General features: G+C 74.2%; 108 protein-coding genes, 3 tRNA genes and 2 pseudogenes (2 of these 113 running past the window's edge). 81 read left to right on the top strand and 32 right to left on the bottom strand.

What is annotated here, in order from left to right:
* Nucleotides 1–826: the 3' portion of a citramalate synthase gene (gene cimA / locus ACZ6O5_RS08185; protein WP_465975366.1), read on the top strand. It extends 767 nt beyond the left edge of the window; 826 of the gene's 1,593 nt are visible here — the last part of the coding sequence; its start codon lies off the left edge, out of view; the stop codon is at nt 824–826.
* A 20-nt stretch (nt 827–846) separates the two neighbouring features.
* On the opposite strand, the gene ACZ6O5_RS08180 is transcribed toward cimA, so the two are convergent.
* Nucleotides 847–1,830, bottom strand: coding sequence for an endonuclease/exonuclease/phosphatase family protein (locus ACZ6O5_RS08180; RefSeq protein WP_465975905.1), 984 nt, complete (start codon nt 1,828–1,830; stop codon nt 847–849).
* A 296-nt stretch (nt 1,831–2,126) separates the two neighbouring features.
* On the opposite strand from ACZ6O5_RS08180, the gene ACZ6O5_RS08175 reads away from it, so the two are divergent.
* The 8 genes from ACZ6O5_RS08175 (at nt 2,127) to ACZ6O5_RS08140 (ending at nt 8,851) form a co-directional block, all read left to right on the top strand.
* Nucleotides 2,127–2,648, top strand: coding sequence for a hypothetical protein (locus tag ACZ6O5_RS08175; protein WP_465975364.1), 522 nt, complete (start codon nt 2,127–2,129; stop codon nt 2,646–2,648).
* 192 nt (nt 2,649–2,840) lie between these two features.
* Entirely contained in the window at nt 2,841–3,890 is a 1,050-nt protein-coding gene (locus ACZ6O5_RS08170) for an AAA family ATPase (protein ID WP_465975362.1), read from the top strand.
* Nucleotides 3,887–4,915 carry a DUF58 domain-containing protein gene (locus ACZ6O5_RS08165; RefSeq protein WP_465975360.1) on the top strand — a complete coding sequence of 343 codons (1,029 nt, stop codon included), beginning with the start codon at nt 3,887–3,889 and terminating at the stop codon, nt 4,913–4,915. Before ACZ6O5_RS08170 ends, ACZ6O5_RS08165 begins: the two co-directional genes overlap by 4 nt.
* The gene (locus ACZ6O5_RS08160) at nt 4,912–5,871 is read left to right on the top strand and encodes a VWA domain-containing protein (RefSeq protein WP_465975358.1); all 960 of its coding nucleotides are present in this window, start codon (nt 4,912–4,914) and stop codon (nt 5,869–5,871) included. The genes ACZ6O5_RS08165 and ACZ6O5_RS08160 overlap by 4 nt, the downstream gene beginning before the upstream one ends.
* 46 nt (nt 5,872–5,917) lie before the next feature.
* A complete protein-coding gene (locus tag ACZ6O5_RS08155) occupies nt 5,918–6,778 on the top strand; it encodes a S1C family serine protease (protein ID WP_465975356.1) in 861 nt (286 codons plus the stop codon).
* Nucleotides 6,779–6,866: 88 nt separating this feature from the next.
* Nucleotides 6,867–7,163 carry a hypothetical protein gene (locus tag ACZ6O5_RS08150; protein ID WP_465975354.1) on the top strand — a complete coding sequence of 99 codons (297 nt, stop codon included), beginning with the start codon at nt 6,867–6,869 and terminating at the stop codon, nt 7,161–7,163.
* Nucleotides 7,164–7,172: 9 nt separating this feature from the next.
* Nucleotides 7,173–7,598, top strand: a complete 426-nt coding sequence (gene arfB, locus ACZ6O5_RS08145; protein ID WP_465975352.1) for an alternative ribosome rescue aminoacyl-tRNA hydrolase ArfB — start codon at nt 7,173–7,175, stop codon at nt 7,596–7,598.
* Between the two features lie 95 nt (nt 7,599–7,693).
* Nucleotides 7,694–8,851, top strand: a complete 1,158-nt coding sequence (locus ACZ6O5_RS08140; RefSeq protein WP_465975350.1) for a cellulose binding domain-containing protein — start codon at nt 7,694–7,696, stop codon at nt 8,849–8,851.
* 203 nt (nt 8,852–9,054) lie between these two features.
* On the opposite strand, the gene ACZ6O5_RS08135 is transcribed toward ACZ6O5_RS08140, so the two are convergent.
* Nucleotides 9,055–9,936: a 3-methyladenine DNA glycosylase gene (locus ACZ6O5_RS08135; protein WP_465975348.1), complete on the bottom strand. Its 882-nt coding sequence runs from the start codon at nt 9,934–9,936 to the stop codon at nt 9,055–9,057.
* A gap of 33 nt (nt 9,937–9,969) precedes the next feature.
* Nucleotides 9,970–11,400, bottom strand: coding sequence for a hypothetical protein (locus ACZ6O5_RS08130; protein ID WP_465975346.1), 1,431 nt, complete (start codon nt 11,398–11,400; stop codon nt 9,970–9,972).
* Nucleotides 11,401–11,571: 171 nt separating this feature from the next.
* Between ACZ6O5_RS08130 and ACZ6O5_RS08125 the strand changes: the two genes are divergently transcribed.
* The 4 genes from ACZ6O5_RS08125 (at nt 11,572) to ACZ6O5_RS08110 (ending at nt 12,936) form a co-directional block, all read left to right on the top strand.
* The gene (locus tag ACZ6O5_RS08125; protein ID WP_107156144.1) at nt 11,572–12,375 is read left to right on the top strand and encodes a fumarylacetoacetate hydrolase family protein; all 804 of its coding nucleotides are present in this window, start codon (nt 11,572–11,574) and stop codon (nt 12,373–12,375) included.
* A 106-nt stretch (nt 12,376–12,481) separates the two neighbouring features.
* Nucleotides 12,482–12,553 (top strand) — tRNA-Gln (locus ACZ6O5_RS08120).
* Between the two features lie 75 nt (nt 12,554–12,628).
* Nucleotides 12,629–12,701: transfer RNA gene (locus ACZ6O5_RS08115), tRNA-Glu, on the top strand.
* A gap of 162 nt (nt 12,702–12,863) precedes the next feature.
* A tRNA-Glu gene (locus ACZ6O5_RS08110) sits at nt 12,864–12,936 on the top strand.
* 79 nt (nt 12,937–13,015) lie between these two features.
* Here ACZ6O5_RS08110 and ACZ6O5_RS08105 read toward each other — a convergent pair.
* Nucleotides 13,016–13,702 (bottom strand): IclR family transcriptional regulator, encoded by a 687-nt coding sequence (locus ACZ6O5_RS08105; protein ID WP_091084913.1) that lies wholly within the window; start codon nt 13,700–13,702, stop codon nt 13,016–13,018.
* Between the two features lie 49 nt (nt 13,703–13,751).
* Between ACZ6O5_RS08105 and leuC the strand changes: the two genes are divergently transcribed.
* The 4 genes from leuC (at nt 13,752) to ACZ6O5_RS08085 (ending at nt 18,616) form a co-directional block, all read left to right on the top strand.
* Complete coding sequence (gene leuC, locus ACZ6O5_RS08100) at nt 13,752–15,194, top strand: 3-isopropylmalate dehydratase large subunit (protein ID WP_107156143.1); 1,443 nt, start codon at nt 13,752–13,754, stop codon at nt 15,192–15,194.
* 15 nt (nt 15,195–15,209) lie between these two features.
* Nucleotides 15,210–15,797: a 3-isopropylmalate dehydratase small subunit gene (gene leuD / locus ACZ6O5_RS08095; protein WP_465975344.1), complete on the top strand. Its 588-nt coding sequence runs from the start codon at nt 15,210–15,212 to the stop codon at nt 15,795–15,797.
* Between the two features lie 160 nt (nt 15,798–15,957).
* Complete coding sequence (locus ACZ6O5_RS08090; RefSeq protein ID WP_465975342.1) at nt 15,958–16,593, top strand: HU family DNA-binding protein; 636 nt, start codon at nt 15,958–15,960, stop codon at nt 16,591–16,593.
* A 133-nt stretch (nt 16,594–16,726) separates the two neighbouring features.
* The gene (locus tag ACZ6O5_RS08085) at nt 16,727–18,616 is read left to right on the top strand and encodes an endonuclease/exonuclease/phosphatase family protein (RefSeq protein WP_465975341.1); all 1,890 of its coding nucleotides are present in this window, start codon (nt 16,727–16,729) and stop codon (nt 18,614–18,616) included.
* 88 nt (nt 18,617–18,704) lie between these two features.
* Here the strand turns inward: ACZ6O5_RS08085 and ACZ6O5_RS08080 are convergent, their stop codons facing one another.
* The 3 genes and pseudogenes from ACZ6O5_RS08080 to cofC form a co-directional block, all read right to left on the bottom strand.
* Nucleotides 18,705–19,586, bottom strand: a complete 882-nt coding sequence (locus ACZ6O5_RS08080) for an NUDIX hydrolase (RefSeq protein ID WP_465975339.1) — start codon at nt 19,584–19,586, stop codon at nt 18,705–18,707.
* A 40-nt stretch (nt 19,587–19,626) separates the two neighbouring features.
* Nucleotides 19,627–21,939, bottom strand: a complete 2,313-nt coding sequence (locus tag ACZ6O5_RS08075; protein WP_465975337.1) for an RNA degradosome polyphosphate kinase — start codon at nt 21,937–21,939, stop codon at nt 19,627–19,629.
* 278 nt (nt 21,940–22,217) lie between these two features.
* Nucleotides 22,218–22,838, bottom strand: a pseudogene (gene cofC, locus ACZ6O5_RS08070) (2-phospho-L-lactate guanylyltransferase); the annotation flags it as partial.
* Between the two features lie 96 nt (nt 22,839–22,934).
* On the opposite strand from cofC, the gene ACZ6O5_RS08065 reads away from it, so the two are divergent.
* From ACZ6O5_RS08065 to ACZ6O5_RS08045, 5 genes are all read left to right on the top strand, one after another.
* A complete protein-coding gene (locus ACZ6O5_RS08065; protein WP_465975335.1) occupies nt 22,935–23,660 on the top strand; it encodes a lysophospholipid acyltransferase family protein in 726 nt (241 codons plus the stop codon).
* A complete protein-coding gene (locus ACZ6O5_RS08060; RefSeq protein WP_465975333.1) occupies nt 23,657–24,664 on the top strand; it encodes an NAD(P)H-dependent glycerol-3-phosphate dehydrogenase in 1,008 nt (335 codons plus the stop codon). The genes ACZ6O5_RS08065 and ACZ6O5_RS08060 overlap by 4 nt, the downstream gene beginning before the upstream one ends.
* Nucleotides 24,661–25,779, top strand: coding sequence for a cystathionine gamma-lyase (locus ACZ6O5_RS08055; RefSeq protein WP_465975331.1), 1,119 nt, complete (start codon nt 24,661–24,663; stop codon nt 25,777–25,779). The genes ACZ6O5_RS08060 and ACZ6O5_RS08055 overlap by 4 nt, the downstream gene beginning before the upstream one ends.
* A gap of 185 nt (nt 25,780–25,964) precedes the next feature.
* Nucleotides 25,965–26,756: a putative protein N(5)-glutamine methyltransferase gene (locus ACZ6O5_RS08050; protein ID WP_465975329.1), complete on the top strand. Its 792-nt coding sequence runs from the start codon at nt 25,965–25,967 to the stop codon at nt 26,754–26,756.
* Nucleotides 26,757–26,838: 82 nt separating this feature from the next.
* Nucleotides 26,839–27,858, top strand: coding sequence for an ROK family protein (locus ACZ6O5_RS08045; RefSeq protein ID WP_465975904.1), 1,020 nt, complete (start codon nt 26,839–26,841; stop codon nt 27,856–27,858).
* Between the two features lie 56 nt (nt 27,859–27,914).
* Here ACZ6O5_RS08045 and ACZ6O5_RS08040 read toward each other — a convergent pair whose 3' ends face one another.
* Entirely contained in the window at nt 27,915–28,112 is a 198-nt protein-coding gene (locus tag ACZ6O5_RS08040) for a DUF397 domain-containing protein (RefSeq protein WP_107156132.1), read from the bottom strand.
* Nucleotides 28,113–28,116: 4 nt separating this feature from the next.
* Complete coding sequence (locus ACZ6O5_RS08035; RefSeq protein WP_281935775.1) at nt 28,117–28,962, bottom strand: helix-turn-helix domain-containing protein; 846 nt, start codon at nt 28,960–28,962, stop codon at nt 28,117–28,119.
* A 275-nt stretch (nt 28,963–29,237) separates the two neighbouring features.
* Here ACZ6O5_RS08035 and ACZ6O5_RS08030 point away from each other — a divergent pair, with 275 nt between their 5' ends.
* Both ACZ6O5_RS08030 and ACZ6O5_RS08025 read left to right on the top strand, forming a co-directional pair.
* Complete coding sequence (locus ACZ6O5_RS08030) at nt 29,238–29,462, top strand: hypothetical protein (RefSeq protein ID WP_465975326.1); 225 nt, start codon at nt 29,238–29,240, stop codon at nt 29,460–29,462.
* Nucleotides 29,463–29,703: 241 nt separating this feature from the next.
* Nucleotides 29,704–30,807 (top strand): D-alanine--D-alanine ligase family protein, encoded by a 1,104-nt coding sequence (locus ACZ6O5_RS08025; RefSeq protein WP_405092820.1) that lies wholly within the window; start codon nt 29,704–29,706, stop codon nt 30,805–30,807.
* A 16-nt stretch (nt 30,808–30,823) separates the two neighbouring features.
* Here ACZ6O5_RS08025 and ACZ6O5_RS08020 read toward each other — a convergent pair whose 3' ends face one another.
* Complete coding sequence (locus ACZ6O5_RS08020) at nt 30,824–31,459, bottom strand: DUF3515 family protein (protein WP_465975324.1); 636 nt, start codon at nt 31,457–31,459, stop codon at nt 30,824–30,826.
* Nucleotides 31,460–31,693, bottom strand: coding sequence for an Lrp/AsnC ligand binding domain-containing protein (locus ACZ6O5_RS08015; RefSeq protein WP_013284547.1), 234 nt, complete (start codon nt 31,691–31,693; stop codon nt 31,460–31,462).
* A 157-nt stretch (nt 31,694–31,850) separates the two neighbouring features.
* Here ACZ6O5_RS08015 and ACZ6O5_RS08010 point away from each other — a divergent pair, with 157 nt between their 5' ends.
* Nucleotides 31,851–32,798, top strand: coding sequence for a thiamine-phosphate kinase (locus tag ACZ6O5_RS08010; protein WP_465975322.1), 948 nt, complete (start codon nt 31,851–31,853; stop codon nt 32,796–32,798).
* A gap of 186 nt (nt 32,799–32,984) precedes the next feature.
* On the top strand, nt 32,985–33,452 hold the full coding sequence (locus ACZ6O5_RS08005) for a GNAT family N-acetyltransferase (protein WP_405092823.1): 468 nt from the start codon (nt 32,985–32,987) through the stop codon (nt 33,450–33,452).
* A gap of 9 nt (nt 33,453–33,461) precedes the next feature.
* Here ACZ6O5_RS08005 and ACZ6O5_RS08000 read toward each other — a convergent pair whose 3' ends face one another.
* On the bottom strand, nt 33,462–34,715 hold the full coding sequence (locus ACZ6O5_RS08000) for an ATP-grasp domain-containing protein (protein ID WP_465975320.1): 1,254 nt from the start codon (nt 34,713–34,715) through the stop codon (nt 33,462–33,464).
* 182 nt (nt 34,716–34,897) lie between these two features.
* Nucleotides 34,898–35,089, bottom strand: a complete 192-nt coding sequence (gene rpmB, locus ACZ6O5_RS07995) for a 50S ribosomal protein L28 (protein ID WP_013284551.1) — start codon at nt 35,087–35,089, stop codon at nt 34,898–34,900.
* Between the two features lie 241 nt (nt 35,090–35,330).
* Between rpmB and ACZ6O5_RS07990 the strand changes: the two genes are divergently transcribed.
* The 3 genes from ACZ6O5_RS07990 to ACZ6O5_RS07980 are packed head-to-tail and all read left to right on the top strand — an operon-like array spanning nt 35,331 to nt 40,118.
* On the top strand, nt 35,331–36,944 hold the full coding sequence (locus ACZ6O5_RS07990) for a DAK2 domain-containing protein (RefSeq protein ID WP_465975318.1): 1,614 nt from the start codon (nt 35,331–35,333) through the stop codon (nt 36,942–36,944).
* The gene (gene recG, locus ACZ6O5_RS07985) at nt 36,941–39,142 is read left to right on the top strand and encodes an ATP-dependent DNA helicase RecG (protein WP_465975316.1); all 2,202 of its coding nucleotides are present in this window, start codon (nt 36,941–36,943) and stop codon (nt 39,140–39,142) included. The genes ACZ6O5_RS07990 and recG overlap by 4 nt, the downstream gene beginning before the upstream one ends.
* Before the next feature lie 37 nt (nt 39,143–39,179).
* Entirely contained in the window at nt 39,180–40,118 is a 939-nt protein-coding gene (locus tag ACZ6O5_RS07980) for a serine hydrolase domain-containing protein (protein ID WP_465975314.1), read from the top strand.
* A 131-nt stretch (nt 40,119–40,249) separates the two neighbouring features.
* Here ACZ6O5_RS07980 and ACZ6O5_RS07975 read toward each other — a convergent pair whose 3' ends face one another.
* Nucleotides 40,250–41,203 carry a cell wall anchor protein gene (locus ACZ6O5_RS07975; RefSeq protein ID WP_465975312.1) on the bottom strand — a complete coding sequence of 318 codons (954 nt, stop codon included), beginning with the start codon at nt 41,201–41,203 and terminating at the stop codon, nt 40,250–40,252.
* A gap of 249 nt (nt 41,204–41,452) precedes the next feature.
* Between ACZ6O5_RS07975 and rsmD the strand changes: the two genes are divergently transcribed.
* From rsmD to ACZ6O5_RS07925, 10 genes are all read left to right on the top strand, one after another.
* Nucleotides 41,453–42,016 (top strand): 16S rRNA (guanine(966)-N(2))-methyltransferase RsmD, encoded by a 564-nt coding sequence (rsmD, locus tag ACZ6O5_RS07970; RefSeq protein ID WP_465975310.1) that lies wholly within the window; start codon nt 41,453–41,455, stop codon nt 42,014–42,016.
* Nucleotides 42,013–42,489: a pantetheine-phosphate adenylyltransferase gene (coaD, locus tag ACZ6O5_RS07965; protein ID WP_107156120.1), complete on the top strand. Its 477-nt coding sequence runs from the start codon at nt 42,013–42,015 to the stop codon at nt 42,487–42,489. Before rsmD ends, coaD begins: the two co-directional genes overlap by 4 nt.
* A gap of 241 nt (nt 42,490–42,730) precedes the next feature.
* On the top strand, nt 42,731–43,228 hold the full coding sequence (locus tag ACZ6O5_RS07960) for an SPFH domain-containing protein (protein WP_107156119.1): 498 nt from the start codon (nt 42,731–42,733) through the stop codon (nt 43,226–43,228).
* A gap of 127 nt (nt 43,229–43,355) precedes the next feature.
* A complete protein-coding gene (locus ACZ6O5_RS07955; RefSeq protein WP_431935081.1) occupies nt 43,356–43,919 on the top strand; it encodes a YceD family protein in 564 nt (187 codons plus the stop codon).
* A gap of 5 nt (nt 43,920–43,924) precedes the next feature.
* Nucleotides 43,925–44,098, top strand: coding sequence for a 50S ribosomal protein L32 (gene rpmF / locus ACZ6O5_RS07950; protein WP_107156117.1), 174 nt, complete (start codon nt 43,925–43,927; stop codon nt 44,096–44,098).
* 132 nt (nt 44,099–44,230) lie between these two features.
* Nucleotides 44,231–45,190: a phosphate acyltransferase PlsX gene (locus ACZ6O5_RS07945; RefSeq protein WP_465975902.1), complete on the top strand. Its 960-nt coding sequence runs from the start codon at nt 44,231–44,233 to the stop codon at nt 45,188–45,190.
* Nucleotides 45,187–46,014, top strand: coding sequence for a ribonuclease III (gene rnc / locus ACZ6O5_RS07940; RefSeq protein ID WP_465975307.1), 828 nt, complete (start codon nt 45,187–45,189; stop codon nt 46,012–46,014). The genes ACZ6O5_RS07945 and rnc overlap by 4 nt, the downstream gene beginning before the upstream one ends.
* Nucleotides 46,007–46,864 (top strand): bifunctional DNA-formamidopyrimidine glycosylase/DNA-(apurinic or apyrimidinic site) lyase, encoded by an 858-nt coding sequence (gene mutM, locus ACZ6O5_RS07935; RefSeq protein WP_465975305.1) that lies wholly within the window; start codon nt 46,007–46,009, stop codon nt 46,862–46,864. Before rnc ends, mutM begins: the two co-directional genes overlap by 8 nt.
* Nucleotides 46,865–47,098: 234 nt before the next feature.
* Complete coding sequence (locus ACZ6O5_RS07930) at nt 47,099–49,306, top strand: MMPL family transporter (RefSeq protein ID WP_465975303.1); 2,208 nt, start codon at nt 47,099–47,101, stop codon at nt 49,304–49,306.
* A 207-nt stretch (nt 49,307–49,513) separates the two neighbouring features.
* A complete protein-coding gene (locus tag ACZ6O5_RS07925) occupies nt 49,514–51,019 on the top strand; it encodes an MFS transporter (RefSeq protein WP_465975301.1) in 1,506 nt (501 codons plus the stop codon).
* 52 nt (nt 51,020–51,071) lie between these two features.
* On the opposite strand, the gene ACZ6O5_RS07920 is transcribed toward ACZ6O5_RS07925, so the two are convergent.
* Together ACZ6O5_RS07920 and ACZ6O5_RS07915 are read right to left on the bottom strand one after the other, a co-directional pair.
* Nucleotides 51,072–51,944, bottom strand: a complete 873-nt coding sequence (locus ACZ6O5_RS07920; protein ID WP_465975299.1) for an endo alpha-1,4 polygalactosaminidase — start codon at nt 51,942–51,944, stop codon at nt 51,072–51,074.
* Nucleotides 51,945–52,022: 78 nt separating this feature from the next.
* Nucleotides 52,023–53,378 carry a CAP domain-containing protein gene (locus ACZ6O5_RS07915; RefSeq protein WP_465975297.1) on the bottom strand — a complete coding sequence of 452 codons (1,356 nt, stop codon included), beginning with the start codon at nt 53,376–53,378 and terminating at the stop codon, nt 52,023–52,025.
* A gap of 378 nt (nt 53,379–53,756) precedes the next feature.
* On the opposite strand from ACZ6O5_RS07915, the gene ACZ6O5_RS07910 reads away from it, so the two are divergent.
* The 3 genes from ACZ6O5_RS07910 (at nt 53,757) to ACZ6O5_RS07900 (ending at nt 58,413) form a co-directional block, all read left to right on the top strand.
* Nucleotides 53,757–53,951, top strand: a complete 195-nt coding sequence (locus ACZ6O5_RS07910) for a hypothetical protein (protein WP_107156252.1) — start codon at nt 53,757–53,759, stop codon at nt 53,949–53,951.
* A gap of 245 nt (nt 53,952–54,196) precedes the next feature.
* A complete protein-coding gene (gene smc, locus ACZ6O5_RS07905) occupies nt 54,197–57,796 on the top strand; it encodes a chromosome segregation protein SMC (protein ID WP_465975296.1) in 3,600 nt (1,199 codons plus the stop codon).
* Entirely contained in the window at nt 57,793–58,413 is a 621-nt protein-coding gene (locus ACZ6O5_RS07900) for an HAD-IA family hydrolase (protein ID WP_281935730.1), read from the top strand. Before smc ends, ACZ6O5_RS07900 begins: the two co-directional genes overlap by 4 nt.
* Nucleotides 58,414–58,426: 13 nt before the next feature.
* Here the strand turns inward: ACZ6O5_RS07900 and ACZ6O5_RS07895 are convergent, their stop codons facing one another.
* The 5 genes from ACZ6O5_RS07895 to ACZ6O5_RS07875 form a co-directional block, all read right to left on the bottom strand.
* A complete protein-coding gene (locus ACZ6O5_RS07895; protein WP_465975294.1) occupies nt 58,427–58,963 on the bottom strand; it encodes a DinB family protein in 537 nt (178 codons plus the stop codon).
* 66 nt (nt 58,964–59,029) lie between these two features.
* Nucleotides 59,030–59,518 (bottom strand): universal stress protein, encoded by a 489-nt coding sequence (locus ACZ6O5_RS07890; RefSeq protein ID WP_465975292.1) that lies wholly within the window; start codon nt 59,516–59,518, stop codon nt 59,030–59,032.
* A complete protein-coding gene (locus ACZ6O5_RS07885) occupies nt 59,515–61,110 on the bottom strand; it encodes an MDR family MFS transporter (protein WP_465975290.1) in 1,596 nt (531 codons plus the stop codon). The genes ACZ6O5_RS07890 and ACZ6O5_RS07885 overlap by 4 nt, the downstream gene beginning before the upstream one ends.
* 111 nt (nt 61,111–61,221) lie before the next feature.
* Nucleotides 61,222–61,647: a MarR family winged helix-turn-helix transcriptional regulator gene (locus tag ACZ6O5_RS07880; RefSeq protein ID WP_107156104.1), complete on the bottom strand. Its 426-nt coding sequence runs from the start codon at nt 61,645–61,647 to the stop codon at nt 61,222–61,224.
* Nucleotides 61,648–61,660: 13 nt separating this feature from the next.
* Nucleotides 61,661–63,373, bottom strand: a complete 1,713-nt coding sequence (locus ACZ6O5_RS07875) for an alkaline phosphatase D family protein (protein WP_465975288.1) — start codon at nt 63,371–63,373, stop codon at nt 61,661–61,663.
* 146 nt (nt 63,374–63,519) lie between these two features.
* On the opposite strand from ACZ6O5_RS07875, the gene ftsY reads away from it, so the two are divergent.
* From ftsY to ACZ6O5_RS07815, 12 genes are all read left to right on the top strand, one after another.
* Nucleotides 63,520–64,701, top strand: a complete 1,182-nt coding sequence (gene ftsY, locus ACZ6O5_RS07870) for a signal recognition particle-docking protein FtsY (protein WP_281935719.1) — start codon at nt 63,520–63,522, stop codon at nt 64,699–64,701.
* 8 nt (nt 64,702–64,709) lie between these two features.
* Nucleotides 64,710–65,573, top strand: coding sequence for an aminoglycoside phosphotransferase family protein (locus ACZ6O5_RS07865; RefSeq protein WP_199199603.1), 864 nt, complete (start codon nt 64,710–64,712; stop codon nt 65,571–65,573).
* 164 nt (nt 65,574–65,737) lie between these two features.
* Nucleotides 65,738–67,147 (top strand): ammonium transporter, encoded by a 1,410-nt coding sequence (locus tag ACZ6O5_RS07860; RefSeq protein WP_465975286.1) that lies wholly within the window; start codon nt 65,738–65,740, stop codon nt 67,145–67,147.
* 25 nt (nt 67,148–67,172) lie between these two features.
* The gene (locus ACZ6O5_RS07855) at nt 67,173–67,511 is read left to right on the top strand and encodes a P-II family nitrogen regulator (RefSeq protein ID WP_013284578.1); all 339 of its coding nucleotides are present in this window, start codon (nt 67,173–67,175) and stop codon (nt 67,509–67,511) included.
* Nucleotides 67,512–67,528: 17 nt separating this feature from the next.
* Nucleotides 67,529–69,793: a [protein-PII] uridylyltransferase gene (locus ACZ6O5_RS07850; RefSeq protein WP_465975284.1), complete on the top strand. Its 2,265-nt coding sequence runs from the start codon at nt 67,529–67,531 to the stop codon at nt 69,791–69,793.
* Between the two features lie 134 nt (nt 69,794–69,927).
* Nucleotides 69,928–70,830: an ABC transporter ATP-binding protein gene (locus tag ACZ6O5_RS07845; protein WP_465975282.1), complete on the top strand. Its 903-nt coding sequence runs from the start codon at nt 69,928–69,930 to the stop codon at nt 70,828–70,830.
* A complete protein-coding gene (locus ACZ6O5_RS07840; RefSeq protein ID WP_465975280.1) occupies nt 70,820–71,641 on the top strand; it encodes an ABC transporter permease in 822 nt (273 codons plus the stop codon). The genes ACZ6O5_RS07845 and ACZ6O5_RS07840 overlap by 11 nt, the downstream gene beginning before the upstream one ends.
* A gap of 20 nt (nt 71,642–71,661) precedes the next feature.
* Complete coding sequence (locus ACZ6O5_RS07835) at nt 71,662–72,789, top strand: sensor histidine kinase (RefSeq protein WP_465975278.1); 1,128 nt, start codon at nt 71,662–71,664, stop codon at nt 72,787–72,789.
* Nucleotides 72,786–73,442 carry a response regulator transcription factor gene (locus ACZ6O5_RS07830; protein WP_107156095.1) on the top strand — a complete coding sequence of 219 codons (657 nt, stop codon included), beginning with the start codon at nt 72,786–72,788 and terminating at the stop codon, nt 73,440–73,442. Before ACZ6O5_RS07835 ends, ACZ6O5_RS07830 begins: the two co-directional genes overlap by 4 nt.
* A 203-nt stretch (nt 73,443–73,645) precedes the next feature.
* A complete protein-coding gene (ffh, locus tag ACZ6O5_RS07825; protein ID WP_465975276.1) occupies nt 73,646–75,202 on the top strand; it encodes a signal recognition particle protein in 1,557 nt (518 codons plus the stop codon).
* A gap of 42 nt (nt 75,203–75,244) precedes the next feature.
* Nucleotides 75,245–75,430 (top strand): hypothetical protein, encoded by a 186-nt coding sequence (locus tag ACZ6O5_RS07820; RefSeq protein ID WP_465975274.1) that lies wholly within the window; start codon nt 75,245–75,247, stop codon nt 75,428–75,430.
* Between the two features lie 20 nt (nt 75,431–75,450).
* The gene (locus ACZ6O5_RS07815; RefSeq protein ID WP_465975272.1) at nt 75,451–76,530 is read left to right on the top strand and encodes an amidohydrolase family protein; all 1,080 of its coding nucleotides are present in this window, start codon (nt 75,451–75,453) and stop codon (nt 76,528–76,530) included.
* Between the two features lie 204 nt (nt 76,531–76,734).
* Here the strand turns inward: ACZ6O5_RS07815 and ACZ6O5_RS07810 are convergent, their stop codons facing one another.
* Nucleotides 76,735–77,310 (bottom strand): TetR/AcrR family transcriptional regulator, encoded by a 576-nt coding sequence (locus tag ACZ6O5_RS07810; RefSeq protein WP_465975270.1) that lies wholly within the window; start codon nt 77,308–77,310, stop codon nt 76,735–76,737.
* A 92-nt stretch (nt 77,311–77,402) separates the two neighbouring features.
* Here ACZ6O5_RS07810 and proS point away from each other — a divergent pair, with 92 nt between their 5' ends.
* The 12 genes from proS to ACZ6O5_RS07750 all read left to right on the top strand — a co-directional run bounded on the left by proS (nt 77,403) and on the right by ACZ6O5_RS07750 (nt 85,688).
* A complete protein-coding gene (gene proS, locus ACZ6O5_RS07805; protein ID WP_465975268.1) occupies nt 77,403–78,809 on the top strand; it encodes a proline--tRNA ligase in 1,407 nt (468 codons plus the stop codon).
* A 77-nt stretch (nt 78,810–78,886) separates the two neighbouring features.
* Complete coding sequence (locus ACZ6O5_RS07800) at nt 78,887–79,534, top strand: ribonuclease FAU-1 family protein (RefSeq protein ID WP_465975266.1); 648 nt, start codon at nt 78,887–78,889, stop codon at nt 79,532–79,534.
* A 240-nt stretch (nt 79,535–79,774) separates the two neighbouring features.
* Entirely contained in the window at nt 79,775–80,251 is a 477-nt protein-coding gene (rpsP, locus tag ACZ6O5_RS07795) for a 30S ribosomal protein S16 (RefSeq protein ID WP_465975264.1), read from the top strand.
* A 1-nt stretch (nt 80,252) separates the two neighbouring features.
* A complete protein-coding gene (locus ACZ6O5_RS07790; RefSeq protein WP_013732101.1) occupies nt 80,253–80,486 on the top strand; it encodes an RNA-binding protein in 234 nt (77 codons plus the stop codon).
* Nucleotides 80,486–81,025: a ribosome maturation factor RimM gene (gene rimM, locus ACZ6O5_RS07785; protein ID WP_465975262.1), complete on the top strand. Its 540-nt coding sequence runs from the start codon at nt 80,486–80,488 to the stop codon at nt 81,023–81,025. The genes ACZ6O5_RS07790 and rimM overlap by 1 nt, the downstream gene beginning before the upstream one ends.
* 13 nt (nt 81,026–81,038) lie before the next feature.
* A complete protein-coding gene (gene trmD, locus ACZ6O5_RS07780; protein WP_465975260.1) occupies nt 81,039–81,827 on the top strand; it encodes a tRNA (guanosine(37)-N1)-methyltransferase TrmD in 789 nt (262 codons plus the stop codon).
* Nucleotides 81,828–81,970: 143 nt separating this feature from the next.
* Entirely contained in the window at nt 81,971–82,330 is a 360-nt protein-coding gene (rplS, locus tag ACZ6O5_RS07775) for a 50S ribosomal protein L19 (protein WP_091064199.1), read from the top strand.
* Between the two features lie 171 nt (nt 82,331–82,501).
* A complete protein-coding gene (gene lepB, locus ACZ6O5_RS07770) occupies nt 82,502–83,383 on the top strand; it encodes a signal peptidase I (protein WP_465975257.1) in 882 nt (293 codons plus the stop codon).
* Entirely contained in the window at nt 83,380–84,012 is a 633-nt protein-coding gene (lepB, locus tag ACZ6O5_RS07765) for a signal peptidase I (protein WP_343442967.1), read from the top strand. The genes lepB (ACZ6O5_RS07770) and lepB (ACZ6O5_RS07765) overlap by 4 nt, the downstream gene beginning before the upstream one ends.
* A gap of 46 nt (nt 84,013–84,058) precedes the next feature.
* Nucleotides 84,059–84,526, top strand: a complete 468-nt coding sequence (locus ACZ6O5_RS07760) for an NUDIX hydrolase (protein ID WP_465975255.1) — start codon at nt 84,059–84,061, stop codon at nt 84,524–84,526.
* The gene (locus ACZ6O5_RS07755; protein WP_396775192.1) at nt 84,520–85,368 is read left to right on the top strand and encodes a ribonuclease HII; all 849 of its coding nucleotides are present in this window, start codon (nt 84,520–84,522) and stop codon (nt 85,366–85,368) included. Before ACZ6O5_RS07760 ends, ACZ6O5_RS07755 begins: the two co-directional genes overlap by 7 nt.
* Nucleotides 85,365–85,688 (top strand): DUF2469 domain-containing protein, encoded by a 324-nt coding sequence (locus tag ACZ6O5_RS07750; RefSeq protein WP_007075222.1) that lies wholly within the window; start codon nt 85,365–85,367, stop codon nt 85,686–85,688. Before ACZ6O5_RS07755 ends, ACZ6O5_RS07750 begins: the two co-directional genes overlap by 4 nt.
* Nucleotides 85,689–85,724: 36 nt before the next feature.
* Here ACZ6O5_RS07750 and ACZ6O5_RS07745 read toward each other — a convergent pair whose 3' ends face one another.
* Nucleotides 85,725–86,831, bottom strand: a complete 1,107-nt coding sequence (locus tag ACZ6O5_RS07745; protein WP_465975253.1) for a sulfite oxidase — start codon at nt 86,829–86,831, stop codon at nt 85,725–85,727.
* Nucleotides 86,828–87,478 carry an SAM-dependent methyltransferase gene (locus ACZ6O5_RS07740; protein WP_465975251.1) on the bottom strand — a complete coding sequence of 217 codons (651 nt, stop codon included), beginning with the start codon at nt 87,476–87,478 and terminating at the stop codon, nt 86,828–86,830. Before ACZ6O5_RS07740 ends, ACZ6O5_RS07745 begins: the two co-directional genes overlap by 4 nt.
* 131 nt (nt 87,479–87,609) lie before the next feature.
* Here ACZ6O5_RS07740 and ACZ6O5_RS07735 point away from each other — a divergent pair.
* Nucleotides 87,610–88,179 (top strand): annotated as a pseudogene (locus tag ACZ6O5_RS07735) (murein hydrolase activator EnvC family protein); the annotation flags it as partial.
* A 33-nt stretch (nt 88,180–88,212) separates the two neighbouring features.
* Here the strand turns inward: ACZ6O5_RS07735 and ACZ6O5_RS07730 are convergent.
* The 5 genes from ACZ6O5_RS07730 to ACZ6O5_RS07710 form a co-directional block, all read right to left on the bottom strand.
* Complete coding sequence (locus ACZ6O5_RS07730; RefSeq protein WP_465975249.1) at nt 88,213–89,394, bottom strand: aminotransferase class V-fold PLP-dependent enzyme; 1,182 nt, start codon at nt 89,392–89,394, stop codon at nt 88,213–88,215.
* 43 nt (nt 89,395–89,437) lie between these two features.
* Nucleotides 89,438–90,469: a tyrosine recombinase XerC gene (locus ACZ6O5_RS07725; protein WP_465975247.1), complete on the bottom strand. Its 1,032-nt coding sequence runs from the start codon at nt 90,467–90,469 to the stop codon at nt 89,438–89,440.
* A gap of 199 nt (nt 90,470–90,668) precedes the next feature.
* Entirely contained in the window at nt 90,669–91,877 is a 1,209-nt protein-coding gene (locus ACZ6O5_RS07720; RefSeq protein WP_465975245.1) for a DNA-processing protein DprA, read from the bottom strand.
* The gene (locus tag ACZ6O5_RS07715; RefSeq protein ID WP_465975243.1) at nt 91,874–93,394 is read right to left on the bottom strand and encodes a YifB family Mg chelatase-like AAA ATPase; all 1,521 of its coding nucleotides are present in this window, start codon (nt 93,392–93,394) and stop codon (nt 91,874–91,876) included. The genes ACZ6O5_RS07720 and ACZ6O5_RS07715 overlap by 4 nt, the downstream gene beginning before the upstream one ends.
* Nucleotide 93,395: 1 nt before the next feature.
* A complete protein-coding gene (locus ACZ6O5_RS07710) occupies nt 93,396–93,755 on the bottom strand; it encodes a YraN family protein (protein WP_281935668.1) in 360 nt (119 codons plus the stop codon).
* Between the two features lie 224 nt (nt 93,756–93,979).
* On the opposite strand from ACZ6O5_RS07710, the gene ACZ6O5_RS07705 reads away from it, so the two are divergent.
* The 8 genes from ACZ6O5_RS07705 (at nt 93,980) to ACZ6O5_RS07670 (ending at nt 102,802) form a co-directional block, all read left to right on the top strand.
* On the top strand, nt 93,980–95,077 hold the full coding sequence (locus tag ACZ6O5_RS07705) for a hypothetical protein (protein ID WP_465975241.1): 1,098 nt from the start codon (nt 93,980–93,982) through the stop codon (nt 95,075–95,077).
* Nucleotides 95,078–95,334: 257 nt separating this feature from the next.
* Nucleotides 95,335–96,261: a 30S ribosomal protein S2 gene (rpsB, locus tag ACZ6O5_RS07700; RefSeq protein ID WP_465975239.1), complete on the top strand. Its 927-nt coding sequence runs from the start codon at nt 95,335–95,337 to the stop codon at nt 96,259–96,261.
* A gap of 141 nt (nt 96,262–96,402) precedes the next feature.
* The gene (tsf, locus tag ACZ6O5_RS07695) at nt 96,403–97,230 is read left to right on the top strand and encodes a translation elongation factor Ts (protein WP_465975237.1); all 828 of its coding nucleotides are present in this window, start codon (nt 96,403–96,405) and stop codon (nt 97,228–97,230) included.
* A gap of 153 nt (nt 97,231–97,383) precedes the next feature.
* On the top strand, nt 97,384–98,151 hold the full coding sequence (gene pyrH, locus ACZ6O5_RS07690; protein WP_036345766.1) for a UMP kinase: 768 nt from the start codon (nt 97,384–97,386) through the stop codon (nt 98,149–98,151).
* An 89-nt stretch (nt 98,152–98,240) separates the two neighbouring features.
* The gene (gene frr / locus ACZ6O5_RS07685; RefSeq protein WP_107155971.1) at nt 98,241–98,798 is read left to right on the top strand and encodes a ribosome recycling factor; all 558 of its coding nucleotides are present in this window, start codon (nt 98,241–98,243) and stop codon (nt 98,796–98,798) included.
* A 260-nt stretch (nt 98,799–99,058) separates the two neighbouring features.
* Nucleotides 99,059–100,336, top strand: coding sequence for a phosphatidate cytidylyltransferase (locus ACZ6O5_RS07680; RefSeq protein ID WP_465975235.1), 1,278 nt, complete (start codon nt 99,059–99,061; stop codon nt 100,334–100,336).
* 104 nt (nt 100,337–100,440) lie between these two features.
* Nucleotides 100,441–101,586, top strand: coding sequence for a dual-specificity RNA methyltransferase RlmN (gene rlmN / locus ACZ6O5_RS07675; protein ID WP_281935651.1), 1,146 nt, complete (start codon nt 100,441–100,443; stop codon nt 101,584–101,586).
* 22 nt (nt 101,587–101,608) lie between these two features.
* Nucleotides 101,609–102,802, top strand: a complete 1,194-nt coding sequence (locus tag ACZ6O5_RS07670) for a DivIVA domain-containing protein (protein ID WP_465975233.1) — start codon at nt 101,609–101,611, stop codon at nt 102,800–102,802.
* A 91-nt stretch (nt 102,803–102,893) separates the two neighbouring features.
* Here the strand turns inward: ACZ6O5_RS07670 and ACZ6O5_RS07665 are convergent, their stop codons facing one another.
* Nucleotides 102,894–103,118 carry a DUF2631 domain-containing protein gene (locus tag ACZ6O5_RS07665; RefSeq protein ID WP_107155975.1) on the bottom strand — a complete coding sequence of 75 codons (225 nt, stop codon included), beginning with the start codon at nt 103,116–103,118 and terminating at the stop codon, nt 102,894–102,896.
* 257 nt (nt 103,119–103,375) lie between these two features.
* On the opposite strand from ACZ6O5_RS07665, the gene ACZ6O5_RS07660 reads away from it, so the two are divergent.
* Nucleotides 103,376–104,956: a Rieske 2Fe-2S domain-containing protein gene (locus tag ACZ6O5_RS07660; RefSeq protein WP_465975231.1), complete on the top strand. Its 1,581-nt coding sequence runs from the start codon at nt 103,376–103,378 to the stop codon at nt 104,954–104,956.
* Nucleotides 104,957–105,065: 109 nt separating this feature from the next.
* Nucleotides 105,066–105,701, top strand: a complete 636-nt coding sequence (locus tag ACZ6O5_RS07655; protein ID WP_465975900.1) for a TMEM175 family protein — start codon at nt 105,066–105,068, stop codon at nt 105,699–105,701.
* A gap of 53 nt (nt 105,702–105,754) precedes the next feature.
* Here ACZ6O5_RS07655 and ACZ6O5_RS07650 read toward each other — a convergent pair whose 3' ends face one another.
* Nucleotides 105,755–107,353: a phytoene desaturase family protein gene (locus tag ACZ6O5_RS07650; RefSeq protein ID WP_465975229.1), complete on the bottom strand. Its 1,599-nt coding sequence runs from the start codon at nt 107,351–107,353 to the stop codon at nt 105,755–105,757.
* Between the two features lie 68 nt (nt 107,354–107,421).
* Between ACZ6O5_RS07650 and ACZ6O5_RS07645 the strand changes: the two genes are divergently transcribed.
* Together ACZ6O5_RS07645 and ACZ6O5_RS07640 are read left to right on the top strand one after the other, a co-directional pair.
* Entirely contained in the window at nt 107,422–107,847 is a 426-nt protein-coding gene (locus tag ACZ6O5_RS07645; protein WP_465975227.1) for a 50S ribosomal protein L7/L12, read from the top strand.
* Nucleotides 107,848–107,938: 91 nt separating this feature from the next.
* Complete coding sequence (locus ACZ6O5_RS07640) at nt 107,939–109,105, top strand: alkaline phosphatase PhoX (protein WP_465975225.1); 1,167 nt, start codon at nt 107,939–107,941, stop codon at nt 109,103–109,105.
* Nucleotides 109,106–109,110: 5 nt separating this feature from the next.
* On the opposite strand, the gene ACZ6O5_RS07635 is transcribed toward ACZ6O5_RS07640, so the two are convergent.
* Nucleotides 109,111–109,953 carry a YhjD/YihY/BrkB family envelope integrity protein gene (locus tag ACZ6O5_RS07635; protein WP_107155980.1) on the bottom strand — a complete coding sequence of 281 codons (843 nt, stop codon included), beginning with the start codon at nt 109,951–109,953 and terminating at the stop codon, nt 109,111–109,113.
* A 51-nt stretch (nt 109,954–110,004) separates the two neighbouring features.
* Here ACZ6O5_RS07635 and ACZ6O5_RS07630 point away from each other — a divergent pair, with 51 nt between their 5' ends.
* Together ACZ6O5_RS07630 and ACZ6O5_RS07625 are read left to right on the top strand one after the other, a co-directional pair.
* Nucleotides 110,005–110,550 (top strand): GNAT family N-acetyltransferase, encoded by a 546-nt coding sequence (locus tag ACZ6O5_RS07630; RefSeq protein ID WP_465975223.1) that lies wholly within the window; start codon nt 110,005–110,007, stop codon nt 110,548–110,550.
* An 85-nt stretch (nt 110,551–110,635) separates the two neighbouring features.
* On the top strand, nt 110,636–111,663 hold the 5' portion of the coding sequence (locus tag ACZ6O5_RS07625; protein ID WP_465975221.1) for a PP2C family protein-serine/threonine phosphatase. 196 nt of this gene lie beyond the right edge of the window; 1,028 of the gene's 1,224 nt are visible here — the first part of the coding sequence; it begins with the start codon at nt 110,636–110,638; its stop codon lies beyond the right edge, outside the window.

Genomic DNA, 111,663 nt, shown 5'->3' with positions numbered 1-111,663 from the left:
CAAGCTCGGCATGCCCGTCCTACCGGAGGGCTGCCTGGAACAGATGGTGCGGGTCTCGCACGCCATCGCCGAGATCGCCAACATCGCCCCCGACACCCACCAGGCCTACGTCGGGGCCGCCGCCTTCGCCCACAAGGCCGGGCTGCACGCGAGCGCGATCAAGGTCGACCCGTTGCTCTACAACCACGTGGACCCCGCCGTGGTGGGCAACGACATGCGGATCCTGGTGACCGAGATGGCCGGCCGGGCCAGCATCGAGCTCAAGAGCCGCGAGCTGGGTCTGGACCTGGCCGGCCATCCGGAGGCGCTCTCCCGGGTCACCGGCCGGGTCAAGGAGCTGGAGGCCGGCGGCTGGTCGTTCGAGGCCGCCGACGCGTCGTTCGAGCTGCTGGTCCGCTCCGAGCTGCCGGACGCCGCGCCGGCCCGGCCGTTCGCGCTGGAGTCGTACCGGGTGCTTGTCGAGCACCGCGAGGACGGCGCGGTGGTCTCCGAGGCGACCGTCAAGATCCGGGTACGCGGCGAGCGGGTGATCGCCACCGCCGAGGGCAACGGCCCGGTCAACGCGCTCGACGAGGCGCTGCGGTCCGGGCTGGCCCGGCACTACCCGGAGCTGCGCGAGTTCGAGCTGGCCGACTACAAGGTGCGCATCCTGGAGGGCAGCCACGGCACCGGGGCGGTGACCCGGGTGCTGGTGGAGACCGCCGGCGCGGGCCGGGACTGGACCACGGTCGGCGTGCACCCCAACGTGGTGGAGGCGAGCTGGCACGCGCTCGTCGACGCGCTCACCTACGGCCTGGACAAGGCGGGGGCCCGGCTGAACGCCTGAGGCGGGGGGCCGCGCCCCGCTCACGCCGCCGGCAGGCGCAGCTCGGCCAGCACCGCCCGGTGGTCGCTGCCCGGCACCGGCCAGACGTCGACGGCGCGGACCGCGATGCGCCTGTCGACAAGCACGTGGTCGATGGTGACCGGCGGGATCGGGTCGCCGTCGTACGGGCCCCAGGTGCCGGCGAGCCCGGCCCCGACCGCGTCGGCGGCGTCGGTGTAGCCGGTCGCGATCAGGCGGCGCACGGTGGCGTGGTCGAGCGTGGCGTTGAAGTCGCCGGCCAGCACGCTGAGCCCGGCGTTCGGGGTGGCCGGCGGCTGGGCGCGCTGGTCGGTCCACCACTGCGGCACCGCGTCGAGAATGTACGGCGCCCCCGGGTGCGCCGACTCCACCCGCAGCGGCGGCGCGCCCGGCACCGTCAGCGTGGCGTACGCCTGGGTGAGGAAATATCGCCGATGGCGTCGGTAGCCGGGGTCGTGCAGCGGATGGCGGGCGTACAGCCCGGAGCCGGTGGAGCCCACCTCCGGGCTCAACGACCGGTACGGCAGCAGCGTGGCCAGGCCGAGCCGGTCCAGGTCGGCGGCGAGCTGCGGGCTGAGTTCCTGCACGGTGAGCACGTCCACCCGGTGCGCGCGTACCAGGGCCACCAGCCGGGCCGGGTCGGCCGAGCCCAGGCGCAGGTTGGCGGTGAGCAGCCGCAGCGTCGGTCCGTCGGCGGGCGGCTGGTCGTCGGCGACCGCACGCGGCGCCACGGCGCCGACCAGCGCCAGCGTGGCGAGCGCCGCGACCACCGCGGGCGCGCGGCGCCGCAGCGCGAGCGCCAGCCCCGCGACCACCGGCGCCACCGCGGCGACGTACGGCGTGAAGGCGGTCGTCAGCACCAGCGGGCCGCGTTCCAGCCCGGCCAGCCGCAGCACCGCCCAGGCGGCCACCGGCGCGACCGCCAGCCAGCACGCCGCCGTCGTCCACCGGCTGCGTCGGGTGCCGCCGCGCGGGGGAGCGTCCATGGTGATCATGGCGGTGAGCGTACCGGCGGACGGGTCGGTCCGGTGTCCCGCGAAGCAATTTCGTGAATGGTCGAGCGTTGCCTTCTCACAATTTCCGGAAGGCTTTCGAGGCGCGTCGGACACGCGATTAACGCTATTGACCGCCCCATTTTCCGGTGTTAGGTTCCACCTGGTTGAGACATCCCAATGCTCCGTAGTTAGGCCAGCTCAGCGGCCGTGCTCTCCACTGCGGGAACCCGATGTCCCGCAATTGCTCGCGCCGTTTAATCACCACGGTCAAAAGAGGGAGATCAGTCATGGCTACATTCTTCAAGCGGAAGGCGACGGTGGTGGCGCTCGCCGCGCTCGCCCTCACCGTGGCCGGTGGCGGGATCGCGGTCGCCGCCCAGCCCGAGTCGAAGGCCGGCCAGCCCGCCCGGTCCGCCGGGCAGCAGCCGGAGGTCAGCCCCGCCGAGCGGCAGGCCGCCCGGTCCGCCATGCGGGCCACGCTGGCCCCGCCGGCCCCCGGGCAGGTCGCCTGGGCGGTGGTGTCGTCCACCGGCGTGCTGCTCCAGCACTCCGGCAACGTGGTCTCCGCGTTCCGGTTCCCGCCCGGGCCGGGCGTGTCGCCGGGGCAGTTCCAGGTGCTGCTCGACTACGACGTGAGCCAGAAGGCGTACGTGGCGACCGTCGGCACCAACGACTCGGCGAACGTCCCGCCGGCCGGCGAGATCTCCGTCGCCCCGCGGCTGCTGACGCCGAACGGGGTCTTCGTGCAGACCCGCAACTCCGTCGGCATCTTCTCGCCGCGCCCGTTCCACCTCGTGGTCACCAACTGACCCGCCCCGCCGGGCACCGGCCCCCGCCTCGGCGGGGGCCGGTGTCGTGTTCCGTCCCGGTCCGGGGCTCCGGCCGCCGCTTCGTGCCCTTGCCGCCCGATCGGGGAGGTGCTCCCCGTCCGGCCCGACCCGGGCCCGCCCGGGCCGGATAATCCGACGTTTGTCGCCCGCCCGGCCCGGGAAGCAAGCACCGTGACGGACATCTCGGACACCCTGGCCAGCGTGCCCAGCCCGGTCGATGCGGACGCGAGCCGCGTCGAGTTGGACCAGACCCTCTTCGAGGTCAAACGCGTGATCGTCGGGCAGGATCGGCTCGTCGACCGCCTGCTCACCGCGCTCATCGCCGACGGTCACTGCCTGCTGGAGGGCGTGCCGGGAGTGGCCAAGACGCTGGCCGCGCAGACACTCGCCACAGTGGTCGGCGGCACGTTCTCCCGGATCCAGTTCACGCCCGACCTGGTCCCGTCGGACATCGTCGGCACCCGGATCTACCGGGCCTCCACCGAGGCTTTCGACGTGGAACTGGGGCCCATCATGGCGAACCTGGTGCTCGCCGACGAGATCAACCGCGCCCCGGCCAAGGTGCAGTCCGCGTTGCTGGAGGCGATGGCCGAGCGGCAGGTCTCCATCGCCGGGCGGAGCTGGCCGGTGCCCGACCCGTTCCTGGTGCTGGCCACGCAGAACCCGATCGAGTCGGAGGGCGTCTACCAACTGCCCGAGGCGCAACGTGACCGGTTCCTCATGAAGGTCGTGGTCGACTACCCGAGCGACGCCGACGAGCTGGCCATCCTCTACCGGATGAGCACCGATCGACCCACCGCGCGCCCGGTGCTGGACCCGGTCCGGCTGCGCGAGCTGCAACGCCGCGCCGCCGACGTCTTCGTCCACCACGCGCTCGCCGAGTACGTGGTCCGGCTCATCCTCGCCACCCGGGACCCGGGCCGCTTCGGCCTGCCCGACGTCGCGCCGCTGCTGGCGTACGGGGCCAGCCCTCGGGCCACGCTCGGCCTGGTCGCCGCCGCCCGCGCGCACGCGCTGATCCACGGCCGGGACTACGTGCTCCCCGAGGACATCCGGGACCTGGCGGTGGACGTGCTGGCGCACCGGCTGGTGCTCTCCTTCGACGCGGTGGCCGACGGCGTCACCGGCGAGGAGTTGGTGCGCCGGCTGGTCGAGGCGGTGCCTCCGCCCCGGCTGGTGACCGGTCCCGCGCCGGCAGCGGCGGACCTGGCGGCGGCGTGACCCGCCGCACCGCTCCCGCGCCGGCCGGTCCCGGCCTCGCCGACCTCGCCCCCGACCAGCGGCTGCGCCGGTTGGAGCTGACCGTGACCCGGCGGCTCGACGGCCTGCTGCACGGCCGGTACCGGGGCCTGCTGCCCGGCCCCGGCAGCGAGGCGGCGGGCAGTCGCGAGTACCGCCCCGGCGAGGACGAGGTACGCCGGATGGACTGGGCGGTCACCGCCCGCACCACCGTCCCGCACGTGCGGGAGGTCGACGCCGACCGGGAGTTGACCACCTGGCTGCTCGTCGACGCCAGCCCCAGCATGGAGTACGGCACCGCCACACTGGACAAACGCGAACTGGCGGTGGCGGCGGTGGCCTGCGTCGGCTTCCTCACCGCCGGCGTGGGCAACCGGCTCGGCGCCCAGGTGCTCGGCCCGGACGGGCTGCGCCGGTTCCCGGCCCGCAGCGGTCGGACCCATCTGCTCGGGCTGCTCCGCGCGTTGCTCGGCGCCCCGCGTACCGGTGAGCGGCCGGACGCGCGCGCGGCCGGACGGGCCGACGGCGGCCCCGACGCCCCGGCGCCGGGCCTGGCCGACGGTCTGGCCGGGGTGCAGCGCGTCGCCACCTCGCGCGGGTTGGTGGTGGTGGTCTCCGACTTCCTCGACGACCTGCCGGACGACCCGGACGTGCCTCCGCCGTGGGCGACCGCGCTGCGCCGTCTGGCGGTCCGGCACCAGGTGCTCGCCGTGGAGGTGACCGACCCGCGCGAGCTGGAGCTGCCCGACGTCGGGCTGATCACCCTGGTCGACCCGGAGAGCGGGCGGCACCGCGAGGTGTGGACCGGCGACCCGGGGCTGCGCGAGCGGTACGCGCACGCCGCCGCCGCCCAACGCGACCAGGTGCGTCGGGCCCTGCGCCGGGCCGGTGCCACCCACCTGACGCTACGCACCGACCGGGACTGGTGCGCGGACGTGGTCCGGCACGTGCACGAGCAACGTCGGCTGGCCACCGCGCCGGCCGCCGCCCGGGGCGGTGCGGCATGAGCTGGCAGTCACCCGCCCGACTCTGGCTGCTGCTCGTGGTCGCCGCGCTGGTCGCCGGCTACCTGGTGCGCCAGGGCCGGCAGAGCCGGTACGCGGTCCGCTTCACCAACCTGCGCCTGCTGGACCGGGTCGCGCCGCGCCGGCCGGCCTGGCGGCGGCACGTGCCGGCGGGACTCTTCCTCGCCATGCTGGCGTTGCTGGTGGTCGGATTCGCCCGGCCCGAGGCGGAGGTGCGGGTGCCCCGGGAACGGGCCACCGTGATGGTCGCGGTGGACGTCTCCACCTCGATGCTCGCCGGTGACGTGGACCCGGACCGGCTGACCGCGGCCAAGGAAGCCGGCCGGAAGTTCGTCGACGGGCTGCCGGACGAGTTCAACGTCGGCCTGGTCGCGTTCGCCGGCAGCGCGGCGGTGCTGGTGCCGCCGAGCACCGACCGGGAGGCGCTGCACGAGGGGATCCAGCGGCTCGCCGAGGGGATCACCGGCGTGCAGGGCACCGCCATCGGCGAGGCGATCAGCACCTCGCTCGGCGCGGTGAAGAGCCTGGACGCCAGCGCCGCCAAGAACCCGCCGCCGGCCCGGATCATCATCCTCTCCGACGGTGCGAACACCTCCGGGATGGACCCGATGGAGGCCGCGGACCAGGCGGTGGCCGCCAAGGTGCCGGTGCACACCATCTCGTTCGGCACGCCCGGCGGGTCGGTGGACCGGGGTGGCCGGGCGATCCAGGTGCCGGTGGACGGGCAGACGCTCAGGGCGGTCGCCGAGGCGACCGGCGGCGGCTTCCACGAGGCGTCGACCAGCCGCGAGCTGAAGGACGTCTACGAGGACATCGGCACCTCGGTCGGCTACCGCACGGAACGGCAGGACATCTCGGCCCGCTTCATCGGGTTCGGGCTGGTCCTGGCCATGGGCGCCGCCGCCGGCTCGCTGCGGTGGTTCTCCCGGCTGCCCTGACCCGCACATCCGGACCGGACGACGCACGACACGTGAGGAGCCAGGCATGGCAGTGCAGACCGGACTCGGCGAGCCGCGCGGCCCGTGGTTCGTCTCCCCGGAGCTGGACCCGGACGGACGCGGTCCCGACGGCGTACCCGGCTCCGCCCGGCCGGCGGGGCGACAGGGCTGGTCGGGCCGGCTGCTGAGCGCGGCGGCGGTGGTGGCGCTCTCCACCGTCTCCGGCGCGGCGGCCGGCACCTGGGCGGCCGACCGGGGCGCACCCGGCCCGTCCGCGGCCTCCGCCGCGCCGGTGCCGGCCGAGCTGGTCACCGCCGCCGGCAAGACGGTGCCCGGGGTGGTGTCGGTGATGGTCGGCGGGAGGTCCGGCTCGGGAGCGTCCGGCTCCGGCTTCGCCATCGACAACGAGCAGCACATCGTCACCAACGACCACATCCTGGCCCGGGGCGGCGCCGGCCCGGTGACGGTGGAGACCTCGGACGGGCGCCGGATCGCCGCCGAGGTGGTGGGCCGGGCGCCGGACAGCGACCTGGCCGTGCTCAAGGTGCCCGCGTCGGCCGGGTTGCCGCCGCTGCCGCTGGCGAAACCGAACGGGACCCGGGTGGGCGAGCCGGTGCTCGCGGTCGGTTCGCCGCTCGGGCTCGCCGGCACGGTCACCGCCGGTATCGTCAGCGCGCTCAACCGCCAGGTCCGGATCGGCAACGGCCGGCACACCGCGGTGCAGACGGATGCCTCCATCAACCCGGGCAACTCCGGCGGGCCGCTGGTGAACGCGCGCGGGGAGGTGGTCGGCGTGAACACCGCCATCGCCACCATCGACGGGAACGGCTCGATCGGCATCGGCTTCGCCATCCCGATCGACCAGGTGCAGCAGACCGCCGACACCATCATCGGCCGAGGCGGCTGAGCTGCGCGGACAAGCCGGAACTGTCGGATATCCGGCCTGGGACCATCGGGCCATGGAAATATTACGCTGAGTATGGATACTGGCGGAGGTGGAGCAAGCTGTCATCGCGGCCCTCCTCCTGGTGGGCCTGGTCATCGGCGCCGGAGTCGGCGCGTCGTACGCCCGTGCCAAGCGCGGCTGGAAGGACTACCAGGCGGTCCGCACCAGCGTGCCGGGCGCCCGGCGCACCGCCTGGGGCGCGATCCGCGGCGTGGCCGTCAAGCTGGCCGTGATCGCCCTGTTGCTGGTCGGCGCCGCCGCGTACGCGGCCTCCGGCGGCGGCCAGGAGCGGGCCGGTCCGGCCCCGACCGGCACCCCGACCCCGAGCCACCGTCCGGGGCGCTAGCCTCGGGGCGTGGACGACGGACTCCGGGTGACCGACCGGCTCGTGGTGCCCGCCGCCGAGCTGCGCGAGCGGTTCTCCCGGTCGTCCGGGCCGGGCGGGCAGGGCGTCAACACCACCGACTCCCGGGTGGAGCTGAGCTTCGACCTGGCCGGCTCGCCCAGCGTGCCGCCCGCGCTGCGGGACCGGGCCGTGGGCCGGCTCGCCGGGCGACTGGTCGACGGTGTGCTGACGGTCACCGCCAGCGAGCACCGCGCCCAGTTGGCCAACCGGGAGGCGGCCCGGGAGCGGATGACCGCGTTGCTGCGCGAGGCGGTCGCCCCGCCGCCCAAGCCGCGCCGGCCGACCCGCCCGTCCCGGGGCGCGAAGGAACGCCGGCTGGCCGAGAAGAAGCGGCAGTCCCAGCGCAAGCGCGACCGCCGGGTGGACGGCGACTGACCGGGGTTGAAACGCGGGCGTCGAAGCGCTTCAATGCGTACGGGAGCGTCAGGGCCGTCACCCGACCATCGTCACGTGACAGGAGTCCCGTACGCATGCCCCGAATCCGCCTGCGCGCCGCGTTGACCGCGGTCGCCGCGCTGCTGCCCGCCCTCGCCCTCGGTCTCACCCTCGTCTCCGTCACCCCACCGGCCGCCGCCGCGGCCGCCGCCCCGGTCCGGGTCATGCCGCTCGGCGACTCCATCACCGGATCGCCCGGCTGCTGGCGGGCCGTGCTCTGGAACCGCCTCCAGTCCACCGGCTACTCCGACGTCGACTTCGTCGGCACGCTCGGCCCCCAGGGCTGCGGCGTGCCCTACGACGGCGACAACGAGGGGCACGGTGGCTACCTGGCGACCAACATCGCCAACCAGAACCTGCTGCCGGGCTGGCTCGCCGCCACCCACCCCGACGTGGTGCTCATGCACCTCGGCACCAACGACGTGTGGAGCAACATCGCGCCGAGCACCATCCTGGCCGCGTACTCGAAGCTGGTGGACCAGATGCGCGCCGCCAACCCGGCCACCACGGTGCTGGTCGCGAAGATCATCCCGATGAACCCGGCGAGCTGCCCGGAGTGCGGGCAGCGGACCGTGGCGCTCAATGCCGCCATCGACGGCTGGGCGGCGGGGAAGACCACCGCCGCCTCGCCGATCGTGGTGGTCGACCAGTGGACCGGCTTCAACACCGCCACCGACACGTACGACGGGGTGCACCCCAACGCCGCCGGTGACCAGAAGATGTCCGACCGGTGGTACCCGGCGCTGACCGCCGCGTTGCGCGGGACCACCCCGACCACCCCACCGAGCCCGACCACCTCGCCGTCGCCGACCCCGACGTCGCCGACGCCGAGCCCGACGCCGACCGGTCCGACGCACCCGACCGACAGCCCGTCGCCGACGCCCACGGTCGGCGGCTGCACGGCCACCTGGCGCATCGCCGGTCAGTGGCCGGGCGGCTTCCAGGCCGAGGTGACGGTCCGCAACACCGGCGCCGTGTCGATCCCCTCCTGGGTGGTCCGCTTCGCGCTCACCGGCGGCCAGCAGATCACCCAGGCGTGGAGCGCCCAGGTGGCGCAGGGTGGGACCGCGGTGACCGCCCGGAGCGCTTCCTGGAACGGCGCGCTCGCCCCGGGCGCCGAGGCCACGTTCGGCCTGCTGGCCAACGGCGCCGTCCCGAACCCGCCGCCGCTGCCGGCCTGCACGCTGGGCTGACGGTCGTGGTTCGCCTCGCCGATCACCCGGCGTGACGGGGAGGAGAAGCACTTCGCGTGGCGGCCGTATACCTCCTGGTCATATTTATGACCAGGAGGTATACGGCTCGCGGCGGAGTTGTCCCCGGCGCGCGACACGCCCGGCGCGCGTCGGCGTCGGTCCGGCGCGGGAGCGCGCCGCCGCAGCCGTGGGACGAGCGGGTCTCAGGCCGGGACGACGTGGTCCAGCGCGGCCAGCAGCCGGGCCCGCAGGCCGGCGGCCCGCTCGGCGAACCCGCGCTGGGCGGCGGCGTACTCGGCCCGGCCCTCCGGCGTCTCCACCCGCACCGGCGGTTGGCCCAGGTCGGCCAGGTCGTACGGGCTGGCCCGCATGTCCAGCGTCCGGATCTCCCGCGCCAGCGCGAAGCAGTCGGCCACGAGTTCCGAGGCCACCAGCGGGGAGAGTTTGTACGCCCACTTGTAGAGATCCATGTTGGCGTGCAGACAGCCCGGCTGTTCCAGCGCGTGCTGGCGTTCCCGGGTCGGCTGGAGCACGTTCAGCGGCCGGGCCGGCGCGGTGAAGAAGCGGAACGCGTCGAAGTGGCTGCACCGCACGCCCCGCTCCTCGACCACCGCCGCGGTCGCCGCCGGGCTCAGCCGCAGCGGCCAGGCGTTGTGCCGCACCTGCTCCTGGGTCTGCCGGTAGACCATCGCCCACTCGTGCATGCCGAAGCAGCCGAGGTGCGCCGGACGGGAGGCGGTCGCCGCCAGCAGTGTCCGGATCCAGGCGATGGACTCGGCGCGGCGGGTGCGTACCCGGTCGGTGTCGAGCGTGAGCCCGGCGGCGTCGGCGGTGTAGTCCGGGCCGAACCCGGCCGGGTCGGCGTCGCGCAGCACCACGCCCGCGCCGGGGTGCCAGCGGCGTAGCTGGGCCGGCCGGTGCGAGTAGTAGGTGAAGAGGAAGTCCTCCACCGGGTGCTTCACGCCGGTGCGGCGGCGGGCCAGGTGCGGCGTCAGCCAGGCGTCGACCCGTTCCTCGTGGTCGCGCCGGCGGGCCCGCCAGTCGGCCGCGTCGAGCACGGCGGCGGGGGCGAGGGCGGCGGTCACGCCCCCAGGGTACGACCGCCGCCCGGCCCCCGGTCAGTCCACGTCCACCCGCACGCCGGCGGAGAACACGCCGCTGCGCAGCTCCAACTGCTTCGGCGGCTCGGCCCCGCGCATGGTGAACACCAGCGGCAGCAGCACCCGCCGGCCGGCGGCCACCGGTTGGGCGAACACGTCCCGGCCCAGGTTCGCCACCCGGGTGGCGTCCTCGTCCGCGGCCACCCAGTTGCCGCTCGGCAGGTACGCGCGCTGCAACTGCCCGTGCCAGGTCTGCTGCTCCGACGTGAGGTTGCGCACGCCGACCGTGGCCAGGCAGGGCCGCCCACCGGCCGGCGCCGCCGGCACCACGCCCGCGCCGCAGCTCACCCGGTAGACGGTGAACTCGAACGCGGTCTCGCGCAGCGGCACGCCGAGCGCTCCGGTCACGCTGCTGCCCACCCAGGCGCCGCTGGTCGGCTGCTTGGTGGTGTCCATCGCGGCGACCCGCTGGGTGGCGGTCCAGGCCGCCGCGCCGACCACGCCGGCCAGTACCGCCGCCGCCACGCCGACCGTCAACCAGACCGGCGGCCGGCGACGCCGGACGGTGGGCGTCGGCAGCGCCGGGCGCGGGTAGACCGTGCCCCGGTCCGTCGGGCCGCCCGTCCCGGGGCCGACCGGCGGGTCGGGCGGGACGGCACCGGGTCCGGCGGCGCCCACCGGGCCGGTCGGGCCCGTGGCGGCGCTCACCGCCGGGGCAGCCCGCCGCCGGCGCCCCGCCGTCCACCACAGCGCCCCGCCGACGAGCACCAGGAGCGCGGTCGCCACGGCCAGCAGCACCGGCGGCCGGCGCCAGGCCGGGGCGGCCGTCGCCGTCGGGGTCGGGGCGGTGGCCGCGCCCACCCAGGTCGCCGTGGCGCAGTCGTACGGGCGGGTGCCGTCGGTGCCGTAGACGCAGGCGGGAGCCGTCACCGAACGGTCCTGGCCGGTGACCGCGAGCGCGGTGTGCAGCGTGGTGGTGCTCCGCGCCGGCAGCCGCAGCCGCCAGGTCACCTCGCCGGTGGTCGCCCCGACCGGGCCGGTGCGTTGCCCGCCGCCGGTGACCGTGGTGGCCCGGGACCCGGTCGGCAGCTCCTGCCGGACCATCGTCTCGACCGGCGCCGGGCCGGCGTTGCGGACCTCGATCCGGTACCCCGGTGCCGGGGTGCCGGCGGCGCCGACGGCCACGCTCACCGGTGGCATCGACGGCTGCACCGGCGCCGGGCCGGTGGTCGGCACCGCGGGGGGCACCGCCGGCACGCCGGTCGGGATCGGGGTGGCCGCCGCCACCGGGCGGACCGGCGCGGCGGCCAGCGCCGGTGGCGGGGCCGACCGGGCGGGCGCGGCGACCGCCCGGGGCGCCGCCGGGGGCAGCGCCGGCACGGCGGCGAGCACGCCGAGGCAGTTCACCAGCACGGCCAGGGTCCTGTGGTGTCGTCTCGATGCAGGCATACCAACGAACCTCCGGACCCGAAGCTATGGGCCGGGGCCCGCCGGGCGGGTACGAAGCCGGCATTTTCCTCCCGGTCGGCGGGACCCGGCGTATCCTGGCGCACCGGTGGAGGCCGGGATCACCTGCCGGTCTCCGGCGGCCGGCCGGCCGGTGCGGGATAGATTGGCCCGGTGCGTATCGCTCGTTTCGCTCATGCCAAGGGAATGTCGTTCGGGGTCGTCGAGGGCGAGCCGGAGGCCGGGCCGCAGGGCCTGACCATCGCCGAGATCGAGGGCCATCCGTTCGGACAGATCCAGTTCTCCGGCGCCCGCTGGGCGCTCTCCGACGTCCGACTGCTGTCGCCGATCCTGCCGAGCAAGGTGGTCTGCGTCGGTCGCAACTACGCCGAGCACGCCGCCGAGCACGGCAGCGAGGTGCCGAAGGAGCCGCTGCTCTTCCTCAAGCCGTCCACCTCGGTGATCGGCCCCCGGGACGCGATCCGGTTGCCGATCTTCTCCAAGCAGGTGGAGCACGAGGCGGAACTCGCCGTGGTGATCGGCGCCCCCGGCGCGCGGCGGGCCGACCGGGCCGCCGCCGAGCGGGCCATCTTCGGCTACACCTGCGCCAACGACGTCACCGCTCGGGACCTCCAGCGGTCCGACGGGCAGTGGACCCGGGCCAAGGGCTTCGACTCGTTCTGCCCGATCGGGCCGTGGATCACCACCGGGCTGGACGTCCGCGACCTGGAGGTGCGCTGCGAGGTGGGACGCGATCCGGAGGAGATGGAGGTGCGCCAGCTCGGCCGGACCAAGGACATGGTGTTCGACGTGCCGGGTCTGGTGTCGTACATCTCGCACGTGATGACGCTGCTGCCCGGCGACGTGGTGCTCACCGGCACTCCGGCGGGGGTTAGCCCGCTCACCGAGGGGGATACGGTCACCGTGCGGATCGAGGGGATCGGGGAACTCAGCAACCCGGTCGTTCCGGTCGCCTGATCCGTCCGATGCCTTGTTTCCGCAGCTCAGGTGCGTTTCGGGGGGTTGGATTTGGCCTGCTGGCGGCGGGAGGGTAAAGTTCACTCCCGGCGCCGCAAGGGGCCAATGGGGTATGGGGTAATTGGCAGCCCGACTGATTCTGGTTCAGTTAGTCTAGGTTCGAGTCCTGGTACCCCAGCGCAACCGCGGGTTCGTGAGAATCCCGGTCGCTGGATTCCGGCAGTTGCCACTGCCGGAGTGCACGAAAAGTTCTGGCCCCGTCGTCTAGTGGCCCAGGACGCCGCCCTCTCAAGGCGGTAGCGCCGGTTCGAATCCGGTCGGGGCTACAGCACCGTCAGCCCGTCCCGTTCTCGGGGCGGGCTGTTCTGCTGTTCGGCCCCCGGTGTTCGGCCGGCTCGCGGGGGCGACCCCCCGCAGCGGCGCCGGAAGCGGTGCCGCTAGACTACTCCCGCACCGCCCGCGAGGGTGGTGAAGCAGGAAAAGTGCCTGGCCCCGTCGTCTAGTGGCCCAGGACGCCGCCCTCTCAAGGCGGTAGCGCCGGTTCGAATCCGGTCGGGGCTACAGCTCACCGAACGGCCCGTCTCGCTCTCGCGAGGCGGGCCGTTCGCCGTTTCGCCGGGATCCTCGCGCCCGGCGGGGGTCAGAGGCCGGAGAGGCGTTGGCCGGCCCGGACGACGGCCATGGCGTGGCGTTCGCCGGGGCGGCGGCCGAGGCGCTCGATCGGGCCGGAGATGCTGATCGCGGCGATCACCCGGCCGGTGCGGTCGCGGATCGGGGCCGAGACGCTCGCCACGCCCGCCTCCCGCTCGGCGACGCTCTGCGCCCAGCCGCGCCGGCGCACCTCGGCCAGCGTGCGGCCGGTGAACTTGGAGCGGGGCAGCAGCGGCATGACCGCCTCCGGTGGCTCCCAGGCGAGCAGGATCTGCGCCGCCGAGCCGGCGACCATCGGCAGCACCGAACCGACCGGGACGGTGTCCCGCAGGCCGCTGGCGCGTTCGGCGGCGGCCACGCAGATCCGCTCGTCGGCGCGGCGCAGGTAGAGCTGGGCGCTCTCACCGGTGGCGTCGCGCAGCGCGGCGAGCAGTGGCTCGGCGGCGGTGAGCAGCACGTCCGGCGCCGCATTCGCCAGCTCGCCCAGGCGTGGCCCGGGACGCCATCGCCCCTGGGTGTCCCGGACCAGCATCCGGTGGATCTCCAGCGCCTGCGCCAGCCGGTGCGCGGTGGCCCGGGGCAGCTTGGTGCGTTCAACGAGTTCGGCCAGGCTGGCGCCGTCGACACAGGCGGCCAGGATGACCACCGCCTTGTCGAGAACGCCGACACCGCTCATACTGTGTCCCACAAGCCGAAATTTACCTCCCAGAATTTAGGATGTCCAGATGGTGGGAGTCACTCAACCGAGGACCCTGGCCGAGAAGGTCTGGGACGCGCACGTGGTCCGCTCCGCCGCCGGCGAGCCGGACCTGCTCTTCATCGACCTGCACCTGCTGCACGAGGTGACCAGCCCGCAGGCGTTCGACGGCCTGCGCCTGGCCGGTCGCGGCGTCCGCCGGACCGATCTGACCATCGCGACCGAGGACCACAACACCCCTACCGGGTACGACGACCCGGCGTTCCGCTCCCGGCGCGGCGACCTGCTCACGATCGCGGATCCCACCTCCCGCACCCAGATCGAGACGCTGCGCCGCAACTGCGCCGAGTTCGGTGTGCGGCTGCACCCGCTCGGCGACGAGAACCAGGGCATCGTGCACGTCATCGGCCCGCAACTCGGCCTCACCCAGCCGGGCATGACGATCGTCTGCGGCGACTCGCACACCGCCACCCACGGCGCGTTCGGCGCGCTCGCGTTCGGCATCGGCACCAGCGAGGTGGAGCACGTGCTGGCCACCCAGACGCTGCCCCAGGCCCGGCCGAGGACGATGGCCGTGAACGTCGTCGGCGAACTGGCCCCCGGCGTCACCGCGAAGGACCTGGTGCTCGCGCTGATCGCGCAGGTGGGCACCGGCGGCGGGCGCGGCCACATCGTCGAGTACCGGGGCGAGGCGATCCGGGACCTCTCCATGGAGGGACGGATGACGATCGCGAACATGTCCATCGAGTGGGGCGCCAAGGCGGGCATGATCGCGCCGGACGAGACCACGTTCGCGTACCTGAAGGGGCGGCCCCACGCGCCCCAGGGGGCCGACTGGGACGCGGCGCTGGAGTTCTGGCGGACGCTGCCCACCGACGACGGCGCGACGTTCGACACCGAGGTGACGCTGGACGCCGGCCGGATCACCCCGTTCGTCACCTGGGGCACCAACCCGGGTCAGGGCGTGCCGCTGGGCGCGGCCGTGCCGGACCCGGAGGAGTTCGTCACCGAGCCGGAGCGGGTGGCCGCCCGCCGGGCGTTGGAGTACATGGACCTCACCCCCGGCACGCCGCTGCGCGACCTCGCGGTGGACGTGGTCTTCGTCGGCTCCTGCACCAACGGCCGGCTGGAGGACCTGCGGGCCGCCGCCGAGGTGCTGCGCGGGCGCCGGGTCGCCGACGGCGTCCGCATGCTCGTGGTCCCCGGCTCCGCCGCGGTCCGGGAGGCGGCCGAGATCGAGGGGCTGCACCAGGTCTTCACCGACGCCGGCGCCGAGTGGCGATTCGCCGGCTGCTCCATGTGTCTCGGCATGAACCCCGACACGCTGAAGCCGGGGGAGCGCTCCGCCTCGACCTCCAACCGCAACTTCGAGGGCCGCCAGGGCCGGGGCGGACGTACCCATCTGGTGTCCCCGCCGGTCGCCGCCGCCACCGCCGTGGTCGGCCGGCTGGCCGCCCCCGCCGACCTGTAGAAGGGCAGCCGAGAGATGGACAAGTTCACCGCACACACCGGCACCGCCGTGCCGCTGCGTCGCTCCAACGTGGACACCGACCAGATCATCCCCGCCGTGTACCTCAAGCGGGTGACCCGGACGGGCTTCGCCGACGGCCTCTTCAACGCGTGGCGGGAGGACCCGTCGTTCGTGCTCAACAACCCCGCCTACGCGGGAGCGTCGATTCTCGTCGCCGGCCCCGAGTTCGGCACCGGCTCGTCCCGCGAGCACGCCGTCTGGGCGCTGCGGGACTGGGGCTTCCGGGCGGTGATCTCGCCCCGCTTCGGTGACATCTTCCGGGGCAACGCCCTCAAGGAGGGTCTCCTTCCGGTGGAGTTGGAATTGAAGGCCGTCGAGGAACTGTGGGATCTGGTGGAGTCCGAGCCCACCACCGCGGTCACCGTCGACCTCACCGCCCGCCAGGTCCACGCCGGGCAGGCCAGCTGGGCCTTCCCGCTGGACGACCACAGCCGGTGGCGGCTGATGGAGGGCTTGGACGACATTGGACTCACCCTCCGCCACGAGGCCGAGATCGGCGCGTACGAGGCCGCCCGGCCGGCGTTCCTGCCCTCGATCGCCTGACTCCCGAACCCCTTTCGCCCCCACCGGCCCGGCCGGTGGGGGCGAATCCGTTGCGACACAAGGGCTTTTTTCCACCGAATGTTTGTGTCCAGGCAGCACAGGGCATACGGTGCGCGCAGAATGGCTCGCGTCGAGTCAGTTGCACAATCGGGAGGAAGTCGTGAACAAGGCCGAGCTCATCGAGGCGCTCGCCGTTCGCCTGGGGGACCGGAAGACGGCGACGGCTGCGCTCGACGCGGTTCTCGCTGAGGTCCAGGCGGCGGTCACCAAGGGCGAGAAAGTGGCGATCACCGGTTTCGGAGCGTTCGAGAAGCGCGTCCGTGGGGCCCGAACAGCGCGCAACCCGCGGACCGGCGAGGCGGTGAAGGTCAAGAAGACCTCCGTCCCGACCTTCCGGGCGGGTGCGGGCTTCAAGGAGATGGTCGCCAGCGGCAAGGTTCCGAAGGACACCACCGCCGCGAAGAAGACCACCGCCGCCACCAAGACCACGGCGGCGGCGAAGAAGACCACGGCGGCGAAGACCACCGGGGCCGCCAAGAAGACCACGGCGGCGAAGGCCACCAAGGCCACCACCACCGCCGCGACCAAGAAGGCCGCGCCGGCGAAGAAGGCCACCGCGACCAAGACGGCCACGGCGGCGAAGAAGACGACCGCGGCGAAGTCCGCCACGGCGAAGAAGGCGCCCGCCGCCAAGAAGACGACCGCGGCGAAGTCCGCCACGGCCAAGAAGACCACGGCGGCGAAGAAGGCACCCGCGAAGAAGGCACCGGCCAAGAAGGCCGCCAGTCGGCGCTGACCGGACGGCCCGATCGAGGGCGCCCACCGTTCGCGGTGGGCGCCCTCGTTTCGTCGGTACGCGTTGACCGCCCGCCGTACCGGCCCGCAGAATCGCCGTGCCGAAACCCCCTCGGTCACGAGAAGAGGCGCCCGTGCGGCACCGTCACCTCTCCACCGTCGCGCTCGCCCTGGGCGTCGCGGTCTTCCTGGACGTCCTGCGGGTCTGGCTGCCGTCGGTCATCACGCTCTTCGGCCGCGCCGCCGAGACACCCGCCGAACTGCTCGGCGCGTTCGCGCTCGGCTGGTTCCTGCTCGCGCTGGCCGCGCCCACCGTGGTCCGTCGGCTCGGCACCCGCCCGGTCGGCCTCGCCGCGGCCGGCGTGCTCGCCGCCGCCCGGCTGGCGCTCACCGCCGCGCCCGGTGGCGGCGTCCAGCTCTGGCTCGCGTGCGCCGGCCTGCTCGCCGGACTGACCTGGCTCGCCGCCACCGCCGCCCGCGTCGACCGGCCGGTGCCCGGGCTGGCGCTCGGCCTGGCCGGCGCCGCCGCCGGGCACGCGTTGCTCGGCACCGAGGATCTGGTCTGGCGCGGCGGCGCGCTCGGCTGGACGCTGAGCGTGGCGCTGGTGGCGGCGTTCCTGGCCGCGACCGTGCCCGCGCCACCGCCCGGCGCGGCGCCGGGGGAGCCGTCGGCGGCCGGCCGCCGGGCGTGGCTGCTCTGCGGCCCGGCACTGTTGCTGGCCAACCAGATCGCGCTCGCCCCGGCGGTGTGGGCGGCAGCCTCGGGTGTCGGCCCGGCCGGCTTCCCCGGTCTGTCCCGCGCCCCGGTCGGCGTCGTGCCGTGGGGCGCGTCGGCGGTCGCGCTGTTCCTGGTGACCGCGCTGTACCGGCCCCCGGCCCGGTTGGCCCGGCCGGCCCGGGTGCTCTGGCCGGTCGCGCTGTTCGCCGGGGCGGTGCTGTTCGCCGCCGGGCGGCTCGGGCCGGCGTACCTGCTCACCGCCGCCGGCCTCGGCGGCTGCCTGGCCGCCACCGACACGGCCGCGCCCGGCGGCGACGTCCCGCCCGAACGGGCCGCGACGCGGCGCGGTCGGGCTGCGGTCGGCGGGATGGTGGTCTTCGCGGCGGCCACGGTCGCCTACTACGCCGCCTACGACCTGGGGTACCCCAACGGGTGGGTGCCGGTCGCCACGGCGCTCCTGGTCGGCCTGGTGGCCGTTGCCGGGCCGTCCTGGTCACCGACGGAGCTGTCCGGGCGGGCCCGGCGGTGGAGTGTGGCCGCGCTGGTGCTGGCGACCGGGCTCGTGCCCGTGTTCCACCACACGCCGCTGTCCGCCCCGCGGCCCGGCGTCGCGCCGGCCACGGTCCGGGTGGCCGCGTACAACATCCGGATGGGGTTCGGCCTGGACGGCCGGCTGGACCTCGACGCGGTGGCCCGGGCGTTGCGCGGGGCGGACGTGGTGCTGCTCAGCGAGGTGGACCGCGGGTGGTGGCTCAACGGCGGCCACGACACGGTGGCGTTGCTGGCGGCGCGGCTGCGGATGCCGTACGTCTTCGCGCCCGCCGCGGACCCGGTCTGGGGCGACGCGGTGCTCAGCCGGTTTCCGGCGCGCTCCGGTCGGACCCGGCCGCTGCCCGCGCACGGCGCGCCGACCGGCGCGCAGGTCCTCGGCGTCACGCTCGACCTCGGCGGGCGGGAGCTGGCCGTGGTCGCCACCCACCTGCAACCGCCGCCCGGCCGGGACCCGGTGGAGCAGGCCCGCGAGGCGGCCAGGTTCGCCCGCGGGTACGCGGCCGGCCGGCCGCTGGTGCTCGGCGGTGATCTGAACACCGAGCCGGCCGACCCGGCGTTCGCCGAGTTCACCGGCGTCGGTCTGGTGGACGCGCTGGCCGTGGCCCGACCGCTGCGGACCAGCCCGGCCGACGACCCGCGGACCCAGATCGACCACGTCTTCGTCTCGCCGGGCGTGACCGCCGTCGAGGCGCGCGCCCCGCGCACCGAGGCCAGCGACCACCTCCCGGTGCGCGTCACCCTCGCGCTGCCCTAAGCCGCCGCCGCCCGCCGCCCGCCGTTTGCCGCCCGCTTGGTGAGAAGGGGCCCCTTCTATACCGGAGGCGTTAACAGGGGGCCCGGCCTTACAAGCGGTCGGGGAGGAGGAGACGGTCGCCGGCGAAGGGGAGCAGCCAGCCGCCGCCCTTGGCGGTGGCGAAGTCGTCGGCGCGGCCGGTGAGCCGTTCCAGCGCGCCCGGGATCACCTTGCCCTGGCTGCACACCGCGACCGGCTCCCCGGCGGCGGCCAGCGCGGCCAACCGCGCGGCGGCGGCCAACGCGCACTCCTCGGGCTGCTGGCCCGGCCCCGGCTCGTCCAGGTCGCCGCAGACCTCGATCGGCAGGTCCAGCCGGGCCGCCGCCGGGTCCAGCGTCTGCACGCACCGGCGGGCCGAGGCGGAGAGCAGGCGGGCCGGGCGGACCAGGGCCACCAGCGGCACCAGCGCCCGCGCCTGGGCCCGCCCCTCGGCGTCCAGCGGCCGGGAGGTGTCCGGACCGGACCAGGTGCCCCGCTTGCCGGCGTGCGCGTGCCGGACCAGCAGCACGGTCGCGGTGACCGGCGGCAGCGCCGCGAACGCGGCGATCACCTCCGCGTCGTGCGGGTAGCTGACCCGGCGGGCCGCCGCGTCGACCGGGAACCAGGCCACGTCGTCCACCTCGGTGCCGGGCTGGAAACCGCCGCTGCCGACCGCCCGCATCGACCACCAGTCGACCGCCTTGGCGCGACCCTCGCTGCGGTAGCGGACCGTGGGCAGGCGCACCTGCGGCACCGCCCGCACGTCGGTCTCCTCGGCCACCTCCCGGACGGCGGCCGCCAGCGGGTGCTCGCCGGCGTCCAGCTTGCCCTTCGGCAGCGACCAGTCGCCGTAGCGGGGGCGGTGCACCAGGCAGATCTCGACACCGCCGGGGCCGGGGCGCCAGACGACCCCGCCCGCCGCCCGGATCCGCACCGGCTCGTCGTCGCTCATCCGATCACCGTATGCCCGCCCGCCGCGTGTCGCGCGCCGCTCAGTCCGCCCGGCCGCCGACCCGACGCAGCAACAGGTCCTGGAGATGGGTCGACGGGGTGTCGCCGTCGCCGTCGCCGGTACGCCGGTGCCAGGTGCCGTCCGCGGCCAGCTCGAACGCGTCCACCTCGGGATCGAACGCGGCGGCCAGCACGTGGTCCAGCTCGGCGCGGGCCACCGGGTCGCTCACCTGCACCAGCGCCTCGACCCGGCGGTCCAGGTTGCGGTGCATCAGGTCGGCCGAGCCCATCCAGAACTCGGCGTCGCCGTTGTTGCCGAACCGGAAGATGCGGGAGTGCTCCAGGAACCGGCCGAGGATCGACCGGACCCGGATGTTCTCCGACAGCCCCGGCACGCCCGGCCGCAGCGTGCACATGCCCCGGATCAGCAGGTCCACGTGCACGCCGGCCCGGGACGCCCGGTAGAGCGCGTCGGTGATCTCCTCGTCGACGAGCGCGTTCACCTTGAACTGCACCAGGCCCGGCATGCCCAGCCGGACGTGCTCGATCTCCCGCTCGATCCGTTCGATCAGGCCGCTGCGGATGCCCTGCGGCGCGACCAGCAACCGCCGGAAGGCCGTCTGCCGGCTGTAGCCGGTGAGCACGTTGAACAGGTCGGTCAGGTCGGCGCCGATCTCCGGGTCGGCGGTGAGCATGCCGAAGTCCTCGTAGAGCCGGGCGGTCTTCGGGTGGTAGTTGCCGGTGCCGATGTGGCAGTAGCGCCGGATCTGGTTGCCCTCCTGCCGCACCACCAGGGCGGTCTTGCAGTGCGTCTTCAGGCCCACCAGGCCGTAGACCACGTGGCAGCCGGCCCGCTCCAGCGTGCGCGCCCAGCCGATGTTGGCCACCTCGTCGAAGCGCGCCTTCACCTCGACCAGCACCACCACCTGCTTGCCGGCGGCGGCGGCGTCGACGAGCGCGTCGACGATCGGGGAGTCGCCGCTGGTGCGGTACAGCGTCTGCTTGATGGCGAGCACGTTCGGGTCGGCCGCGGCCTGCTCGACGAAGCGCTGCACGCTTGTCGCGAACGAGTGGTACGGGTGGTGCACCAGCACGTCCCCGTCGCGCAGGGTGGCGAAGACGCTGCGCGGCACCTCGCCCTCGGTCAGCCGGGGATGGGTGGCCGGCACGAACGGCCGGTCCTTGAGGTCGGGGCGGTCGGCCTCGCCGTACACCTGCCAGAGCGCGGAGAGGTCGACCAGGCCGCGGACCCGCAGCACGTCGTGGTCGTCCATGTCCAGCTCGCGGACGAGCAGCTCCAGCATGTGGTCGGAGATGGAGGCGGCCACCTCCAGCCGCACCGGCGGGCCGAACCGGCGCCGGGCCAGTTCCCGTTCGAGCGCCTGGAGCAGGTCCTCGTCGCGGTCCTCGTCGACCTCCACCTCGGCGTTGCGGGTGACCCGGAACAGGTGGCACTCGACCACCTGCATGCCGGAGAAGAGCTGGCCCAGGTGGACCGCGATGAGGTCCTCCACCGGCAGGAAGCGGACGCCGGGCCGGTCCCGGGCGACCCGGACGAACCGGGGCACGTTGTTCGGCACCTTGACCCGGGCGAACAGCTCGGAGCCGCCGTCCGGGTCGCGCACCGAGACGGCCAGGTTCAGCGACCGGCCGGAGATGTAGGGGAACGGGTGCGCCGGGTCGACCGCCAGCGGGGTGAGCACCGGGAAGATGTGCTCCCGGAACCAGGTGCGCAGCCGCTCCCGCTCGGCGTCGTCCAGCTCGCTCCAGCGCAGGATGCGGACGTCCTCCTCGGCGAGCCGGGGGAGCACGTCGTCGACGAAGCAGGCGGCGTGCCGGGCGACCAGGTCGGCGGCCTTCTCGGTGATCAGGTCGAGCTGGGTGCGCAGCGGCAGCCGGTCGCCGCCGCGGACCGGCAGGCCGGCGGAGAGCCGGCGCTTCAACCCGGCCACCCGCACCATGTAGAACTCGTCCAGGTTCCCGGCGAAGATGGCCAGGAACTTCGCCCGCTCCAGCAGCGGCGTCCGGGGGTCCTCGGCGAGCGCGAGCACCCGGGTGTTGAAGTCGAGCCAGGACAGCTCCCGGTTGAGGAAGCGGTCCTCCGGCAGCGGCTCCGCGGCCGGCGGCTCGTCCCGCGCGCCGGTCCCGGCGATCGGTCCGGGCCCCTCGACCGGGTCGAGCGGCTCGTCCAGCCCGGTGGCGCCGGCCGCGTCCGGGTCGGCCCCGAGGCGCTCCTCGGGCGGCCGGGACGGCCGGAACCGCCCGTCCGCCCCGCGCGTCGGGCGGCCGTTGCGGGGCGTGCCGGGGTCGAGGATGGGCGGCGGACCGTCGGAGTGCTCGCGAGGGGTGCTCACCACCCCATGATTCCCTGACGAGGGTGAACGGAAAATGAACTCGACCAGGTTGTTCAGGCCATCGTCGGCAATGTCACCCGGGTGACCTCGCCGGTCGCGTCCCGTTCCACGCGCACCCGCTGCCCGAGCCGCAGCAGCCGCAGCCCGGAGGCGTCGAAGGCGCGGGCCGGGAACGCCAGCTCGGTGCCGTCGTCGAGCAGCAGCACGCCGCTGCGCGTCGACGCGTCGTAGGTGGCCACCGTGCCCTGCATGCCAGCACCGTACCGGACCGGGTCGCCGGCGCGGTCCAGCAGCGCGCCGGTGCGCGGCCCCAGGCCCAGCCCGGCGGCGGTGGCCAGGTCGGCGGCGGTGTCCACGTCCCGCCGCAGGCTGGGCCAGTCGCCGGCCAGCGGCAGCGCGCCGCCGGCCGCGTGCGCACCGGCCGAGCCGGGCCCGAACGCCGGCGCCAGCGGCACCCCGGGCGGTGTGGCCAGCAGCACCGTGCCGCTGCCCGGGGCGTCGGCGACGAATCCGCGTACTCCCTCGGCCGCGCGCAGCGCCGCGGCCAGCTCGGCCGGGCGCAGCGCCGGCAGGTCCGCGGTGAGGGCGGCCACCGGGACGCGCGGCCCGGCCACCGCGGCGCCGTGCCGGAAGGCGGCGTTGAGCCCGCCGGCGGGATCGCCCGCGACCCGGGCGCCCGCCGCGGTCACGGTGGCGGTCACCCGCGGGTCGTCGGTGACCACCAGCACCAGCCCGACCGCCGGGCAGGCCAGCGCCGCGCGCACCGTGTCGGCCGCCAGGGCCAGCGCCAGCTCCTCATGGGGTACGCCGGGCAGCGCGCCGCGCAGGCGGCTCTTCGCCACCCCGAGGTGCTTCACCGGCGTGACCACGGTCCAGCTGGGCTCAGGCACACCGACCATCCTGCCAGCGCGGCCGGCGGTACCCTCACTGGCCGGACCGGTGGCGAGCAGGCATGATTCTTCCCCGGGGCGCGTGGGGCGGAACGAGGAGGCACTGTGGCACCGCGGAGGCTGGGATTCTGGCAACGGTTCGCCGTGGTGCTGGTGAAGCCGGTGTTGACCGTCTGGACCCGGCGCACCTGGCGGGGCATGGAGCACCTGGGGGGCGACGGCGGCATCATCATCGTGCCCAACCACATCTCGCACGCCGACCCGCTGGTCTCCGCGCACTTCATCTACGACGCCGGGCGCTGGCCGCAGTTCCTCGGCAAGGCGAGCGTGTTCCGGGTGCCGGTGATCGGCTGGATCCTGCACCGGTGCAAGCAGATCCCGGTCGAGCGGGGCAGCGTCGAGGCGGTCAAGTCGCTGGACAAGCTGATCGCCGCGCTGGACGACGGAGGCGCCGTGGTGATCTACCCGGAGGGCACCACCACCCGGGAGCCGGAGCTGTGGCCGATGAGGGGCAAGACCGGCGCGGCCCGGCTGGCGCTGGCCACCGGCGCCCCGGTGATCCCGGTGGCCATGATCGGCCCGGAACGGATGTTCGACCCGCGCACGGCCCGGTTCGGGCTGCGTCCGCGTACGCCGGTGACGGTGGTCGCCGGGCCGCCGGTCGACCTGGGCCGGTGGGCGGGCGCCACGCCGACCCGGCCGATCCTGGAGGAGATGACGGACACCATCATGCTGCGGATCCGGGACCTGGTCGCCGAGATCCGGGGCGGCACACCGCCGCCGCTGTGGCAGCGCCCGGCCCGCACCGGCACCCCGGAGGTCTCCGAATGAGCGGGCACGTCGCGGTGCTGGGCGCCGGTTCCTGGGGGACCGCGTTCGCCAAGATCCTCGCCGACGCCGGGCGGGACGTGACGGTGCTGGCCCGCCGCGCCGCGGTGGCCGAGGCGATCCGTGACGGGCGGCGTAACCCGGAGTACCTGCCGGACGTGCGCCTGCCCGAGCGGGTCACCGCCACCGGCGACGCCGCCGAGGCGATCCAGGGGGCCGAGGTGGTGGTGCTCTCGGTGCCCTCGCAGACGCTGCGCGGCAACCTCGCCGAGTGGACGCCGTACCTGGCCCCCGACGCCACGCTGGTGTCCCTGATGAAGGGCATCGAGCTGGGCACCACCAAGCGGATGAGCCAGGTGATCATGGAGACGGCCGGGGTGCCGGCGGACCGGGTGGTCGTGGTCTCCGGGCCCAACCTGGCCCCGGAGATCGCCGCCGAGCAGCCCGCCGCCACCGTGGTCGCCGGCACCGACAGCCGGCGTACCGCGCTGGTGCAGGCGTCGATCCGGACGCCCTACTTCCGCCCCTACACCAACGACGACGTGATCGGCTGCGAGCTGGGCGGCGCGGTGAAGAACGTGATCGCGCTCTCCTACGGCATCGCCACCGCGATGGGCTTCGGCGACAACACCCGCGCCATGCTGATGACCCGTGGCCTGGCCGAGACCGCCCGGCTGGGCGTGGCGCTCGGCGCCGACCCGATCACCTTCGCCGGGCTGGCCGGCATGGGCGACCTGGTCGCCTCCTGCTCGTCGCCGCTGGCCCGCAACCGCACGTTCGGCGAACACCTGGGCCGGGGCGAGACGCTGGAACAGGCCCAGGCGGCCACCCGGCAGACCGCCGAGGGCGTGAAGAGCTGCCTGGCCATCCGGGACCTGGCCCGGGCGCACGGGGTGGAGATGCCGATCACCGAGCAGATCGAGCGGATCTGCCACGAGGGGATGGACCCCCGCCTGGCCGTGGACGCGCTGATGAGCCGCACCGCCAAGCCGGAGTCGTACGAGTGAGCGCGGGCTGGGGGGACGGCACCCGCAGCGTCCACGCCGGCCTGCCGGAGGCGGTGCCGGGCCAGCCGTTCCTGCCCGGCCCGGTGTTCGCCGCGCCGTACCACCTCGACCCGTGGCGCGGGCCGGCGGCGGCGCCCGACGGGTACGGGCGGCCGGACAATCCCACCCGCCGGCTGCTGGAGTCGGCGATCGGCGAGCTGGAGGGCGGGGAGTGCCGGGCCTTCGCCAGCGGCCAGGCGGCCATCACCGGGCTGCTGCTGGCCGTGCTGCGTCCCGGTGACACGGTGCTGCTCCCCGCCGACGGCTACTTCCCGGTGCGCGCGTTCGCCACCGACACGCTGGAGCGGATCGGGGTGCACGTCGTCCTCGTGCCGACCGCCGGGCCGTACCCGTCGTTCGACGACGTCCGGCTGGTGCTGCTGGAGACGCCGGCGAATCCCGGCCTCGACGTGGCCGACGTGCCGGCGCTGGCCGGGGCGGCGCACGCCGCGGGCGCGCTGCTGGCGGTGGACAACACCACCGCGACGCCGCTCGGGCAGCGCCCGCTGGACCTCGGCGCGGACGTGGTGGTGGCCTCCGGCACCAAGGCGCTCACCGGCCACTCCGACCTGCTGCTCGGCTACGTGGCGACGCGCGACGCCGCGCTGCGCGACGCGGTGACCGGGTGGCGGACCACCACCGGCGGGGTGCCCGGCGCGTTCGACTGCTGGCTGGCCCACCGCTCGCTGGCCACCGTCGACCTGCGGCTGGCGAGGCAGACCGCCAACGCCGGGGCGCTTGCCGACCTGCTCGCCGGCCGGCCGGACGTGACCGGCCTGCGCTGGCCGGGGCGGCCGGCGGACCCGGCGTACCGGGTGGCGTCGACGCAGATGCGGCGCGTCCCCGGCGTGCTCTCGTTCGACCTGGGCGACGCCGACCGGGTGGCCCGGTTCCTCGACGCGTCCCGCCTGGTGGCGGCCGCCACCTCGTTCGGTGGGCTGCACACCACCGCCGACCGGCGGGCCCAGTGGGGCGACGACACCGCGCCCGGCTTCGTCCGGCTCTCCTGCGGCATCGAGGACGCCGCCGACCTGGTCGCCGACGTGGCCGCGGCGTTGGACGCCGCCGCGCGCTGACGTGCCGGGCTGACGGCGGGCCGACCGCTGGGCTATCGTGACGGGCAGCCACGGCCCGTGCGGCCCCGACGCGAGGAGGTGAGTCCGATCCACCAGCAGAGGACCGGCGCTCCCTCCGAGTCCGTGTCGCCCCGGGTCTGAGGCGGCGCCGGGGGCGCCGACGAGCGTTCCCCGAGAGGCTTGCCATGGCATCCACCGTGTTCACTCCCGACCGTCCCGCCCTCGTCCGCCGGCTGCGTGCCGCCGGTTGTGTCTTCGCCGAGGACGAGGCGGATCTCCTGATCGCCGCCGCCGACTCGGCCGACACGCTGACCCGCCTGGTCGACCGTCGCGTCGCCGGCCTGCCGCTGGAGCACCTGCTCGGCTGGGCCGAGTTCTGCGGGCGGCGGATCGTCGTCCAGCCCGGCGTGTTCGTGCCCCGGGGGCGTACCGCGCTGCTCGTCGACGCCGCCGTGGCGGTGACCGGGCCGGCACCGGCGGTGCTGGACCTGTGCTGCGGCTCCGGTGCCGCCGCCGTGGTGCTGCACGACCGGCTGGCCCCACGCTGGTTGGGCGCCGCCGACGTCGACCCGGTGGCGGTGGCCTGCGCCCGGCGCAACCTCGACCCGCTGGGCGTGCCGGTCTACCAGGGTGACCTGTTCGCGCCGGTGCCGGCGCGCTGGCGCGGCCGGCTGGACCTGGTGGTGGCGAACGCCCCGTACGTGCCGAGCGACGCGGTGGCGATGATGCCGGCCGAGGCGCGGCTGCACGAGGCGCCGGTGGCGCTGGACGGGGGCGCGGACGGGCTGGCGGTGCTGCGCCGGGTGGCCGCCGGCGCGGCCGAGTGGCTGGCCCCGGGCGGGCACCTCGCGGTCGAGGTGAGCGAGGAGCAGGCACCCGCGCTCTGCGCCGTGTTCACCGCCGCCGGGCTGGACCCGACGGTGGTGCGCGACGAGGAGTGGGAGGCCACCGCCGTGACCGCCCGCCGCCCCGGCTGACGTCGCCGTGGCGGGTGGGCCGGTCGGGAACTAACCTCGGCTCAGACTCGACGGCGAGGCGGTGGCGGTGGGCGGCACAGGAATGCCGGTGGTGGTGGGGCTGGACAACGGCGGCACGAGCAACAACGCCACCGTGCTGACCGTCGACGGCCGGTTCCTGGTGGACGGGCTGCGCGAGATCCCGAGTGAGGTGGGCGACGGCCCGGAGGCGGCGGTCGAGGCGCTCGCGCGGGCGTTCGACGGGGTGCTCGCGGACACCGGGGTGCCCCGCGAGCTGGTCCGCGCGGTCGGGCTGGACACGCCCGGCCCGGCCAGCGCCACCGGGGTGATCTCCTCGCGCGGGTCGACCAACTTCGCGCAGCCCGCCTGGCGCGGCTACGACGTGCGCAGCGCGCTGGAGCGGCGGCTCGGCCTGCCGGTGGTGTACGCCAACGACGGCAACGCCGCCGCGCTCTACGCCCACCACGTGCACTTCGGCGCGGACGCGGCGGCCCGCTCGTCGGTGTCCGCCATCGTCGGCACCGGCCTCGGCGGGGGTGTGGTCGAGGCCGGCCGGGTGGTCGGCGGCGCGGCCGGCATGGCGGGCGAGTTCGGGCACGTGCACATCCCGCTGGACGGGCTGCTCGAACCGGGCCAGCCGGTGCCGGTCTGTGCCTGCGGCTTCGCCGGGGACGCGGAGAGCGTCGCCTCGCTCACCGCCATCCGGCGCAACCTGCTGCCGTACTGGCTGGCCCGGCAGCCGGAGCATCCGCTGGCGGCGGAGGAGCCCGGCCGGGCGGCGAAGCTGCTCCGCGACCTCGGCGAGCGGGGCGACCCGTTGGCCCGTCAGGTGTTCGGCCAGCAGGCCCGGGCGCTGGGGCGGTTGTTCACCATCGCGGCGAACTTCACCGACCCGCACGCGTACTTCGTCGGTGGCGGCGTGGTGGAGGCCGCGCCGGAGTTCCGGGACTGGTTCCTCGCCACCGTCGCGGAGCACACGGTGCTCCGCGAGGAGCAACGCGCGGTGGCGACGTTCGCGCTGGTGCCCGACCGTGACATGGCCGGCGCGCGGGGCGTCGCGATCGCCGCCCTCGATCGGGTGAAAGGCGGGGCCCCCGCTTAACGTCTTCGGTAGAGGCGGGGGCCCCGCTTAACAGCGCCCGGCGCGGCGCGGTGTCGTCAGGCGCGGGGCGGCGCGGCGGTGAAGGCGGCCCAGGCGGCGGGCGGGAACACGAGCACCGGGCCGGTCGGGTCCTTGGAGTCGCGGACCGCGACGGTCTCCGGCAGCGGCGCCATCTCCACGCAGGCGCCCTCGTCGCCGCTGTGGCTGCTCTTGCGCCACCGCGGCGTCGGGTGGCTGGGGGTCGTGCCGTTCATTCGGTCACCTCTCGTTGAGCAGACGGAGGAGCTGGTCCCGACTGGCCGCCGGGCTCAGCGCCACGGTCCGCAGGTGCTCCATGATCTTTGTACAGGTACGCAGGTCGCCCGGCCGGTCCAGGACCATCTGCCCGGCGACGGTCTCCACCGACGCGATGATCGGGTCCTCCGGGTCGGCGAACTCCAGGATGTGCAGGGAACCCCGGGTGCCCCGGTGGTAGCCGGCGGAGAGCGGGATCACCTGCACCGTGATGTTCGGCAGCTCGGTCATCTTGAGCAGGTGCTGGAGCTGGCTGGCCATCACCGCCCGGCCGCCGACCGGGCGCAGCAGCGCGCCCTCGTCGATGATGGCGTCGAGGATCGGCGGCTCCGCCGCGGTGATCCGCTGCTGGCGGTCCAACCGCAGGTGCACGCGCTGTTCCACCTGCTCGTCGCTGAGCGTGTGCGGGCCGCCGCGCATCACCGCCCGGATGTAGTCGGCGGTCTGTAGCAGGCCCGGCACCACCGACGGTTCGAAGTTCGCGATGCCGGTGGCCTCGGCCTCCAGCGCGATGAAGTCGATGGTGCGGCGGTCCAGCAAGTACGAGTAGGACACCCACCAGCCGGGCTTGCGGGCGTCCTTGGCCAGTTGGACCGCCGCGGCGATCTCGTCGGGTCCCACGCCGTAGCTGGTGAGCAGCGCGCGCACGGTGGCCGGGCTGATCAGCGTCTGGGCGTTCTCGTAGCGGGACAGCGTGCTGCGGGTGCTGTTGATCTCGTCGGCCGCGGTCTCCAGCGTGAGGCCGGCGGCCTCCCGGTGGGTTCGCAGGGCGATGCCGAGCCGTCGGGCTCGGGCGGTCTTCGGCGCCATGTATCGATGGTCTCATATCCGGTGGGAAAATGGGCATGAGAGAAAGCCGATGAGAGTTGCATTCACGCCCGTCCACCTGTCAATCTGTGATGGCGTCCTCACCACCGGTTGTCGTGGCGACGGTGGTGGTGAGCGACCGGAGGGGATGGGGTGCGCGGCGGTCGGGTTTACTCCCCCACGACCCGATCGCCGCGTGCCCCTACCCGGTCCGCCAGACGGGGAGGAATCGCGATGACGGTGACGGCCTGCCGCCCCGGGGGCGGGGGTGGCCCGGAATGACCCGGTTCCTCGTGGTCCTCACCGACGTACGCCCCACCAACGGCCCCGGACGCGACGAACGGACCAGCCCGGAACGACGTCGGCAGGTGGTCGGCGCGAGCAGCCGGGAGGCGGCCGACCGGATCGCCGGCGCGTTCATGGCGCTGGGCATGGTGCGGGCCGGCCGGCAACGGGTCAAGGTCATCGCGGTCGGTCGCCGGCTCCGGCAGCCGGCCACCTGAACCACACCGGGCCCGACCCCGTGGAGGCGGCAACGGGGGTCGGGGAGCCGGGCGGCCGACGGCAGGTCCCGCCGTCGGCCGCCCGCGCCGTTACTCCCCGTATATGTCACCTTGACCGTTTGCCACGCGGTTGCGCTCTGCCCGGGTATCGGCCACCGCTTCCGACGACGCACAGTAAGGTCAACCGGGTGAGCGCCACCGGCGAGCACGGCCAGCCGCAGCCGCGAACGATGAGGTGACCATGACCACCCCAGGCAAGACCCGTGTGGCGATCGTCTTCGGCGGCCGGAGCCCCGAACACGGCATCTCCTGCGTCAGCGCCGGCAGCGTGCTGGCCGCCCTGGACCCGGACGAGTTCGAGGTCGTCCCGGTCGGCATCACGCGGCGGGGCCAGTGGGTGCTCGCCAGCGGCGACCCGGCCGGGCTCGCCATCGCCGACCGCAAGCTGCCCGAGATCACCGCCGGCTCCGGCGCCGAACTGCTGCTGCGCGCCGACCCGGCCGCCGGCGGCCTGATGGTGCTCGACCCGGCCCAGGGTCCGGTGGCGCTGGCCGACGTGGACGTGGTCTTCCCGGTGCTGCACGGCGCGTACGGCGAGGACGGCACGATCCAGGGCATGTTGGAGATGGCCGACCTCCCCTACGTCGGGGCGAACGTGTTCGCGTCCGCCGCCGCCATGGACAAGGAGTTCACCAAGAAACTCTGCGTGGCCGAGGGCATCCCGGTCGGCCCGTACGCGGTGCTGCGCGCCGGGATGTCGTTGAGCGAGGAGGACAAGGAGCGCCTCGGCCTGCCGGTCTTCGTCAAGCCGTCCCGCGCCGGTTCCTCGTTCGGCATCACCAAGGTCGACGACTGGGCGCGGTTGGACGCCGCGCTCGCCACCGCCCGCGAGATCGACAGCAAGGTGCTGGTGGAGGCCGCCGTGGTGGGCCGCGAGATCGAGTGCGGCGTGCTGGAGGGCGAGGCCGGCGGCGCGCCCGAGGCGTCGGTGCTCGCCGAGGTGCGGATGATCGGCGACCGCGACTGGTACGACTTCGAGGCCAAGTACATCTTCGCCGACGAGGTGACCGAGTACGACGTCCCCGCGGAGCTGCCCGAGGCGGTGACCCGGCAGGTGCGCGACTACGCCACCCGGGCGTTCACCGCGCTGGACTGCTCCGGCCTGGCCCGGGTCGACTTCTTCGTCACCCCGGCGCAGGAGGTCTTCCTCAACGAGATCAACACGATGCCGGGCTTCACGCCGACCTCGATGTTCCCGCGCATGTGGGCGGCCAGCGGGCTGGAGTACCCGAAGCTGGTCAACCGCCTGATCCGCACCGCCCTGCACCGCCGCGCCGGCCGCTGACGGGCCGGCCCGGGCGTCACCCGGCGCAGCCCGAGGGGGCCTGCTTCGCCGAGGGGACCGCGCTGACGATCGCGTCGGAGATCTGCACCACCCACTGCAACGCGGGCTGGTACGTCTCCGGCGCCCGGACCTGGACGGGCACCTCCCGGTCGACGGTGGTCAGCACCGTGGCGCCGGCCCCGGTCACCGGGTGCCAGCAGACGCCGTTGACCCGGAACACCTCGTCGGTGTCCGGGAAACAACCGGCGGGCAGCGTGGCGCCGCCGGTGGGCGACGGGCAGGGCCGCACCGGCGGCGTCGCGCCGCAGGCCACGGTGAGCGCCGGGTCGCCGTACGCCGCGTTCTGCTCCGGACCCGCGGTGACCGGGCGCTGCCGCAGGTCACGCACGCTGTCGGGAAGCTGCGAGACCAGGGCGCGGCAGACGACCCCGGGGCGCTGGGCGAGCGCCGGCGCGGGCAGCTCGACCGGCGCGGTGGACTGCGCCCGGGGGCTCGCCGACGCGCTCGGCGCGGCGTCCGGGGACTCCGGGGCGAGCTTGGCGAACGTGAAGCCGGCCACCGCCAGGGTCACCGGCACCGCGATCACCGTGGCCCAGAGCGCGGCCCGTCGGGTACCCGGGTCCCGGCGCTTGGTGGGTTCCGTCTCGTCCACTTACAGCCGCACCACCGAACACGTGAGCGTGCGGGTGATGCCGGGCACCATCTGCACCTTGCTGACGATGAGTTTGCCCAGCTCGTCGACCGTGTTCGCCTCGGTGAGCACGACCACGTCGTAGGGCCCGGTGACGGCGTCGACCCGTACCACGCCGGCAAGGTCCGCGATCAGACCGGCCACGTCACGCGCCCGGCCCACCTCGGTCTGGATGAGGATGTACGCCTGTACCACGACTCGACCTCCGTCCGTCGCCGCCTGGGGCGGCCCGAAGGGTGAAACTACCGTACCGACCGGGCGTGATCCCTATCGGTCGCCGGTGGGTGGGCAGGCCGGGGGCGGGGGACGGGTGCGGAACGTGCGGAACGACGGAGCGGAACGAGGGGACGGCATGACGGTCGAGGGTGTCGGGGAGTTCGGACTGATCGACCGGGTGACCGCCCGGCTGTCGTACGGGGAGAGCTGCCTGCTCGGCCCCGGCGACGACGCGGCGCTGGTGGCGGCGCCGGACCGGCGGGTGGTCGCCTCCACCGACGTGCTCGTCGAGGGGCGGCACTTCCGGCGGGACTGGTCCTCGGCGCGGGACGTCGGGCACCGGGCCGCCGCGGCCAACCTGGCCGACGTCGCCGCCATGGGCGCGACGCCGACCGCGCTGCTGGTCGCGCTCTGCATGCCGGCCGACCTGGACCCGGCCTGGGCCGAGGAACTGGCGGACGGGCTGGGCGCGGAGGCGGCCGGCGTGGGCGCGAGCGTGGTCGGCGGGGACATGTCCGCCAGCCCGACGCTGACCGTCGCGGTCACCGCGCTCGGGGACCTGGCCGGCCGCGCGCCGGTGGTCCGCTCCGGGGCACGACCGGACGACGTGGTGGCGCTCGCCGGGCGTACCGGCTGGGCGGCGGCCGGCTTCACCGTGCTGTCCCGCGGCTTCCGTACGCCCCGGCTGCTGGTCGAGGCGTTCCGCCGCCCCGAGGTGCCGTACGCCGCCGGGCCGGCCGCCGCCGCGGCCGGCGCCACCGCCATGATCGACGTCTCGGACGGGCTGCTCGCCGACCTGGGACACGTGGCCACGGCCAGCGGGGTGGCGGTCGACCTGAGCCGGGACGCGTTCGAGGTGCCCCGGCAGATGCGCGACGCGGCGCAGGCGCTCGGCGTCGACCCGTACTCCTGGATCCTGGCCGGCGGCGACGACCACGCCCTGGCGGCCACGTTCCCCGCCGACGCGGCGCTGCCGGACGGCTGGCGTCCGGTCGGCCGGGTCACCGAGGGCGCCGGGGTCACCGTCGACGGCGGTGACTACGACGGCCCGCGTGGCTGGGACCACTTCCGCAGAGCGGACTAGCCGACCCGTCGCAGGGCGGACCAGCCGACCGGCCGCAGGGCGGACCAGCGGACCCGTCGCAGGGCGGACCAGCGGACCCGTCGCAGGGCGGGCCAGCAGGCTCTTCCGCCGGGGCCCGCAGTGATCTGCGTCCGAGCGTGGCGACCGGCGGCGGCCGGGTGCCGGGGGCGGTCGTAGCCTGGCACGGTGAGCGAGATCGAGATCCTCCCGCGGCGCTTCGACGCGCCCGAGTCGCAGGAGCTGATCCGGGCGGCGCTGGCCGACCTGGGCCGGCGGTACGGCGGCAACGGCGACGAGACGCCCGTCGACGCCGCCGAGTTCGTCCCGCCGGCCGGCGCGTTCCTGGTCGCGTACCTGGACGGCCTGCCGGTGGGCTGCGGCGGCTGGCGCAGCCACGGCGCGGACGGCGAGGAGGCCGAGTTGAAGCGGATGTACACCGCGCCGGCCGCCCGGGGCCGGGGCGTGGCCCGTGCCGTGCTCGCCGCGATCGAGCGGTCCGCCCGCGACGCCGGCCGGAAGCGGATCGTGCTGGAGTGCGGCGACAAGCAGCCCGAGGCGCTCGCCATGTACGCCTCGGCCGGCTACGAGCGGATCCCGAACTTCGGCTACTACCGGGACGCGCCGGGCTGCCTGTCGTTCGGCCGGACGCTCTGACCGCCGCCCTCAGCCGACCGTGATCCGGATCTCCGCGGCGGCCCGACGGGCGGCGACCGCCGCCTCGTCCGGCGTCGCGCCCCAGGTCATCAGGTGCCCGCTGCGGTGCGCCGAGGAGAGCAGCTCGGGCACGGTCTGCCCGACCCTCGTCTCGACCTGGACGTCGAGCACGCCGGGCACGCGCAGCGCCGCCCGCCGGCCGTCCACCGCGGTGACCCGGCCGGGCGGGGCGGTCAGGAACTCGATCGCCGCCGCGCCGGTCGGCCGCTGCGGCAGCGCCGGCCGTTCGCCGGACAGCACCCGCAGGTACGCCTCGATGACGTCCCGCTCGTAGGCGATCGAGATGAGCGCCGTGATCATGTCGCCGGGCATCCGGGCGGCGCACTCCACGAGCGTCGGCACGCCGTCGGCCAGGATCCACTCGCTGTGCAGCATGCCGCTGCCGAAGCCGGCCGCCGCGGCGAGGCGGGTCGCCGCCGACCGCATCGCGTCGTGCTCGGCCGGTGGCAGCGCGGACGGCACGGTGTGCCCGGTCTCCACCGGGTGCCGGCCACCGGCGACCCGCTTGTCGGTGACGTTGGCGAAGATCACCTCGCCGTCGGCGACCAGTAGCTCCACGCTGTGCTCGGAGCCGACCAGCAGCTCCTCGACCAGCACGCCGGTGGGCAGGCCCGCGGTGGCCTCGGCCGGCTCCGGCGGGGTGGCGCTGGCCGCCCAGCGGGCCGGCACCTCGGCCGGGTCGGTGATGAGCTGCACGCCGAGGCTGCCGGAGCGGCGGGTGGGCTTGAGCACGCACCGGCCACCGTGCGCGCGGGCGAACTCCGCCGCCCGGCCCGCGTCGTCAACCAGCTCGTAGGCCGGGTTGGCCAGGCCGATCTCGTCGGCGAGCAGCCGCATCCGGTGCTTGTCGGAGAAGATGTCCGCGGCGACCGCCCCGGCGCCGGGCAGGCTGAGCCGGTCGGCCAGCCGGGCGGTGGCGGCGACCGCGTACTCCAGGCCGGGCAGCACCAGGCGCGCGTCGGCCAGGCCGGGCTCGCGACCGAGCAGGGCGTCGGCGTCCAGGCCGGTCTGGTACTCCGCGGCCACCAGGCGGCCGATCAGCGGCAGCTCCTCGGCGAACCGGACCAGGTCGCGGCGGCGGATCACGTCCGGCTCCTCGACCAGCACCACACTGCCGGCCGGCAGCTCCTGGTCGAACCAGCGCAACGAGCCGAACGACCCGCCCACCACCACCAGTTGCTCGCGGCCCAGATCGAGGTCCACCGGTCGTCCTCCCCACGGTCCGCGCCGGAGCCGGACGGCCGGCGCAGCAGCACCCTAACCGGCGGGGACCAGCCGGTCGCCGTACGGTCGGTCAGCGGTCGCCGCGAACCGGCGGACACGACAGAAGCCGGCGGACCCGAGGGGTCCGCCGGCGACCGACGATGTTCCGGTGGTGCTCCGCGTCAGGCGCGGGTGACCTTGCCGGCCTTGATGCACGAGGTGCAGACCTGCAACTTCTTGGTGGTGCCGCCACCGGCCGGGGTACGCACCGACTGGATGTTCGGGTTCCAGCGGCGGTTGGTCCGCCGGTGCGAGTGGGACACGTTGTGGCCGAAGCCCGGTCCCTTGCCACAGACGTCGCACACGCTAGCCACGGGATACTCCTGGGATTGAAACGTTCATGAGGTCGCCGCCAGGCGCAGCCCGGGCAACCTGGCCAGGTTACCCGATGCCGGTCGGTACGCCCAATCGGCCCTTCGCCGAGCCCATCCAGCGTACCGGCCGGCCGGGGCGGCGCGTGGCCGGCCCGGGACCGGGGCCGACCGGGCCGACCGGCCGGGCGGACACGCCGGACGACCCCGGCGCGTGTCGGTGCGCGCCAGTAGGCTTCCCGACGTGCTGGACACCCTCGACGCCGCCGCGGTGCGCCGCTGGTGCACGAGCGGGCTGGCCGCCCTCCAGCGGCACCAGGGCGAGATCGACGGCCTCAACGTCTACCCGGTGCCGGACGGCGACACCGGCACCAACCTGGTGCTCACGCTCACCTCGGCCCAGCAGGCCCTGGCCATGGATCTCGGCACCCTCCCCGACGACGGGCACACCCCGCACGGGCACGCGCTGCGGCTGATGGCCCGCGGCGCGTTGCTCGGCGCGCGGGGCAACTCCGGGGTGATCCTCTCGCAGATCCTGCGCGGCCTCGCGGACGCGCTCGCCGCCGCGCCGGCGGTCCGGGGCCGGCAGCTCGCCGGTGCGCTCGCCGACGCCGCCACCGCCGCGTACGCCGCGGTCGCCCGGCCGGTCGAGGGCACGCTGCTGAGCGTGGTCGCCGCGGCGGCCCGCGCGGCCCAGCGGGCGGACAGCGACGACCTGCGCACGGTGGCCGGGGCCGCCGCCGAGGCGGCCACGCACGCGCTGGCCCGCACCCCGGAGCAACTGCCCGAGCTGGCCCGCGCCGGCGTGGTCGACGCCGGCGGGCGCGGGCTGTGCCTGCTGCTCGACGCGCTGGTCGAGGTGATCACGGGGGAGAGCCCCGGCCGGCCGGCCCCCGCGCCGGCCGCGCCGCACCGGCCGGGGGCCGCCGTCCGGGAGACCGGCTCCGACGCGTACGCCTACGAGGTGCAGTACCTCCTCGACGCCACCGAGGAGGCGGTCGGGCGGCTGCGCGGCGAGCTGGCCGGGCTCGGCGACTCCCTGGCCGTGGTCGGGGACGGCGACGGCACCTGGAACGTGCACGTGCACGTCAACGACGTCGGGGCCGCCGTGGAGGCGGGTGTGGTCGCCGGCCGGCCGCACCGGATCACGGTGACCCGCTTCGCCGACCACCCCGTTCCGGCGCCCGGCCCGCCGCCGGCGCCGTCCGGTGGCCGGGCCGCCGTGGTGGTCGCCACCGGCGCCGGCATCGCCGAGCTGTTCGCCGCCGAGGGCGCGGTGGTGGTGCCGGCCAACCCGTCCACCGGTGAGCTGCTCGACGCGGTCCGGGCCACCGACGCGGCCCGGGTGGTGGTGCTGCCGAACGACCCGAACACGCAGTCGGTGGCGAGCGCGGCGGCCAGGGAGGCGCACCGCCTCGGCATCAAGGTCAGCGTGGTGCCCACCCGCTCCCCGGTGCAGGCGCTCGCCGCGCTCGCCGTCCGCGACCCGAAGCGCCGCTTCGAGGACGACGTGATCGCGATGGCCGAGGCCGCCGGCGCCTGCCGCTACGCCGAGGTCTGCCACGCCGGCCGGGAGGCGCTCACCGTCGCCGGCCCGTGCCGGCCGGGTGACGTGCTGGCCCTGGTGGAGGGCGAGGTGCACCTGATCGGGCAGGATCTGACCGACACCTGCACCGCCGTGGTCGACCGGATGCTCGGCGGCGGCGGCGAGCTGGTCACGCTGCTCTGCGGGGCGGACGCCCCGGCCGGGCTGGCCGACCGCGTCCGCGCGCACGTCGAGCGCGCCTGGCCGTTCGTCGAGGTGCAGGCGTACGAGGGCGGCCAGCCGCACTACCCGCTCCTGCTGGGGGTCGAATGACGAGCGAACCGTCGACGGTGGACACCCCGCTCAAGAAGCTGGTCGGGGAGAAGACCGCGAAGGCGCTTGCCGGCCACCTCGACCTGCACACCGCCGGTGACCTGGTCTACCACTTCCCGCGCCGGTACGACGAGCGCGGCGAGCACACCGACATCCGCTCGCTCGACGTGGGGGAGCAGGTCACCGTGCTGGCCCAGGTGCAGCGCACCGCGGTCCGCCCGATGCGCCAGCGGCGCGGCAACCTGCTGGAGGTGACCGTCGGCGACGGTTCCGGCGGCGTGCTGACCTGCACCTTCTTCGGCAACCAGGCGTGGCGGGAGCGGGAGCTGCGACCGGGCCGCTGGGGGCTGTTCGCCGGCAAGGTGACCGAGTTCCGGGGCAAGCGGCAGCTCAACGGCCCGGAGTACGTCCTGCTCGGCGAGGGCGGTGACGGCGAGGCGGCGGCCAACGAGGAGGTCGAGGAGTTCGCCGGCGCGCTGATCCCGGTCTACCCGGCCGCGGCGGCGGTGCCGACCTGGGTGATCGCCCGCTGCGTCCGGGTGGTGCTGGACACGTTCACCCCGCCGGACGACCCGCTGCCGGCCACCCTGCGGGCCACCCGCAACCTGGTCGGCATCGGCGCCGCCCTGCGGGAGATCCACCGGCCGTCCAGCAAGGAGGCGCTCTACCGGGCCCGCCGCCGGCTCAAGTGGGACGAGGCGTTCGCGGTGCAGCTCACCCTGGCGCAGCGCAAGCACCGGGCGGCGGCCTGGCCGGCGCGGGCCCGACCGGCCCGGGCGGGTGGCCTGCTGGACGCGTTCGACGCCCGGCTGCCGTACGAGCTGACCCCCGGCCAGCAGGTGGTCGGGCGGGAGATCGCCGCCGACCTGGCCACCGCGCACCCGATGCACCGGCTGCTCCAGGGCGAGGTGGGCTCCGGCAAGACGGTGGTGGCGCTGCGCGCCATGCTCCAGGTGGTCGACGCCGGCGGTCAGGCCGCGCTGCTCGCCCCGACCGAGGTGCTCGCCGCCCAGCACCACCGCGGCATCCGGGAGCTGCTCGGCCCGCTCGGCACCGCGGGTGAGCTGGGCGCCGCCGACGACGCCACCCGGGTGGAGCTGGTCACCGGCTCGCTGGGCGCGGCGGCCCGACGCCGTGCCCTGGCCGAGGTGGCCGAGGGCCGGGCCGGCATCGTGCTTGGCACGCACGCGCTGCTCTACGAGGGTGTCGACTTCGCCGACCTGGGCCTGGTGGTGGTGGACGAGCAGCACCGCTTCGGCGTGGAGCAGCGGGACGCGCTGCGCGCCAAGGCCGAGCAGCCGCCGCACGTGCTGGTGATGACCGCCACCCCGATCCCGCGCACGGTCGCCATGACCGTCTACGGCGACCTGGAGACCTCGACGCTGTCCCAGTTGCCGCAGGGCCGCTCGCCGATCGCCTCGCACGTGGTGCCGGCCGCCGAGAAACCGGCCTTCCTGGACCGGGCCTGGCGTCGGCTGCGCGAGGAGGTCGGCAAGGGCCACCAGGCGTACGTGGTCTGCCCCCGGATCGGGGACGGCCCGGTCTCCGACGAGGAGGCGCCGCGGGAGGACGACAACGGCCGCCGGCCGCCGCTGGCGGTGACGGAGGTGGCCCCGCTGCTCGCCGACGGGCCGCTGCACGGGCTGCGGATCGGCGTGCTGCACGGGCGGCTGCCGGCCGACGAGAAGGACGCGGTGATGCGCGCGTACGCCGCCGGTGACCTGGACGTGCTGGTGGCGACCACGGTCGTCGAGGTGGGTGTGAACGTCCCCAACGCGACCGTGATGATCGTGCTGGACGCCGACCGGTTCGGCGTCTCCCAGCTGCACCAGTTGCGCGGCCGGGTGGGCCGGGGGTCGGCCGCGGGTCTCTGCCTGCTGGTCACCGAGGCGGCCGAGGGCTCGTCGGCCCGGGAGCGGCTGGACGCGGTGGCCTCCACCACCGACGGGTTCAAGCTGGCCGAGCTCGACCTGGAGCAGCGCCGGGAGGGCGACGTGCTCGGCGCGTCCCAGTCCGGCCGGCGCTCACACCTGCGGTTGCTGTCGCTCCTGCGCGACACGGAGCTGATCCGGGACGCCCGCGCCGAGGCGATCGAGCTGGTCGAGGAGGATCCGGAGCTGGCCCGGCACCCGGCGCTGGCCGCGTCCGTCGCCGCCCTGGTCGACGAGGAGCGGGCCGAATACCTGGAGAAGGGCTGACCCCACCGGTCGACCGGGTGCGCCTAGGCTCCGACGGATGTCGACGTTTTCGCACGAGCGTGGCGTGCTCCTGCTGGCCCGGGGCGACGAGGTGGTGGTGGACCGGGTCACCGGCGCGGCCGACGAGGCCACCGGAGTGCCCTGCACCCCGGCCACCCGGTTCCAGATCGCCTCGATCAGCAAACAGATGGCGGGCGTCGCGGTCCTGCTGCTCGCCGAGCGGGGCGTGCTGCGTCTGACCGATCCGGTCACCCGGTGGTTGCCCGGCCCGCCGCCGGCGTGGTCCGGCATCACGCTGCACCACCTGCTCACCCACACCTCGGGCCTGGGCCACTGGCCGGAGTATCCGGCCGTCGACCTGGCCGGGCCGGCGGAGCCGGACGCCCTGCTCGCCGCGTTCGCGGCCGTGCCGCCACTGTTCCGACCGGGGGCCGGCTGGCACTACAGCAGCCCCGGGTACGTGCTGCTGGCCCGGACCGTCGAGCGGGCCGCCGACCGTCCGTACGCCGACTTCCTGGCCGATGAGGTCTTCGCGCCGCTCGGCATGGCGGGCAGCTTCGCCGGCCCGGCCGGCGGTCGGCCGGACGTGGCGGTCGGGCACGAGGGCGGGCGGCCGGTGCCGTCCTGGGACCTGGCGACCGTGAGCCTGGGCGCGGGTGACGTCTGGTGCACCGGCGCGGACCTGCTCGCCTGGCTCGACGTGCCGCGCCGGGGCGGGCTGCTTGCCCCGGCCTCGCGGGTGGCGCTGACCGCGCCGCACGCGCCCACCGGACGGCCCGGGGAGGCGTACGGCTACGGCTTCTTCGTCGGCCCGCTGGCCGGCCGTCGGGCGGTCCACCACTCCGGGGACAACGGCGGCTACAAGGCGTTCGCCGCCTGGCTGCCCGGTACCGACCAACGGTTGGTGCTGCTGACCAACCAGGCCGAGGTGGACCCGGCCGCCGTCACGTCGATGCTCGACCTGGACGGCTCCTGACCGACGCCGCCGCGGCGAGGTGGGGCATCGAGGACGGGTGCGCCCCGGCCCCCTCGACGTGCCGGTGTGGAGTACGCGGCGAGGGCGCGCCGACCGGGTGGTCGACGCGCCCTCGCGGCGGTGCGGGCGGGTCAGGCGGTGAAGCGGATCCGGCGGCGGCGGGCCACCACGAACAGCACCGCGCCGGCGGCCAGCAGCAGCGCGGCGCCACCGGCGATCGCGCCGGCGGCCGGGCCGGTCACCGGCAGGCCGCCGCCCTGGCCGGAGCAGTCCTCCGGCTGGGTGTACGGGACGGTCTCGGCGTCGGTGACCACGTCGTACTTCACGGTGACCTTGAGGCCCCGGTAGGCGTCGAACCCGACCGAGGTGGTCGTGCCCGGCGCGGAGGTGAGCTTCTTGGTGACGCCCTTCTCGGTGGTCAGCGTGGCGGTGAAGGGGATGCCCTTCGCCGGGTTCTCCACGATGAAGGTCATCGAGTCGCAGTCCTGGTCCAGCTTGAAGATCGGCTCCGCCGGCTCGGCCGGGGCGGACGGCGTCGCGGACGGGCTCGGCGGCGTGGCGACGGACGCGGACGGCGTCGGGGTGGGCTGCTCGGGCGACCGGGTCGGCTCCGGCGTGGCGCTCGGCGACGGCGAGTTGGGCGACGGCGACGGGCTCTCCTCGACCTCGCAGTCGCGGCTGGGCCGGGCCACCACGGTGCGCTCACCGTCGTGCGACTGCCGGCCCCGTTCCCAGTGCGCCCCGACGGTCAGCTTCAGCTCGGGGATCTCACCGGTGAACGTGTGGGTCTGGGTGCCGGTCAACGGCCCCTCGCTCTGCTTCTTCAGCTCCGCGCCGACGGTCAGGCCGCCGGTGATGTCACCGGGCACGGTGGACTCGAGCTTGGTGATACGGCCGGAGATGTCGGTCTCGCTGCTGGTCACCGACCAGGTGACGGTGACCGTGCCGTCCTTGGCGGCGCAGAAGCTGCCGGACGGTTCGGGGTGGTGGGCCGCGGCCGGGGCGGCCGTGGTGGCGACGCCCGCGAGGCCGATCAGCGCGCCGGCGGTGAGGACGGCGGCACGCCGGAGGTTGAGACGGTTCACGTCTTCTCCTGATGAGGGGAGGTGCGGAGAGAGGTGCGGCGGACGGACCGGAGTCACGCGTCCACACGGCAACCGGGCAGACCCTAGCGAGATCGACACTGTGGGCGTTACCGCGATCTACGGGTCGTAAAGGGTCCGTTATGAATTCGAGATCATAGATGTACGGGGCGTCACGAACCGTCGCTCCCGGTGGTCCGCCCGTCCGGTGTCCGCGGTCGCGTAGCGTCGGGGCATGCGGAGGGAACGACGGTGACCCGGATCGTGGCCGGCGCGTTCGGTGGGCGGCGGATCGCCGCGCCACCCGGCGCCGGCACCCGACCGACCTCGGACCGGGTGCGGGAGGCGCTGTTCAGCGCCGTGCAGGCCGATCTCGACCTGGCCGGGGCGCGCTTCGCCGACCTGTTCGCCGGCTCCGGCGCGGTCGGGCTGGAGGCGCTGTCCCGGGGCGCGGCGCACGTGCTGCTGGTCGAGTCGGACGCCCGGGCCGCCCGGGTGATCCGGGAGAACATCGCCATCCTCCGGGCCGCGCCGGCCGCCCGCCTGGTCACCGGCAAGGTGGCCGGCGTGCTGGCGGCCGGGCCGGACGGCGCGCCCTACGACGTGGTCTTCGCCGACCCGCCGTACGCGGTGCCGGCCGCGGAGGTCACCGCGATGCTGGCCGCGCTGGTCGACGGCGACTGGCTCGCCCCGGACGCCCTGGTGGTCGTCGAGCGGTCCCGCCGATCCGGGCCGGTCGACTGGGTGGAGGGCGTCACGCCGGAGCGCAGTCGCCGCTACGGCGAGACCACCCTTTGGTACGGTCGCCGATCATGAGACGTGCGGTCTGCCCGGGCTCGTTCGACCCGGTCACCAACGGTCACCTCGACATCGTCGGCCGGGCCAGCCGGCTCTTCGACGAGGTGATCGTCGGCGTGCTGGTCAACCAGTCGAAGCAGGGGTTGTTCACGGTCGAGGAGCGGATCACGATGCTCCGCGAGGTGACCGCCTCGTACGACAACGTCCGGGTGGAGTCGTTCCGCGGCCTGCTCGTCGACTTCTGCCGGGACCAGCAGGCGAGCGTGCTGATCAAGGGCCTGCGGGCGGTCAGCGACTTCGACTACGAGTTGCAGATGGCCCAGATGAACATCGGCCTGGCCGGCGTGGAGACGCTCTTCATGCCGACCAACCCGCTCTACTCCTTCCTCTCCTCCAGCCTGGTCAAGGACGTGGCCAAGTGGGGCGGCGACATCTCCGCCCACGTCCCCGACCTGGTCCGCGAGCAACTCGTGGCCCGCCTCCGCCCCTGACCCGCCCCCAACCCCGCCGATCTTGCACTTGTGGCCCGGCAGGTGTCCCTTTCGCGCCAGATGTCGGGGCGGAAAGTGCAAGATCAACGGCGGGGGCGACGCGAGGGCGACGCGGGGGCGACGCGCCGGGTGGGCGGGGTGGGGCGGGAGTGGGCGGGGCGCGACATGATGGGGGCAGCGCCGGAACCGGGCGCAGGCCGCATCATGGAGGGCGGCCGACGAAGACAGGAGTGAGGCGCCGGTGGACCCGCTCGATCGCATCGACGAACTGATCGCCATGGTGGAGCAGGCCCGCTCCGTCCCGATGTCGCGCAACAACTGCATGGTCGACCGCGGAGAGATGATCGCCGTGCTCGACGAGCTGCGCGCCGAGCTCCCCGCCGACCTGCGCCGGGCCGCCGCGCTGTTGGAGGAACGGGACAAGATCATGGAGGCCGGCAAGCGCGAGGCCGACCGGATCATCAGCGAGGGTGAGGCGGAACACGCCCGCCTGGTCTCGGTGAACGAGATCACGGTCTCCGCCGAGCACGAGGGCGCCCGGATCATCGGTGAGGCGCGGGCCGAGGCGCAGCGCCTCCGCGAGGAGGTGGACGACTACGTCGACACCGCGCTGGCCAACTTCGAGCAGTTCCTCACCAGGGCGTTGGCCTCGATAGAGCGCGGCCGGGACAAGATGCACGCGCTGCGCGAGATCGGCACCTTCGCGGGGGACGAGGCCGACCGCCCGCTACCCTTCTGAGCGGCGCACGGGCCGGTCGCCGACAGCCGGCTGCCGCCGGACCGGGGCGGACACGCCCCCGGTTCGACGGTCCGCCCCCCTGCCAGGTAACCTTTTTTGTCGGCCTCTCACCGGCCGGAGTCTGACTATGCCCAAACATTCGCCACGCCAACTCGACCCCAGGGCGCCGCTGGTCCTCGACACGAGGGACCTGCCGCGTCGCCCTGGCGCGTTGCGTACGCACCGGCGGGTCGTGACGGCACCGGCGGACCTCGGCGTCGAGTTGATCGGCGTGCCGGCGGGCGCGGACCTCGACCTCGACCTGAGGTTGCAGTCGGTGTCCGAGGGCGTGCTCGTCTCCGGGACCGTCACCGGCCCCGTCAAGGGCGAGTGCGGTCGCTGCCTCCGTGAGATCGACGACTCGGTGGTCGTGAACGTCCAGGAGCTGTACGCATACGAGGACAGCACCACGGACGAGACGACCGACGAGGACGAGGTGGGCCGGATGCAGGGCGATCTGATCGACCTGGAGCCGGCGTTGCGGGACGCGGTGGTGCTCGCGCTGCCGACCAACCCGCTCTGCCGGGAGGACTGCCCAGGGCTGTGCCCCGAGTGTGGGGTGCACTGGGACGATCTGCCGGCCGACCACAGTCACCAGCAGGTCGACCCGCGTTGGGCGGGCCTGTCGCAACTGACCCGTACAGAGGAGTAGGAACCGTGGCCGTCCCCAAGCGCAAGATGTCGCGCAGCAACACCCGCGCCCGCCGGGCGAACTGGAAGGCCACGGCGGTGTCGACCGTTGCCTGCCCGCAGTGCAAGTCGCCGAAGCTGCCGCACGCCGCCTGCTCCGTCTGCGGCACGTACAACGGCCGCCAGGTTCTCGAGGTCTGACCTGGACGCCGAGTGACGCCCCCGACCACCGGTCGGGCGGCGCGCGCACCACGGCTCACGCCCGGTGCCCCGGCTCCCTCCGCCGCCGGCCGTTCCCCGGCCGGCGGGCCGACGGAGCCGGGCACCGCGCGGATCGCCGTCGACCTCCTCGGCGGGGACGATGCTCCCGCCGTCGTGGTTGACGGCGCTCTGCGGGCCGTGCGCACCGACCCTGACCTGCGCCTGATGCTCGTCGGCCCGACCGAGGTGGCCGACGGGCTGATCGCTGCGCTCGACCCGGCGCACCGCGCCCGGGTCACGGTCCGCCCCGTGCGGACCGCCGTCGGCATGGCCGACCATCCGACCGCCGCACGCGGCGAGAGCACGGTACGCACGGCCGTGCAGGCCGTCCACGACGGGCTCGCCGACGCGGTGGTCTCCGCCGGCTCGACCGGGGCCACCGTCACCGCCGCCGCGCTCGGCCTGGGCCGCTGGACCGGGGTGCGCCGACCCGCGCTGGTCGCCACGCTGCCGGCCGTCGCCGGGCCGGTGGTGCTGCTGGACGTCGGCGGCACGCTCGAACCCGGCCCCGCCACGCTGGTCCGGCACGCCGTCCTCGGCGCCGCCTACGCGGCGGTGGCGCACGGCGTCGTCGCACCCCGGGTGGGCCTGCTCTCCGTCGGCCACGAGGCCGGCAAGGGTGACCGCCTGCGCCGCGCCGCCGACCCGGCGCTCGCCGCCGTGCCGCTGCCCTGCGGCGCCCGCTACGTCGGTTTCGTCGAGGGGTTCGACCTGTCCCTGGGCGGTCGCGCCGACGTGGTGGTGACCGACGGCTTCACCGGCAACGTCCTGCTGAAGGCCATCGAGGGCGCGTACGCCATGGCCGGTGGTCCGCCGGTCGGCGGCGGCGCGCCGCGCGCGGCGGCCCTGCTCGGGGTGGCCGGCACGGTGGTGGTGTGCCACGGCTCGGCCGGCCCCGACGACGTCGCCTCGGGCATCGCGCTGGCCGCCCACCTCTGGCGTCGCGACGCCGCCGGCACGGTCCGTGCCCTGCTCGCCGAGATCCCGCACGATCCCGCACCTGACCGCAACGACACCGAGGTAGCACCATGACCAACGACAAGCGGCGGCGTGCTCCCGTCGGCCTCCTCGAGGCGGCCTTCGGGGTGTCGCTCGACCCGGAGCTGCTGGAACGCGCCCTGACCCACCGCTCGTACGCGTACGAGAACGGCGGGCTGCCCACCAACGAGCGGCTGGAGTTCCTCGGCGACTCGGTCCTCGGCGTGGTGATCACCACCGCGCTCTTCCACAACCACCCGGACCTGCCCGAGGGGCAGTTGGCGAAGCTGCGGGCCAGCGTGGTCAACATGCGCGCGCTGGCCGACGTGGCGCGCGGCCTCGGCCCGGACGGGCTGGGCGCGTACCTCCTGCTCGGCAAGGGCGAGGAGGCCACCGGCGGTCGGGACAAGGCGAGCATCCTGGCCGACACGCTGGAGGCGCTGCTCGGCGCCATCTACCTCCAGTACGGCCTGGACACCGCCGCCATCGTGATCCACCGCCTCTTCGACCCGCTGATGGCGGAGTCGGCCGGGCGGGGCGCGGCACTGGACTGGAAGACCAGCCTCCAGGAGTTGACCGCCGCGCTGGGGCTGGGCGTGCCGGAGTACCGGATCGAGGGCACCGGACCGGACCACCTGAAGACGTTCACCGCCTGGGTGGTGGTGGCCGGCAACCGGTACGGCGGCGCGGAGGGGCGCAGCAAGAAGGAGGCCGAGCAGCGGGCCGCCGAGTCGGCCTGGCGGATGCTCACCGAGCAGGCGGAGGCGACCGCGCGGGCGGAGGCCGAGGCGCGGGCCGAGGCCGAGGCGCGGGCAGCGGTCGAGGCCGGGGCGGCGGTCGACCCGGAGGACGCCGAGGCGGGCGCCGGCCGTGCCTGAGCTGCCCGAGGTCGAAACCGTCCGGCAGGGGCTGGCCGAGTGGGTGGTCGGCCGACGGATCAGCGCCGTCGAGGTGCGCCACCCCCGGGCGGTACGCCGGCACGCGCCGGGCGGCGCGCACTTCGCCGACGTGCTGGCCGGCCGGACGATCACCGACGTCCGCCGCCGGGGCAAGTATCTCTGGCTGCCGCTGGACAGCGGGGACGCGGTGATCGGCCACCTGGGCATGTCCGGGCAGTTGCTGCTGCAACCGGTCGGCGCGGCCGACGAGCTGCACCTGCGGGTCCGGTTCCGGTTCGCCGACGACGGCCCGGAGCTGCGCTTCGTCGACCAGCGCACGTTCGGCGGGCTGTCCGTCTCCGACGGCGGGGCGGAACTGCCGGCCGAGATCGCGCACATCGCCCGGGACCCGATGGACCCGGAGTTCTCCGACGACGCGTTCGTGGCCGCGTTGCGCCGCCGGCGTACGGAGGTCAAGCGGGCGCTGCTCGACCAGACGCTGGTCTCCGGCGTGGGCAACATCTACGCCGACGAGGCGCTGTGGCGGGCGAAGCTGCACGGCGCCCGACCGACCGACGCGTTGACCCGGCCGGCGGCGCTGCGGCTGCTCGGCCACGTGCGGGACGTGCTCGGCGAGGCGATCAAGCAGGGCGGCACCAGCTTCGACGAGCTGTACGTGAACGTCAACGGCGAGAGCGGCTACTTCGACAGGTCGTTGAACGCGTACGGCCGGGAGGGCGAGCCCTGCCCACGCTGTGGCGCGCCGATCCGGCGGGAGGCGTTCATGAACCGTTCCTCCTACAGTTGCCCGCGCTGCCAGCCGCGTCCCCGGGGCACGCTCCGGGGATGACCCCGAGCCGGTTCGGGGTTGCGCCGGTGTGCTGCGCCGGACCGGGGCCGGGACCCGCCACGATGTACCCTGAAATGCCCTTTTCCGCCCGACCGGCGCGGCCGGTTCCGGCCGCCCGGTAGGGCCAGCCCTATCGGGGAGGAGCCGGGGCCGTTCCCCGATGTCCGGGCTCCGTCGGCTGCCTAGCGTCTCCAGACGTCGGCACGGGGCCGACGGCTGGAGGGGGACCCGGATATGGGCAGGCGACCGGTGACCGTGCGGGTGGCACGGTGGAGTGCGGAGCATCCGTGGCGGGCCATCGCGCTGTGGGTGGTGTTCGTGGCGGTGTGCTTCCTCGGCGGCAACGCCGCCGGGCTGAACGAGGCCACCGACGCGGATCAGGCGATCGGCGAGTTCGGGCGGGCCGAGCTGATCGTCGACGACGGCGGCTTCCACCGGGCGGCCACCGAGAACGTGCTGATCACCGCGCGGTCCGGCGCGCTCGACCCGGCCGCGGCGAAGGCCGCCGCGCAGGACGCCGCGGACCGGCTGCGGCAGGTCGAGGGCGTCGCGTCGGTGGGTACGCCGATGCCGTCCCGGGACGGGAGCGCGCTGCTGCTGCCGATCACCATGTCCGGCGACCCGGAGACCGCCGGGGACCGGGTGGGGCCGCTGCGGGACGCCACCGCCGGTGTGCAGGCGGCCCATCCGGGGTTGCGGGTGGAGGAGGTCGGCGGCCCGTCGATCGACAAGGCGCTCGACGACACGCTCGGCAAGGACTTCAAGCGGGCCGAACTGCTCAGCCTGCCGGTGACGCTGGCCATCCTGATCATCGCGTTCGGCGCGTTGATCGCCGCCGGCGTGCCGGTGCTGCTCGCGCTCTCCTCGGTGGCCGCCGCGATGGGCCTCTCCACGCTCGCCTCGCACCTGGTGCCGGCCACCGACACCACGGCCAGCGTGATCCTGCTGATCGGCATGGCGGTGGGCGTCGACTACTCGCTGTTCTACGTGCGGCGCGAGCGCGAGGAACGGGCGAAGGGGCGGTCCGGCCTGGACGCGGTGGAGGTCGCGGCGGAGACGTCCGGGCACGCCGTGGTGGTCTCCGGCACCGCCGTGATCATCGCGATGGCCGGCTTGCTGCTCGCCCAGGACGCGATCTTCTCGTCGCTGGCGGTCGGCTCGATCCTGGTGGTCGCGGTGGCGGTGCTCGGCTCGCTGACCGTGCTGCCGGCGCTGCTGGCCAAGCTGGGCCGGTGGGTGGACCGGCCCCGGGTGCCGCTGCTGTGGCGGCTCACCACCCCGCGTCCCGGGCGGCGTCCCCGCTTCTGGCCGGCGGTGCTCCGGCCCGCGCTGCGCGCGCCGGTGGCCACCCTGCTGGTGTCGGTGGCGCTGCTGCTCGCCCTGGCCGCGCCCGCGCTGGGCATGAAGCTGAAGTTCCCCGGGACCGAGGACGTGCCGCGCACCACGGCGGCCATGCAGGCGTACGACCGGCTCGCGGCGGCCTTCCCGAGCAACGGCACCAGCCACACGGTGGCCGTGCGGGCGCCCGCCGACCAGGCCGACCGGGTGCGGGCCGCGCTCACCGGGCTGGCCGCCCGCACCAGCGCCGACCCGCTCTTCGCGCCGGCCGAGGGGGACGGCCCGGAGATCCGGGTGTCGACGGACCGGCGGGTGTCGGTGCTGGAGGTGGCCACCCCGTTCGCCAGCCGCTCGGACGAGGCGTCCCGCTCCCTGCACGAGCTGCGCGACGACCTGGTGCCGGCCGCCCTGGACGGCATTCCCGGCGTGGAGTACGCGGTCGGCGGCGGGGTGGCCGCCAGCGAGGACTACGCCGACCACATCTGGGCGAAGCTACCGGTGGTCGCGGCGTTCGTGCTGGCGCTGACGTTCCTGGTGATGGCCTGGACGTTCCGGTCGGTGGTGGTGGCGCTCACCTCGATCCTGCTGAACCTGCTCTCCGTCGGCGCCGCGTACGGGCTGCTGGTGCTGGTCTTCCAGAGCCACTGGGCGGAGGGGCTGCTCGGGTTCACCTCGATGGAGGCGATCGTCACCTGGCTGCCGCTGTTCCTGTTCGTGGTGCTGTTCGGGCTCTCCATGGACTACCACGTCTTCGTGGTCAGCCGGATCCGCGAGGCGGTGGACCGGGGCATGCCCAACCGGGAGGCGGTGGCGTACGGGATCACGTCCTCGGCGCCGGTGGTGACCAGCGCGGCGATCGTGATGGTCGGGGTCTTCTCGATCTTCGCCACGCTCAGCATGATCGACTTCAAGCAGCTCGGCATCGGGCTGGCGGCGGCGATCCTGCTGGACGCCACGATCATCCGCGCGGTGGTGCTGCCGTCGGTGATGACGCTGCTGGGTGACGCGAACTGGTGGGCGCCGCGGTTCCTGCGCCGCCGGGTGGCCGTCCCGCCGGCCGAGCCGCCGCCCGCGCCGGCGCCGGAACTGGTCGGCGCCCGCTGATCGAGGGGGGCCGGATCGTCCGATCCGGCCCCCCTCGCGACTCCCATGCGATTGCCATCCGGTTCCCAGCCGGCTCCCATCCAGCGGGGAAAGCCGAAGGCAGGATTAGTGCTGGTGGCCCCGGGGCATCTGGGCGGCCATGGATGAACAGCTCTCGCCGGAGGCGCTTACTTCCGCCCCGGCTCCCGAATCCCTCCGGCGGGCGTCATGAGCACCGACGTGTCGACCGGCACCGTCCGGACCAACGTCCCGGCCCGCCTCGACCGGCTGCCGTGGTCCCGCTGGCACTGGATGATCGTGATCGGTCTCGGGACGGTGTGGATCCTCGACGGTCTCGAGGTGACCATCGTCGGCAACCTGTCCGGGAAGCTGGCCGAGCCGGGCAGCGGTCTGGACATCACCCAGAGCCAGGTCACCGGCCTGGCCGCCGCGCTCTACGTGGCCGGCGCGTGCACCGGCGCGCTCTTCTTCGGCTGGCTCACCGACCGGTTCGGCCGCAAGAAGCTGTTCCTGCTGACGCTGGGGCTCTACCTGGTGGCCACCGCGCTCACCGCGCTCTCGTTCGACACCTGGTGGTTCTTCCTGTTCCGGTTCCTCACCGGCATGGGCATCGGCGGTGAGTACGCGGCCATCAACTCGGCCATCGACGAGCTGATCCCGGCCCGCCACCGCGGCCGGATCGACATCATCATCAACGGCACGTTCTGGCTCGGCGCGGCGGTCGGCGCGCTGCTGACCGTACCGCTGCTCAACGGCCTGCCGACAAACCTCGGCTGGCGGGTGGCGTTCGGCATGGGCGCGGTGCTCGGCGTGGTGATCCTGCTGGTCCGCCGGCACGTGCCGGAGAGCCCACGCTGGTTGTTCATCCACGGCCGGGCGGACGAGGCGAACCACCTCGTCGACTCGGTCGAGGCCGAGGTGGAACGGGAGACCGGCAGGGACCTCGCCGAGGCCGACAACTACATCGAGATCCGGCAGCGGAAGAGCACGAACTTCCTGGAGATCGCGAAGACGCTGTTCCGCCGCTACCCGAAGCGCGCCACGCTGGGCTTCTCGCTCTTCATCGGGCAGGCGTTCCTCTACAACGCGATCACGTTCGGCTTCGCCCAGATCCTGGAGACCTTCTTCGACGTCCCGCCCGGCAACAGCGGCTACTACTTCGCGGTCATCGCGGTCGGCAACCTGCTCGGCCCGCTGCTGCTCGGCAAGCTGTTCGACACGGTCGGCCGGGTGCCGATGATCGCCGGCTCGTACATCGGCTCGGGCGTGCTGCTGCTCGGCACCGCCTGGCTGTTCCACTCCGGCGTGCTCAGCGCGGTGACCATGACCGCCTGCTGGTGCGTGGTGCTCTTCTTCGCCTCGGCGGGGGCCAGCGCGGCGTACCTGACGGTCAGCGAGATCTTCCCGATGGAGACCCGGGCCATGGCGATCGCGTTCTTCTACGCGATCGGCACCGCCGCCGGTGGCATCACCGGCCCGCTGCTCTTCGCCAAGCTGGTCGGCAGCGGCCAGGTCGGCGACACCGTGATCGCGTTCGTCGTCGGCGCCACCATCATGATCATCGGTGGTCTGGTGGAGCTGGCGCTCGGCGTCAAGGCGGAGGGCAAGTCCCTGGAGGAACTGGCCACCCCGCTCAGCGCCGAGCACCCCGACCTGCCGTCGCAGCGCGACGCCGGCAGCCCGACCTCGACCACCGGCGCGAGCGCCGGCTGACCCCGACCACGCCCACCGCCCCCGCCCACGACGGGCGGGGGCGGTGCCGCGTTCACGGCAGCGGGCAGGGCGCCCGCCAGGCGTCGAGGGCGCGGTCCTTGCGGATCGACGCGAAGCCGTAGCCGACCGAGGTGACGCAGAACGTGGCCGGCTCGCCGAGGTACTCGACGTGGAAGACCGGCTTGTGCGCGTCGACGAACGGCAGCAGCTTCGCGCACTCGCGCCGGCGGACGCACTCCTGGTTGACCGCGAAGTCGAAGTCGGGCGCCAGCGCCGCCACCTGCGTCACGTCGTCGACCAGGCCGGGGGAGAGGTCGAACCGTCGGGCCAGCCCGGCCAGCCGACGGTTGAACAGCACCTGCTCGTCGAAGCCGAGCGGGAAACCGGAGCGGTGCCGGAAGCCGTCCACGTCGGACAGCGCCACCGCGCCGAAGCCCTTGCCCCGGCAGAGCCGGAACCGGTCGGCCAGCACCGGCTCCAGCGAGCCCCAGCGCCGGACGTCCAGGAACCGGCTACCGGGCCGACCCGGCACCGCCGCGCCGCGCACCGCGGCCGGGAAGCGGGTGGCGTCCGGGTCGCCTGTCGCGTACGTGCCGACCCGGACCTGACAGACCAGCCGGCGCCCCCTGGCCCGCAGCGCGGCGGTCTCGGTCGAGGTGGTGGCGACCGGGTCGAGGAGGAAGACGTCCGCCGCGACCGAGACGTCGACCGGGCCGGTGAGCTGCCACTGCCACGCCCAGCGACGGGCCAGCGCGGCCGGCCACGAGGTGGGGGCGCCGGGCGGCGGGGTGAGTTGGTCCCGGCAGCCCGGGAGCGGGGCGAGCAGCAGCGCGGTCAACGCCAGCGCCACGCCCCGGCGCGGTCCCCGTCGGCGGACGCGGACCGGCCGGGAGCGCGGCCCGGCGTACGCCGGCCGGATCCGCATCGACAGCTCCCCGGACGCGGGCGGCCCGACGCCGCCCCCGACCGGTCAACGAGCGCCGGCCCGGTCACGACGCGCCGGTCAGCGCGGGGTACCGAAGTCCTGCGTCCAGTACGGCCCGTTGCTGCGTGCGACGCCCACCCCGATCTCGGTGAACGAGCAGTTCAGGATGTTGGCCCGGTGGCCGGGGGAGTTCATCCAGGCGTCCATGACGGCGGCCGGGCTCTGCTGGTTCCAGGCGACGTTCTCGCCGTACGCCCGCCAGGCGTAGCCGGCCCGGTCGAGCCGCTGCCCGACGTCGCTGCCGTCGCTGCCGTCGTGGGTCATGGTCCTGTGGTCGGCCTGGTCCTGGCTGTGCCGCTGGGCGGCGAGCGTCAGCTTGGTGTCGACGCCGAGCGCCTTGCAGCCGGCCTTGGCACGCTCCTGGTTGACCAGGTCGACGACCTGCTGCAACTCGGCGCTGAGCCCGCCCGAGGAGGTGGTCCGGGCGGTGGTGCCGCTCGGCGCGCTGCTGCGCTGCTGCTGGCGCGACGGGGCGGTGGTCCGGCTCGGCTTCGGCGCGACCTTCCTGGTTGGGCTCGGCTTGGCGGTGGTCGGCGCGGTGGACGGGCTGGCGGACGCCGAGCCGGAGGCGGACGCGTCCGCGGCGGGCGTGGCGTCGGACTCCCCGGTCGGCGACGGGGCGGCGACCACCGGCGCGTCCACGGCGGCCCGCTCGGCCGGCCCGTCGTCGCCGGGCAGCAGCACCGCGCCCACGCCCAGGCTCACCACGAGGGTGGCCGCGGCGGCGGCGCCACCGATCACGAACGGACGGGACAGCCGCCGCTTCGGCCGGTGCCGGTCGTCGTCGGCCGGGGTGTCGGTCACCGGCTGCCAGGCGGCGGTGGGCTGCTCCCACCCGCCGGCCGGCTCCTCGCCGTTCCAGCGGTCCCGGCCCGCCGGGTAGCTGTCGCCCGGCGCGTACGGCGCCCGGGGGTCGTACGCCGGCTGCGCCTGGGCGTGGCCGGGCGCGGCGGCGGGGCCGTAGCCCGGCTGGTCGTAGCGGGACTGGTCGTAGCCGGCGGACTGGTCGTAGCCGGGCTGGTCGTAGCCGGCGGTCCGGTCGTAGCCGGGCGCGGCGGCGGGGCCGTACCCCGGCTGGTCGCCGTGGCTGTGGCCAGGAGCCGGGCCGTACCCCGGCTCGGCCGGGTGGCCCCAGCCCGGGTGCGCCTCGGTGGCGTCGGCCGGGCCGTGGCCGGGCCGGGCGGTGTCGCCGTAGCGGCCGGCGTCGAGGGTGGGCGGCAGGTGGCCGGCGGGCGGCTGCCCGGACTCGTCCCCGAAGAGGTACGACGACCGCGGCTCGGGCCGGTCGGTGAGCCAGGCCGGACCCTGGTCGGTCGGCGGCTCCGGGCGCCGGGAGGCGTCGTCCGGGTCGATCGGGTCGGTCCAGCGGTACACGCCTGTCGCCTCCACGGGTCGGTTGCGGGCCGGGGTGACGCTACGGGCGCGGTCCGAGCAGCGGCAACGTGGCTAAGAAAGAGTTAAGGCGAACCGGGCGGGAAGGGGGAGGTGTTCCCGGACACCCGGGCGTACAGTGAAGGCGTCCGGACAGAGCGTGTCCGCGCCCTTTGTGGCAGCCCCCCGGTGAGTGGCCCGGCCGACGTGGAGATGATCTACGGCCTGCGGCAACTTGACGAAGGAGGGGGGTTCGGCTCAATATATAGGTGTCGCCAGTCGCGCCCAGCCATGTCCCGATACACAGCGGGAATGGCAGCCGCGAACATCATGGGCGCGCGTTGGCCGGCCTTTCCGGCAGCGCATATCGAGGAGTTCAGCATGGCGAAGGCCCTCTACGGCCACGTAGGTGCAGCGTCCGACCGGCGTCTGCTCGACGAGGTCACCCGACTGCGTGCCAGGGTTCAGGCACTGGAATTCGAGATCACGCGTCTGCGTGCCGAGAACGATCGGCTCGCGGCGGCGGCAGCGGAGGCCGACGACCTCCTCCGTCTCGCCGAGCCCGCGCTGACCTGAGTTCCAGTTGTCAGAAAACTGAATCGCACCACACCGAAAAGCGCGCCGACACACTTCAGTGCCGGCGCGCAGCCATGTGCGTACCCTTTCCGCAATTATCGATCTTGCGGGGCGGTCCGGAATTGCGCCGGCGGAAACCGGGTGGGTCGCGTGCCGGCGGCGTCCCGGTCGCGGGTTAGTCTGCGGGTTCACCAGGTCCGCGGCTCCGGCGACGGTACGGCGGCCACCGGACGAGGATCGAGAAGGTGCATCTCAAGAGCCTGACGGTGAGGGGCTTCAAGTCCTTCGCCTCCGCCACGACGTTGAAGCTGGAGCCCGGGATCACCTGCGTGGTCGGTCCGAACGGCTCCGGCAAGTCCAACGTCGTCGACGCCATCGCCTGGGTGCTCGGCGAGCAGGGCGCCAAGGCGCTGCGCGGCGGCAAGATGGAGGACGTCATCTTCGCCGGCACCGCCGGACGGGCCCCGCTGGGCCGGGCCGAGGTCACCCTCACCATCGACAACACCGACGGCGCGCTGCCGATCGAGTACACCGAGGTCTCCATCACCCGCCGGATGTTCCGCTCCGGCGAGAGCGAGTACGAGATCAACGGCGACTCCTGCCGCCTGCTCGACATCCAGGAGCTGCTCTCCGACTCGGGCATCGGCCGGGAGATGCACATCATCGTCGGGCAGGGCCGGCTCGACGGCATGCTGCACGCCAAGCCGGAGGACCGGCGGTCGTTCATCGAGGAGGCGGCCGGCGTCCTCAAGCACCGCAAGCGCAAGGAGAAGGCGCTGCGGAAGCTCGACGCGATGCAGGTGAACCTCAACCGGCTCACCGACCTCACCGCCGAGCTGCGCCGCCAGCTCAAGCCGCTGGGCCGGCAGGCCGAGGTGGCCCGGCGGGCCGCCGCCATCCAGGCCAACCTGCGCGACGCCCGGCTCCGGCTGCTCGCCGACGACCTGCACACACTGCGGACCACGCTGGACAAGGAGATCGCCGACGAGACCGCGCTGCGCGAGCGGCGCGAGCAGATCGAGGGCGAGCACGGCGAGGTGCAGGGCCGCCTCGGTGAGCTGGAGGCGGCCCTGGCCGAGGACGCCCCGCTGCTGGCGGCGGCCCAGGACACCTGGTACAAGCTCTCCGCGTTGCAGGAGCGGTTCCGGTCCATCGAACAGCTCGCCCGGGAGCGCCTGCGGCACCTCAGCGCCACCGGCGACGACGAGCGGCCCGGCCGCGACCCGGAGCAACTCGAGGCGGAGTCGCTGCGGGTCCGCGAGCAGGAGGAGGAACTGCGCGCCGCGCTCACCGACGACCAGATCCGGCTCGCCGAGGCGGTCGAGCACCGGCAGGAGCTGGAACGGCAGCTCGCCGCCGCCGAACGGGAGCTGGTGGCCGCCGCCAAGGCCATCGCCGACCGGCGCGAGGGGCTGGCCCGGCTGACCGGCCAGGTGAACTCCGCCCGGGCGCGGACCACGAGCGCCGGCGAGGAGATCGAACGGCTCGCCGCCGCGCACGAGGACGCGCTGGGCCGCGCCGAGAAGGCGCAGGCCGACCTGGACGCGGTCGCCGAGCAGTCCACCGAGGCGGACCGGGACAACGCCGACCTGGACGCCCGGCACGCCGAGGCGGTGGCCGCGCACGAGCGGGCCCAGGCGACCGCGCGCGGTCTCGTCGATGCCGAGCGGGCCGCCGAGAAGGACGCCGCCACCTGGAAGGCCCGGGAGGAGGCGCTCGCGCTCGGCCTGCGTCGCAAGGACGGCGCCGGGGCGCTGCTGGCCCGCGCCGACCAGGTGCCCGGCCTGCTCGGCAGCCTCGCCGGGCTGCTCACCGTGGCCCCCGGCGACGAGGCGGCGCTCGCCGCCGCGCTGGGTGGGCTCGCCGACGCGGTCGCGGTCACCGGCGTGGACGAGGCCGTCGAGGCGATGCGGCTGCTCAAGATCTCCGACGCCGGCCGGGCCGGGCTGCTGGTCGGCAGCCCCGCCGGGCCCGGCATGGACGGCTCGGCGGACGCGCTGCGCCCGAAGCTGCCCGAGAGCGCCCGCTGGGCGCCCGACCTGGTGGAGTGCGCGGCCGGGATCCGCCCGGCCGTGCACCGGGCGCTGCGGGACGTGGCGCTCGTCGACGACCTGGCCGCCGCCGCCGAGCTGGTCGCCGTGAACCCGGAGCTACGCGCGGTCACCCCGGACGGCGACGTGGTCGGGGCGTACGCGGCGGCCGGCGGGTCGGCGAAGGCACCCAGCTTCATCGAGGTGCAGGCCGCGGTCGAGGAGGCCCGCACCAACCGGGCCACCGCCGAGCACACCGCGGCCGAGCTGCGGGAACAACTGGTCGAGGCGCGGGCCGAGGTGACCGCCGCGAAGGAGGCCGTGCAGCACGCCGCCGCCGCCAAGCGGGAGGCGGAGAGCCACCGCAACGCCGCCGCCCGACGTCTCGCCGAGCTGGGCGCGGCCGCCCGGTCGGCCAAGGCGGAGACGGACCGGCTCGGTGACTCCCGGGCCCGCGCCGAGGCGGCCCGGGAGCGGGACCTGACGGCCCTGGCCGAGCTGGCGGAGCGGCTGCGGCTGGCCGAGGTCACCCCGATCGACGCCGAACCGTCGACCGAGGAACGCGACCAGCTCGCCGCCATGGTGCCGCCGGCCCGGCAGAACGAGATGGAGGTCCGGCTCGCGGTGCGTACCGCCGAGGAGCGGGTCTCCTCGATCGCCGGCCGGGCCGACTCGCTGGCCCGGCAGGCGACCGCCGAACGCGCCGCGCGGGAGCGCGCGGCGGCCCGCCGCGCGGCCCGCACCCGCGGCGCGGAGATCGCCCGCGCCGTGGTCGGCGGCGCCCGCGAGGCGCTCACCCGGCTCACCGTCTCGCTCTCCCGGGCCGAGGAGCACCGGGACGCCGTCGCCCGCGAGCGCGCCGCCCGCGAGGCCGAGCTGTCCGAGGTACGCGGCGCGGCCAAGCGCCTCGCCGCCGAGCTGGAGCGCCTCACCAGCCAGGTGCACCGGGACGAGGTGGCCCGCGCCGAGCAGCGGATGCGCATCGAGCAGTTGGAGGCGAAGGCCGCCGAGGACTTCGGTCTGGACGTGCCCACGCTGGTCGCCGAGTACGGCCCGGCGCAGCTCGTGCCGCCGACCGACGCGGACGTCGCGCAGGCCGAGAAGGACGGCCGGCCGGTGCCCGAGCCGGTCCGCTACGAGCGGCCGGCGCAGGAGAAGCGGGCCGCCAAGGCGGAACGGGAACTGGCCCTGCTCGGCAAGGTGAACCCGCTCGCGCTGGAGGAGTTCGCCGCGCTGGAGGAGCGCTTCAAGTTCCTCTCGGAGCAGCTGGAGGACCTCAAGGCCACCCGGCGGGACCTGCTCACCGTGGTCAAGGACGTGGACGACCGGATCCTGGAGGTCTTCGCCAGCGCGTTCGAGGACACCGCCCGCGAGTTCGAGCAGGTCTTCACCGTGCTCTTCCCCGGTGGCGAGGGCCGGCTGGTGCTCACCGACCCGGAGGACCTGCTCACCACCGGCGTCGAGGTCGAGGCCCGGCCGCCGGGCAAGAGGATCAAGCGGCTCTCGCTGCTCTCCGGCGGCGAGCGGTCGCTGACCGCGGTGGCCATGCTGGTGGCGATCTTCCGCGCTCGGCCCAGCCCGTTCTACATCATGGACGAGGTGGAGGCGGCGCTCGACGACGTCAACCTGGGCCGGCTGATCACGCTGATGGCACAGTTGCGGGAGAAGAGCCAGCTGATCGTCATCACCCACCAGAAGCGGACCATGGAGATCGCCGACGCGCTCTACGGCGTGACGATGCGCAGCGGCGTGACCCAGGTGATCAGCCAGCGGCTCAACCGGGCCGAGGACGACGGGCAGGAGACAGACGAGTGAGTCGGGAACGCGCCACGGCGCTCCTGGTGGATTTCGACGGCGTGCTGCGCCGCTGGGACCCGGCGGTGGCCGCCGGCGTCGAGCGGGAGTACGGGCTCACCGAGGGGGTCCTCGGCGAGATCGCGATGTCCTGGGGGCTGCTCCAACCGGTGCTCACCGGCCGGATGAGCCACGCCGCGTGGATGGCGAGCGTGGCGGACGCGCTGACCCCGTCGGTCGGTGACCCGGCCCGGGCCCGCGCGGCGGTCGAGGCGTGGCAGCGCTACCGCGGGGAGGTGGACCCCGACGTGCTCGCGTTCGTCCGCGAGGTGCGGGCGGCCGGCATCCGGGTCGGGTTGGGCACCAACGCCACCGACCTGCTCGACGCCGACCTGGCCGCGCTGGACCTGACCGACGAGCTGGACGTGGTGGTCAACTCCTCGGTGATCGGTGTGCACAAACCGGCGAAGGAGTACTTCCAGGCCGCCTGCGCGGCGCTGGACACGCCGCCGGGCCGGGTGCTCTTCGTCGACGACCAGGACCGCGCGGTGGCCGGTGCCCGGGTCGCCGGCCTCTCCGCGCACCGGTGGAGCGGGCCGGCCGACCTGCGCTACCTGCGCGCCGCGCTGGCGTACTGAACCGGGGTGCGGCTCAGCTCCCGGTGACGCCGTCGATGCGTTCCCGGATCAGGTCGGCGTGGCCGTTGTGCCGGGCGTACTCCTCGATCATGTGCACGTAGACCCAGCGGAGGCTGATCTCGTGGAACCCGTCGCCGTCGCGGCGGCGGTGCGGGAAGGTGTGCTCCAGCGGCAGGTCGGCCACCGCCCGGTCAGCCGCCTCGATCTCGGCGGCCAGCGTGGCGAGCGCCTCGGCCGGGTCGGCGTCGGCGATGTCGTTGAGGTCGGCGTCCGGGTCCTTGTCGTAGTCGTACATGTCGGGCAGTTCCATGCCGGTGGCGCGGACCCGGAACCACCAGCGCTCCACGTCGGCCATGTGCCGGACCAGGCCGAGCAGGGTCAGCCCGGAGGGCTCGACGCTGCGGGTGCGCAGTTGCTCGGCGGTCAGCCCGGCGCACTTGAGGCGCAGGGTGTCGCGGTGGTTGTCCAGCCAGCCCTGGAGCATGGCGCGTTCGTCGGCGACGAAGGGCTCGTGGCGGCGGTCGATCTCGGGTGCGGTCCAGGTTGTCATCCCGGCGATGTTAGGAGGGGGCCCGGGTACAACGCGAGGCGTTAACCGGGGGCCCCTCCTTACACCTCAGGGCACCACGACGACCGGCCAGCGGCCGGCGCGCACCAGGCGGGTGGCGACGGAGCCGACCAGCTTGTGCCCGGCCTGCTCGGAGGAGCCGACCACGACCAGGTCGGCGCGGTGCTCGTCGGCGGCCCGGCACAGCTCGGCGTACGCGTCGCCGCGCCGGCTCAGGAACGTCACCGGCAGGGCCAGCTCCTCGGCCCCGCGCCGGCACTCGGCGCGCAGCTCGTCGGCCAGCTCGTCGTGGGTCTGCTGCACCGCGCCGGCCACCACCCCGGACATGATGCCGCTGTACGGGGCCGGCGAGCTGACGAACACCACCACCAGGCCGGCGCCCTGCCGGCGGGCCAGCCCGGCGGCGTACGAGGCGGCCCGCATCGAGGTGCGGCTGCCGTCCACGCCGACCAGCACCACCCGGGGCCCGTCGGTGCCCCGCTCGTAGGGCAGCGGCCGGGCCCGCGGGCCGTACCGCTCGCGTTCCGGCGCGTTCACCGGGCCACCGGGGCGGCGGCCGGGGCCACCTCCGGCTCGATCCCGGTCGGGGCCGGGTCGGCGTTGGTGCGGCGCAGCGGCACCTCCCGGATCAGCACCACCGCGAGCAGGGCGAGCAGCCCGAACGGGGCGGCGGCCAGGAAGATGTCCCCGGCGCCGTGCCCGTACGCGGACTCGACCACGGTGCGGATCGGGGCGGGCAGCGTGTGCACGTCCGGCAGCGCGCCGCCGCCTCCGGAGGCGGGCGCGGGGACGCCCAGCCGGCTCAGCCCGTCGGCGAGGTAGCCGGTGACCCGGTGGCCGAGCAGCGCGCCGAGCGCGCTGACACCGACCGCGCCGCCGAGGCTGCGGAAGAACGCCACCACGGAGCTTGCCGCGCCCAGCTCGTGCGTGCCGACCGTGTTCTGCACGGCCAGCACCAGGTTCTGCATGGTCATGCCGAGGCCCAGGCCGATCAGCGCCATGAAGATCGCGAGCCGCCAGTACGGCGTGTCCACCCGCATGCCACCCATCAGCGCGAAGCCGGCGGTGAGCAGCAGTGAACCGGTCACCAGCCAGCGCTTCCAGCGGCCGGTGCTGGTGATGATCCGGCCCACCAAGGTCGAGGCGACCAGCAGGCCGCCGATCATCGGCAGCGTCATCAGGCCGGCCATGGTCGGGCTCTCGCCGCGGCTGATCTGGAAGTACTGGCCGAGGAAGACCGAGGAGCCGAACATGCCGACGCCGACCGCGACGCTGGCCACCACGGCGAGCGTGATGGTGCGGTTGCGGAACAGGCGCGGCGGGATCATCGGCTCGGCGGCGCGCTGCTCGACCCGCACCGCGAGCACCCCGAGCAGCACCGCGCCGGTCACCATGGCCGCGCTGGTCCAGGAGATCCAGTCGTACCGGTCGCCGGCCAGGGTGATCCAGATCAGCAGCAGCGAGACGGCGGCGGTGATCAGCGTGGCGCCCCACCAGTCGATGGTGACCTTCCGCTTCACCACGGGCAGGTGCAGCGTCTTCTGGAGCACGATCAGCGCGAGCACGGCGAACGGCACGCCGACGTAGAAGCACCAGCGCCAGCCGAGCCAGTCGGTGTCGACGATCACGCCGCCGATCAGCGGGCCGCCGATGGTGCCGACCGCCATCACCGCGCCGAGGTAGCCGCTGTACCGGCCGCGCTCGCGGGGAGCGATCATCGTCGCCATGATCACCTGGGCCAGCGCGGTGAGCCCGCCCGCGCCGACGCCCTGCACCACGCGGCAGGCGATCAGCTCACCGGTGGTCTGGGCCTGCCCGGCCAGCACCGAGCCCAGCACGAAGACCGTCAGGGCGAGCTGCACCAGGATCTTCTTGCTGGTCAGGTCCGCGAGCTTGCCCCAGATCGGGGTGGTCGCGGTGGTGGCCAGCAGCGTCGAGGTGACCACCCAGGTGTACGCGGACTGGCTGCCGTGCAGGTCGGTGATGATCCGTGGCAGCGCGTTCGAGACGACCGTGGAGGAGAGGATCGCGACGAACATGCCCAGCAGCAGGCCGGAGAGCGCCTCCAGGATCTGCCGGTGGGACATGCCGACGGCGGGGGCCCGGGTGGACACGGTCGCCTGGGTCATCGTGGGTTGCCTCCGAGAGGGGAGAGAAATGGGTGCCTCGGGCAACCGTACGGTTTGGTTGCCTTGAGCAACAACCGTGGGTGATGCGTCTCCTATTCCCGCCTGAGCAGGTCAGAACGTCTCGTTGAAGCGGTGCATCAGCCGGGCGAACGCGGCCACGTCCTCGGCCGGCCAGCTCTCCAGCGACCGCCGGATCTGCCCGAGCCGGGCCGCCCGCGCCGCGTCGAACCGCCGGGTGCCCTCCTCGGTGAGGCTGAGCTGGGCGGCCCGCCGGTCGGTCGGGTCCGGGTCGCGACGCACCAGGCCCAGCGTCTCCAGGCCGCCGATCTGCCGGCTCAGCGTGCCCTTGCCGATGCCCAGCTTCACGGCCAGGTCGGTGAGCCGGATCTGACCGGAGCGGCGCAGCCAGAGCAGCAACCCGTAGGCGTTCGGCTCCAGGTTCGGGTGGACCTCGCGGGCGATCTCCCAGGACAGCGCCCGGCCGCGGCGCAGCAGCGCGGTCAACTCGTGTTCCACGGCCCGCAGCGTCTCGTCCACGGTCAGAGGGTACTCATCCCTCGTCGCTGAGCTGCTGGCGTGCCACCGGCCGCAACTCGCCCTGACTGGTGGTGCCCTCGATCACCACGGCGGACGACCGGCCCCGGTGGGTGAGCGTGGCCACCGCGTTGCCGAAGTACGGCCCGGCGAGCTTGCGCCACCGCACCGGCGGCCGGCGCACCCCGGCCGACCGGGCCAGCGCCCGGGTCGCCCCGGCCGGGCCCGGGTTCCAGCCCAGCGTCATCAGCGGGCGCATCGCGGCCGGCACCTGGTTGTGGATCGGCGAGCAGGTGAGCTGGTGCACCGGCGTCTGCACGCCGCGGTCGGCGAACCGGGCCCGGGCCACGTACGAGTGGTGCACGTCGCCGGAGAGCACGCTGATCGACGCCGGCCGCGGGTACGCCGGACCGGCGCCCACCCGGGCGCCGGTGCGCGCCGCGGCGCCGCTGCCCAGCCGGGCGAACAGCTCGCCGAGCGCCTCGAACGAACGCCGGAACGCCGCCCAGTGCTCCAGGTCCCAGGCCCGGCGCATCTGCTCGGCCAGCCGCGCCACCCAGGGCCGGTCGGAGTCGGCCAGGCGCTCGTTCCACGCCTCCACGTGGTGGATGCCCGGCGGCAGCAGCCACGGCAGCGAGGTGCCCACCACCAGGTGGTCGTAGGCGCCGTGCGCCTGGTCCAGGAACCACGACCACTCGCCCGGCGGCAGCATCGCCCGGCTGCCCGGCAGCAGCACCCGGCTGGAGCGGTTGTCCAGCATCACCAGGCGGGTGCGCCCCAGGTCCAGGGCGTAACTCCACTGGTACTGCACGGCCCGCCAGCGCTCGGTGTCGTGCGCCAGATCGGCCTCGGTGTCCACCCGTGCGCCGAACTCGTGCAGCACGCCCGTGGCGTCCTCGGCGGCCACCACCTTGGCGTACACCGGGTCGGCGGCGATCTCGTCCGGGCTGAGGTTGCCCAGGTGCTGATAGACCCAGTAGGAGGCGAGGCCGCTGCGGATCCGCTCGGCCCACCACGGCTCCTCACGCATGTCCGCCCGCCAGGACTGCGAGGTGTTCCAGTCGTCGATGACCTCGTGGTCGTCGAAGATCATCACGCTCGGCACGGTGGAGAGCAGCCAGCGGATCTCCGGATCCCGCCAGGACTCCAGATACAGCTTCGTGTACTCGTCGAAGCTGACCACCTGCGTCGCCGGGGCGTCCTTCGGCCGCCGCCGACGCCGCTTGAGCAGCTTGCGCACGGTCGGTGAGGTCTCGTCCGCGTAGACCTGGTCACCGAGCAGCACCAGCAGGTCGGGCAGCGTGTTCTCCTCGGGCGCGGCCATCACCCGCCGGGCGTACGCGTCGAGCGCGTCCGGCGGCAGCTTGCGCGCGGTGGAGTGCTGGGTGGTCTCCCGGCAGGAGCCGAACACCAGGCGCACCGGCTGGTCGGCGTCGTCGGCCGCGCGGGTGCGGATCACGCTGGGCGGGAACGCGCTGTCCGGCAGCGGCCAGGCCGCCTCGTCGTCGATCAGCACCTGGTATTCGGTGGCGCTGTCCGGGGTGAGGCCGGTAACCACCACGATCGCGTAGTGGTGGTCGTACGCGGAGAAGGTGGGCGCGCTGCCGGTGGCGCCGTCGGCCGTGCGGACGGTGACCACGGCGGGCGCGCTGGTCTCCACCCAGACCGTCGCCCGCGTGTCGACGACCCGACGCAGCAGTGGGCCGATGAGCAGGCGGGAACCGGGCACGGCGTCTACCTCCGACAAGATCGTATGGGCGTTTCTACCCGGCCGGCGGTTGCGGTACGCCTTCCGATCGCGAGCGTACCCGCAGGTTGTTCGCGTGCCGAGGCGGTGAGTGGGACGCCGTCGCCGGCATCTGACAGGATTTCGGCATGAAGGAATACCTCCTCGTCGCTCTCGCCCTGCTCGGCGTGCTCATCATCGGCGGCCTGAGCCTCGTGGTGCCCCGGCTGCGCCGGCGCCCCGAGCCGCCGCTGCCGCGCACGGAGGTCGACACCCGCACCGAGGAGGACCTGGCCGGCCCGCCGGTGGAGGCGCCCGAGGCGGAACTGACCACCGGCGTGGTGGTCGAGGCGCCGCCGGTCGAGGCGCCCCCGATCGAGGTTCCCGAGCCCACCGCCGGCCGGCTGGTCCGGCTGCGCTCCCGGCTGTCCCGCTCGCAGAACGCGTTCGGCAAGGGCCTGCTCGGCCTGCTCAGCCGCGACCGGCTCGACGAGGACACCTGGGAGGAGATCGAGGACAGCCTGATCACCGCCGACGTCGGCGTGGACTCCACCCGGGAGATCGTCGACCGGCTGCGGGAGCGCACCCGGGTGCTCGGCACCCGCACCGGCGACGAGCTGCGCACGCTGCTCGCCACCGAGCTGGTCAACGCGCTCGACCCCGGCCTGGACCGGTCGCTGCGGACCACGCCGAAGGATGGCGTGCCGGCGGTGGTGCTGGTGGTCGGCGTGAACGGCGCCGGCAAGACCACCACCTGCGGCAAGATCGCCCGGGTGCTGGTCGCGGACGGCCGTACCGTGCTGCTCGGCGCGGCCGACACGTTCCGGGCCGCCGCCGCCGACCAGCTGGAGACCTGGGGCGGCCGGGTGGGCGCGGAGACGGTCCGTGGCCCGGAGGCCGCCGACCCGGCCAGCGTCGCGTTCGACGCGGTCCGGCGCGGCATCGAGACGGGCGTCGACACCGTGCTCATCGACACCGCCGGCCGGCTCCAGAACAAGATCGGCCTGATGGACGAGCTGGGCAAGGTCAAGCGGGTGGTGGAGAAGCACGGCCCGATCGACGAGACGCTGCTGATCCTGGACGCCACCACCGGCCAGAACGGCCTGGAGCAGGCCCGGGTCTTCACCGAGGCGGTCAACGTCACCGGCGTGGTGCTGACCAAGCTCGACGGGACGGCCAAGGGCGGCATCGTGATCGCCGTGCAACGCAAGCTCGGCATCCCGGTCAAGCTGGTCGGGCTCGGCGAGGGCAAGGACGACCTGGCCCCGTTCGACCCGGCGCAGTTCGTCGACGCGCTGCTCGGCACCGAGCCGCTCGGCCGGGACGCGTAACCCCTGCCGTGAGCACCGACGATCGCGCCTACCCCGGGTGGCGCGACCCCCACCACCCCGCGCCGCGCCTCGGGAGACCGTACGTGACTTCGCAGGAGATCCCGCTGCACGGCGGGAACGTCAGCACCGTGGTCCGCGTGGGCGACACGGTCCGGCGCAACGCCGGCCCCTGGACCCCCTCGGTGCACGCGCTGCTGCGCCACCTGGAATACGTCGGCTTCACCGGCGCGCCGCGCGCGCTCGGCATGGACGAGCGCAACCGGGAGGTGCTGTCGTACCTGGAGGGGGAGTGCGGGGAGTACCCGCTGGCCCCGCACTGGGTGACCGACGAGGCGCTGGTCACGGTGGCCACCATGCTGCGGATGTTCCACGACGCCCAGTACGGTTTCACCCCGCCGCCCGGCGCGGTCTGGCGCTCGTTCGGCCCGCCCCCGCCGGACACCGAGGTCATCTGCCACCACGACGCCGCGCCGCACAACGTGATCTGGCGTCCCGACGGCACGCTCGGGCTGATCGACTTCGACCTCGCCTCGCCCGGCGCCCGCATCTACGACGTGGCGTACGCGGCCTGGACCTGGGTGCCGATCTTCGCCGACCGGGACTCGATCACGCTCGGTTGGAAGCGCCCCGACCGGCCGCGCCGGCTGCGCCTGTTCGCCGACGCGTACGGGCTGATCCCCCGCGACCGGCACCGGCTCATCCGCACCATCCGCAAGCGCATCGTCGACCACGTCGAGGGCATCCGGCGGATGGCCGCCGCCGGTGAGCCGGCGTTCGTCCGGATCGTGCACAAGGGCCATCTCCGCCGCCCGATGCGGGACCTGCGCCTGCTCGACTACGAGCGGCACCACCTGGAGTACGCGCTGCGCTGAGCAAGATCGGCGTTCTTCACACGCCGGAAACAACCCGTCACGCGTCGGAAATCGAGCGGTGTCGGTACAGGAAACAGCGGCCGACCAAGCTTCCGCGCAACCGGCGTACGGGCGACGCTGCCCCGGAAGCCGCGAAGGAGGAAGTTCACTTTTAGGAGGCCAGCGTGCCTGAAGCACCGACGATCGACGGCGGCAACACCGTTTGGCTGCTGGTTTCGACCGCTCTCGTGCTGCTCATGACCCCCGGCCTGGCGCTGTTCTACGGCGGCCTCAACAGGTCCAAGGGCGTGCTCAACATGATGATGATGAGCTTCTCGGCCATCGGGCTCATCTCTGTTCTGTGGTGGTTCTACGGTTTCAGCGTCGCGTTCGGCAGCGACGTCAACGGGCTCTGGGGTGACCCGGGCGCCTACCTCGGCACCAAGACGTTCCTCGCCGAGACCGACCTCTGGGGCGCCACGGCGGAGAACCCCAGCGGCATCGGCATCCCGCTCTACGTGTTCATGGCGTTCCAGATGGTCTTCGCGGTGATCACCGTCGCGCTGATCAGCGGCGCCATCTCCGACCGGGCCAAGTTCTCCGGCTGGCTGCTCTTCGCGTTCGGCTGGGCCACCCTGGTCTACTTCCCGGTCGCGCACTGGGTGTGGGGCGGCGGCATCATCGGCGCCAAGCTGCACGCGCTGGACTTCGCCGGCGGCACCGCGGTGCACATCAACGCCGGTGCGGCGGCGCTCGGCGTGGCGCTGGTGCTCGGCAAGCGGGTCGGCTGGCCCCGCGAGGGCATGAAGCCGCACAACATCCCGCTCGTCGCGCTCGGCGCCGGTCTGCTCTGGTTCGGCTGGTTCGGCTTCAACGCCGGCTCCGAGCTGACCGTCGACTCGGTGGCCGGCCTGGCATTCCTCAACACCCAGCTCGCCACCGCCGCGGCGGTGCTCGGCTGGCTGCTGGTCGAGCGGATCAAGGACGGCCGTCCGACCATGGTCGGCGCGTCCTCCGGCGCGGTCGCCGGCCTGGTCGCGATCACCCCGGCCTGCGGTTTCATCGCCCCCTGGGCGGCGGTCGTGCTCGGGCTCGTCGCCGGTGCGGTCTGCGCGCTCGCCATCAGCCTGAAGTACAAGCTCGGCTACGACGACTCGCTCGACGTGGTCGGCGTGCACTTCGTCGGCGGCTGGATCGGCTCGCTCTGGCTCGGGTTCTTCGCCACCAACTCGGTGAACAGCGCGATCGGCGACGTGGTCGGCGCCTCCGACGGCCTGTTCTACGGCGGCGGCATCACCCAGCTCGGCCGGCAGGCGCTGGCCGGTCTGATCGTCACCGTCTGGTCGGGCGGGGTGGCCTGGCTGCTCGCCTTCGCCATTCAGAAGACGATCGGCTTCCGGGTGTCGGCCGAGGCCGAGGTCGACGGCATCGACGTCGCCGAGCACGCGGAGAGCGCGTACGACCTGTCGCCCACCACGGGCAGCAGCACCAGCGCGTTCGCCCTGGCCGGGATCGGCGGCGGCAAGCCGAGCCCGGAGCCCACCGACGAGGCGGACCCGTCCGCCGCGCCGGTCGGCGAGAAGGTCGCCGGTTAACGTTCCTGGGATGGAGGGATTGGACATGAAGCTGGTGACCGCGGTCATCAAGCCGTACCAGCTGGACGCGGTGAAGGAGGCCCTGCACGCCCTCGGCGTGGCCGGGCTGACCGTCAGCGAGGTCCAGGGCTACGGCCGGCAGAAGGGGCACACCGAGGTCTACCGGGGTGCGGAGTACACGGTCGAGTTCCTGCCCAAGATCCGGGTCGAGGTGCTCACCGACGAGATGGACGTCGACAAGATCGTGGACGCCATCGTCGGCGCCGCCCGAACCGGCAAGATCGGCGACGGCAAGGTCTGGGTGACCGGTGTCGAGGAGGTCGTCCGGGTGCGTACCGGCGAGCGCGGGCTCGACGCGCTCTGACCACGGAATCCGCCGACGTGACCTCGTTGACCACGGCCGCCGCCCCGGGCGGGGAGGGCGTACCCGTGGTCAACGAGGTCACCGGCCTGCCCGGGGGCGTCGGCGCGGCGGCCCGCGCCGACCGCGCCGACGCGCTCGACGCCTGGCTGCGCCGGATCTTCCCGGCCCGGCCCGGCGTCGCGCTGGTCGCCGTGGGCGGGCTCGGCCGCCGCCAGTGCGCCCCCTACGGCGACCTCGACCTGGTGCTGCTGCACGCCGGGGTGCCCGGCGTCGACGAGCTGGCCGCCGCGCTCTGGTACCCCATCTGGGACGCCGGCCTGCGGCTCGACCACTCGGTACGCACCGTCGCCGAGGCGCTCTCGGTGGCCCAGGACGACGTCAAGGTCGCCCTCGGCCTGCTCGACGCGCGCCACGTGGCCGGCGACCCGGCCCTGACCGAGCAGCTCGCCCGCACCGCCACCGACCACTGGCGGCGCACCGCCATCCGGCAGCTCCCCGGGCTGCGCGAGATCACCGCCGCCCGCTGGGAGGCCCACGGCGAGCTGGCCTTCCTGCTCGAAGGCGACCTCAAGGAGGCCGCCGGTGGACTGCGCGACGTCGGCATCCTGCGGGCCATCGCCACCGCCGGCGTCACCGACGCGCTCCGCCCCGCCGTGCACGCCGCGCACCGGCGGCTGCTGGACACCCGCGACGCCCTGCACCAGCAGGTCGGCCGCCGGGTCGACCGCCTGGTCGCGCAGGAACGCGACGGCGTGGCGAAACTCCTCGGCGTCGACGGGGGCGACGCGCTGCTGCGCCTGACCGCCGGCGACGCGCGGACCGTCCGCCATGCCCTCGACGACGCCTGGCGGGCCGCCGACCGACTCCGTTCCGGCCGGCAGCGTGCCGCCTCGGGCCGGCCGGTGCGCCGCCCGGTCGCCCGGGACGTCGTCGAGCAGGACGGCGAACTGGTGCTCGCCCGGACCGCGATCGGGGCCCGCCCCGACCCCTGCCTGTCGCTGCGGGTGGCCGCCGCGGCGGCCACCACCCGGCTGCCCATCGCGCGCGCCACCTGCGAGTGGCTGGCCGCGTACTGCCCGCCGCTGCCCGCGCCCTGGCCGCCGGCCGCCCGCGCCGCGCTGATCACCCTGCTCGGCGCCGGTCCCGGCCTGGTGCCGGCCTGGGAGACCTGCGACCGGTACGGGCTGATCGACGGCTGGCTGCCCGAGTGGACCCGGATGCGCAGCCTGCCCCAGCACAACCCGGTGCACCGGTTCACGCTCGACCGGCATCTGGTGCAGACCGCGTACGAGGCCAGCCGGCACACCCGCGACGTCGAGCGCCCCGACCTGCTGCTGCTCGGCGCGTTCCTGCACGACATCGGCAAGGGACTACCCGGAGATCATTCGACTGTCGGGGCGCCGCTGGCCGAGGTGGTGGCCACCCGGATCGGGCTGCCCCCGGCCGAGGCGGCGCTGATCGGCACGCTGGTCCGGCTGCACCTGCTGCTGCCCGAGGTGGCCACCCGGCGGGACCTGTCCGACCCGAAGACCATCGCCGGCGTCGCCGGGCTGGTCGGCGACCCCGGCACGCTGGAACTGCTGCACGCGCTGGTCCGGGCGGACGCCGCCGCCACCGGCCCGGCCGCCTGGTCCGGCTGGAAGGGCCGGCTGGTCGCCGACCTGGTCGCCCGGGTACGCACCACGCTGGACACCGGCGAGGTGCCCGCCCCGCCGGCCCCCGACCCGGCGCTGGTCGCCGGCCCGCTGCCGGTCGTACACCTGGGCGAGGACCGGGTGTCGGTGGCCGCGGCCGACCGGCGTGGGCTGCTCGCCACGGTGGCCGGGTGCCTGGCCCTGCACCGACTGGAAGTGATCTCCGCGGACGCCGCCACGGTGGACGGTCGCGCCCTGGTCGAGTGTCGGGTGCAGCCGCGCTACGGGCTCGCCCCCGACCCGATCGCGCTCAGCGCCGACCTGCGCCGGGCGGTGGCCGGCGACGTCTCGGTCACCCAGCGGCTGCGCGGCCGGGCGCTCGCCGCCCGCAGCCGGGGCGCCGCGCCCCGCGTGGTCTGGCACCGGGAGGCGGCCACCGACGCGGTGCTGCTGGAGTTGCGCGCGGCGGACGCGGCCGGCCTGCTCTACCGGGTCACCTGCGCGCTCGACGAGGCCGGCGCCCAGGTGCGCGCCGCCCGGATCGCCACCCTCGGCGGCGACGTGGTGGACACGTTCTACCTGGTCGGCACCGACCTACCGGACGAGCGTCAGGCCGTCGTCGAGGCCGCCGTCCTCGCCGCCGTGTAAGGAGGGGCCCCCGCTTAACGTTTTCGGTAGAGGCGGGGCCCCCGCTTAACACCTCGCGCTACGTCCACTGACGTACGCGGGGAGCCGCCGCCGGGCCGACGCGGCGGAGGGCCGCCGACGGGACGCTCGACGGCATGAACCCGCCCGTGCAGACCGAAGCGCTCACCAAACGGTACGGCGGCCTGACCGCCGTGCGGCATCTCGACCTGACCGTCCGACCCGGCGAGGTGTACGGCTTCCTCGGTCCCAACGGCGCCGGCAAGACCACCACGCTGCGCATGCTGCTCGGCCTGGTCCGCCCCAGCGCCGGCACGGTGCGGCTGTTCGGCCGTACCCCCGGCGTCGGGCGGCTCAGCGGCGTCGGCACGCTGATCGAGGGGCCGGCGTTCTACCCGTACCTGTCCGGCCGGGACAACCTGCGCGTGCTGGCCCGCTACGCCGGCGTCGGCGCGGACCGGGTCGCGGCGGTGCTCGACCAGGTCGACCTCGCCGACCGGGCCGGCGACCGGTACACCGGCTACTCGCTGGGCATGAAGCAGCGCCTCGGGGTGGCCGCCGCGCTGCTGAAGGACCCGCGCCTGCTGATCCTGGACGAGCCGACGAACGGCCTCGACCCGGCCGGCATGGCGGACATGCGGACGCTGATCCGGCGGCTCGGCGCGGCCGGACACACCGTGCTGGTCTCCAGTCACCTGCTCGGCGAGGTCGAGCAGATCTGCGACCGGGTGGGCGTGATCGCCCGGGGCGCGCTGGTCGCCGAGGGCAGCATCGACGAACTACGCGGCGCGGCCGGGCTGCGGGTGCTCGCCGACCCGCTCGACGCGGCGGCGGAGCGGGCCCGGGAACTCGTCGGCGCGGACCGGGTCCGTGTCGTCGACGGCGGGCTGGAACTGGCGGTCGAGCCGGCGCGGGCCGCCTGGCTGAACACCGCGCTTGTCAGTGCCGGCCTCGCCGTACGCGAGCTGCGGCCCCGGGAGCGGGACCTGGAGCAGATCTTCTTCGACCTGGTGGAAAGGGGTACCGCCGATGTCGCGTAGTTTCGGTGCCGAGCTGGTCAAGCTGGTCCGGCGGCCGGCCGTCTGGCTGCTGCTGGCCATCACGCTGGCGATGTCGCTGATCTTCACCTACCTCTTCCCGTACGCCGGGGTGGCCGGCGGCGCCGACGGCCCGAACACGGACCGGGCGCTGCCCGCCCTGCTCCCCGACCACCTGGTCGGCAACTCGCTCGGCGGCCTGCCGATCTTCCTCGGCGCGATCCTGCTGATCCTCGGTGTGCTCACGGTCGGCGGCGAGTACGGCTGGGGCACCTGGAAGACCGCGCTCACCCAGGGCCCGACCCGGCTCCAGGTGTACGCGGGCAAGCTGCTCGCGCTCGCGGTCGCCGCGCTGGGCGTGGTACTGGCCGTGTTCGCGGTCGGCGCGGTGGCCGCCGTGCTGATCGCGTCCGCCGAGGCGCAGCCGGTGCGCTGGCCGTCGGCCGGTGATCTGGTGGTCGGCGTCGGCGCGGGGTGGCTCGTCGCGACGATGTGGGCCATGCTCGGTGCCGTGCTCGCGGTCGCGTTGCGTGCGGTGGCGCTCCCGGTCGGCCTGGGACTGGTGTGGATGCTCGCCGTGCAGAACCTGCTCGCCGCCATCGCCGCCCCGCTCGTCGACTGGGTGGCGACCGCCCAGCAGGGGCTGCCGGGCCCGAACGCCGGGGCGTTGGCCGCCGCGCTGGGCGCGCCGGGGGACACCCCGGGTGTCGCCGCCACCGTCGGCGGTGGACAGGCGGCGGTGGTGGTGGCCGCGTACCTGGTGGGCTTCGCGGCGGTCGGCGCGGCGCTGCTGCGCCGGCGGGACATCGGCTGAGCCGGGACGGGGGGAGCGAGGTGGACCGCGAGCGTCGGCGCCGGGGCCGGTGGTCCCTCGACGGCCTGCTCGCCCTGGCCCTGCTGGCGATCGGGCTGGCCGGCACCGGGCCGGCCGGCCTGAACCAGGACGTCCGGGCCGACCTGGGCGCCTACCCGCTGGTGGTGGTCGCCGCGCTCGCGGTGGCGGGACGCCGGCGGTGGCCGGTGCCGACCCTGGCCGTGGTCACCGCCGCGACCACGGCGTACCTGATGCTGGACTACCCGTACGGCCCGATCCTGCTGTCGTTCTTCGCCGCGGTCTACGCGGTGGCCGCGCACCGGCCGTTCCGCGCCGCGGCGGTGGCCGGCGCGGTCGCGTTGGCCGCGCTGCTGGTCTACGTGTTCGTCGGGGTCCGGCCACCGGGGCCGGTCGGTCTGATGCCGGTCGCCGCGTGGGTGGTGGTGCCGGTCGCGATCGGGGTCACCGTGCGGATGGGCCGCGAGGCCACCGCGCGGAGCCGGGCGGACGAGGCCCGCCGGCTGGCCGACGCGGAGCGGCTGCGGGTGGCCCGGGAGGTGCACGACGTGGTGGGCCACGGGCTCGCCGCGATCCACCTCCAGGCCGAGATCGCGTTGCACCTGCTGGCCCGCAGGCCCGAGCAGGCCGAGGCGGCGCTCACCGCGATCAGCCGGACCAGCCAGGAGGCGTTGGACGAGCTGCGGGTCACGCTCACCGTGGTCCGTCGCGAGGAGTCCGTCGACGAGCGCGCGCCGGCGCCCGGGCTGAGCCAGCTCCCGCAGTTGCGGGACCGGCTGGCCGGCGCCGGCGTGCCGCTCACCGTCGAGGTGGCCGGCGTGACGCGCGCGCTGCCCGCGGCGGTGGACCTGGCCGCGTACCGGGTGGTGCAGGAGGCGCTGACCAACGTGTTGCGGCACGCCGGGCCCGCCACCGCCGCGGTCCGCCTCGGGTACGCGCCGGGTCAGGTCACCGTGGAGGTCACCGACACCGGCCGGGGCCCCTCCGCCCGGCCCGCCCGGCCCACCGGCTCGGGCCTGGCCGGCATGCGCGAACGGGTGACCGCGCTCGGCGGTACGTTCAGCGCCGGGGCGGCCCCGGCCGGCGGTTTCCGGGTGCACGCCACGCTGCCCACGCGGGAGGTCACATGATTCGGGTGCTGCTCGCCGACGACCAGGACCTGGTCCGGATCGGACTGCGGGCCCTGGTGGAGAGCGAGGACGACCTGACGGTCGTGGGGGAGGCCGCCGACGGGCTCGCCGCCGTGACGGTGGCCCGCCGGGAACGCCCCGACGTGGTGCTGATGGACGTGCGGATGCCCGGCGTCGACGGCATCGAGGCGACCCGGCGCATCGTCGGCGACCCGACGCTGGCCGGCACCCGGGTGGTGGTGCTGACCACGTTCGAGCTGGACGAGTACGTCTTCGACGCGCTCCGGCACGGCGCCAGCGGCTTCCTCACCAAGGACACCCGCCCGGTCGACCTGCTGCGGGCGATCCGCCTGGTCGCCGACGGGGAGGCGCTGCTGTCCCCGTCGGTGACCCGCCGGGTGGTCCGGGAGTTCGCCACCCGGCCGGCCCGGGTGCCGCGTCCGCATCCCCGGCTCGGGTCGCTCACCGACCGGGAACGCGAGGTGGTGGGGCTGGTCGGGGAGGGGCTGAGCAACGCCGAGATCGCGGACCGGCTGGTGGTCAGCCCGGCCACGGCGCGTACCCACGTCAGCCGGGCGATGGTGAAGCTCGGCGCCCGGGACCGGGCGCAACTGGTGGTCTTCGCGTACCAGTCGGGCCTGGTCGTCTCCTGACCCGCGCGGACCCGGCCGGCGCGGCCGGGACCGCGCGGCGGACGGACCTCTGTGCGTCGACGCCTGTCGAGCTGAGAGCAGGAACGACTCGGCGGCCCGGCCGGGTCGGAGCGGGGGTGTGGGCGGCGGGCTACCCTAACGGTGGGCTGGACAGCCGGCCCGGCCGCACTGTGCCCGCCGATGACGACAAACGGGATGTTCGCGTGTTTGACACCTTGAGTGACCGCCTGTCCGGGATCTTCACCAAGCTCCGCGGCAAGGGGCGGCTCACCGACGCCGACATCGACGCCACCGCACGCGAGATCCGGATGGCGCTGCTGGAGGCCGACGTCGCCCTGCCGGTGGTCAAGGGCTTCATCGCGAACGTCAAGGAGCGGGCCCGTGGGTCCGAGGTCTCCCAGGCGCTCAACCCGGCCCAGCAGATCGTCAAGATCGTCAACGAGGAGCTGATCAACGTCCTCGGCGGCGAGGGGCGGCGGCTCCAGTTCGCCAAGAACCCGCCGACCGTGATCATGCTCGCCGGCCTCCAGGGCTCCGGCAAGACCACGCTCGCCGGCAAGCTGGCCCGCTGGCTCAAGGGCCAGGGCCACCAGCCGCTGCTGGTCGCCGCCGACCTCCAGCGCCCGAACGCCGTCGGGCAGCTCCAGGTGCTCGGCGGCCGGGCCGGCGTCGAGGTGTACGCCCCGGCGCCCGGCAACGGCGTCGGCGACCCGGTGCAGGTGGCCCGCGACTCGATCGAGCACGCCCGCCGCGCCGCCCGCGACATCGTCATCGTGGACACCGCCGGCCGGCTCGGCATCGACGCCGAGATGATGCAGCAGGCCGCGGACATCCGCGACGCGGTCCAGCCCGACGAGGTCATCTTCGTCATCGACGCCATGGTCGGCCAGGACGCGGTCCGCACCGCCGAGGCGTTCCGCGACGGTGTCGGCATCACCGGCGTGGTCCTCTCCAAGCTCGACGGTGACGCCCGCGGTGGTGCCGCGCTCTCCGTCCGGGAGGTCACCGGCCAGCCGATCCTGTTCGCCTCCACCGGCGAGAAGCTGGAGGACTTCGACGTCTTCCACCCCGACCGGATGGCCAGCCGGATCCTCGGCATGGGCGACGTCCTCACGCTGATCGAGCAGGCCGAGGCGGCCTTCGACTCCGATCAGAAGGAGAAGATGACCGCCAAGCTGATGGGCGGGGAGACCTTCACGCTGGAGGACTTCCTCGATCAGCTCATCGCGGTCCGGCGGATGGGTCCGATCGCCAACGTACTGGCCATGATGCCCGGCATGGGCCAGATGAAGGACCAGATCGCCGAGCTGGACGACAAGCACTTCGACCGGGTCACCGCGATCATCCGGTCGATGACGCCGGGCGAGCGCACCAACCCGAAGATCATCAACGGTTCCCGCCGGGCCCGCATCGCAGGCGGTTCCGGCGTCACCGTGATGGACGTCAACCAGCTGCTCAACCGCTTCGCCGACGCGCAGAAGATGATGAAGCAGATGGGCGGCATGATGGGGCTGCCCGGCGGCGGCCGGCGCAAGGCGACCAAGTCGCCGAAGAACAAGCGCAAGGGCACCAAGGGCGGCGGCGGTCGGCCGCGTACCGGCGCCGGGATGCCGGGCGGCTTCCCCGGCGGCATGCCGCAGCTCCCGCCGGGCCTGGACCCGGGCGACCTGGCCGGTGGGCAGGGCCTGCCCCCGGGCTTCAAGCTGCCGAAGATCGACTTCAACAAGCTGGGCAAGGGCGGGGAGAAGGGTCCCCGCTAGCAGGCGAGGGTCTACGCCCGCGCCGGGGTCGGCTCCTACTGGGTGGTGGACCCGCAGCACGAGCGGATCGCGCTCACCGAGTACACGCTGGGTGGCGCTGCCCGCGAGTACGAGCAGTCGACCCACACCGAGGACCTGTTCGTCACCGAGCGGCCCTGGAAGGTCTCGGTCGACCTGCCGGCGTTGACCGCACGACGCAACAACCTGCTGGCCGGCGAGGACGACTGAGATCGGGTAGGACTGTGCGCATGGCTCTGCACGTGCGCGGTGTGTTCCTTCCCGACGACGAGGTCCGGGACGTCTGGCTGGTCGGCGACCGGGTCACCTTCGAACCGGTGCCGGGCGCCGAGACGGTGGCCGACGGCGGCTTCGTGCTGCCCGGCCTGACCGACGCGCACTGCCACCTCGGCATCGCCCGGGGCGGCGCGCCGATCACCGGGCTCGACCAGGCCCGCGAACTGGCCCGGATCGACCGGGACGCCGGCGTGCTGGCGATCCGCGACGCCGGCTCGCCGTACCCGTACCCGGAGTTGGAGGACGAGCCGGAGCTGCCGCGACTGGCCCGCGCCGGCCGGCACGTCGCGCCGCCGAAACGGTACCTGCGCGACATCGGCGTGGAGGTCGACGCCGCCGAGGTGGCCGAGACCGTGGCGGCGCAGGCCGCCGCCGGCAACGGCTGGGTCAAGCTGGTCGGTGACTGGATCGACCGGGGCGTGGGCGACCTGGCGCCGGCCTGGGACGCCGACACGATGACCGCGGCGGTCGCCGCCGCGCACGCCGCCGGGGTACGCGCCGCGGTGCACACGTTCGCCGAGTCGGCCGTGGAGATCATGGTGCGGGCCGGGGTGGACTCGGTGGAGCACGGCACCGGGCTGAGCCTCGACCTGATCGACCTGATGGCCCGGCAGGGCACCGCGCTGGTGCCCACGATGATCAACATTCGGACGTTCGGCCACATCGCGGAGCAGGCCCGACCCAAGTTCCCCGGGTACGCCGACCACATGCTCGCCCTGCGCGACCGCTTCCCCGAGGTGGTGCGCGCCGCGCACGAGGCCGGCGTGCCGATCTACGTGGGCACCGACGCCGGCGGCGGCATCGACCACGGGCTCGCGGCCGAGGAGATGCTGCTGCTGCACGAGCAGGCCGGCATGCCCGCCGAGGACGTGCTGGCCGCCGCCTCCTGGCGGGCCCGGGAATGGCTCGGCTTCCCCGGCCTGGTCGAGGGCGGCCTCGCCGATCTGGTGGTCTACGCCGCGGACCCACGCCGCGACCTGCGGGTCGTCCGGACACCCAGCCGGATCGTGCTGCGCGGTCGCGTGATCCGCTGACACCCCATCCGCCGACCCGCCCACCGTCCGCCCACCCGTCCGCCCCGTCCGCCCGCTGTCCGCCCGTCCGCCCGCTGTCCGCCCGTCCGCGTGGCTGTCCGCCCGTCCGCGTGGCTGCTGATTCACGGAAAGAGTGCTTATTCCGCGTCGAATGGCCACGCTTTCCGTGAATCAGGGCCCGGCGTGGGGGTGGGGTGGGGTGGGTCAGTGCGGTGGGGCGGCGGCCAGGAAGAGGTGGACGGCGAGGTCGGCCAGCTTGCCGGCGGTCTCGTCGACCGGGGCCCGGGGCAGCACGATGTGGCTCACCACCAGGCGCACCACGCTGTCCGCCGCGAACGCCAGGGCCGCCGGGTCGGCGTCGGGCAGGTGACACCCGGCCCACTCCAGCAGCGCCGCGGTCGACTCGGTGAGCACCAGCTCGGAGCGGGTGGTCAGGTAGGGCAGCAGCTCGTCCGAGCCGCCCCGGGCACTGGTCAGGATCGCCTTGACCAGCGGGTTGTCGGCGGCGGCGGCGAGCGTGCGGCGGATCGCCGCGTACGCGGCCGCGCGCACGTCGGCGCCGTGCTCGCCGAGCGCGGCCCGGACGTCGCCGACGAAGCGGTCCACCTCGCGTCGGGCCAGCGCCTCGGCCAGGCCGGCCTTGGTGCCGAACTCGTTGTAGACCGTCTGCCGGCTGACGCCGGCGGCCTCGGCCACCGCGCCCATCCGTACGCCGTCCCAGCCGCAGGCCACGGTCTGCGCCCGGGCGGCCTCCACGATCGCGTTCCGTGCGTCACCCATCGACGTCGAAGTCTACGGCCGCCGGGTCGACACGGCGCGGGTCGGGCTCCCCGGCGCAGCGGCGACCCGCGCGACGCATAGGATGTGCGGTCATGGCACGCGTGCTCACTCCCCGTGCGGAGGACTTTCCCCGCTGGTACCAGGACCTGATCGCCAAGGCGAAGCTGGCCGACAACGGCCCGGTTCGGGGCACCATGGTCATCCGACCGGCCGGCTACGCCATCTGGGAGCGGATGCAGGCCGAGATGGACGCCCGGATCAAGGCGGCCGGCGCGGAGAACGCGTACTTCCCGCTCTTCATCCCGGAGAGCTACCTCAAGCGCGAGGCCGAGCACGTCGAGGGCTTCTCGCCGGAGCTGGCGGTGGTCACCCACGGCGGCGGCAAGCAGCTCGCCGAGCCGGTGGTGGTGCGCCCCACCAGCGAGACGGTCATCGGCGAGTTCATGGCCAAGTGGATCGACTCGTACCGGGACCTGCCGCTGCTGCTCAACCAGTGGGCGAACGTGGTCCGGTGGGAGCTGCGCCCGCGGATCTTCCTGCGTACCAGCGAGTTCCTCTGGCAGGAGGGGCACACCGCGCACGCCACCCGGGACGACGCCCGCGCCTACGCCCGGCGGATCCTGCACGAGGCGTACGAGGACCTGATGGTCAACGTGCTGGGCATCCCGGTGGTGGTCGGCCTGAAGACCGCCCGGGAGCGCTTCGCCGGGGCCACCGCCACGTACACGTGCGAGGGCATGATGGGCGACGGCAAGGCGCTCCAGCTCGGCACCAGCCACGAGCTGGGGCAGAACTTCGCCAAGGCGTTCGACATCAGCTACTCGTCGGCCGAGGGCGGCCGGCAGCACGCCTGGACCACCTCCTGGGGCACCTCGACCCGGATGCTCGGCGGGCTGATCATGGCGCACGGCGACGACAACGGGCTGCGGGTGCCGCCGAAGCTGGCGCCGGTCCAGGCGTACGTGATGGTGGTCAAGGACGGCGAGGGCGTGAGCGAGGCCGCGACCAAGCTGCGCGACGCGCTGCGTGACGCCGGTGTCCGGGTGGCGCTGGACGACCGCACCGACACCGCGTTCGGCCGCCGTGCCGTCGACGCCGAGCTGCGCGGTTACCCGGTCCGCGTCGAGGTCGGCCCGCGCGACCTGGCGGTCGGCAACGCGGTGGTGGTCCGGCGTACCGACGGCTCGAAGGCCCCCACGCCGGTGGCCGACGTGGTCGGCGCGGTGCTGGCCGCGTTGGAGGCCGACCAGCGGGCGCTGCACGACCAGGCGCTGGAGTTCCGCCGGTCCCGCACCGTCGAGGTGTCGACGCTGGCCGAGGCGATCGAGGCGTCCGCCACCGGTTGGGCCATGGTGCCCTGGTCGGCGGTGGGCGTGCCCGGTGAGGCCGAGGCGAACGCGCAGGGCGTCACCGTCCGCTGCCTGCTCCGCGCCGACGGCTCGGTGCCGGACACCGAGGACGAGCCCGACCTGGTCGCCATCCTCGCCCGCGCCTACTGAGGGGTGTAAGGAAGGGCCCCCTGTTAACGCATTCGGTAGAGGCGGGGCCCCCTCTTAACAAGTCAGGGATGGTGAGCGTGCGCTTCGAACCCGGCCGGCTGGTCCTGCACCGCAACGTGCGGCACGGGCGGATCGGGTGGGTCCGGACGGCCCGCGTCGTCTCCGACGACGAGCGTGGGCTGCTGCTCTGGGTGCCCCGCGACGCGCCGGTGGCGCACGAGGTGACCGCGGCCGGGTCGGGCATGCGCGCGGTGCCGTTCGCCGAGTGGATCGTCTCCTCGTACGCCCTGGCGGTCGGCACCTGGAACGGGCCGTCGGTGCTCAAGTTCCTGCCCGCCGGCGCCGCCCACTCGGTGTGGTGGTTCTCCGACGAGCGGGGCCGGTTCAAGAACTGGTACGTGAACCTGGAGGAGCCCGGCGTCCGCTGGGACGACGGCGCGGTGGCCGGGGTCGACATGGTGGACCAGGATCTCGACGTGGTGATCCACCCGGACCTGACCTGGGAGTGGAAGGACGAGGACGAGTTCGCCGAGCGGCTCGCCTTCCCGGAGCACTACTGGGTGACCGACGAGAAGGCGGTACGCGCCGAGGGGGAGCGGGTGATCCGGATCGCCGAGTCGGGCACGTTCCCGTTCGACGGGACGTGGTGCGACTTCACGCCGCCCGCGGAGTGGGACGTTCCGGACGAGCTGCCGCCCGGTTGGGACCGCCCGCCGGCGCGCTGAGGGTGTCCTTCGTCACGGCCCGGCCGGTCCGGGGCGCGCGGTCCGGGTCCGGTGCGAGCGTTCCGGGTCGGATCTGGCAGAATGGTCCGCTGGTATCCGGCACGCGTCCGGCGCCCTCTAACCCGGGCGCGTCGCCAGTTCACCGAGCAGTCTCCGGCCCAAACCCCACTGTGCCGGTCGGCGCTCACCCGCCACACCGCCCAGACGGGCCGGTGAGATCGCAACAGGAGCGAAACAACTGTGGCCGTAAAGATCCGGCTCCTGCGGATGGGCAAGATCCGCAACCCGCAGTACCGCATCGTCGTCGCCGACTCGCGCACCAAGCGTGACGGTCGCGCGATCGAGTTCGTCGGTGTGTACCAGCCGAAGGAGGACCCTTCGGTGATCGAGGTCCGGTCGGAGCGGGTCCAGTACTGGCTGTCGGTCGGCGCTCAGCCGAGCGAGGCCGTGCAGCGTCTGCTGGAGCTGACCGGTGACTGGCAGAAGTTCAAGGGCCTGCCGGCCCCGCCGCCGCTGAAGGTCGCCCCGGAGCGGGCCGACCGCAAGGCGGCGTACGAGGCCGAGGCGAAGGCCGCCGCCGGTGTGGCGGACACCCCGGCCAAGCCGGCCAAGAAGGCCGCCAAGACGGAGGCCGCGAAGCCCGAGGCCGAGGCGCCGAAGGCGGAGGAGCCGAAGGCCGAGGCGCAGACCGGCGCCGAGACCGGCGAGCAGGCCTGACATGGCACTGCGTCCCGCCCTGGAGCACCTGGTCAAGGGGATCGTCGACCACCCGGATGACGTCCGGGTGCGGATGGTCGATTCCCGTCGGGGCAAGCGGCTCGAGGTCCGCGTGCACCCGGAGGATCTCGGCACGGTGATCGGGCGGTCCGGACGGACCGCCAAGGCGCTGCGCCAGGTGATCGGCTCCATCGGCGGACGTGGGGTACGCGTCGACATCGTCGACTCGTACTGATGCTTCTCGTCGTCGGCCGGATCGGCAAACCGCACGGCATCCGCGGTGAGGTCACCGTGGAGGTGCGGACCGATGAGCCCGAAGCACGCTTCGCCCCCGGTTCGGTGCTGGTCACCGAGCCGGGGGTGGTGCCCGCCGAGCCCGGCGCCTGGCGGGTGCCACCGACGCTGACCGTGGAGTCGGCGCGCTGGCACCAGGGTCGCCTGCTTGTCGTGTTCGCCGGCGTGGTGGGTCGTGACGTCGCCGAGGCGTTGCGCAACACGCTTGTCGGCGTGGACAGCGCCGACGTCGCCGAGCCGGACGACCCGGAGGAGTTCCACGACCACCAGTTGGTCGGGCTCGCCGTGGTCACCCGGGGCGGGGAGCGGCTCGGCGAGGTGGACCGCGTCGACCACGCCCCTGCCTCCGACCTGTTGGTGGTGCGGCGTCCGGCGGGAAGTCCCGTGCTCGTTCCGTTCGTCAAGGCGATCGTGCCCGAGGTGGATCTCGCCGGCGGTCGCGTCGTCGTCGACCTGCCCGGCGGTTTGCTCGACCTCTAGCTGGAGCCACCGCATGCGCGTCGACATCGTGTCGATCTTCCCGGAGTACTTCGCCCCGCTGGACCTCTCGCTGATCGGCAAGGCCCGGGCGAACGGGCTGCTGCGGCTGGCCGTACACGATCTGCGGACCTGGACCCACGACGTGCACCGCACGGTGGACGACACGCCCTACGGCGGCGGCCCCGGCATGGTGATGCGGCCGGAGCCGTGGGGTGAGGCGCTGGACGCGCTGGCCCCCGACGAGCTGAGCCCGGACGGCCACACGCTGCCCCGGCTGCTCGTCCCGTCGCCGGCCGGCGTCCCGTTCACCCAGGCGATGGCGCACCAGCTGGCCGCCGAGTCGCACCTGCTCTTCGCCTGTGGCCGATACGAGGGCATCGACCAGCGGGTGCTCGACCACGCGGCGGCCCGGATGCCGGTGACCGAGGTCTCGCTCGGCGACTACGTGCTGTTCGGCGGCGAGGTCGCCGTGCTGGTCATCCTGGAGGCGGTCACCCGGCTGCTGCCGGGGGTGCTCGGCAACGCCGGCTCGCTGGACGAGGAGTCGCACGCGCACGGGCTGCTGGAGGCGCCGCTCTACACGAAGCCGGCGACCTGGCGTGACCTCGACGTGCCCGAGGTGCTGCGCTCCGGCGACCATGCCCGGATCGCGCGCTGGCGACGCGACGAGGCGCTGCGGCGCACCGCGGCCCGTCGCCCCGACCTGGTCGGCGCGCTGCCCCCGGAGAGCCTGGACCAGCGGGACCGGGCGGCGCTGGACCGGGGTGGGTCTCAGACCCCGCCGGGGCATGTGGCAAAGTAGAGGGGTTGCCGCATCCGCTCACGCCGTGGGCGGCTGCGAGGACCCCCGACCGGGGCCGGCGTCGCCGGTCACCACCCGGGGGTCAGAATCACCCGTTCGCGCATCGACTGACGATGCGCCGTGAGCCTCACGAGGACGCAGCGATGAACATCCTGGACGCCCTTGACGCCCAGTCGAAGCGCGCCGACCTGCCCGACTTCCGTGCCGGTGACACCGTCAAGGTGCACGCGCGGGTCGTCGAGGGCAGCCGGTCCCGGGTCCAGATCTTCCAGGGCGTGGTCATCCGTCGCCAGGGTGACGGCCTGCGCGAGACCTTCTCGGTCCGCAAGATCAGCTTCGGTGTCGGCGTGGAGCGGACCTACCCGCTGAACAGCCCGGGCATCGACCGGATCGAGATCGTGACCCGCGGTGACGTGCGGCGCGCCAAGCTCTACTACCTGCGCGAGCTGCGCGGCAAGAAGGCCAAGATCAAGGAGCTGCGGGAGAAGCAGCCGGCGAACTGATCGACTTTCGCCACGCCGCCCGAGCTGCGCGGATGTCGTATCGACCGGATCGCATTACCCTGGTCGGTACGGGCGCAGCCGGACGGCGCGAAGCGGTCCACTGCCGCCCGTGGGGTCTTCGAGGAGACTCCCGGGCGGTAGTGTCGTTTTCGCGGCGATCCGGAGAGTGGCATGGTGCAGATGCTTGACGAGGACGGCACCGTCGATCCCTGGCGCCGGCGGTCCCGGCGTTCCCGACGGCAGATGCCGCTCTGGCAGGAGTTGCCGCTGCTGCTCGTCGTGGCGTTCTGCCTCGCGGTGCTGATCCGCACGTTCCTGCTCCAGGCCTTCTTCATCCCGTCCGGGTCGATGGAGAACACGCTGCTCATCGGCGACCGGGTGCTGGTCAACAAGGTCGTCTACGACATGCGCGACCCGGTCCGCGGCGAGGTCGTGGTGTTCCGGGGCACCGACCGCTGGGTCGCCCAGGAGGCGCCGGCCCCGCCGACCAACCTCGCCGGCAAGGTCGGCCGCACGCTCGGCGACCTGGTCGGGGTCAGCCGCCCCGGTGAGAAGGACTTCATCAAGCGCGTCATCGGGGTGCCGGGCGACAAGGTCTGGTGCTGCGACGACGGCCGCGTCGTGGTCAACGGCACGCCGCTGGAGGAGCAGGCGTACGTCTCCGAGGACTCCCCGGTCGACCTGCCGCCCAACCCGAAGGAGTGCCGCTCCCGGCAGTTCACCGAGGTGGTGGTGCCGCCGGGGCAGATCTTCGTGATGGGTGACCACCGACTGGTGTCGCAGGACGCCCGCTGCCAGGGGCCGGTGCCGATCGACAACGTGGTCGGCCGGGCCTTCATGATCGTCTGGCCGTCCGAGCGGTGGACCAGCCTGCCCGTACCCAAGACGTTCTCGGACCTGCCCCGCGCGGACGCCGCGCCGGCCCGTCCGGTCCCGATCGATCCCGACCCGCTGGGGGGTGTCGTCCTGATTCTTCCGGTCGCGGCCACGCTGGCCGTTCTCCCGGGTTCGGGGCGACTGCGCCGCACCGGTGGACGTAGGCTCCTCCCGTGATTGACGAGCAGACCGAAAAGCCGCGCAGCTCCTTCTGGAAGGAACTGCCCATCCTCCTGGGTGTGGCGATCCTGGTCGCAGTGCTGGTTCGTGCCTTCGTGCTGCAGACCTTCTTCATTCCGTCCCCGTCCATGGAGAACACCCTCGCGATCGACGATCGGGTGCTGGTCAACAAGCTGGTCTACGACTTCCGCTCGCCGCACCGCGGTGAGGTGATCGTCTTCAAGGCGCCCACCGAGTGGAGCGGCAACCCCGACGGCGAGGACTTCATCAAGCGGGTGATCGGCGTCGGGGGCGACCACGTGGTCTGCTGCGACCGCACCGGCGGCCAGGAGCGGCTGGTCATCAACGGCAAGCCGATCGACGAGCCGTTCGTCTTCCCCGGCAACAAGCCCGCCGACCAGGACTTCGACATCACCGTGCCGAAGGGTCGGCTGTGGGTGATGGGCGACCACCGGGAGGCGTCCGGCGACTCGCTGGAGCACTGGCAGCAGTCCGGTGAGGACATCACCGAGGCCACCATCCCGGAGGGCGAGGTCGTCGGCCGGGCCTTCACCATCTTCTGGCCGGTCGACCGGGCCACCTGGCTCACCGTGCCCAAGCAGTTCGACGGCATCCCCAATCCCTGACCGGAGCGCGTGGTCGTTCGTCGGAGGCGTCTGGCAGGCTGGTGCGGTGACCGTCTACACCCCTCGTCGCGCGGCCCGGGTGCTGCTGATCGACGCCGCCGGCCGGGTGCTGCTGTTCGAGGGCAGCGATCCGGGCCGGCCGGGGCACCGCTACTGGTTCACCCCCGGCGGCGGGCTCGACCCGGGGGAAAGCCCGGCGCAGGGCGCGGCGCGGGAGCTGGCCGAGGAGACCGGCCTCCGGCTGGCCCCGGCCGAGCTGGGCGCGCCGGTCTGGTCGGAGACCGTCGAGTTCCCGTTCGACGGCGTCTGGTACCGCCAGGAGCAGGAGTTCTTCCTCGTCCGGGTGCCCGGGTGGGAGGTCGACACCGCCGGCTTCGACGACATCGAGCGGGCCAGCGTGCACGGGCACCGCTGGTGGGTGGTGACCGACCTGGCCGCCACCACCGAGCGCTACTACCCGCCGGACCTGCCCGACCGGCTGGGCCGGGTGCTGACCGGGGGTGGCACGTGCTGACCCCGCCGCGCACCGTGGTGCGCCGCGACGGCGGCCTCTACGCGTTGGAGCGGGCGCTGCAACGGCGCGGCTTCCGGCACGTGGCGGGCGCCGACGAGGCCGGCCGGGGCGCCTGTGCCGGGCCGCTGGTGGCCGCCGCCGCGGTGCTGCCCGAGGGGCGGCGCGGTGAGATCGACGAGCTGGCCGACTCGAAGCTGCTCACCCCGGCGGCCCGCGAGCGGGTCTACCACGAGGTGGTGGCCCGGGCCCTGGCGTACGCCGTGGTGATCATCCCGGCCGAAGAGGTCGACGCACGCGGGCTGCACGTGTGCAACCTGGCCGCGATGCGCCGCGCGCTCGCCTCGCTCGACACCCGGCCGGACTACGTGCTGACCGACGGCTTCGGGGTGGACGGGCTCGACGTGCCCGGGCTGGCGGTCTGGAAGGGCGACCGGGTGGCGGCCTGCGTCGCGGCGGCGAGCGTGCTCGCCAAGGTCACCCGGGACCGCATCATGGTGGAGCTGGACGGGCGTTTCCCGGGCTACGGCTTCGCCGAGCACAAGGGCTACATCACCGCGGAGCACAGCGCGGCGCTGCGGGAGCGGGGGCCCTGCCGGGAACACCGGTTCTCGTACGTGAACGTGGCGGCCGTCTCCGGGCGGGACGGCCGGCCGCCGCGGGCCCGCCGCCCGGCCGGCGGGGAGCCGACGGCACCGCTCACCGGTCGTGGGGCCGGGGGGCGGGACGAGCCGATGGAGCACTCCGGCCCGCCAGGGGGTACCGTCGGCGTGGCGTTGGGCGAGCAGCCTCGACCTCCGGTGTCGGTGGGGGAAGATGTGGTCATGGAAGGCGGAGTGCGATGAGCGCGGAAGATCTCGAGAAGTACGAGACCGAGATGGAGCTGCAGCTCTACCGGGAGTACCGCGACATTGTCCGTCAGTTCTCCTACGTGGTGGAGACCGAGCGCCGTTTCTACCTGGCGAATCAGGTGGACCTGCACGTCCGCAACTCCGACGGTGAGGTCTACTTCGAGGTCGAGATGCACGACGCCTGGGTGTGGGACATGTATCGTCCTGCCCGTTTCGTCAAGAACGTCCGAGTAATGACGTTCAAGGACGTCAATGTGGAAGAGCTCGAAAAGCCCGACATCTCGCTTCCCGCGGATTCGGGCTTCGGCGGCTGAGCCGGGCGGGCCGAACCGCCCGCCGCCGGCCGCCGATCACTCCGCCGGCACGACCACCTCGACGCGCTGCACCAGGTTGTTCGCGAACCCACCCCGGTTCCACGGCTGCTCGACCGGCTGGGTCCGCCCCGAGGCGTCCGTCGCCCGCGCCCCCAGCACGTACCGCCCCGGCGTCGCCGTCCACGCCACCGACCACCGGCGCCACGCCCACCCGCCCCCGGTGGGCTCGTCCAGACGCGCCGGCGTCCAGGTGTCGCCGCCGTCGAACGTCACCTCGACCGACGTCACCGGCGCGTGCCCCGACCAGGCGCGACCGTCCACCGTGCACGGCCCCGGCCGCAGCACCCGCGTGCGGGACATGAAATCCGGGAACCCGGGCGGACGCACCAGCGCGCGGGGCTCGATCCGGGTCACCGGCACGCCCGGGTCGACGGCGTCGGTCCGCAGCCGGTAGGCCACCGCGTTCTGGTAGCCGTCGAACGGCTCCGTCGTCACCCGGATGTCGCGCAGCCACTTGACGTGCGCCATGCCGTACCAGCCGGGCACGATCAGCCGCAGCGGGGCGCCGTGCTGCGGCAACAACGGAGCGCCGTTCATCTCGTACGCCAGCAGCACCTCCTCGCGCAGCGCGTCGGGCACCGGCAGCGCGCGTTGGTAGTCCTGCTCGACGCCGCGCTCCACCCCGTGGTCGGCGCCGGTGAACACCACGTCGACCGCGTCGGCGGACAGGCCGGCCTCGCGCAGCAGCGGAGCCAGCGGGGTGCCCGTCCACTCGGCGTTGCCCACCGCCTCCACCAGCCAGGGCTGGCTGACCGGCCGAGGACGCAGCAACGCCCGCCCGTTGCCGGCGCACTCCAGCGTGACCTGCCGGGTGACCCGGGGCCGGGCGCGCAACGTCGCCAGGTCCAGCCGGAGCGGGCGCTCGACCGCCCCGGACACGGTCAGCGTGTGCCCGGCCGGGTCGACGTCCGGGATGTCGTAGTGGATGAGCAGGTAGTGCAGGCCCGCCGGCGTCACGTCGTACCGCAACGCCTCCAGCGGGATGCCGTGGTTGCGCGCGGCGAGCTGAAGCTCCTCGACGCTGATCGCCTCGTCCGGCCCGGCGACCCGCGAGGGGCGGCTGACGTCGTCCACAGAGGTCATCGCTGCTCCAACTCGTCGTACCCCACGAACTCGAACATCCGCACCCCCGGGGCGAGCGGCCGGGGCGGGCCGGTGAAGCGGTGCGCGCCGACCCCCACCCCGTCGGCCGGGCTGCTCACCGCCACCGGCACGAAGCCCTCCTCGGCGAACCAGTCGCAGATGACCGGCACCAGGTCCGGCTCCCGCCGGTGCCGGGTCCACAGCACCGTGCCGCCGGTGGCGCAGAGTGACGCACAGTGTCGCACCGTCGACCGGATGTCGTCGTCGTCGATATTGCCGAAGATGCCGCAGGCCAGCACCAGGTCCGCCGGGACCAGGTCGGCGTAGCGGTCGGTCGGGGCCGCGTCGCCGGTGACCACCTCCACACCGGTCAGCCCCGCCTCGGCGGCGGCCCGGCGGGCCGGATCGGTGTTGCGCGGATCCAACTCGACCAGGCGGGCGGTCACGTCCCGGCCCCGGGGATGGGTGGCGAGCACCGGGATCAGGTCGCGTCCCTGGCCGGCGCAGAGGCTGATCGCGCGCAGCGGGCCGGGCGGCGCCGCGTCCAGCGCCTCGACGATCCGGAGCCGCACCTCGACGAGCCGCCGGGACAGCGCCGAGTCGGGTTGGTCGTAGTCGCGGTGCCAGGCGTGCCAGTCCTTCGTCACGCGGCCAGCATAGGCGGATCCGCCATAGCAGATCCGTCCCGAGTTCGGGCGTCGTCCACAAGCGGGTGTCCGTCCACAGCGTCGTCCGCGAGCGGTGGCCGGACGCCGGGTGCGCGGGCAGAGTGCGCGGCATGGCTACCCCGATCGGTCGCGCCGGTTCGGCCGTGCTGCTGGTGCTGCTCCTCACGCCGGGCCCGTCCGCCGAGCCGCCGCACCGCCCGGCCCCGGCCGGCGCCGCACCGCCGGTCGGTCGACCGGTGCCGGCGGCCAGGGTGCCGGGAACCGGTGCGGCGGCACGTTTTCGGTGGCCGTTGCCGGGCCCACCCCGGGTGGCCCGGCGGTTCGACCCGCCACCCCGGCCCTGGCTGCCCGGGCACCGGGGCGTGGACCTCGTCGCCGCACCGGGTGCCGAGGTGCGCGCCGCCGGAGCGGGCACGGTCCTCTTCGCCGGCGAGGTGGCCGGCCGGCCGGTGCTCACCGTCGGGCACGGTGACGGGCTGCGCACCACCTACGAGCCGGTCCGCTCCCGGCTCGCGGCCGGCACCCGGGTCGACGCCGGCACCCCGGTCGGCGAGCTGCTCGCCGGGCACCCCGGCTGTGCCGCCGCGGCCTGCCTGCACTGGGGACTGCGCCACGGTGACGACTACCTGGACCCGCTCGCCCTGCTCGGGCTGGGCCGGGTCCGACTCCTCCCACTCGACCCGACGCCGGCCACGCCGGGCCGACCTGGGCGCTCAGCCCTGGGCGAGCAACGCGGGCAGCCGCACCGCCAGCCGGTCGTACTCCTCCGGAGTGTTGTAGACCTGGCCGCACAGCCGCAGGTAGCCCCGACCGTTCCAGCCGGCCACCGACACCTCGGCGGCCAGCCGGTCCGCGATCCGGGCCCGCAGCGCCCGGGCCGCGTCCAGCGTCGTCGCGACGCCGGGCGGCAGCGGCACGAGGCGCATGGCGACCGCCGGTCCGCCGGGCGCCGGCAGCCGCTCCGGCGCCACTCCGAGCGCGTCCCCGACCACCCGTTGCCCGTACGCGGCCAGCGCCGCGTTGTGCGCGCGCACCCGGTCCACGCCGAGGCTGCGCAGCGTGAACACGCCGACCGGAGCGGCCAGCCAACCGGTGTAGTCGTCGGTGGCCTGCCACTCGACCCGGGTGGGGAACCCGCTGCCCTGCTCCCACGAGACGACGAGCGGCTGGATCCGCTCCCGCCACGGCTCCGCCACCACCAGCGCGGCGGTGCCGCGCGGCGCGTACGCCCACTTGTGCAGGTTGCCGACCCAGAAGTCGGCGCCGACCGACGCTACCGTGGCCGGCAGCATGCCCGGCGCGTGCGCCGCGTCCACCAGCACCGGCACCCCCCGTTCCCGGGCCACCGCGACGAGCGCCGCCGCCGGGAACAGCCGGGCGGTCGGCGAGGTGAGCTGGTCGACGATCAGTAACCGGGTCCGCCCGGGGCGCAGCCCGGCCCGGACGATCTCGACGATCTCCTCGTCGGTGGCCGTCAACGGCACCGGCAGGGTCCGGGACACCGCCCCGGTCCGCTCGCACTCCCGGGCCACCGACAGGGCGACCGCGCCGTACCCGTGGTCGGTGGTCAGCACCTCGTCGCCGGGGCGCAGCACCAGCGACTGCAACACCACGGCCGCGCCGGTGGTGGCGTTGCCGACCAGGGCGGTGCCGTCCGGGTCGGCGCCGAGGAAGGTGGCCAGGTGCCGCCGGGCGTGGGTGATCCGGTCGACCAGGCCCTGGCCGAAGAACCGCATCGGGTTGGCCTCCATCTCGTCGCGCAGCCGCTGCTGGGCGCGCTGCACGACGACCGGCACGGCACCGTACGAGCCGTGGTTGAGGTGGCTGACGGACGGGTCGAGGGAGAAGAGCAGCCGAGCCCCGGGAATCGGCTCGGGCGGCTGCGGCACCGTCATCCGTCGATGGTAGCCCGCCGTGGATCACCGCCGGCCGGTTCCGTCAGGCCCGTGGGTGCGCCTGCCGGTAGGCCGCCCGCAGCCGCTCGACCGAGACGTGTGTGTAGATCTGCGTGCTGGCCAGTGACGAGTGCCCGAGCAGTTCCTGCACGGCGCGCAGGTCCGCGCCGCCTTCGAGCAGATGGGTGGCGGCCGAGTGGCGCAGCCCGTGCGGGGTCACCCGCGGCACGCCGGCCGCCGTGGTCCAGCCGGCCACGATCCGCCGGGCGGTGGTCGGGTTCAGCCGTCCGCCCCGGGCCCCGAGCAGCAGCGCGCGGCCGGAGCCGGGCCCCACCAGGGCGGGCCGGCCGGCGTCGAGCCACGCGTCCAGGGCGCGCTGCGCCGGGACCCCGTACGGCACCGCCCGCTCCCGGCCGCCCTTGCCCAGCACGCGTACCACCCGGCGGGCCTGGTCGACGTCCGTGACGTCCAGGCCGCACGCCTCGCTGATCCGCACCCCGGTGCCGTAGAGCAGTTCGAGCAGCAGCCGGTCCCGCAGCAGCACCGCCTCCGGCGCCCCGGCCCCGTCGCTCGCCCCGGCTCCGTCGTCTGCGTCGGCATCTGTCTCGGCGGGCAGTCCCGTGTCCCGGTCGGCGGCCTCGGCGGCCCGTGCCGGGGCCTCCATCAGAGCGGCGGCCTGATCGGCGCGCAGCACGGTGGGCAGGTCCCGGCGGGCCCTGGGGCTGGCCAGCGGCGCGGCGACGTCACCGGGAAGCAGGCCGGCCCGGTGCGCCCAGGCGCTGAAGGTCCGGGCGGCGGCGGCCCGCCGGCCCAGCGTCGTCCGGGCGGTCCCCATGGTCCGCTGCCGGGCCAGCCAGCTGCGCAGCACCGCGAGGTCCAGCTCGGGCAGGTCGGCGCAGCCCATCCGCGCCGCGTGGTCCAGCAGTGAGACCACGTCCGTGACGTACGCCCGGACGGTGTGCGCGGAGCGGTTCCGCACCCGGGACAGGTGGTCGGCGAAGTCGTCCACCGCCGCACGCATGGCGGTGGGCAGCGCCGCGTGGAGGTCGCGGGTACCGCCGCGTCGTCCGCTCATGCCCACCTCGTCGTCGATCCCGCGCCGGCGGGGGCCCCGTGGTCGGGATGAGCCTACGGGCACCGGGTGAGCCGCTCGGGTACCGACAGGCGGACGCGTACTCCCCGCCGCAGTCCGTCGTACGGTCCGTCCACCGTGGCCTGCCGGACGCGATCCGGGGTCTCGTCGCGGAGCTGGAGACCGGGGAGTGGGAACGTGGTCACCCGTCTCCGGTCCGGGCGTTCGCCCGCCTGACGACCGCCGGCGGGGGAGCCAACGCGTACCCGCCGTCACGGCGCACCACGAGGTGCAGTTCCTCCAGCAGCGACAGCTTCCGCATGGCCGTCCGGATGTCCACGCCGGCCCGGGCGGCCAGCGCCTCCAGCCCGATCACGCCGCGGCGCGGAAACGTCTCCACCAGCAGCGTGGACTCGTCGTCGAGTTGGTCGGTGGGCCGGCTCGGCCCGCGTACGGGCGGGGCGAGGTCAGCGCCGATCCGACCCACCTCCTCCAGCACGTGTGCCACGCCGGTGACCAGGCGGGCCCTCGGCTCCTCGCGAAGGATCTCGTGGGCGCCGACGGACATGGCCGACGTGACCGGACCCGGAACGACCATGGTCGGGCGGTTGAGGGCGAGCGCCCGTCTCGTCGTCTGGGTCGCCCCGCTGCGGGCGGACGCCTCCACCAGCACGGTGCCGACGGTTCCGGCGGCGATCACGCGATTCCGGATGAGGAACCGAGGACGCAGGGGCTCCGCCCCGGGCAGCCATTCGCCGAGCAGCAACCCGGACTCGGCGATCCGGTCGAAGAGCGCGGCGTTACCCATCGGGTAGGGCCGGTCGATCCCGCACGCCAGTACGCTCACCGTCACCCCGCCGGCGTTCAGCGCGCCTCGGTGCGCCGCCGCGTCGACGCCGAAGGCACCCCCGGAGACCACGGTCCAGCCCCGGTAGGCGAGACCGTAGCCGAGTTCGGTCGCCACGTGCAGGCCGTACGCGGTCGCGGCCCGGGCGCCGACCACGGCCACGGAACGCTCCAGGGATTCGTCCAGTCGCGGGGCGCCGCGTAACCACAGGCACAGCGGCGGGGCGGTTTCCAGGTCCACCCGCCGGCTGGCGTCGGGCAGCCGGAGACGGCACAGGTCGGCGAGTCGAACCGGCCACTCGGCGTCCTCCGGGCAGATGACGCGGGCACCGAGCCGTTCCGCGCGGGCCAGCGCGTCGGCGGCGACGCCGCGTGCGTCACCGCCGGCGCGGCGGGCCGCCACGGTGGCGCGGAGCCGGTCATCGGGTGCGCCGCCGTCGAGCAGCAGGTCCAGCGTGGCGATCGGGCCGATCGAGTCCACCAGCCGGTACACGGTCCAGGTGCCGGGCTCGGCGAGCCAGGTCAACGCCAGCCGGGCGAGCAGCCGCTCCTCCCCGGTGCTCATGCGGCCGCTCCCGTCCTGAGTTGGAGGGCCTCCAGCACGTCCTGCCGGTCCGGGCGTGCTCGCCCGTCCAGGTCGGCGACGGTCCAGGCCATCCGGATGACGCGATCGAAGCCGCGTGCGGAGATCGATCCGGAGTCCAGCCGGGCGCGTAGCTCAGCGGTGTCGTCGGCGGGGAGCCGCCACGGTGGACGACGGAGGAGCGGCCCCGGTATCTCGGCGTTGAGCCGGTGCCCGGTGCCGGCCCACCGGTCCGCGGCGGCTCGTCGGGCCGCGGCGACGCGGGCGGCGACCGTCGACGAGGACTCGCTCACGGTCACCGTCTCCATCAGCTCCGCCGCGGTCACCGGCATCAGTTGCACCTGCACGTCGACCCGGTCGAGCAGTGGCCCCGAGAGCCGGCCGAGGTAGCGCCGCCGGGCCTGCGGGGCGCACTCGCAGTCGGCGTCGCCGGACGGCTTCGCGCAGGGGCAGGGGTTGGCGGCCAGCACCAGTTGGGAACGGGCCGGGTACTCAACGGCGCCCCGGGTGCGGGCGACCCGGACCCGGCCGCTCTCCAGCGGCTGGCGCAACGCCTCCAGCGCGCCCTTGCTGAACTCCGGCGCCTCGTCGAGGAAGAGCACGCCCCGGTGGGCCAGCGACACGGCGCCGGGCCGGGCCAGCCCGGAGCCTCCGCCGACCAGCGCGGGCACCGTGGCGGTGTGGTGCGGCGCCTGGAACGGTGGGCGGCGCAGCAACCCGCCGCCGGGCGGCAGCAGGCCGGCGATCGAGTACAGCGCCGTCACCTCCAGGGCGGCCTCGTCGTCCAGCGCGGGCAGGATCGACGGCAGTCGTTCGGCGAGCATGGTCTTGCCGGCCCCAGGCGGGCCGAGCAGGGCGAGGTGGTGGCCGCCGGCGGCGGCGATCTCCAGTGCCCGCCGGCCGAGGGGCTGCCCGGCGACGTCGCTGAGGTCGGGACCGGTGCGCGCGCCGGCCGGCGGCGGCTCCGGTGAGGCGAGCAGTGGCACGCCGCCGCGGACGTGCGCGACGAGCCGGTGCAGCGTGTCGACCCCGTGCACCCGTACGCCGGGGATGACGGCGGCCTCCGCGGCGTTGCCGGCGGGCACCACGACGCGCGGGCAGCCGGCCCGGGCGGCGGCGGCGACCATGGGCAGGGCGCCCCGGACCGGGCGGACCGCGCCGTCGAGACCGAGTTCGCCGAGGACGACGGTGCCCTCCAGGGCGACCGGCGGTAGTTCGCCGGAACCGGCGAGCACGGCGACGGCGATGGCGAGGTCGAACGCGGAACCGTACTTGGGCAGGGTGGCGGGGAGCAGGTTGAGTGTGATCCGCCGGTTGGGCCACTTCTGGCCGGAGTTGACGATGGCGGCGCGAACCCGGTCGCGGGCCTCGTGCAGCGCGGTGTCCGGCAGGCCGGAGATGAGCACCGCCGGCAGGCCGGGCGCGAGGTCGGCCTCCACCTCGACCACCTGCCCGGACACGCCGGCCAGCCCGACGCTGAGGACCTTGGCGTAGCCCATGTCAGAACGCGCCCCGGAGGTGTTCCACGCGGGCGTGGCCGGCGGCCGGCAACCGGACCGAGAGCACGTCGAAACGGACCTCGTCGGCGGTGGTGCCGGTCTCGGCGAGCCAGCGGGCGGCCAGGCCGCGCAGCCGGCGTGCCTTGGCCCGGACCACGGCCTCGGCGGGGGAGCCGTACCGCTCGGTGCGCCGTGTCTTCACCTCGCAGAAGGCGAGGACCGGCCCCTCCCAGGCGATGATGTCGATCTCCCCGTCGGGGCAGCGCCAGTTGCGGGCGATCGGGCGTAGCCCGGTCTCGATCAGGTGCCGCAGCGCGCACCGCTCGCCGTAGGCGCCGACGGCCTGGTTCCGGTTCGTCATGCCGGTCAGGATGCGACCGACGGGCGTGGTCGTGCGGCGCTGCCGCCGCCGGCCTGTGGACGAGGGTGGGGTTGTGGACGGGCACCCGATCTCGCGCCCCATCTGCTAAAGGGACGACTCGCGAGGACACGCTCCGTGATCGCGCGACGACCGGACGGTGTGGGGATGAGCTGCGGTGACGCTCCGGCCGACCCGAATGGCGTGGCTGGTGCCGGTCGCATACCGTGCCCGTCGTGGACGGACGACGGAGCTATCCCGAGGATCAGCAGGAACCGCGGTGGGGCGACCGCGGGTACGAGTCGGACTGGCGAGCCGCGGGCGAGCCGCGCTACCGCGACGACGACTACCGCGCCCCGGAGCAGCGGGCGGGCGAGGGTCGGTACGCGGACCCGGGTCGGTACTCCGCCGCCGATCCGCTTGTCGACGACACGAGTGGTTGGCGGTCACAGCGACCGGACGACCCGGAGGTCTCCGGCGAACTGCCGGGGCGGGCCGGCCGGCGCGCGGCCCGCGAGGCGGCGGCCGGGCAGGGGGACGACCGGCTCGGCGCGGTGTCGCGCAGCGGCGTCGACGCGCTCGGCACCGCGTCGCGCGGCGCGCCGGACCCGCTCGGGTCGCGCGGAACCGACGCCCTCGCCGGGGGCGCCGACCCGGCCCGACCCGCCTCGTTCGGGAGTTTCGGTGCGGACGCCCCGGCCGGAGGCGCGGTTTCGGCCGGTCCGGCCTCGTTCGGGGGGTTCGGCGCGGATGCCCCGGCCGGGAGCGGCGATCCGGCCCGCCCGGGCCCGCTCGGCGGCTACCCGATCGTGGAGACCGGCCGGTCGGCGGAGCCCGCCACGGCCGGCGGGACGCAGATCTCGGTGGGCGGCCGGCCGAGCCCGGGTGCGGCCACCTCGCTGACCATCGGCGAGCGCCCGACCGCCCCGGCCGAGCCGACGGCGCCGGTGAACCCGCTGGAGATGCCGACCGGCCCGATGCCGGCGGTCGTGCCCCGGTCGGACGGGCCGCCGCCCGGTGACGGCGTCTACCGGACCCGGCGCCCGGCGTTGGCGGTGCTGCTGGCCGCGCTCGTGCTGGTGCTGGAGGTGCCCGCGTTGCGGGTGCTGCTGCACGGGCTGGTGGGTGACCCGGTCTCCACGTCGCACGTCGTGGTGGGCACGTTCCTGGTGGTCGGGCTGCCGATCTTCGGCGCCGGGCTGTACGGCCTGCGCACCGGTGGGCTCGCGCTGGCCGAGGGCAGCCGCGGCTGGCTCCGCCCGCCGACCGCGTACCTGACCGTCGGCCTGGTGCTCTTCGTCGCCGCCGCACTCGCGGCCCGCTGACCGCCGGCGTGCTCGCGGCCCGCTGACCGCCGGCGACCGCGTACCCCGGGGTCGGGGGGCGGAGACGGCGCGTACACTGGTCAACTGGCGACCGCCTCGCGCGGTCGACCTCGCGTGCCCTCTCCATGGTCATTCCGTGGAGCGACGGCCTCCCTGGTCCCGGTCCTTCGTCCGGGCCCACCCTGGCCGGCGACCGGGCGCCAGGCGTCCGGCCGCCGGCCGGACGGACAACCAGGGACAAAGTAGGAGTACCCACCATGGCCGTCGTGACCATGCGTCAGCTGCTGGAGAGCGGTGTGCACTTCGGGCACCAGACCCGGCGCTGGAACCCGAAGATGAAGCGCTTCATCTTCACCGAGCGCAACGGTATCTACATCATCGACCTGCGCCAGACCCTCGACTACATCGAGAAGGCGTACTCGTTCATCCGCAGCACCGTCGCGGGCGGCGGCAGCATCCTGTTCGTCGGCACCAAGAAGCAGGCCCAGGAGGCCATCGCCGAGCAGGCGACCCGGGTCGGCCAGCCGTACGTCAACCACCGCTGGCTCGGTGGCATGCTGACCAACTTCCAGACCGTGTACAAGCGGCTCCAGCGGATGAAGGAGCTCGAGGCCCTGGGTGACCTGAGCGGCACCGCCGCCGGTTACACCAAGAAGGAGACCCTCCAGCTCTCCCGCGAGAAGATCAAGCTCACCAAGACCCTCGGTGGCCTGCGGGACATGCAGAAGCTCCCGGCCGCGGTCTGGATCGTCGACACCAAGAAGGAGCACATCGCCGTCGACGAGGCCCGCAAGCTGGGCATCCCGGTGATCGCCGTGCTGGACACCAACTGTGACCCGGACGAGGTCGACTTCCCGATCCCGGGCAACGACGACGCCATCCGCTCGGCCGAGCTGCTGACCAAGGTCGTCGCCGCGGCCGTCGCCGACGGTCTGATCGCGCGTTCCGGCCGTGGCCGGGGCGGCGACGAGAAGCCCGAGGCGGGCCAGGTCGGCGCCGACGAGCCGCTGGCCGAGTGGGAGCGCGAGCTGCTCGAGGAGCCGAAGAAGGCCGACGAGCAGCCGGCGACCGCCGCCGCCGCCGAGCAGCAGCCCGCCGCTGCCGCCGCCGAGCAGCAGCAGCCGGCCGCCGCCGAGGAGCCGAAGAAGGCTGACGAGCAGCCGGCGACCGCCGCCGCGGAGTGATCGCACCGTCGCGTCCCCGCCGGCCGGTTCTGCGCCGGTCGGCGGGGCGCGGCGGACACACCGGGCGACACCGGCCCGGTTCCGGGTAACCGGCAGTCAGACCATCCCACCGCAGTAGTCACAGACACCGAAGAGAGAGTCATGTCCAACTTCACCGCCGCGGACGTCAAGAAGCTCCGGGACCTCACCGGCGCCGGCATGATGGACTCCAAGAAGGCGCTGACCGAGGCCGAGGGCGACTTCGACAAGGCCGTCGAGATCCTGCGCATCAAGGGCGCGAAGGACGTGGGCAAGCGGGCCGGTCGCACCGCCGCCAACGGTCTCATCGCCCACTCCGGCCAGGCGCTGCTCGAACTCAACTGCGAGACCGACTTCGTCGCCAAGAACGACGCCTTCATCGCGCTGGCCCAGCAGCTGGTCGAGCACGGCGTGACCAGTGGCGCCACCAACGCCGAGGAGCTGCTCGCCAGCACCATCGACGGCAAGACCGTCGCCGACCTGGTCCAGGAGCAGTCCGCCAAGATCGGCGAGAAGCTGGTGCTGAACCGCTTCGCCAAGCTCGACGGCACCACCGCGGTCTACCTGCACCGCAAGAGCCAGGACCTGCCCCCGGCGGTCGGCGTGCTGGTGCAGTTCTCCGGCAAGACCGACGAGGCGGGCGACGCGGACGCCCGGGGCGTCGCGATGCAGATCGCCGCGATGCGGCCGAAGTACCTCACCCGGGACGAGGTGCCCGCCGAGACGGTCGAGTCCGAGCGGCGCATCGCCGAGCAGACCGCCCGCGAGGAGAACAAGCCCGAGGCTGCGCTCCCGAAGATCGTCGAGGGCCGGGTGAACTCCTTCTTCAAGGACTTCGTCCTGCTGGAGCAGGCCGCGGTCGCCGACAACAAGAAGACCGTCAAGCAGGTGCTGGCCGAGGCCGGCATCGAGGTGACCCGCTTCGTGCGGTTCGAGGTCGGCCAGGCCTGAGCCGCCACCCGGGCCCGCGGGCCCGGGCAGCGAGAACGTGGACGAGGAGGCCGCCGGTGTACGCGACAGGCACCGCGGCCTCCTCGTCACATAGGGTCGGCAAGGGCAGGTACGCGACGCTCGCGCGGTGCGCGGGGAGAAGGGGCGGGGCGGATGACGCAGGTTGTGAGTGACCGGAGCCTGGCGGCGGATGACCCGACCGCCCCTCCGCCCGGCCGGTCCCGTCGGGTGGTGCTGAAGCTGTCCGGCGAGGTCTTCGGCGGCGGCGCGATCGGCGTCGACCCGGACGTGGTCCAGGGCATCGCCCGGCAGATCGCCACCGTGGTTCGCCGCGGCGTGCAGGTCTCCGTGGTGGTCGGCGGCGGCAACTTCTTCCGCGGCGCCGAGCTGCAGAAGCGCGGCATGGACCGCGCCCGCGCCGACTACATGGGCATGCTGGGCACGGTGATGAACTGCCTCGCGCTCCAGGACTTCCTGGAGAAGGAGGGCATCGAGACCCGGGTGCAGAGCGCGATCACCATGGCCCAGGTCGCCGAGCCGTACATTCCCTTGCGCGCGATCCGGCACCTGGAGAAGGGTCGGGTGGTGATCTTCGGCGCCGGCGCCGGGATGCCGTACTTCTCCACCGACACGGTGGCCGCCCAGCGCGCGCTGGAGATCCGCGCGGACGTGGTGCTGATGAGCAAGAACGGCGTGGACGCGGTCTACACCGCCGACCCCCGGATCGACCCGACGGCGAGCAAGCTCGACTCGATCACCTTCTCCGAGGTGCTGCGTCGCAACCTGCGGGTCGCCGACGCCGCCGCGTTCAGCCTCTGCATGGAGAACGGCCTGCCGATGCTGGTCTTCGGCGCCCAGGGTGACGACACGATCGTCCGCGCCGTCGGCGGTGAGAAGATCGGCACGCTGATCACCGCCTGACCGGCCCCGGCCCACCCGGACCGGCAGCGGTCCTCTGCCACAGCCCCAGCACAGCCCACGACGAGCGACAGAAGGAGGCGAGGAGACCGGTGATCGACGACACCCTCCTCGAGGCGGAGGAGAAGATGGAGCGTGCCATCGAGCACGCCAGGGAGGAATTCGGCGGGATCCGCACCGGTCGCGCCAACGCCGCCATGTTCTCCCGGATCGTCATCGACTACTACGGCAGCCCGACCCCGCTGCCGCAGATGGCGTCCATCGCGGTGCCCGAGCCGCGTATGGTGATCATCAAGCCGTACGACACCTCGCAGACCAATGCGATGGAGAAGGCGATCCGCGACTCGGATCTCGGGGTGAACCCGAACAACGAGGGCAACCAGCTGCGCATCGTGCTCCCGCAGATGACCGAGGAGCGGCGGCGCGAGATGATCAAGGTCGCCCGGCAGAAGGGCGAGGAGGCGAAGGTCGCCGTCCGTAACATCCGCCGCAAGGGCAAGGAAGAGCTGGACCGCCTGGTCAAGGACGGCGAGGTCGGCGAGGACGAGGGCCGGCGCGCGGAGAAGGACCTGGACGACCTGACCCAGCGCTTCGTCGGCACCGTGGATGAAATGATCAAGCACAAGGAGAGCGAGCTGCTCGAGGTCTGAACGGCCCGCGCACTCCGTCACGGCACCGCGCCGCCGTCGCCCGGCACCCCGGGCGGCGGCCCGGTGCCGTCGTCGTGCCCGGCCGGCGTCCACCCTCGACGCGGGCCGGTTGCAGTAGGCTCGGCACGATTCCCGACCACCACCGGGTGAACGGCGGGGATCGCCCGGCCGTCGGTCGGTCAACAGGAAGTCTCACGCCGGTAGGGGATGGTCTTGGTCTTGCGTCATGAGGTGGCTTTCGTACCGTCTGCCGGTGCGTGATGTCCCACCCCGACCCCTACGGCAGCACCGAGCCGCGCGGCTGGGACCGCTCGGCCCCCGCCCTGCCCTGGCCGGAGACCGGCCTGGAGCCCGGCCCGTGGCGGCGTCCCGCCCCCGGCCCGGACGCCTTTCCCGACGCGGAGGCGTACGCCGGGCCGGTCACCGACGCGTACCCGCTGGATCAGCGGCACCACGACGCGCCGTGGCCGCCCGACGGCCCCCCGGCCGCGCCGCGTGGCCGGCGGGACGAGCCCGGCCCCGGCGACCGCGGCCCGGCGGGCGACGACCGGCCGGACGACGACTACCCCACCGCGCAGATCGCCCCGGTCCGCGACGAGCTCACGGTCCGTGACGACCCCGCGGTACGCGACGAGCCCGCGCCCGAACCGCCGGCCGGTCGCCGGTCGAAGGGGCGTCGACGGGCGAGCGCGGACCGCCCCCCGACCACCGCGCCGCCGGCGTCCCGGGCGGGCCGCAACCTGCCGGCGGCGATCGGCGTCGGGGCGGCCCTCGGCGCGGCGATCGTGGTGCCGCTCTTCTTCTTCCTGCCGGCGTTCCTGGCCGTGCTCGCCGCCGCGGTGGCGATCGGCATCTGGGAGATGGCGCGGGCGGTCCGCCGCAGCGGCGCCCACCCGCCGCTGGTGCCGCTGGTCGCCGGTGGCGTGATCATGGTCGGGCTGGCCTGGTTCGCCGGCCCGGACGCGCTCTGCCTCGGGCTGCTGGTCACCGTGCTGGGCACGATGATCTGGCGGCTCGGCGACGGCCCCGGCAACTACCAGCGTGACCTGACCGCGGCCACGCTGATCGCGGTCTACGTGCCCTTCCTCGCCGGCTTCGCGGCCCTGCTCGCCGCCGCGCCCGACGACGGTCACCTGCGGGTGCTGGTCACGCTGGTGGCGGTGGTGCTCTCCGACACCGGTGGGTACGCGGCCGGGGTGGCCTTCGGCAAGCGCCCGATGGCCCCGAAGATCAGTCCGAAGAAGTCGTGGGAGGGCTTCGCCGGCTCGGTCACCGCCGCCGCGGCGGGCAGCGCGCTGCTGCTGTGGCTGCTGTTCGACGTGGCCCCGTGGTGGGGCGCGCTGTTCGGGATGGCGATGTCCTGTGCGGCGGTGCTCGGCGACCTCGCCGAGTCGATGATCAAGCGCGATCTGGGCGTCAAGGACATGAGCAACCTGCTGCCCGGCCACGGCGGCCTGATGGACCGGCTCGACTCGATCCTGTTCGCGGTGCCGACGGCGTACCTGCTGTTGGCGGTCTTCGTGCCGGTGGTGAGCTGAGGGATGGATCACGTCGTCGCCACGCCCCCGACCGGCCGGTCGGGGGCCATTCGGTGCCGGTGGACAGGTGCGTCCGGCTCGGCGCGTGTCAGACTGGACGCGCCATGACGAGCCTCCCGCTGATCTCCGTAGACCCCGACGCCCGCGGCCGCCGGCCCGCGATGCCTCCCCGCCACCTCGCCGACCTCGACCTGCCGGGCCGGCAGGCGCTCGTCACCGAGCTGGGCGAACCGGCGTTCCGCGCCAAGCAGGTGTCGAATCACTACTTCGGCCGCCTGGTCCGTGACCCGGAGCGGATGACCGACCTGCCGGCGGCGACCCGGGAGCGGCTGGCCGGCACGTTGCTGCCCACGCTGCTCACCCCGGTCCGCGAGCTGGCCTGCGACGACGGCGCCACCCGCAAGGCGCTCTGGCGGCTGCACGACGGCTCGCTGGTGGAGAGCGTGCTGATGGGTTACCCGGACCGGGTCACCGTCTGCATCTCCAGCCAGGCCGGCTGCGGCATGGCCTGCCCGTTCTGCGCCACCGGCCAGGCCGGGCTGACCCGCAACCTCTCCACCGCGGAGATCGTCGACCAGGCCGTCTACCTGGCCGGCGTGGCCGCCTCCGGTGCGGTGGCCGGCTCGCCGCCGAGGCTGTCGCACGTGGTGTTCATGGGCATGGGTGAGCCGCTGGCCAACTACGCGCGGGTGGTGGCGGCGATCCGCCGGCTGGTCGCGCCGGCCCCGGAGGGGCTCGGCCTGTCCCAACGGCACATCACCGTCTCCACGGTCGGGCTGGTGCCGGCCATTCGGCGGTTGGCCAGCGAAGACCTCTCCGTGACCCTTGCGTTGTCGCTGCACGCCCCCGATGATGAGCTGCGCGACGAACTCGTCCCGGTCAACCAGCGCTGGAAGGTGTCCGAGGTGCTGGACGCGGCGTGGGACTACGCGGCTACGACGGGGCGTCGCGTGTCCATCGAATACGCGATGATCAAGGACGTGAACGACCAGCCGTGGCGGGCCGACCTGCTCGGGCGGCTGCTGGCGGGCAAGCTGACCCATGTGAACCTGATCCCGCTCAACCCGACTCCGGGCAGCCGCTGGGACGCCAGCCCGAAGCCGGTCGAGCGGGAGTTCGTCAGGCGGTTGCGCGACGCCGGCGTGTCCACCACGGTGCGGGACACCCGGGGGCGCGAGATCGACGGGGCGTGTGGGCAGCTCGCCGCCGCCGAGGACACCGACAGCGACCCCCGCGCGGCAACGGCGTAGCGGTACGAGACCAGGAGACACAGTGGCGAGTCAGGGTCAGCGTTTCCGGCGGAAGGCGCTCCGTCGGGGATACAAGGTCGACGAGGTGGACGCCTTCCTGGACCGGGTCGAGGCGACCCTCGACGGCCAGCCGGTCGGTGCGCCCGTCGCGTCCCGGGAGGTCCACGACGTCGTCTTCCGGGTCCGGTTCAACGGCTATGACGAGTGGCAGGTCGACCTGCACCTCGACCGGGTCGAGCGGCAGCTCGCCGAGCTGGAGGACCGCGCCGGCGCCCCCGGTGGGCGCGGCGGCGATCCCCGGATGGCCGACCGGCTCGGCCCGCCGATGCGCGACGACCGTGGACTGTCCCCGGTGCCGCAGCCGCCGATGCCGCCCCGGCAGATGCCGGCCCAGGCCGGCCCGCCCGTCGACCGCTACGGCAACCGCTACGACGAGCCGACCGGCGCGTTCGCCGGTGGGTACGACGGCCCGCGTGGCGGCTACGACGCGCCGCGCGGCCCGGCCGGTCCCGGTCCGATGGGCCCCGGGCCGGGTGCCCCGATCGGGCACGGCGGACCGCCGCCGCGCAGCCTGCCGCCCGGTCCGGGCGGCTACGGTCAGGACACCGGTCCGGGCGGCTACGGCCAGGACACCGGTCCCGGCGGCTACGGCCAGGACACCGGTCCCGGCGGCTACGGCCAGGACAAGGGCCCGGGTGGGTACGGCGGCCCGAGCGACCGCTTCGACGGCTTCGAGGCCGGCCGGCACGGTCGGGCCGACATGACCGCGGAGATCCGGATGCCCGAGCGGGACCTGCGGGAGCTGCGTGGGCGCGGCCCGGCCGGCCCGCCGGCGTTGCCGCAGCAGGGCTACGGCCCGCCGGACCAGGGTTACGGCGGCGGCCCCTCGATGACGGGCCCGCCGCTTGTCGGTCCGCCGGCCGCCGGCCCGCCGATGGTGGGCCCGCCGATGGCCGGCCCGCCCGGCAGCGACCTGCACCGGGTCGACCAGATCCGGCGCGGCTTCCAGGTCCGTCGGTTCGGTAGCGGGTACGACCCGGACCAGGTCGACCGGTTCTTCGACACGCTGCTCGGCGGCATGCAGGGGCGCAACCCGATGCCGGTGAACCCGAAGGAGCTGGACACGCTGCGCTTCGGGCTGGTGCCCGGCGGCTACTTCGAGGCGGAGGTCGACGCCGCGCTCAAGGACGTGCAGGACATCCTGCTCGGCCGCTGAGCCGCACCCGACGACGCACCGACGACGCACCGACGACGAAGGGCCCGCCCCCGAGGGGACGGGCCCTTCCGCGTACCGCTGGTGCCGGGTGTCAGGACCGCAGGCCGTTGCGGCGCAGCACGGCGTCGCCGATGACGATGGCGAGCAGCAGCGCGGCGATCCCGAACAGCCAGATGTGCTCCACCCGGCCCTCCTCGGTGCCGCAGAGCGCCATCAACACCAGGGCCACCGCCGACACCACCGCACCGATCCGTCCGGACCTGCGGTGCCCGGGCCTGTGCTGGTCTGGCGCGGTTACCGGCTCGTCTCCTGCCACTGTCGGTCCTTCCCTCGCGATCGGATCTCCGGTTAGTCTGGCACGCCGCGTGCCGAGCCCGGCGCAGGGTCCGACCCGACGCGGTCGGACGACCCGCACGGGCGACCGGCGGCCGGCGCGACGGTGGGCGGATCGGCCCGGGCCGTTGGACCTGTTCCGCGGGGGCCGGCCGGCACTGTGGGCGTCGCGGGACGACGACCACACTGTCTCCGGTAGCGTCTTGTCGTACGCCTGATGCCTTTTTGAGGGGGACTACGGTGCGAGTGACCGGTACGGGCCACGCCAGCATGCGGATCGACACGCCCGCGGGCAGCATCCTGTGCGACCCGTGGGTCAATCCCGCCTACTTCGCCTCGTGGTTCCCCTTCCCCGACAACTCCCAGCTCGACTGGGCGACGCTGGGCCAGGTCGACTACCTGTACGTGTCGCACCTGCACCGGGACCACTTCGACGCGAAGCACCTGCGGGACTTCGTCTCGAAGGACGCCACCGTCCTGTTGCCCGAGTACCCGACCTCCGAGATGGAGGACGAGCTGCGGGAGCTGGGCTTCACGACGTTCCTGAAGGCCCCGAACGAGCAGGTGGTGGAGCTGCCCGGCGGCCTCAAGATCATGATCCAGGCGTTGACCAGCCCGACCGACGGCCCGATCGGCGACTCGTCGCTCTGGGTCGAGTACGACGGCGTCCGGCTGCTCAACCAGAACGACGCCCGCCCCACCGACCTGACCGTCTTCGCCGAGCTGGGCCACGTGCACGCGCACATGCTCCAGTTCTCCGGCGCGATCTGGTACCCGATGGTCTACGAGCTGCCGCAGTCGGCGAAGACCGCGTTCGGCAAGCAGAAGCGGGACCGGCAGTTCGACCGCACCTGGCGCTACATCGACGACCTGAAGGCCGACCACGTCTTCCCGATCGCCGGCCCGCCCTGCTTCCTCGACGACGAGCTGTGGCAGTTCAACGACATCTTCGGCGACGAGGGCAACATCTTCCCCGACCAGTCGGTCTTCCTGGCCGAGTACGCCAAGGTCGGCGGCCACAACGGCATCGTGCTGCTGCCCGGCAGCGTCACCGAGATCACCACCGAGGGCGCGACCACCACCCACCCGCAGCCGGTGGAGGAGTTCTTCGCGAACAAGGTCGCCCACCTGGAGGAGATGCGGGAGCGCAAGCGCGGCGTCATCGAGGCCGAGAAGGCGTCCTGGCGGCACCCGGAGATCGACGTGCTGGCCGAGATGAAGCGTCGGATCGAGCCGCTGCTCGACGAGTCGATCTACCTGGCCAAGGGCGTCGGCGGCCCGGTCCGCTTCGACCTGGTGAGCTACGACGGCGCCGACGTCGAGTCGATCGTGGTGGACTTCCCGGGCAAGGAGGTCCGGCCGTACGCGGACGAGAAGGTCCGCTACCGGTTCCGCACCGAGCGGGCGCTGATCGAGCACCTGTTCCACATCGGCGAGGTCGACTGGGTCAACTCGCTCTTCCTCTCCTGCCGGTTCTCGGCGGCCCGGATCGGCCAGTACAACGAGTTCGTCTACGCGTTCTTCAAGTGCCTCTCCGAGGAGCGCCTCCAGTACGCCGAGGGCTGGTACGACGAGCACGAGCGCGCGGTCGACGCCGAGGACATCACGGTCGACGGCTGGGTGGTGCAGCGGCGCTGCCCGCACCTGAAGGCGGACCTGAGCCGGTTCGGCATCGTCGACGGTGACCAGCTCACCTGCCAGCTCCACGGCTGGAAGTTCGACCTGCCCAGCGGTCGGTGCCTGACCAGCGTCGGGCACAAGATCCGCGCCCACCGGGCCGACGAGGAGACGCCGGCGCCGGCCGGGACCCCGGTCATCTGACGCTTTCGCCCCGCCCGCCGCCCCCGGCGCGCGACCATCTCCTGGTGAGGGGGGCGGCGTGACGGGCGCGGACCGGGAGCCGGCGTACCGGTTCGCGCGCAGCAGCGAGATGGCGCGGGACGCCTCCCGGGTGGAGGCGTTCAGCGACGCGGTGATCGCCATCGTGCTCACGCTGATGGCGGTCGAGCTGCTCCAGTTCGGCCCGGACGCCCCGGACGACCGGGGGCTGCCGGCCGCGTTGGCACACGAGTGGCGGGCCTACCTGGCGTACGTGATCACGTTCGCGGTCGTCGGCCAGGTCTGGCTGACGCACCACAACATGTGGCGCTACGTCTGCCGGGTCGACCAGATGCTGCTGGTGTTGAACCTGCTGCTGCTGATGTTCGTGGCCGCCATCCCGTTCACCGCGAACCTGCTGGCGGACCATCTGCGCGGCTCGGTCGGCGACCAGCGGCTGAGCGCGGCGCTGTACGTCGGCACGGTGCTCGGCGAGGCGATGTTCTTCAACCTGAGTTGGTGGTGGGCCCGCCGCCGGGGCCTGCTGCACCCGGATCTCGACCCGCGACTGGCCCGGACGGTGGCCCGCCGGTTCCGGCTCGGCCCGCTGCTGTACCTGGCCGCGTTCGCGGTCGTCTTCGTCGACCCGGTCCTCAGCCTGCTGGCGTACCTGCTGCTGATCGGGCTCTACGTGATCCGTGGCCCGGGCGACCTGCCGCGCGCCGGGCAGGAGGCCGCCTCGTCGTGAGGTGTTAGAAGGGGGCCCCTCCTATACCGCAGGCGTTAACAGGGGGCCCCTCCTTACCCCAGATCGGCGAGGATGCGGCGGGCGGCGTTGTGGCCGGCGGCGCCGATCACGCTGCCCGCCGGGTGGCAGCCGGCGCTGCCGGCGTAGACGCCGTCCACGCCGGTGGCGTACGGCATCCGGTCGGTGAACGACACCGTGTTGTCGACGTGGTGGATGTGCCCGCCGGTGATGCCGAAGTGGGCCTCGATGCCGGGCGGGGGCAGCGGCACCGCGTCCGCGATCAGGTCGGCGGTGCCCGGCGCGTACCGCTCGCAGATCGCGACCAGCCGCTCGACGTACCCGGGCAGCGCCGCGTCCCAGGTGGTGCCGGCCAGCTCGTAGGGGACCGACTGGACGAACAGCGCCGACGAGTGGTGCCCGGCGGGGTCCTGTAGCGACGGGTCGACGGTGGTGTGCACGTACCACTCGATGGTCGGCTCGTCGGGCAGCCGCCCGGCCCGGACGTCGGCCCACATGCCGCGCAGCGCCGTCATCGGCGACTCACCGCCGCCGCCGACCAGCGAGTCGGAGCCGGGCAGCAGGTGGATGGTCGAGCCGAACGGGCTCGGCGCGTCGGCCGGCAGGCAGGAGAAGCGGGGCAGCCCGGTGAGCGCCAGGTTGAGCTTGAGCGTGGTGCCGGGCCGGCGGACCGCCGCCATCCGCGCGCCCAGCTCCGCCGGGAGCGCGCCGTCGGGCAACAGGTCGATCAGCCGGTACGGGTCACACGCGCCCAGCACCACTGACGCGCCGACCTCCCGACCGTCGGCCAGCACCACGCCCGACGCGGCGCCGGCGTCCAGCGTGATCGCGGTGACCGGGGCGCCGGTGACGATGCGGGCGCCCGCGCCCCGGGCCGCGTCGGCGAACGTGCGCGACACGGTGCCCATGCCGCCCTCGGCGATCATCCAGGTGCCGTCCGCGCCGGGCAGCCGGCACATGTTGTGCACCAGGAAGTTGTGCCCGGTGCCCGGGTCGTCGGGGCCGGCGTTGAGCCCGGACAGGCCGTCGGTGACCGCGTACATGCTGACCAGCAGCTCGGAGCGGAAGTCGAAGCGGGCCAGGTGGTCGGCGACCGAGCCGCGGACCAGGTCGACGAAGACCTGCCGCAGGGCCGGCCGGACGTAGCGTTCGGCGGTCTCGTCGACCGGCAGCGGCTCGGCCAGCCACGCCGGCGCGAGGTCCTCGCGGAGCTGCGCCAGCTCGGCCTGGAGCGCGTCGTCGGCCGTCACGTCCGCCGCCGAGAACATCTCGGTGAGCTGCCGCCGGGTGGCCGCCGCGTCGCTGCCGGAGAGGAGGTACGGCGCGCCGGGGCCGCCGGGCGTGGGCAGGAAGTAGTGCGGGTCGCGGCGCAGCACCGGAATGCTCACGTCGAGCGTGGCGAGCAGTTCCGGCGGCATCAACCCGAGCAGGTACGACCCGGTGGAGTGACGCAGCCCGGGCACCAGCGGGAACGGGTTCTCGGTGCGGGTGGCGCCGCCGATCACCTCGGCCGCCTCCAGCACCAGCACGTCGAGGCCGGCGCGGGCCAGCAGGATCGCCGAGACCAGGCCGTTGTGCCCGGAGCCGACCACGACGACGTCGGCGCGTGCCGGCAGCTCAGTCCCGTCACTCATGGGAACGGAGCCTACTGCCGGGCCGACCCCGGCGGGAGGGTTCGCGGCCGGGCGCTACCGTGGCCGGCATGCCCGAGGCAGTCCAGTTCGCGCTCCCGGCCGTGCTCGTCGTCCTGCTCCTGCTCTGGTTCGTGCTCCGGCGGTCCGCCGGCCGTCCCCGGGATCTGGTCGCCCCGGACCCGGCCGCCGGCGGTGGACAGGGGGAGGTGCTCCGGCTGGCCCGTGCGGGGCACACGGTCGAGGCGGTCCGGCTGTTGCGCCAGCAGACCGGGCTGCCGCTGCTGGAGGCGAAGCAGGCGGTCGACGCGTTGCGGGCGGGCGGCCCGCTGCCGGCCCGGCCGGGTGGGCTGTCCGGGCCGGTCGGAGACGACGAGGTGCGCGCCGAGGCGACCCGGCTGGTGCACGCCGGGAAGAAGATCCACGCCGTCAAGCTGGTGCGGGAGCACACGAACTGGTCGCTGGCCGAGGCGAAGCGGTACGTCGACCGGCTCTGACGTCATCCGGCGTTCACCGCGCAGCGGCAGCGGTCGATGCGACGACGGGTCTACCGTCGGCGGGGAGCCATCGTCTCGGGGAGGTCATCCGATGGATCGTCGCACCGTCCTGCGTGCTGCCACCGTGGCGGGCGGCACCGCCTTCGTGGGCAGCCTCTGGGCCGCCGCCGCGCCGGCAGCGCCCGCCCAGCCCGGCCCCGGCCCCTACGGTGACCTGCTGGCCGCCGACGCCAACGGTCTCCGGTTGCCGGCCGGCTTCACCAGTCGGGTGATCGCCCGTTCCGGCCAGCGGGTCGCCGGCACCTCGTACGTCTGGCACCCGGCGCCGGACGGCGGCGCGTGCTTCCCGGCCGGCGACGGCTGGTACTACGTCTCCAACTCGGAGGTGCCGCTTGTCGGCGGCGCCTCGGCGGTGCGCTTCGCGGCGGACGGCACGATCGTCGCCGCGTACCGGATCCTCGGCGGCACCAACAACAACTGCGCCGGCGGTCCCACCCCGTGGGGGACGTGGCTCTCCTGCGAGGAGGTGCCGCTGGGCCGGGTGTTCGAGACCTGGCCGGACGGCGGCCGGGGCGGCGAGGAGCGGACCCGGATGGGTCGCTTCAAGCACGAGGCGGCGGCCTGCGACCCGGTCCGGCAGGTGGTCTACCTGACCGAGGACGAGCCGGACGGCTGCTTCTACCGCTTCGTCCCGGACACCTGGGGTGACCTGCGCACCGGTCGGGTGCAGGTGCTCTGCGCCCCGGACGACCAGGTGGCCGGCCCGGTGACCTGGCGGGACCTGCCGGACCGGGACGGTTTCCCGGTGCCCACCCGCTTCCAGGTGGGCGCCGCGAAGTCGTTCGCCGGCGGCGAGGGCTGCTGGTACGCGGACGACACCTGCTGGTTCACCACCAAGGGCGACAACCGGGTGTGGGCGTACGACGCGGCGCGGGAGCGGCTCGACCTCGCGTACGACGACTCGCTGGTGGAGGCCGGCGCGGCGCCGCTGACCGGGGTGGACAACATCACCGGCACCGGAGGCGGCGACCTCTACGTGGCCGAGGACGGCGGCGACATGGAGATCAACATGATCACGCCGGCCGGCGTGGTGACGCCGTTCCTGCGGCTGCTCGGGCAGTCGGCGTCGGAACTCACCGGCCCGGCGTTCGCGCCGGACGGCAGCCGGCTCTACTTCTCGTCCCAGCGCGGCACCAGCGGCGCGAAGGCCGGCACCGGCGGCATCACCTACGAGGTGCGCGGCCCGTTCCGGCGCTGACCGGCTCAGGCGCGGGCCGCCGCCCGGGCGGCCCGCCACCGGCTCAACGCCAGCGTGGCCGAGTAGCCGGCCAGCACGATCACGTGGAACAGGTAGAGCCAGAGCAGCACCGCCACCCCGCCGCCGATCTCGTCGAACCCGCCGAACGGCACGCCCAGGTTCAGCGGCAGCGAGCAGAACAGCACGAAACCGTGCAGGAAGCCGGAGAGGTTCGCGGCGGTGAACGAGCCCATGCCGAGCGTGGACAACCAGTCCGGGGAGGCCGGGCCGACCACCCGGAACACCCACACCAGCACCGGCGTGAGCACCAGCCACACCGCCAGGAACGACAGCACCACACCGAGCGCGCCGATCCAGCCGCCCTGCCGGACCAGCCGGGTGGTCAGCGGCAGCGCCAGCAGGATCGACAGCAGCAGGGCCGGGGCGGGCGCGAGCAGCGGCAGCAGCAGCAGCCGGCCGCGCCAGCCGACAAGCGCGCCGGACTCGGCGCGCGGCTCGGCCACCGAGACGAACGCCCGGCGCAGCCCCTCGCCGTAGAGCGAGGCCGGCAGCAGCGAGGCGAGCGCCAGCAGCGGGGTCAGCCCCAATCCGGCCTCGACCAGCGCGGCCACCGCCCGGTGCGCGCCGATCTCGGTGGGCAGCGTGTCGATCGCGTACGAGGTCAGCCGGCGCACCCGGTCGGCGCCGGCGAGCAGCCCGGTGAGCCAGATCGCCAGCAGCGCCACCGGCACCACGGCGATCGCGCCGTAGAACGTGATCGCGGCGGCGTGCAGCGAGAGGTCCCGGCCCCGGACCGGCCGGAACGCCGCCGAGGTGATCCGCTTCGTGCGTTGCCAGCCGTCGCCCATCGCCCCCTCGTTCCCCGTGCGGTCGCCGGCCACGCATTACGATCCGGCGTCATGATGATCGCCTCGACCGAGCGGCTGGTGGTCCGGGACTGGACCGAGTCACCCGACGACCTCGCCCGGGTCTACGACATCTACTCCCGTGCGGAGGTGATGCGCTGGCTGGGCGGCGGGAAGGGGCGGTTGACCCGGCCCGGCGACGCGCTGGAGCGGGTGCGTTCCTGGCGCGAGCGCAACGCGCCGTACGCCGGTCGGTGGGGCCTGTGGGCGATCGAACCGCACGCGACGGGCTGCGCGGCCGGCAGCGTGCTGCTCAAGCCGCTGCCCGGCCGGGACGGTGTCACGCCTACCGACGACCTGGAGGTCGGCTGGCACCTGCACCCCGACGCGCAGGGCCAGGGCTACGCCACCGAGGCGGCCCGGGCGGTGCTGGAGCGGGAGTTCGCCACCGGCACCGGCCGGGTGTACGCGGTGGTGATGGCCGGCAACGAGCCGTCGACGGCGGTGGCCCGGCGCCTCGGCATGACGCACCTGGGCGTCCGCACCGACTGGTACGGCGGCGCGGAGCTGGAGACGTTCGTCCTGGACCGTCCCGCCTAGCCGGAGTTCCTCGTCTCGTCCGGTGCCCGTACGTTGGCAGTTCGCCGTCGGACTCCTACGGTGGTGGGGACGCGGGGGAGGTGCGGTGGTCGACGGCGGCGAGGCAGCACGTTGGCTGCAACTCCACGCGTCCCGGGGCGGGCCGGACGAGTTGTCACTCCTGGTGAGCAGCGCAGCGCCGGCCATCGGCGCCAGCGAGATCGTGATCTACCTGGCCGACTACACACAGTCGTCGCTCGTCCCCCTGCCCGGCGCCGGCCCGGCCCGGGGCGAGCTGACGATCGAGACGACGCTGGCCGGTCGGGCGTTCACCAGCCTTGAGGTGCAGCGCGCGCCCGCCCACCCGGACCGGCTCTGGGTGCCCCTGCTGCTCGGCTGCGAACGGCTGGGGGTGCTGGAGGTCGTGTCCCCGGCCGCCGGCGACCCGGCGCTGGAGCGGCCGGCCTGGGAGGTGGCGGTCAACGTCGCCCAGCTCCTGGTGAACCGCCGGCTCTACGGTGACGCCGTCGAGCGGATCCGCCGCCGCCTGCCGATGCAGGTCGCCGCCGAGATCGTCTGGGGGCTGCTGCCGCCGCTGACGTTCGCCACCGACGACCTGGTGATCACCGCCATCCTCGAACCCTGCTACGACGTCGGCGGGGACATCTTCGACTACGCGCTCAACGGCGACGTGCTCAGCGTCGGGCTCTTCGACACCTGCGGGCACGGCATCAAGGCGAGCGCGTTGGCCTCGCTCGTGGTCAGCGCGTACCGCAACGCCCGGCGTACCGGCCTCGACCTGGTCGACACGGCGATCAGCATCGACAGGTGGGTGCGCGCCGAACACCCCGGCACGTTCGCGACCGCGCTGCTCGCCGAACTCGACAGGCGTACCGGTCTGCTCCGGATCATCAACGCGGGCCATCCGGGCGCCATGCTGCTGCGGGACGGCCGGGCCGTCCGGGCGCTGCCCGGCCCGACCGCGCTGCCGCTCGGCCTGGGCAACCTGTCGGGCAAGCGCCCCCGGGTGCACGAGGAGGCGCTGCACCCGGGCGATCGCATCCTCGCCTACACCGACGGCATCACCGACGCGCGCGGCGACAACAGGGAGCGGTTCGGGCTGGACCGGCTGGT

This window comes from Micromonospora sp. NPDC049201 (assembly GCF_055586805.1).
Note: the sequence above shows the minus strand (reverse complement) of the source record. Positions and strands in the feature narration are given on the sequence as shown.

What these genes read in the sequence shown, in the direction of transcription:
- ACZ6O5_RS08180 (WP_465975905.1), bottom strand. Translation starts at nt 1,830, where the DNA reads ATGGACGCTCCCCCGCGCGGCGGCACCCGACGCAGCCGGTGGACGACG.
- ACZ6O5_RS08175 (WP_465975364.1), top strand. Translation starts at nt 2,127, where the DNA reads ATGGCTACATTCTTCAAGCGGAAGGCGACGGTGGTGGCGCTCGCCGCG.
- ACZ6O5_RS08160 (WP_465975358.1), top strand. Translation starts at nt 4,912, where the DNA reads ATGAGCTGGCAGTCACCCGCCCGACTCTGGCTGCTGCTCGTGGTCGCC.
- ACZ6O5_RS08155 (WP_465975356.1), top strand. Translation starts at nt 5,918, where the DNA reads ATGGCAGTGCAGACCGGACTCGGCGAGCCGCGCGGCCCGTGGTTCGTC.
- ACZ6O5_RS08140 (WP_465975350.1), top strand. Translation starts at nt 7,694, where the DNA reads ATGCCCCGAATCCGCCTGCGCGCCGCGTTGACCGCGGTCGCCGCGCTG.
- ACZ6O5_RS08130 (WP_465975346.1), bottom strand. Translation starts at nt 11,400, where the DNA reads ATGCCTGCATCGAGACGACACCACAGGACCCTGGCCGTGCTGGTGAAC.
- ACZ6O5_RS08105 (WP_091084913.1), bottom strand. Translation starts at nt 13,702, where the DNA reads ATGAGCGGTGTCGGCGTTCTCGACAAGGCGGTGGTCATCCTGGCCGCC.
- leuC (WP_107156143.1), top strand. Translation starts at nt 13,752, where the DNA reads ATGGTGGGAGTCACTCAACCGAGGACCCTGGCCGAGAAGGTCTGGGAC.
- leuD (WP_465975344.1), top strand. Translation starts at nt 15,210, where the DNA reads ATGGACAAGTTCACCGCACACACCGGCACCGCCGTGCCGCTGCGTCGC.
- ACZ6O5_RS08080 (WP_465975339.1), bottom strand. Translation starts at nt 19,586, where the DNA reads ATGAGCGACGACGAGCCGGTGCGGATCCGGGCGGCGGGCGGGGTCGTC.
- ACZ6O5_RS08060 (WP_465975333.1), top strand. Translation starts at nt 23,657, where the DNA reads ATGAGCGGGCACGTCGCGGTGCTGGGCGCCGGTTCCTGGGGGACCGCG.
- ACZ6O5_RS08050 (WP_465975329.1), top strand. Translation starts at nt 25,965, where the DNA reads ATGGCATCCACCGTGTTCACTCCCGACCGTCCCGCCCTCGTCCGCCGG.
- ACZ6O5_RS08045 (WP_465975904.1), top strand. Translation starts at nt 26,839, where the DNA reads ATGCCGGTGGTGGTGGGGCTGGACAACGGCGGCACGAGCAACAACGCC.
- ACZ6O5_RS08040 (WP_107156132.1), bottom strand. Translation starts at nt 28,112, where the DNA reads ATGAACGGCACGACCCCCAGCCACCCGACGCCGCGGTGGCGCAAGAGC.
- ACZ6O5_RS08035 (WP_281935775.1), bottom strand. Translation starts at nt 28,962, where the DNA reads ATGGCGCCGAAGACCGCCCGAGCCCGACGGCTCGGCATCGCCCTGCGA.
- ACZ6O5_RS08030 (WP_465975326.1), top strand. Translation starts at nt 29,238, where the DNA reads ATGACCCGGTTCCTCGTGGTCCTCACCGACGTACGCCCCACCAACGGC.
- ACZ6O5_RS08025 (WP_405092820.1), top strand. Translation starts at nt 29,704, where the DNA reads ATGACCACCCCAGGCAAGACCCGTGTGGCGATCGTCTTCGGCGGCCGG.
- ACZ6O5_RS08010 (WP_465975322.1), top strand. Translation starts at nt 31,851, where the DNA reads ATGACGGTCGAGGGTGTCGGGGAGTTCGGACTGATCGACCGGGTGACC.
- recG (WP_465975316.1), top strand. Translation starts at nt 36,941, where the DNA reads ATGACGAGCGAACCGTCGACGGTGGACACCCCGCTCAAGAAGCTGGTC.
- ACZ6O5_RS07980 (WP_465975314.1), top strand. Translation starts at nt 39,180, where the DNA reads ATGTCGACGTTTTCGCACGAGCGTGGCGTGCTCCTGCTGGCCCGGGGC.
- coaD (WP_107156120.1), top strand. Translation starts at nt 42,013, where the DNA reads ATGAGACGTGCGGTCTGCCCGGGCTCGTTCGACCCGGTCACCAACGGT.
- ACZ6O5_RS07955 (WP_431935081.1), top strand. Translation starts at nt 43,356, where the DNA reads ATGCCCAAACATTCGCCACGCCAACTCGACCCCAGGGCGCCGCTGGTC.
- rnc (WP_465975307.1), top strand. Translation starts at nt 45,187, where the DNA reads ATGACCAACGACAAGCGGCGGCGTGCTCCCGTCGGCCTCCTCGAGGCG.
- ACZ6O5_RS07930 (WP_465975303.1), top strand. Translation starts at nt 47,099, where the DNA reads ATGGGCAGGCGACCGGTGACCGTGCGGGTGGCACGGTGGAGTGCGGAG.
- ACZ6O5_RS07925 (WP_465975301.1), top strand. Translation starts at nt 49,514, where the DNA reads ATGAGCACCGACGTGTCGACCGGCACCGTCCGGACCAACGTCCCGGCC.
- ACZ6O5_RS07920 (WP_465975299.1), bottom strand. Translation starts at nt 51,944, where the DNA reads ATGCGGATCCGGCCGGCGTACGCCGGGCCGCGCTCCCGGCCGGTCCGC.
- ACZ6O5_RS07910 (WP_107156252.1), top strand. Translation starts at nt 53,757, where the DNA reads ATGGCGAAGGCCCTCTACGGCCACGTAGGTGCAGCGTCCGACCGGCGT.
- ACZ6O5_RS07895 (WP_465975294.1), bottom strand. Translation starts at nt 58,963, where the DNA reads ATGACAACCTGGACCGCACCCGAGATCGACCGCCGCCACGAGCCCTTC.
- ACZ6O5_RS07885 (WP_465975290.1), bottom strand. Translation starts at nt 61,110, where the DNA reads ATGACCCAGGCGACCGTGTCCACCCGGGCCCCCGCCGTCGGCATGTCC.
- ftsY (WP_281935719.1), top strand. Translation starts at nt 63,520, where the DNA reads ATGAAGGAATACCTCCTCGTCGCTCTCGCCCTGCTCGGCGTGCTCATC.
- ACZ6O5_RS07855 (WP_013284578.1), top strand. Translation starts at nt 67,173, where the DNA reads ATGAAGCTGGTGACCGCGGTCATCAAGCCGTACCAGCTGGACGCGGTG.
- ACZ6O5_RS07845 (WP_465975282.1), top strand. Translation starts at nt 69,928, where the DNA reads ATGAACCCGCCCGTGCAGACCGAAGCGCTCACCAAACGGTACGGCGGC.
- ACZ6O5_RS07840 (WP_465975280.1), top strand. Translation starts at nt 70,820, where the DNA reads ATGTCGCGTAGTTTCGGTGCCGAGCTGGTCAAGCTGGTCCGGCGGCCG.
- ACZ6O5_RS07830 (WP_107156095.1), top strand. Translation starts at nt 72,786, where the DNA reads ATGATTCGGGTGCTGCTCGCCGACGACCAGGACCTGGTCCGGATCGGA.
- ACZ6O5_RS07815 (WP_465975272.1), top strand. Translation starts at nt 75,451, where the DNA reads ATGGCTCTGCACGTGCGCGGTGTGTTCCTTCCCGACGACGAGGTCCGG.
- ACZ6O5_RS07810 (WP_465975270.1), bottom strand. Translation starts at nt 77,310, where the DNA reads ATGGGTGACGCACGGAACGCGATCGTGGAGGCCGCCCGGGCGCAGACC.
- proS (WP_465975268.1), top strand. Translation starts at nt 77,403, where the DNA reads ATGGCACGCGTGCTCACTCCCCGTGCGGAGGACTTTCCCCGCTGGTAC.
- ACZ6O5_RS07790 (WP_013732101.1), top strand. Translation starts at nt 80,253, where the DNA reads ATGGCACTGCGTCCCGCCCTGGAGCACCTGGTCAAGGGGATCGTCGAC.
- rimM (WP_465975262.1), top strand. Translation starts at nt 80,486, where the DNA reads ATGCTTCTCGTCGTCGGCCGGATCGGCAAACCGCACGGCATCCGCGGT.
- trmD (WP_465975260.1), top strand. Translation starts at nt 81,039, where the DNA reads ATGCGCGTCGACATCGTGTCGATCTTCCCGGAGTACTTCGCCCCGCTG.
- rplS (WP_091064199.1), top strand. Translation starts at nt 81,971, where the DNA reads ATGAACATCCTGGACGCCCTTGACGCCCAGTCGAAGCGCGCCGACCTG.
- lepB (WP_465975257.1), top strand. Translation starts at nt 82,502, where the DNA reads ATGGTGCAGATGCTTGACGAGGACGGCACCGTCGATCCCTGGCGCCGG.
- ACZ6O5_RS07750 (WP_007075222.1), top strand. Translation starts at nt 85,365, where the DNA reads ATGAGCGCGGAAGATCTCGAGAAGTACGAGACCGAGATGGAGCTGCAG.
- ACZ6O5_RS07745 (WP_465975253.1), bottom strand. Translation starts at nt 86,831, where the DNA reads ATGACCTCTGTGGACGACGTCAGCCGCCCCTCGCGGGTCGCCGGGCCG.
- ACZ6O5_RS07730 (WP_465975249.1), bottom strand. Translation starts at nt 89,394, where the DNA reads ATGACGGTGCCGCAGCCGCCCGAGCCGATTCCCGGGGCTCGGCTGCTC.
- ACZ6O5_RS07725 (WP_465975247.1), bottom strand. Translation starts at nt 90,469, where the DNA reads ATGAGCGGACGACGCGGCGGTACCCGCGACCTCCACGCGGCGCTGCCC.
- ACZ6O5_RS07720 (WP_465975245.1), bottom strand. Translation starts at nt 91,877, where the DNA reads ATGAGCACCGGGGAGGAGCGGCTGCTCGCCCGGCTGGCGTTGACCTGG.
- ACZ6O5_RS07715 (WP_465975243.1), bottom strand. Translation starts at nt 93,394, where the DNA reads ATGGGCTACGCCAAGGTCCTCAGCGTCGGGCTGGCCGGCGTGTCCGGG.
- ACZ6O5_RS07710 (WP_281935668.1), bottom strand. Translation starts at nt 93,755, where the DNA reads ATGACGAACCGGAACCAGGCCGTCGGCGCCTACGGCGAGCGGTGCGCG.
- rpsB (WP_465975239.1), top strand. Translation starts at nt 95,335, where the DNA reads ATGGCCGTCGTGACCATGCGTCAGCTGCTGGAGAGCGGTGTGCACTTC.
- tsf (WP_465975237.1), top strand. Translation starts at nt 96,403, where the DNA reads ATGTCCAACTTCACCGCCGCGGACGTCAAGAAGCTCCGGGACCTCACC.
- pyrH (WP_036345766.1), top strand. Translation starts at nt 97,384, where the DNA reads ATGACGCAGGTTGTGAGTGACCGGAGCCTGGCGGCGGATGACCCGACC.
- ACZ6O5_RS07680 (WP_465975235.1), top strand. Translation starts at nt 99,059, where the DNA reads ATGTCCCACCCCGACCCCTACGGCAGCACCGAGCCGCGCGGCTGGGAC.
- rlmN (WP_281935651.1), top strand. Translation starts at nt 100,441, where the DNA reads ATGACGAGCCTCCCGCTGATCTCCGTAGACCCCGACGCCCGCGGCCGC.
- ACZ6O5_RS07655 (WP_465975900.1), top strand. Translation starts at nt 105,066, where the DNA reads ATGGCGCGGGACGCCTCCCGGGTGGAGGCGTTCAGCGACGCGGTGATC.
- ACZ6O5_RS07650 (WP_465975229.1), bottom strand. Translation starts at nt 107,353, where the DNA reads ATGAGTGACGGGACTGAGCTGCCGGCACGCGCCGACGTCGTCGTGGTC.
- ACZ6O5_RS07645 (WP_465975227.1), top strand. Translation starts at nt 107,422, where the DNA reads ATGCCCGAGGCAGTCCAGTTCGCGCTCCCGGCCGTGCTCGTCGTCCTG.
- ACZ6O5_RS07640 (WP_465975225.1), top strand. Translation starts at nt 107,939, where the DNA reads ATGGATCGTCGCACCGTCCTGCGTGCTGCCACCGTGGCGGGCGGCACC.
- ACZ6O5_RS07635 (WP_107155980.1), bottom strand. Translation starts at nt 109,953, where the DNA reads ATGGGCGACGGCTGGCAACGCACGAAGCGGATCACCTCGGCGGCGTTC.
- ACZ6O5_RS07630 (WP_465975223.1), top strand. Translation starts at nt 110,005, where the DNA reads ATGATGATCGCCTCGACCGAGCGGCTGGTGGTCCGGGACTGGACCGAG.